General features: G+C 67.3%; 100 protein-coding genes, 5 tRNA genes and 2 pseudogenes (1 of these 107 running past the window's edge). 13 read left to right on the top strand and 94 right to left on the bottom strand.

From position 1 onward, the window contains the following. Positions 1-79 precede the first annotated feature (79 nt). The 19 genes from ACJQWM_RS02050 to ACJQWM_RS02140 all read right to left on the bottom strand — a co-directional run bounded on the left by ACJQWM_RS02050 (position 80) and on the right by ACJQWM_RS02140 (position 20972). The gene (locus tag ACJQWM_RS02050; protein ID WP_332706112.1) at positions 80-1045 is read right to left on the bottom strand and encodes a restriction endonuclease subunit S; all 966 of its coding nucleotides are present in this window, start codon (positions 1043-1045) and stop codon (positions 80-82) included. After that, a complete protein-coding gene (locus tag ACJQWM_RS02055) occupies positions 966-1301 on the bottom strand; it encodes a hypothetical protein (RefSeq protein ID WP_332706115.1) in 336 nt (111 codons plus the stop codon). The genes ACJQWM_RS02050 and ACJQWM_RS02055 overlap by 80 nt, the downstream gene beginning before the upstream one ends. Then, the gene (locus tag ACJQWM_RS02060) at positions 1282-1860 is read right to left on the bottom strand and encodes an RNA polymerase sigma factor (protein ID WP_332706118.1); all 579 of its coding nucleotides are present in this window, start codon (positions 1858-1860) and stop codon (positions 1282-1284) included. Before ACJQWM_RS02060 ends, ACJQWM_RS02055 begins: the two co-directional genes overlap by 20 nt. Then, entirely contained in the window at positions 1853-2224 is a 372-nt protein-coding gene (locus tag ACJQWM_RS02065) for a DUF6249 domain-containing protein (protein ID WP_332706121.1), read from the bottom strand. Before ACJQWM_RS02065 ends, ACJQWM_RS02060 begins: the two co-directional genes overlap by 8 nt. Before the next feature lie 58 nt (positions 2225-2282). After that, positions 2283-3701, bottom strand: a complete 1419-nt coding sequence (locus tag ACJQWM_RS02070; RefSeq protein WP_332706124.1) for a serine hydrolase domain-containing protein — start codon at positions 3699-3701, stop codon at positions 2283-2285. Positions 3702-4469: 768 nt separating this feature from the next. Next, complete coding sequence (locus tag ACJQWM_RS02075) at positions 4470-4994, bottom strand: YybH family protein (RefSeq protein ID WP_411306641.1); 525 nt, start codon at positions 4992-4994, stop codon at positions 4470-4472. A 287-nt stretch (positions 4995-5281) separates the two neighbouring features. After that, the gene (locus ACJQWM_RS02080; RefSeq protein ID WP_332706126.1) at positions 5282-6973 is read right to left on the bottom strand and encodes a serine hydrolase domain-containing protein; all 1692 of its coding nucleotides are present in this window, start codon (positions 6971-6973) and stop codon (positions 5282-5284) included. A 293-nt stretch (positions 6974-7266) separates the two neighbouring features. Beyond that, positions 7267-8121, bottom strand: coding sequence for a LytR/AlgR family response regulator transcription factor (locus tag ACJQWM_RS02085; protein WP_332706129.1), 855 nt, complete (start codon positions 8119-8121; stop codon positions 7267-7269). A 1-nt stretch (position 8122) separates the two neighbouring features. Next, positions 8123-9214 (bottom strand): sensor histidine kinase, encoded by a 1092-nt coding sequence (locus tag ACJQWM_RS02090; RefSeq protein WP_332706132.1) that lies wholly within the window; start codon positions 9212-9214, stop codon positions 8123-8125. Between the two features lie 82 nt (positions 9215-9296). Then, positions 9297-10280, bottom strand: coding sequence for an alpha/beta hydrolase (locus tag ACJQWM_RS02095; RefSeq protein WP_332706135.1), 984 nt, complete (start codon positions 10278-10280; stop codon positions 9297-9299). Between the two features lie 195 nt (positions 10281-10475). Continuing rightward, positions 10476-11852, bottom strand: coding sequence for a S41 family peptidase (locus ACJQWM_RS02100; RefSeq protein WP_332706138.1), 1377 nt, complete (start codon positions 11850-11852; stop codon positions 10476-10478). 58 nt (positions 11853-11910) lie between these two features. After that, positions 11911-13206, bottom strand: a complete 1296-nt coding sequence (locus tag ACJQWM_RS02105; protein WP_332706141.1) for a sensor histidine kinase — start codon at positions 13204-13206, stop codon at positions 11911-11913. Continuing rightward, the gene (locus ACJQWM_RS02110) at positions 13203-13892 is read right to left on the bottom strand and encodes a response regulator transcription factor (RefSeq protein WP_332706144.1); all 690 of its coding nucleotides are present in this window, start codon (positions 13890-13892) and stop codon (positions 13203-13205) included. Before ACJQWM_RS02110 ends, ACJQWM_RS02105 begins: the two co-directional genes overlap by 4 nt. Beyond that, positions 13889-14974 carry a type 1 glutamine amidotransferase domain-containing protein gene (locus ACJQWM_RS02115; protein WP_332706187.1) on the bottom strand — a complete coding sequence of 362 codons (1086 nt, stop codon included), beginning with the start codon at positions 14972-14974 and terminating at the stop codon, positions 13889-13891. The genes ACJQWM_RS02110 and ACJQWM_RS02115 overlap by 4 nt, the downstream gene beginning before the upstream one ends. A gap of 225 nt (positions 14975-15199) precedes the next feature. Next, positions 15200-16531, bottom strand: coding sequence for a M1 family metallopeptidase (locus ACJQWM_RS02120; RefSeq protein ID WP_332706147.1), 1332 nt, complete (start codon positions 16529-16531; stop codon positions 15200-15202). Positions 16532-16557: 26 nt separating this feature from the next. Beyond that, positions 16558-16695 carry a hypothetical protein gene (locus ACJQWM_RS02125; protein ID WP_332706150.1) on the bottom strand — a complete coding sequence of 46 codons (138 nt, stop codon included), beginning with the start codon at positions 16693-16695 and terminating at the stop codon, positions 16558-16560. Beyond that, positions 16692-18935: a TonB-dependent receptor plug domain-containing protein gene (locus tag ACJQWM_RS02130; RefSeq protein ID WP_332706154.1), complete on the bottom strand. Its 2244-nt coding sequence runs from the start codon at positions 18933-18935 to the stop codon at positions 16692-16694. Before ACJQWM_RS02130 ends, ACJQWM_RS02125 begins: the two co-directional genes overlap by 4 nt. 127 nt (positions 18936-19062) lie before the next feature. Beyond that, positions 19063-20598 carry a peptidoglycan DD-metalloendopeptidase family protein gene (locus tag ACJQWM_RS02135; RefSeq protein ID WP_332706157.1) on the bottom strand — a complete coding sequence of 512 codons (1536 nt, stop codon included), beginning with the start codon at positions 20596-20598 and terminating at the stop codon, positions 19063-19065. Then, on the bottom strand, positions 20595-20972 hold the full coding sequence (locus ACJQWM_RS02140) for a BlaI/MecI/CopY family transcriptional regulator (protein ID WP_332706160.1): 378 nt from the start codon (positions 20970-20972) through the stop codon (positions 20595-20597). Before ACJQWM_RS02140 ends, ACJQWM_RS02135 begins: the two co-directional genes overlap by 4 nt. Before the next feature lie 1096 nt (positions 20973-22068). On the opposite strand from ACJQWM_RS02140, the gene arsC reads away from it, so the two are divergent. Further along, positions 22069-22419, top strand: coding sequence for an arsenate reductase (glutaredoxin) (gene arsC, locus ACJQWM_RS02145; protein ID WP_332706163.1), 351 nt, complete (start codon positions 22069-22071; stop codon positions 22417-22419). A gap of 46 nt (positions 22420-22465) precedes the next feature. Here the strand turns inward: arsC and ACJQWM_RS02150 are convergent, their stop codons facing one another. The 25 genes and pseudogenes from ACJQWM_RS02150 to ACJQWM_RS02270 form a co-directional block, all read right to left on the bottom strand. Continuing rightward, positions 22466-24088, bottom strand: coding sequence for an FMN-binding glutamate synthase family protein (locus tag ACJQWM_RS02150; RefSeq protein WP_332706166.1), 1623 nt, complete (start codon positions 24086-24088; stop codon positions 22466-22468). Positions 24089-24225: 137 nt separating this feature from the next. Then, positions 24226-25455: a lytic murein transglycosylase gene (locus tag ACJQWM_RS02155; RefSeq protein WP_332706169.1), complete on the bottom strand. Its 1230-nt coding sequence runs from the start codon at positions 25453-25455 to the stop codon at positions 24226-24228. Positions 25456-25521: 66 nt separating this feature from the next. Beyond that, entirely contained in the window at positions 25522-25827 is a 306-nt protein-coding gene (locus ACJQWM_RS02160; RefSeq protein WP_332706172.1) for a hypothetical protein, read from the bottom strand. 270 nt (positions 25828-26097) lie between these two features. Next, positions 26098-26184: transfer RNA gene (locus ACJQWM_RS02165), tRNA-Leu, on the bottom strand. Between the two features lie 108 nt (positions 26185-26292). Next, positions 26293-26366 (bottom strand) — tRNA-Cys (locus ACJQWM_RS02170). 136 nt (positions 26367-26502) lie between these two features. After that, a tRNA-Gly gene (locus tag ACJQWM_RS02175) sits at positions 26503-26578 on the bottom strand. 36 nt (positions 26579-26614) lie between these two features. Beyond that, entirely contained in the window at positions 26615-27184 is a 570-nt protein-coding gene (gene pgsA / locus ACJQWM_RS02180; protein WP_332706175.1) for a CDP-diacylglycerol--glycerol-3-phosphate 3-phosphatidyltransferase, read from the bottom strand. Positions 27185-27255: 71 nt separating this feature from the next. Continuing rightward, positions 27256-29133 (bottom strand): annotated as a pseudogene (uvrC, locus tag ACJQWM_RS02185) (excinuclease ABC subunit UvrC); the annotation flags it as partial. 316 nt (positions 29134-29449) lie between these two features. Next, entirely contained in the window at positions 29450-29917 is a 468-nt protein-coding gene (locus ACJQWM_RS02190) for a low molecular weight protein-tyrosine-phosphatase (protein WP_332706190.1), read from the bottom strand. A gap of 4 nt (positions 29918-29921) precedes the next feature. After that, positions 29922-30695 carry a 3-deoxy-manno-octulosonate cytidylyltransferase gene (gene kdsB, locus ACJQWM_RS02195; RefSeq protein WP_332706178.1) on the bottom strand — a complete coding sequence of 258 codons (774 nt, stop codon included), beginning with the start codon at positions 30693-30695 and terminating at the stop codon, positions 29922-29924. 167 nt (positions 30696-30862) lie between these two features. Further along, positions 30863-31882, bottom strand: a complete 1020-nt coding sequence (lpxK, locus tag ACJQWM_RS02200; RefSeq protein WP_411306642.1) for a tetraacyldisaccharide 4'-kinase — start codon at positions 31880-31882, stop codon at positions 30863-30865. 13 nt (positions 31883-31895) lie between these two features. Further along, on the bottom strand, positions 31896-33572 hold the full coding sequence (gene msbA, locus ACJQWM_RS02205; RefSeq protein ID WP_411306677.1) for a lipid A export permease/ATP-binding protein MsbA: 1677 nt from the start codon (positions 33570-33572) through the stop codon (positions 31896-31898). 68 nt (positions 33573-33640) lie between these two features. Further along, entirely contained in the window at positions 33641-34090 is a 450-nt protein-coding gene (locus ACJQWM_RS02210; protein WP_332703553.1) for an ExbD/TolR family protein, read from the bottom strand. Positions 34091-34103: 13 nt separating this feature from the next. Then, positions 34104-34757, bottom strand: a complete 654-nt coding sequence (locus ACJQWM_RS02215; RefSeq protein ID WP_332703555.1) for a MotA/TolQ/ExbB proton channel family protein — start codon at positions 34755-34757, stop codon at positions 34104-34106. Next, a pseudogene (locus ACJQWM_RS02220) lies at positions 34651-37174 on the bottom strand (DNA internalization-related competence protein ComEC/Rec2); the annotation flags it as partial. The gene ACJQWM_RS02215 and the pseudogene ACJQWM_RS02220, both read right to left, overlap by 107 nt. A gap of 3 nt (positions 37175-37177) precedes the next feature. Beyond that, positions 37178-37918, bottom strand: coding sequence for a lipoprotein-releasing ABC transporter ATP-binding protein LolD (lolD, locus tag ACJQWM_RS02225; protein WP_332703559.1), 741 nt, complete (start codon positions 37916-37918; stop codon positions 37178-37180). After that, the gene (locus ACJQWM_RS02230) at positions 37911-39155 is read right to left on the bottom strand and encodes a lipoprotein-releasing ABC transporter permease subunit (RefSeq protein WP_332703561.1); all 1245 of its coding nucleotides are present in this window, start codon (positions 39153-39155) and stop codon (positions 37911-37913) included. Before ACJQWM_RS02230 ends, lolD begins: the two co-directional genes overlap by 8 nt. A gap of 24 nt (positions 39156-39179) precedes the next feature. Beyond that, entirely contained in the window at positions 39180-39659 is a 480-nt protein-coding gene (locus ACJQWM_RS02235) for a hypothetical protein (RefSeq protein WP_332703563.1), read from the bottom strand. Further along, the gene (locus ACJQWM_RS02240) at positions 39604-39879 is read right to left on the bottom strand and encodes an FAD assembly factor SdhE (protein WP_332703565.1); all 276 of its coding nucleotides are present in this window, start codon (positions 39877-39879) and stop codon (positions 39604-39606) included. The genes ACJQWM_RS02235 and ACJQWM_RS02240 overlap by 56 nt, the downstream gene beginning before the upstream one ends. After that, a complete protein-coding gene (locus ACJQWM_RS02245) occupies positions 39876-40298 on the bottom strand; it encodes an MAPEG family protein (RefSeq protein WP_332703567.1) in 423 nt (140 codons plus the stop codon). Before ACJQWM_RS02245 ends, ACJQWM_RS02240 begins: the two co-directional genes overlap by 4 nt. A 531-nt stretch (positions 40299-40829) precedes the next feature. After that, positions 40830-41612, bottom strand: coding sequence for a succinate dehydrogenase iron-sulfur subunit (locus ACJQWM_RS02250; RefSeq protein WP_332703569.1), 783 nt, complete (start codon positions 41610-41612; stop codon positions 40830-40832). A gap of 158 nt (positions 41613-41770) precedes the next feature. After that, positions 41771-43579, bottom strand: a complete 1809-nt coding sequence (gene sdhA, locus ACJQWM_RS02255) for a succinate dehydrogenase flavoprotein subunit (RefSeq protein WP_332703571.1) — start codon at positions 43577-43579, stop codon at positions 41771-41773. 32 nt (positions 43580-43611) lie between these two features. Further along, a complete protein-coding gene (gene sdhD, locus ACJQWM_RS02260; RefSeq protein ID WP_332703573.1) occupies positions 43612-44007 on the bottom strand; it encodes a succinate dehydrogenase, hydrophobic membrane anchor protein in 396 nt (131 codons plus the stop codon). Next, complete coding sequence (gene sdhC, locus ACJQWM_RS02265; protein ID WP_332703574.1) at positions 44004-44411, bottom strand: succinate dehydrogenase, cytochrome b556 subunit; 408 nt, start codon at positions 44409-44411, stop codon at positions 44004-44006. The genes sdhD and sdhC overlap by 4 nt, the downstream gene beginning before the upstream one ends. 135 nt (positions 44412-44546) lie before the next feature. Then, positions 44547-44723, bottom strand: coding sequence for a DUF1674 domain-containing protein (locus ACJQWM_RS02270; protein WP_332703576.1), 177 nt, complete (start codon positions 44721-44723; stop codon positions 44547-44549). Between the two features lie 29 nt (positions 44724-44752). Between ACJQWM_RS02270 and ygfZ the strand changes: the two genes are divergently transcribed. Then, a complete protein-coding gene (ygfZ, locus tag ACJQWM_RS02275) occupies positions 44753-45625 on the top strand; it encodes a CAF17-like 4Fe-4S cluster assembly/insertion protein YgfZ (RefSeq protein ID WP_441004835.1) in 873 nt (290 codons plus the stop codon). Between the two features lie 166 nt (positions 45626-45791). Here ygfZ and ACJQWM_RS02280 read toward each other — a convergent pair whose 3' ends face one another. The 4 genes from ACJQWM_RS02280 to ACJQWM_RS02295 form a co-directional block, all read right to left on the bottom strand. After that, positions 45792-48077: a thiamine pyrophosphate-dependent enzyme gene (locus ACJQWM_RS02280; protein WP_332703580.1), complete on the bottom strand. Its 2286-nt coding sequence runs from the start codon at positions 48075-48077 to the stop codon at positions 45792-45794. 105 nt (positions 48078-48182) lie between these two features. Further along, complete coding sequence (locus ACJQWM_RS02285; protein ID WP_332703582.1) at positions 48183-48767, bottom strand: GNAT family N-acetyltransferase; 585 nt, start codon at positions 48765-48767, stop codon at positions 48183-48185. Between the two features lie 273 nt (positions 48768-49040). Further along, positions 49041-50201: an acyl-CoA dehydrogenase family protein gene (locus tag ACJQWM_RS02290; protein WP_332703584.1), complete on the bottom strand. Its 1161-nt coding sequence runs from the start codon at positions 50199-50201 to the stop codon at positions 49041-49043. Positions 50202-50395: 194 nt separating this feature from the next. Continuing rightward, complete coding sequence (locus ACJQWM_RS02295) at positions 50396-52552, bottom strand: TonB-dependent receptor family protein (RefSeq protein WP_332703586.1); 2157 nt, start codon at positions 52550-52552, stop codon at positions 50396-50398. Positions 52553-52766: 214 nt separating this feature from the next. Here ACJQWM_RS02295 and dinB point away from each other — a divergent pair, with 214 nt between their 5' ends. Next, positions 52767-53870, top strand: a complete 1104-nt coding sequence (gene dinB / locus ACJQWM_RS02300; protein ID WP_411306643.1) for a DNA polymerase IV — start codon at positions 52767-52769, stop codon at positions 53868-53870. A gap of 120 nt (positions 53871-53990) precedes the next feature. Here dinB and ACJQWM_RS02305 read toward each other — a convergent pair whose 3' ends face one another. The 31 genes from ACJQWM_RS02305 to ACJQWM_RS02455 all read right to left on the bottom strand — a co-directional run bounded on the left by ACJQWM_RS02305 (position 53991) and on the right by ACJQWM_RS02455 (position 89514). Further along, positions 53991-56345, bottom strand: coding sequence for a Tex family protein (locus tag ACJQWM_RS02305; protein ID WP_332703588.1), 2355 nt, complete (start codon positions 56343-56345; stop codon positions 53991-53993). 209 nt (positions 56346-56554) lie between these two features. Then, a complete protein-coding gene (locus ACJQWM_RS02310; protein WP_332703590.1) occupies positions 56555-57157 on the bottom strand; it encodes a hypothetical protein in 603 nt (200 codons plus the stop codon). A 382-nt stretch (positions 57158-57539) separates the two neighbouring features. Further along, a complete protein-coding gene (pnp, locus tag ACJQWM_RS02315) occupies positions 57540-59648 on the bottom strand; it encodes a polyribonucleotide nucleotidyltransferase (RefSeq protein WP_332703592.1) in 2109 nt (702 codons plus the stop codon). 144 nt (positions 59649-59792) lie between these two features. After that, positions 59793-60053, bottom strand: a complete 261-nt coding sequence (gene rpsO / locus ACJQWM_RS02320; protein ID WP_332703594.1) for a 30S ribosomal protein S15 — start codon at positions 60051-60053, stop codon at positions 59793-59795. Between the two features lie 291 nt (positions 60054-60344). Further along, positions 60345-61298, bottom strand: a complete 954-nt coding sequence (truB, locus tag ACJQWM_RS02325; protein WP_332703596.1) for a tRNA pseudouridine(55) synthase TruB — start codon at positions 61296-61298, stop codon at positions 60345-60347. Between the two features lie 133 nt (positions 61299-61431). Continuing rightward, positions 61432-61797, bottom strand: coding sequence for a 30S ribosome-binding factor RbfA (gene rbfA / locus ACJQWM_RS02330; RefSeq protein ID WP_332703598.1), 366 nt, complete (start codon positions 61795-61797; stop codon positions 61432-61434). A gap of 115 nt (positions 61798-61912) precedes the next feature. Next, positions 61913-64504, bottom strand: a complete 2592-nt coding sequence (gene infB / locus ACJQWM_RS02335) for a translation initiation factor IF-2 (protein ID WP_332703600.1) — start codon at positions 64502-64504, stop codon at positions 61913-61915. Between the two features lie 110 nt (positions 64505-64614). Then, the gene (gene nusA / locus ACJQWM_RS02340; RefSeq protein WP_332703602.1) at positions 64615-66102 is read right to left on the bottom strand and encodes a transcription termination factor NusA; all 1488 of its coding nucleotides are present in this window, start codon (positions 66100-66102) and stop codon (positions 64615-64617) included. Positions 66103-66106: 4 nt separating this feature from the next. Next, positions 66107-66856 carry a ribosome maturation factor RimP gene (gene rimP / locus ACJQWM_RS02345; RefSeq protein WP_332703604.1) on the bottom strand — a complete coding sequence of 250 codons (750 nt, stop codon included), beginning with the start codon at positions 66854-66856 and terminating at the stop codon, positions 66107-66109. Between the two features lie 309 nt (positions 66857-67165). Continuing rightward, positions 67166-67242 (bottom strand) — tRNA-Met (locus tag ACJQWM_RS02350). A 307-nt stretch (positions 67243-67549) separates the two neighbouring features. Then, positions 67550-68992: an NADH-quinone oxidoreductase subunit NuoN gene (nuoN, locus tag ACJQWM_RS02355; protein ID WP_332703606.1), complete on the bottom strand. Its 1443-nt coding sequence runs from the start codon at positions 68990-68992 to the stop codon at positions 67550-67552. Positions 68993-69138: 146 nt separating this feature from the next. Next, positions 69139-70650 carry an NADH-quinone oxidoreductase subunit M gene (locus ACJQWM_RS02360; RefSeq protein WP_332703660.1) on the bottom strand — a complete coding sequence of 504 codons (1512 nt, stop codon included), beginning with the start codon at positions 70648-70650 and terminating at the stop codon, positions 69139-69141. Between the two features lie 46 nt (positions 70651-70696). Next, entirely contained in the window at positions 70697-72808 is a 2112-nt protein-coding gene (nuoL, locus tag ACJQWM_RS02365) for an NADH-quinone oxidoreductase subunit L (RefSeq protein ID WP_332703608.1), read from the bottom strand. Positions 72809-73055: 247 nt separating this feature from the next. Then, positions 73056-73373, bottom strand: coding sequence for an NADH-quinone oxidoreductase subunit NuoK (nuoK, locus tag ACJQWM_RS02370; protein ID WP_332703662.1), 318 nt, complete (start codon positions 73371-73373; stop codon positions 73056-73058). 5 nt (positions 73374-73378) lie between these two features. Further along, positions 73379-74050, bottom strand: coding sequence for an NADH-quinone oxidoreductase subunit J (locus ACJQWM_RS02375; protein WP_332703610.1), 672 nt, complete (start codon positions 74048-74050; stop codon positions 73379-73381). Between the two features lie 9 nt (positions 74051-74059). Next, positions 74060-74563 carry an NADH-quinone oxidoreductase subunit NuoI gene (gene nuoI / locus ACJQWM_RS02380; RefSeq protein ID WP_332703612.1) on the bottom strand — a complete coding sequence of 168 codons (504 nt, stop codon included), beginning with the start codon at positions 74561-74563 and terminating at the stop codon, positions 74060-74062. A 7-nt stretch (positions 74564-74570) separates the two neighbouring features. Next, entirely contained in the window at positions 74571-75620 is a 1050-nt protein-coding gene (gene nuoH / locus ACJQWM_RS02385) for an NADH-quinone oxidoreductase subunit NuoH (RefSeq protein ID WP_332703614.1), read from the bottom strand. 3 nt (positions 75621-75623) lie between these two features. Next, the gene (nuoG, locus tag ACJQWM_RS02390) at positions 75624-77867 is read right to left on the bottom strand and encodes an NADH-quinone oxidoreductase subunit NuoG (RefSeq protein WP_332703616.1); all 2244 of its coding nucleotides are present in this window, start codon (positions 77865-77867) and stop codon (positions 75624-75626) included. Positions 77868-78075: 208 nt separating this feature from the next. Beyond that, complete coding sequence (gene nuoF / locus ACJQWM_RS02395; RefSeq protein WP_332703618.1) at positions 78076-79431, bottom strand: NADH-quinone oxidoreductase subunit NuoF; 1356 nt, start codon at positions 79429-79431, stop codon at positions 78076-78078. A gap of 110 nt (positions 79432-79541) precedes the next feature. Beyond that, positions 79542-80069, bottom strand: coding sequence for an NADH-quinone oxidoreductase subunit NuoE (nuoE, locus tag ACJQWM_RS02400; protein WP_332703620.1), 528 nt, complete (start codon positions 80067-80069; stop codon positions 79542-79544). Between the two features lie 181 nt (positions 80070-80250). Next, positions 80251-81540 (bottom strand): NADH-quinone oxidoreductase subunit D, encoded by a 1290-nt coding sequence (locus ACJQWM_RS02405; protein WP_332703622.1) that lies wholly within the window; start codon positions 81538-81540, stop codon positions 80251-80253. A 58-nt stretch (positions 81541-81598) separates the two neighbouring features. After that, complete coding sequence (locus ACJQWM_RS02410; RefSeq protein WP_332703624.1) at positions 81599-82342, bottom strand: NADH-quinone oxidoreductase subunit C; 744 nt, start codon at positions 82340-82342, stop codon at positions 81599-81601. Beyond that, positions 82339-82914 (bottom strand): NuoB/complex I 20 kDa subunit family protein, encoded by a 576-nt coding sequence (locus ACJQWM_RS02415; protein ID WP_332703626.1) that lies wholly within the window; start codon positions 82912-82914, stop codon positions 82339-82341. The genes ACJQWM_RS02410 and ACJQWM_RS02415 overlap by 4 nt, the downstream gene beginning before the upstream one ends. A 153-nt stretch (positions 82915-83067) precedes the next feature. Continuing rightward, on the bottom strand, positions 83068-83424 hold the full coding sequence (locus tag ACJQWM_RS02420) for an NADH-quinone oxidoreductase subunit A (RefSeq protein WP_332703664.1): 357 nt from the start codon (positions 83422-83424) through the stop codon (positions 83068-83070). A gap of 204 nt (positions 83425-83628) precedes the next feature. Further along, positions 83629-83714, bottom strand: a tRNA-Leu gene (locus ACJQWM_RS02425). Between the two features lie 134 nt (positions 83715-83848). Continuing rightward, positions 83849-84301 carry a preprotein translocase subunit SecG gene (secG, locus tag ACJQWM_RS02430; protein ID WP_332703628.1) on the bottom strand — a complete coding sequence of 151 codons (453 nt, stop codon included), beginning with the start codon at positions 84299-84301 and terminating at the stop codon, positions 83849-83851. 58 nt (positions 84302-84359) lie between these two features. Beyond that, the gene (tpiA, locus tag ACJQWM_RS02435) at positions 84360-85109 is read right to left on the bottom strand and encodes a triose-phosphate isomerase (protein ID WP_332703630.1); all 750 of its coding nucleotides are present in this window, start codon (positions 85107-85109) and stop codon (positions 84360-84362) included. A 58-nt stretch (positions 85110-85167) separates the two neighbouring features. Continuing rightward, positions 85168-85611, bottom strand: coding sequence for a group I truncated hemoglobin (locus ACJQWM_RS02440; RefSeq protein WP_332703632.1), 444 nt, complete (start codon positions 85609-85611; stop codon positions 85168-85170). A 9-nt stretch (positions 85612-85620) separates the two neighbouring features. Further along, positions 85621-86511 (bottom strand): DUF3034 family protein, encoded by an 891-nt coding sequence (locus ACJQWM_RS02445; protein WP_332703634.1) that lies wholly within the window; start codon positions 86509-86511, stop codon positions 85621-85623. Further along, entirely contained in the window at positions 86511-88925 is a 2415-nt protein-coding gene (locus ACJQWM_RS02450) for a bifunctional diguanylate cyclase/phosphodiesterase (protein WP_332703636.1), read from the bottom strand. The genes ACJQWM_RS02445 and ACJQWM_RS02450 overlap by 1 nt, the downstream gene beginning before the upstream one ends. Beyond that, positions 88915-89514 carry a methylamine utilization protein gene (locus ACJQWM_RS02455; protein WP_411306644.1) on the bottom strand — a complete coding sequence of 200 codons (600 nt, stop codon included), beginning with the start codon at positions 89512-89514 and terminating at the stop codon, positions 88915-88917. Before ACJQWM_RS02455 ends, ACJQWM_RS02450 begins: the two co-directional genes overlap by 11 nt. Before the next feature lie 338 nt (positions 89515-89852). On the opposite strand from ACJQWM_RS02455, the gene ACJQWM_RS02460 reads away from it, so the two are divergent. Continuing rightward, a complete protein-coding gene (locus ACJQWM_RS02460; RefSeq protein WP_332703640.1) occupies positions 89853-90413 on the top strand; it encodes a DNA-deoxyinosine glycosylase in 561 nt (186 codons plus the stop codon). A 252-nt stretch (positions 90414-90665) separates the two neighbouring features. Here the strand turns inward: ACJQWM_RS02460 and ACJQWM_RS02465 are convergent, their stop codons facing one another. From ACJQWM_RS02465 to prmB, 11 genes are all read right to left on the bottom strand, one after another. Beyond that, on the bottom strand, positions 90666-91622 hold the full coding sequence (locus ACJQWM_RS02465) for an isopenicillin N synthase family dioxygenase (RefSeq protein ID WP_332703642.1): 957 nt from the start codon (positions 91620-91622) through the stop codon (positions 90666-90668). Between the two features lie 147 nt (positions 91623-91769). Then, complete coding sequence (glmM, locus tag ACJQWM_RS02470) at positions 91770-93131, bottom strand: phosphoglucosamine mutase (RefSeq protein WP_332703644.1); 1362 nt, start codon at positions 93129-93131, stop codon at positions 91770-91772. A gap of 133 nt (positions 93132-93264) precedes the next feature. After that, positions 93265-94170 carry an acetyl-CoA carboxylase, carboxyltransferase subunit beta gene (gene accD / locus ACJQWM_RS02475; RefSeq protein ID WP_332703646.1) on the bottom strand — a complete coding sequence of 302 codons (906 nt, stop codon included), beginning with the start codon at positions 94168-94170 and terminating at the stop codon, positions 93265-93267. Positions 94171-94305: 135 nt separating this feature from the next. Further along, the gene (gene trpA, locus ACJQWM_RS02480; RefSeq protein WP_332703648.1) at positions 94306-95112 is read right to left on the bottom strand and encodes a tryptophan synthase subunit alpha; all 807 of its coding nucleotides are present in this window, start codon (positions 95110-95112) and stop codon (positions 94306-94308) included. Between the two features lie 52 nt (positions 95113-95164). After that, complete coding sequence (gene trpB, locus ACJQWM_RS02485) at positions 95165-96382, bottom strand: tryptophan synthase subunit beta (RefSeq protein ID WP_332703650.1); 1218 nt, start codon at positions 96380-96382, stop codon at positions 95165-95167. A 114-nt stretch (positions 96383-96496) separates the two neighbouring features. Beyond that, positions 96497-97171 carry a phosphoribosylanthranilate isomerase gene (locus ACJQWM_RS02490; protein ID WP_332703652.1) on the bottom strand — a complete coding sequence of 225 codons (675 nt, stop codon included), beginning with the start codon at positions 97169-97171 and terminating at the stop codon, positions 96497-96499. Between the two features lie 10 nt (positions 97172-97181). Next, positions 97182-97991 (bottom strand): tRNA pseudouridine(38-40) synthase TruA, encoded by an 810-nt coding sequence (gene truA, locus ACJQWM_RS02495; protein ID WP_332703654.1) that lies wholly within the window; start codon positions 97989-97991, stop codon positions 97182-97184. A 60-nt stretch (positions 97992-98051) separates the two neighbouring features. Next, complete coding sequence (locus ACJQWM_RS02500; protein ID WP_411306645.1) at positions 98052-99995, bottom strand: type IV pilus assembly protein FimV; 1944 nt, start codon at positions 99993-99995, stop codon at positions 98052-98054. A 226-nt stretch (positions 99996-100221) separates the two neighbouring features. Continuing rightward, on the bottom strand, positions 100222-101238 hold the full coding sequence (locus tag ACJQWM_RS02505) for an aspartate-semialdehyde dehydrogenase (protein WP_332707678.1): 1017 nt from the start codon (positions 101236-101238) through the stop codon (positions 100222-100224). Between the two features lie 159 nt (positions 101239-101397). Continuing rightward, a complete protein-coding gene (gene aroC / locus ACJQWM_RS02510) occupies positions 101398-102498 on the bottom strand; it encodes a chorismate synthase (RefSeq protein WP_332707675.1) in 1101 nt (366 codons plus the stop codon). Between the two features lie 201 nt (positions 102499-102699). Continuing rightward, a complete protein-coding gene (gene prmB / locus ACJQWM_RS02515; protein ID WP_411306646.1) occupies positions 102700-103623 on the bottom strand; it encodes a 50S ribosomal protein L3 N(5)-glutamine methyltransferase in 924 nt (307 codons plus the stop codon). 142 nt (positions 103624-103765) lie between these two features. On the opposite strand from prmB, the gene ACJQWM_RS02520 reads away from it, so the two are divergent. Next, the gene (locus tag ACJQWM_RS02520; RefSeq protein WP_332707669.1) at positions 103766-104413 is read left to right on the top strand and encodes an SCO family protein; all 648 of its coding nucleotides are present in this window, start codon (positions 103766-103768) and stop codon (positions 104411-104413) included. Next, positions 104410-105276 (top strand): archaetidylserine decarboxylase, encoded by an 867-nt coding sequence (gene asd / locus ACJQWM_RS02525; protein ID WP_332707665.1) that lies wholly within the window; start codon positions 104410-104412, stop codon positions 105274-105276. The genes ACJQWM_RS02520 and asd overlap by 4 nt, the downstream gene beginning before the upstream one ends. Before the next feature lie 91 nt (positions 105277-105367). Here the strand turns inward: asd and ACJQWM_RS02530 are convergent, their stop codons facing one another. Further along, positions 105368-106891: a transglycosylase SLT domain-containing protein gene (locus ACJQWM_RS02530; RefSeq protein WP_332707662.1), complete on the bottom strand. Its 1524-nt coding sequence runs from the start codon at positions 106889-106891 to the stop codon at positions 105368-105370. 191 nt (positions 106892-107082) lie between these two features. Here ACJQWM_RS02530 and greB point away from each other — a divergent pair, with 191 nt between their 5' ends. Beyond that, a complete protein-coding gene (greB, locus tag ACJQWM_RS02535; RefSeq protein WP_332707659.1) occupies positions 107083-107592 on the top strand; it encodes a transcription elongation factor GreB in 510 nt (169 codons plus the stop codon). Between the two features lie 135 nt (positions 107593-107727). On the opposite strand, the gene rimO is transcribed toward greB, so the two are convergent. Beyond that, positions 107728-109107: a 30S ribosomal protein S12 methylthiotransferase RimO gene (rimO, locus tag ACJQWM_RS02540; RefSeq protein WP_332707656.1), complete on the bottom strand. Its 1380-nt coding sequence runs from the start codon at positions 109105-109107 to the stop codon at positions 107728-107730. Between the two features lie 297 nt (positions 109108-109404). On the opposite strand from rimO, the gene ACJQWM_RS02545 reads away from it, so the two are divergent. The 5 genes from ACJQWM_RS02545 (at position 109405) to ACJQWM_RS02565 (ending at position 112721) form a co-directional block, all read left to right on the top strand. After that, complete coding sequence (locus ACJQWM_RS02545; RefSeq protein WP_332707653.1) at positions 109405-109830, top strand: HIT domain-containing protein; 426 nt, start codon at positions 109405-109407, stop codon at positions 109828-109830. Beyond that, positions 109827-110552, top strand: a complete 726-nt coding sequence (pxpB, locus tag ACJQWM_RS02550; RefSeq protein WP_332707650.1) for a 5-oxoprolinase subunit PxpB — start codon at positions 109827-109829, stop codon at positions 110550-110552. The genes ACJQWM_RS02545 and pxpB overlap by 4 nt, the downstream gene beginning before the upstream one ends. Then, positions 110549-111514: a 5-oxoprolinase subunit C family protein gene (locus ACJQWM_RS02555; RefSeq protein WP_411306647.1), complete on the top strand. Its 966-nt coding sequence runs from the start codon at positions 110549-110551 to the stop codon at positions 111512-111514. The genes pxpB and ACJQWM_RS02555 overlap by 4 nt, the downstream gene beginning before the upstream one ends. Next, complete coding sequence (locus tag ACJQWM_RS02560) at positions 111511-112305, top strand: 5-oxoprolinase subunit PxpA (RefSeq protein WP_332704815.1); 795 nt, start codon at positions 111511-111513, stop codon at positions 112303-112305. Before ACJQWM_RS02555 ends, ACJQWM_RS02560 begins: the two co-directional genes overlap by 4 nt. Positions 112306-112421: 116 nt before the next feature. Next, the gene (locus tag ACJQWM_RS02565) at positions 112422-112721 is read left to right on the top strand and encodes a hypothetical protein (protein WP_332704817.1); all 300 of its coding nucleotides are present in this window, start codon (positions 112422-112424) and stop codon (positions 112719-112721) included. Positions 112722-112862: 141 nt separating this feature from the next. Here ACJQWM_RS02565 and dcd read toward each other — a convergent pair whose 3' ends face one another. After that, a complete protein-coding gene (dcd, locus tag ACJQWM_RS02570) occupies positions 112863-113438 on the bottom strand; it encodes a dCTP deaminase (protein WP_332704819.1) in 576 nt (191 codons plus the stop codon). A gap of 190 nt (positions 113439-113628) precedes the next feature. After that, positions 113629-114489 (bottom strand): iron-sulfur cluster carrier protein ApbC, encoded by an 861-nt coding sequence (gene apbC / locus ACJQWM_RS02575; protein ID WP_332704821.1) that lies wholly within the window; start codon positions 114487-114489, stop codon positions 113629-113631. Positions 114490-114892: 403 nt separating this feature from the next. Here apbC and ACJQWM_RS02580 point away from each other — a divergent pair, with 403 nt between their 5' ends. Then, on the top strand, positions 114893-115343 hold the 5' end (the start) of the coding sequence (locus ACJQWM_RS02580) for an alpha/beta hydrolase family protein (RefSeq protein ID WP_332704823.1). Its footprint extends 1577 nt past the window's final position; only the first 451 of its 2028 coding nucleotides appear in the window; the start codon lies at positions 114893-114895; the stop codon falls past the right edge of the window.

Consider the following 115343-nt stretch of genomic DNA (forward strand, 5'->3'; position numbering starts at 1 on the left):
TGATTTGTTCTTCGGAAAAGCGCTTCTTCACGTCCAATCTCCTTGTCGTTGGGGATTGGACTCCAGATCGCCGTGCTACTCAAAAGCGGGGGGACGTCGGCGAACACATCAATGATTCACATGCTTCGTCCTTCGCCTCTCGCGAAGTCAGTTTTCCCCGAACGGCCAGATTAAGGATCGCTTGGCGCAGTTGCCTGATGTGCTCATGTCGCACGCTGAGGTGCAACAGATGTCGCAAATGGAAGCGGGCGCTTTTGGCGCGGCGGGTGGTGGGCTCAGTAACATCGCTTTCGCCGGCATCATTGGCAGTGATGCGATGAAGGCTGGACGCCACTAGTCGGTCGCGCTGCTGCTCCCGCGCATTGCGCGCGGCCTGAAGCTGTGAGCAGAGCGCCATCAGCTCCTCCACCTTGGAAACGATGCGGTGTTGTTCGGCAAGTGGCGGAAGCGGTGTCCGTAACCGGAGCAGTTCGTCGAGCTTAATGCCTTTAACGGTCAATCCAGACCCTTCGAGCGCCAGAGTCTTAAAAAACAAATAGATGTAGTCGATCGAGACAAGGCTCGACAGGGACAGAGCTCGAAGGTCTTGGTTGATCGATAAGGTTATTCGATTGATGGACACCTTTCCCAACCCCATCCGTGTCACAACGATGAGCGACCCAGGTTGGATTAAGTTTGAAGAGCTCGAGTCCAGTCCCGCCCGAGAAATACGATCAATTGTGTCGTCGACGTATTTGGATTTTCCTATGTCTTTGACGCTCGCCCACGGAATGTCACCATCCCAATATGACGGTGGCGGCCCCCGTTGCAGCCGAACTGCAGCGAATCGCACGAGTGGCTTAGCGTTCTGGCCCGTGGAACTCGAACGGCCGATTCCGGCCAGGAGCGGACGCTCGATGCTGGTGGTCCATGGCTCCGGCCTACCGCCCGGGCGGCGAAAGGGTGACCCTGTTTTCGTGGTCGCGCTAGCTTTCCTCCAGCGCCCAACCGCAGCTGAGCAACGACAGGCCGAGCAGAAGCACGCAGATTCCGGCAGAGGCGGCACCAAAGCCTCCCGTCAGCCACTCGTGTGCGACCTGCTGTAACAGCGGCGACGGCAGCAGTGTTACCCATGCAAGCAGGCTGCCGGCCAGCGCGGCAGCCGGCAGCAGCCATGGGCGAGGCCGCTGACGTGCGGGAAGGGCGCGGGTTACCTGCGCCGAAAAGCCGTCGTCCGGCACTGCGCCGTTGAAGTTGCGTCGTAGCAGATCGTGGATCCGCTGGTCGGATATTTCGCTCATCTCAGTTGCTCCGTCCTGCATCCGGCGCCCACTCCTGCAGCAGCTGCCGCAGCTTCGCCTTGCCGCGCGCCACATGCGTTTTCACGCTGCCAAGCGGCATGTCCAGCACCACTGCCGTCTCTTCGTGAGTGAGTTCGAGCTGCACACAGTACAGCAGCGCCGTCCGCTGATTGTCCGACAGACAGCACATAGCGGCATCGAAGTCCAACGCCAGGTCGCGGGCGGCGGTGTCGGCGTCGAGCGCCTCAGCCTTGCTGTCCTCCAGTTCCGACTCCTGTTGCGCCCGCCACCCCTTGCTGCGCCAGTATTGCTGGAAGCAGGAGTGGGCGATGCGGTACAGCCACGTGCTGAAACGCGACTGGCCGCGGAACTGCCCCAGCTTGCGCCAGGCCAGAATGAAAGTCTCCTGCGCCAGGTCGTCGGCCAGCGCCGGGTTGTCACCCAGCAAGTGCCGCAGTTGGGCGCGGACCAGCCCCTGGTGCCTGCGCACGAGTAGCCCGAAAACCTGGGCGTCGCCCTCCCGCACTGCCTGTTCGACCAGCTCCAGATCGATGCGCGCCTGCGCATCGCGATCATCCATGCGCGCTTCCGCGCCGGGTCAGATACCAGTTGCCGAGGTACCCCAGACCAAGCGCCACCGGCAGGATACCGAGACCCCACAGCTCGGACAGGCGGCGCCCGACGTGGTAGTCGAGCGGCAGCGCCAACAGCGTGACGCTGAGGCCGATGCCGCCGGCCAGCAGGATCAGGGCGCGGCGGCGATCGCAGTGTTGCGGCGTCGCTTCGCCGGGCAGCGATGCCGGCAGCGCTACGCCCGACTCGGCCAGTTGCAGCAGGAACCGGTAGCGCATTTCGGCGCGGGTGCGGCGGTAGCGCAGCACCAGGGCAATGATCACGACTGGCGGCAGCAGCACCAGCGGTGGAATGATTAGGGCCGGATCCATGTTTGTTGCTCCAGATTGTTTTGGCCGTGTCGATCGGCAGTACCGGTATCGCCACCGCTCACAGTGGCATGCGGTTGCTGAAATATTTTGTCAGGGTTTCCACCGCCGGGGGGTCGACGTTGGCAAGCCCCACCAGCACGTAGCCCAACTCGGGATAGACGCGCAGGCTGGCATTCATGCCCTCGGCACCGCCATCGTGACCGAACCAGCGCAGCGGGCCTTCGCCGCCGATCGTGAAACCAAAACCGTACCAGCCATCGGCGTTCTGGGCCTGGGTCGCCTGCGCCAGGCGCTCGGCCGACAGCAGTCGTCCATCCTGCAGTGCCTGCACGAAGCGCAGCAGATCGCCGCTGGTGGAGTAGCCGCCGCCACCCGCCGTGCCGCGCCACGGCACGCTGTCGCGATTATTCTGCAGACGGCCATCCTTCATCATGTAGCCGACTGCAAGCTGCGCTGGCGCCTGCTGCTCGGGCAGCGCTCCGCTGGCAGTCATGCCGGCCGGCGCGAACACCGCCGCCTGCAGGTGGTCGTAGTAGCTGCGGCCGCTGACCTGCTCGATGATCGCGCCCAGCAGGATGTAGCCATAGTTCGAATAGCGCGTGGCGCTGCCCGGCGTGAACTCCGGTGCGCGCTGCCCGAACAGGTCGAGATAGTCCTGGTGTTCGCGCACCTGCTCGCGTCGGGCGGAATACTCGGGTGTAAAGATATCGCCGGTCCCACCACTGTGTGTCAGCAGGTGGCGAATGGTGACCTGGGTGGCCAGATCGCGATTGGGATAGTCGGGCAGGTAGGTGGCGAGCGCAGCGTCGAGATCGAGTTTGCCGGCATCTACCAGTTGCAGCACCGCCACTGCGGTGAACATCTTGAACATCGAAGCGATGCGGAAGCTCGTTTCGCTGTCATTGGCGCGGCCGGCTTCGTGGTCGGCCAGGCCCCAGCTGCGCTCCAGCAAAGTGTTATTGCCGCGCGCGAACAGCAGGTTCCCGGAAAACTGCTGCCGCTCGGCCATGGCCGCGGCCCGCTCCTGGACCCCGGCCAGCACCGATGCCAGGTCCAGCCGTGCCGGCATGAACTCGGCTGGCACATCGGTCGACGGCTGCATGCGCATGCTGGCGACCTGCTCCGGTGTCGCAGCCTTGACCGTCAGAGTGATCCGGCCAGTGCTGTCCGAATTGCGGGCCCGGATCAGCGCGGTGATCGCGTGCGGTTCGCTGTTCTCGACCTTGAGCACATCGAAGCCGCCCATCTGGCGATGGAATGCGAGCTCGCGTTCGATGTCGAGCCGCGGCTGGTGTCGTGCCCGGTACTGCGCCAACTGCTCCGCCGAGCCGGAGTCCAGGGCCTGCAGTCGCGCCTGCAGCACCTTGCCGGCGGGGGTGTCGGGCAGGTTTTCGGCAGCGGCGGATGTCGCGAAGCTCATCGCTGCTGCCCCGGCGAGGGCGATCAGCCCGCGCCGCATTGCATGGATCGTTGCCATCTCTTGACTCCAGGATTGCGCTGCTGCATTGCAGCGCTTCGGAACATTGGATGCAGCCACCCCGTCGTTTGGATTCATCGAGGCGAAAGATTTTTTCGGTGCACGGTGTGTTCCACGCAACGCAGAGGCCGCAGCCATGGCGCGACCCGTTTCCCCGGATCAGAGTGTGCGGCCGCTTTGGGTCGATAGTGTTGAAAAACTCGCTTGGTCGGATCGACGCTCGAGAATTCGTCGACGAGAGTTCGGTTCTGGTCGTCCAAAGCATCAGATTCCGCTAGAACCGAACCGAATTGGCAACCGCCACGGAAGGTTCGGAGTTTTTCAACGGAATAGACCGGAAGCAGCCACTCGATCAACGACCGCTACCGGCCAGAAGCGGACCCCAGGGATGCCCCAGTAGCACAGCGCGACGGCAGTCTCAGACCGCCGCAACTCTGCGAAAGGTGGTTCATACCAGCGAGCCCCTTGCGATGGCCAGGAGGATTGGTCTCTGGCCTCACGATAGAGCCGAACAAATGTCCGTCCCGGTTCTCCACCCCTCGGGCTTCGAAGGCTTCTGGTGGCCGATCAAGGAGGCGAACACTGGGACAGTTCAGTGCGAGCAGCCCTTCCTGTCCGACCAGAGCGACCTGGCGCAAACATGGCAAGAAGGAGCGCGAAGTGGACGAAACGCATTTGCCGAGATCTCCGTTGTGATGCCTAACGCCTGAGTCAAGCCGAGCCGCGAAGCGGCTTCGGCTTGAACGAGTAAAAAGGAGACTTCCCACTTCAGTGCCCTGCGGATTGAGGTGTGCTTGGTGACGCGGTGTCCGGTGCCGGCCGGGGTTTCGGCGGTCGGTCCAGATTATCCATGTCCGAGAAGATCAGCCAGGGCTGGCCGGGCAAACGATGCAAGGTGAGGGTGAATTTTCCTATGTCGCGCGGTGCGTCGCCGTATCTGTACGCACCGATGATGTATCCAGCTGTATCTCCAGCGGCAAAAGCGAGGGCGCGTAGCCGCAGGGGTCCGCCCGCCTGTCCTTTATAGGCTGTCTCGATCGCTAGACGTCCGCGGACGGGCGTGCGGTTGCTCTGCAGTACAAATCCGTCCGCGGCGAATAGCGAAGCGAGCGCCTTGGCATCATCCGCGCGCCATGCGCGTTCAAAGTCACGCAACACTCGATCTAAGTCAGCTGGTAGCGCAGCATCGGGTAACTCCGTCGGCTTGGCGGCTTCTGGCAGGTTGTGCCCGCGTACTGGTCCCATCACGAAAATGAGGCCAAGAAGGACAACGGCGAGAACAGAACGGCTCATATGTCTGAATTCCATTTTGGCGGCAGTGGGGACTAACGCTTACGCTCGAGTGGAAGGATCGCCAGCATCGGCACATTTCAACCAAGCGACGAAGAGAGTTCGGCTTAAATGAATCGTCAGGCAACAACATCACTTTGTGTGTTGTCATCAGTGCTAACACCTGCGGATGACGGAGACGAACAGAAGAACAACAGTGCAGTCACACCAAAATTACGCATGAAATCTCCATTTCGCCTGATGCTTGAATTGAGCCGCCTCGCGACGAGCGAGCCGGAGAGCTTCCGACGCTATCTCAGGTCGCTGCGCGAGAGAAATTGGACCCAGACCGTGCTTGTCCCGCCCAGGGAGGCCAGGTGACGATCACTCCCGGGTTGGGCACGAAGATCGAAAACGCCGATTGGGAGGACGAGCGCGGCACGGGAAAATCCGCCATCCTGATCGAGCCCGATAATCTTCACTTCTTCCGCGTCCTTCTGCAGAAAGCGGTTGAACCACTCGCCGAATGCATTCTGCATCGAGATAGTGGCGGTGCAGACACCACCTCCGTTGGTGACATTCGCGGTTCCGGACAGCGGCTTCCCGTTGTATTCGCCTCGGTAGGCGACAGACTGAGTTGGGCATCGAACCGTTGCCCCGGGCGCGGAAGGCTTGAACGGTGCCGCGAGCATGATCGCGGTTTGCTCGATGCTGGAGACCCAAAGTGCGTTGGACAGGACGCTGACTGCCATCTGAAGGTCCGGATATATCACCAAGGCGCTGCGCGCGCCGTTGGTGACGCCCGCGTGGTGCGCGGTGCGATGGCCGTCGCCGTCCCGGCCACTGCGCCAGCCAAAGCCAATGGTGCTGCCATCGTCCATTGGCGCGCTGCGGTCGGATAGCGTCGCCGGCGTCAGCATCCACTCGAGCGTCGGCGCCGACACGATTTCGCCCGCCATCACCCGCCCGCCGAAGCGGGCTAGGTCAGCGGCGGTCGCACCAAGACCCGCGCCGCCCCAACTGTAGCTGTAGTCGTGGGGCGCAGCGGCACGAATTGCACCCTCGGCAAATTCGTACGCGATTGAGGCGTTGAGATTCCCGGTGTCCGTTACATCGGCACCAATGCCCAGTCCCGGCACGATCTTCTCCGAAAGGTAGTCGAGGTAGGGGCGTTGGGAAGCCTCCTCGATGACGGCGGTCAGCAGCGTGTATCCCCACGAGGAGTAGCTGTACCGCTCAGATGGGGCGAACAACAAGGTGCGGTCGTCGAAGAGCCCGACCGCTTCGCGAACCGTTGCGAACCGACGCGTGCCACGACCTTCGTCGATCCGCTGGTAGTGCGGGATGCCTGAAGTGTGCGCCGCCAGTTGCGCGGAATTGATGGGAGGCCACCGCCTGGGTAGATATTCAACGATCGAGCCCACGGGTGCCGTCACGTCGAGCGCGCCGTCCTCTCTTAGCTTGGCCGCTGCCGTGGCAGCAAAAAGCTTTGAGACGCTCGCCAAGCGAAAAATTGTGTTGTCATCCACGCGCAACTGCCGTTCGATGTTCCGATACCCGGAACAGCCAGACCAGGTGAGAGCGTCTCCGCGCCACACCGCTGCACCCATCCCCGGAACCCCGTTGGCCTCCACCAGGGCATCCAGGATGCGGCTCGATAGGCGCGAGGCGCGCGCGTCCGCCAAGGTGGCTGGTTGCAGTTCCTGACCTTTGTCGTTGCCGCGCCCGCCCGAGCTCTTGATTTCGCCCGATGCATCTTGCGCGCACGCCGGCAGGCCAAGACCCAGGCAGAAAACCAGCGATCCAACCCGTGCAAGCCGCGAAGTGGACGATGGTGCTGCCCACCTGCTCGTCGAGGTGGAGACGTGGTTGTTCCATCGCTTTCTTGTTTCAGTCAGACGAGCAGAGAGCCCAGAACATGGCAGTCTCGAGTGCACGCTTGGATGACGGGCGTTCGCAACGTGGCAAGCAACCACTGGATCTGGACGACTCATGCTGACCATGCGGGTGCTACTCCTGTCTGGGGAGCACCGACTGTAGCTCCACAGTTTGCGCCGCGATCAGCTGCTGCGGTCGGCCGTGCGTGCGATGCGCCAAAGCGTGGCCCACCACCCGCTTACTGGTGGAAAAGACACTGACGTCCCGACGACCAGAGCTGTCACTCAATTTCAGCGCCAAGTTCGACAAAGGGGCCCGGCGTTCCGGGCCACCGCCCTATCAGCAGATCGCGTAGCTGGTCAGTGCGACTCCGCTCAACCAGGCCCGCGAACACGCCCGCGTAGTTGCACGGGACCGTTCAAGCAGCGCCCGCACTCGCGCCGCACAGACGCGCCAGCAGCTCATCAATGTAGGTCCTGCTTACCCGTAGCGGAGTGCCGTCGTGCAATCGCAGCACCGCGTCGCGATTGGCTAGCGGCTGCAGTTCGGTCACTCTGTCCATACGCACGATCGTGGAGCGGTGAACGCGTACGAAACGGGCGGGGTCCAGCTGCGCAGTCAGGCCGTGCAGCGATTCTCGCAGCAGGTACACGTTTTCGCCTGCGTGTATCGCGGCGTAGTCGCCGTCGGCCTGTATCCACTCCACGTCGTTTACATCGACGAACACCGTACGGCGCCCGACGCGTATCGCGAAGCGGGTCAGCAGCTTCGACGCGGCGGCGCGATCTCGTTCCGCGCCAACGACGTTCTTGAAGGTCGAATCCGCCGGAGGGCCATCAGTGTCTTCGGCGATCCACTGCGCCGCATCCCCGCTGACGGGTGCAGTAGCGCCCTGCTCCCGCTGTCCCCACGCCAGCACCTGGCGCGCCCGATCGAGCGCTTCGATGAAGCGTTCGTCGTCCACCGGCTTGAGCAGGTAGTCCACCGCGTTGAGAGCAAACGCGCGCACCGCAAAGCTGTCATGCGCGGTGAGCAAGATCGCCAGTGGGCGCTTGGATGCTGGCAGCGCTGCCAGCACATCCAGTCCGTTCATACCAGGCATCTGCACGTCAATGAACACCAAGTCCGTCGCTTGTTCAGTCAGCCCAGCCAGTGCAGCGGGACCATCTGCGTACTCGCACGCCACCACCACGTCGTCGGCGAATGCCCCCAGGCGCGCAATTACTCCGGAACGCGCCAGCGGCTCGTCATCGATCACGGCGACGCGGATCATGTCATTTCCTACTGTCGGTGCGCAGCGGAAGATGCAACACCACGCGGTAACAGCCATCGGCCTGCAAGCCTGCATCCATTGTGTGCGCGCCCGGATATAGCTTGACCAGGCGTTCGCCGATGTTGCTCAGACCCACGGCACCGCTGCGTGCCTCGCTGCCACAGGTAACCAAGCATTCACCTTCGTCGCTGGACGGCAAATCATTGCTCACCTCCACCCGCAATTGTCGGTCAACGCCCGTCACCCGAATCGCCAGCTGTCCTGGGCTGCTGCGCAGAGCAATGCCGTGGCGGATCGCATTCTCCACCAAGGGTTGCAACAGCAGGTAAGGCACCCGCACACGCAACAGGTCCGGTCCGATCTGCCACTTCAACTGAAGCCGCTCTCCCAAGCGCGCTTTCTCGATTTCCAGGTACGCCTCGGTCAATGCCAACTCGTCGGCCAGGCTGACCTCGTGCCCGTATGTCCCATCGAGGGTGGCACGCAGGAAGTCGCCGAGCCGCGCGAGCATCTTTTGCGATTCCCGGGTACGGCCTTCGGCCACCAGTGCCGAGATCGCGTTGAGCGTATTGAACAGAAAGTGGGGCTGCAGCTGGTAGCGCAGAGCACGCAATTCGGCATCCCGCCCCAGCGCTTGCGCTTGCAGGTGGCGCGCGTGCTCGTGCTGAAGCTCAACGTAAAAGGCCACCACCGCGTGGATAGCGCAATACGCAATTAGCGTTAGCCATGGACCTTCCATCCCGCGAAGCACCATCGACCAGTCAAAATCGGTCGTCGGCCTCCCACTGGTCGCCACCTGCTGGCCCATGAACATCGCACGCGTAGCCAATGCCATGGCGTAGGTGGCCGCCAACAGTACGAGCGCCATTGCCCAAGGTGCGGTGCTACTTCGCCACAGCCCGCGCTGCAGCGCGGTCAGAGGCACTATCCACAGCACGAACGCCAACAAGTACAGCGCGCGCGAGGCGGTCGCAGCGCCGTAGCCCATGATCGGCAGCGCCATTACCAACAGGCACACGCCTAATGGCAGCCCGGCCAGCAACGGCAGCCAGAACGGCGGTGCCGAGCGCATGCGGGCGTCAATGAAAGCCATGGTCAACTCGCTCCATTAGGAGGAACAGCCCAGTCATGATGCCACTTTCGTTGGCATTTTCACCCCGCTCCGCTCGCGAACTCTAGCCGGTTATATTCGGGTCACGCCCAGGCAAGGCCCAAATCAGGCCGCGACTAATGAGGCTGGGGAACACCTCCAAATGCCCCTCATCCTTGATGACTTCGCTCCCGATGAACAAATTTGAGTACTTGCGTGACTGGAGCCTGCGCTCGAAATACTGCATGTCTCCTACCATGTCGGGGCCGCTGGAATGCCTTTCGCTCGGCCCTATAGTTTCGTACATGCCAATATACATCATGACGTTAGCGTCTAGATTGGTGTGGTTATCGGCATATGTCTCTTCGTGTCTAAGAATTTCGTGCTTATCGAACCAAAGGGACGGGCTGCCCAAGATGTAGCTCTGAAACATTCCCGGCTTAGTTAACAACACATAGCTCCCAAAAAGACTGCCAAGTGAATGTCCAGCAAACACCTTTCGTTCCATGTCAGCACGGTAGTGTCTTGCGATCAGCGGAAAGACTTGGCTCTCTATGTAATCACGGTAAGCAGCGGCTTCACCATACTGCGATGCGCTATATACCTTTGCTCTACGAGCCGGGTCATGCAATGGGTTGGAGGGAGTGTAGTCGCGGCTCCGGCTTTCTTTAGACGTTAGACCCTGCTCCGGCGGAAGGCCGACAAGGATGAAGTCCTCGATATGGCGACCTCTCTGCCCTAGAAGATTTCGTATGCTGCGCACCAGAGGGAAGGAGTAGGCAGCATCTGTGACGAAAACAACCGGATACGTTTCGCTGCTCTCACTGTAGGAAGCTGGTAGGCTGACCCACACTTGATATTGCCTTTCAGTTCCGCTTGCACGCAGTTCATGCACAGCAGTGCCAGCTAACTCAACAGGCGGGAAATTTTGATCCTCGGCTTTTGGTGAGCTGGTCTGTGCAGGGCCGGTAGCGACCGCTGAGGGGACTTCGGCCTTACTAGACTGCTCGCAGGCTGAACAAAACAGCGCCACCAGCAGACCAGCGCCAACTAAATGCAAGTGTTTCATGGGTGCAAGAATCCTCATGTGGGCGCGCTAACACTGAAATTAAGCCGACCCGCAACGTCCGAACCGGGAGTTGCCGTAGGTAAGGTCAATCTGTTGCAGGACGGGGAGCCAGCGCGACACACGCGACCAGCGGTTGTCCATCCATTACAGCCACATTGCGCTCCATGCGACGTTGGATTTCTCAAGCAACCACCCTCACCGCGCCGATAGATACTTCACTGCCGCACCGAGGAAAGGATCGCCATCCCCCACTGCCGGCTTCACTATGAGATCCGGGATGACCGGCGACGTGCCGGACTCTCCGTTGGGGCGCACGAAGATGCGGGCCGGGATGTACGCCATCAGGCCGGTATTGGGCAGGTGAACCTGTTCCATGTTGCCGGTCTGGTTGGCGTGGCCGCCGGTCGGCTGACCGATCACGGTGGCCAGCTGGTGGTCCTGCAGGGTCGTGGCGAACAGGATTCCCGCCGAGTAGGTCATCGCGTCGATCAGCACCACGACCTCGCCGTCGAATCGTTCGGTGGCCCGCGCCGGTTTAATCAGGCCATCGCGTGACAGATCCATCTCGCGCATCTGCCCGACCTTTCCCTTGTATCCGAGTATTCCCCGGTTGGCTTCATTCAGGCGCTCGCGGGCGCGTGAGACTTGGTTTACCGGCCGGTCGATCAGATAACGGATGACCTGCGCGCCCGCGTCGCTCTGGCCGCCGGTATTGCCGCGCACATCCAGCACCAGCCCGGTCGCGCCGCCCTGGCGAAGCGCGCCGAACAAGCTTTCTACTGCTGTGCGGTAGGCGTCCGGATCGTCATCGACATCGAACGTCGGCAGCCGCATCAGGGCGATACCGTCACCGAGATCGCGCAGCGTCGGCCGGTCAGGCATGGCCGCCGCGTCGACTTCGGCCCATTGATCGCCGGCGACGATCTGCAGTTGCCGGAGCACACCGTCCTGCTCGACCTCCAACCGGAAGTCGTCAGTCCAGCCGCGGATGGCGGCGAGCCAGTGCGGAAACAGCGCGGCCAGCATGTGCTGCCGCAGCGCAGCGGTCTCGCCATGCCCATAACGGGACAGGTCCTCCAACAACGCGTCGGTCGTCTCGCCATTAATGCTGCGGATCAGGATGCCTTCCGCCAAACGCTCGGCGCCGTTTTCTCGCTGCCAGTTGCCGGCCACCACCAGTGCGCCATCGTGGCGGATCCGTATGTTGAGCGGAAACCCGCCGCCGCTAGCCAAGGCCTCAAGGGCGAAAGTCGGCATCAGCAACGTGTGCGCGTCTGCGAACGCGGGATTGACCTGGGCCAGCACGCGGAAGGCTTCGGCGCGCGACATCGGGACGTCCAGCGCCTCGCGGGCCTCACCGAATGCGCGGGTCAGTGCGGCATCCGGCACGCGATCGTGGAAGCGCGGATGGCGCTGTGCGACCGCCTGCTCCAGATGGTCGAGGTCCTCGCGCAACTGCTCTGGCGTGTAGCTAGCGGTCGGGTCGTCCGCGGGGGCGGTGCCGTGGCTTGACTGGCAACCACCGGCGGCGGCAGCGAGAAGTACAGCCAGGAAAACGTGAACGAAGCGCATTTCGAATCCTAGGTCATGGCGTCACCTATAGGATCGCGGACGCGTACTCAAGCAGAAATCAAATGCTGCCTTTGCGCGCGTAAGGCTTGTTCGAATCGGCCAAAGTGAGAGTCGCCACCACGTCGCCGCCTTCGGCCACCAGTTCGAACCCGAGATCGAAGCGCTCGCTGAGACGGCGGACGATATCGAGCCCGAACCCGAAGCCGTCCACCGAAGTCGAATGCTGCCCGCTCTGCGGCTCTCCGGGCAGGAAAATGCCGGTCAGGGAATTGACCACGCGCAACGCTCCGGCGTCGGTATCGATGCGCACCCGCCCTGCCGCGGTATGCGCGAATGCGTTGCCCACCAGATTGGCCAAAAGGATACGTGCGACCGTCTCCGGCGTGCGCAGGCATGCGGTCGCCGGAACCTCGACATCCACCTCGACTGGCTTGCCATCCAGGCGCGCAGACTGGTCGATCACCGCCTGCTCGACCAATGGCAACAGCGTGACGCTGTCGAAGCCCATCTCGGATCGGTCCTCGCGCGCCACTGCCAGCAGGGTTGCGACCATCTGCTCCAGCCGCATGGTCGACTCGCAGATCAAGGTGGCGTGCCCACGTGAAGTCGGGCCAAGTTCGGGTTGCCGAGCCAGCTGATCGCCGGCCGAGCGGATCACGGCAAGTGGCGTGCGCAATTCGTGGCTGGCGTCGCGGGTGAAGCGGCGCTCGCGCTCGACATACGCCTGCAAGCGGGTGGACATCGCATCGAGACTGGCGGCGACCACGCCCACCTCATCGTTGCCGGCGACCTGCGACAGGGATGCCGGGATGCGGTCGGGGGAAAACGCGGACACGCTTGCCGCCAGGCGTTCGAGCCTGCGCGCGACCCGCCAGGACACCAGAAAGGCGACCGCTAGCGCGCAGGCCACCAGCAAGCCCGTGGTAACCGCCAGCAACGCCAGCAGCTTGTCGCGCATCGCCGGTACGATCAGGTCGGCGCCGGCGTCGTAGAGCAGCCAGGCGCGCGCGCCGTCCGGCGCGTCCAGTGGTAGCAGATGAAAGTGGCTCTCTAATGGACCAGGAAACTCGACCCTCCGCGGCTCCCTGCGCAGCAGCTCGCGCACGGACGTTGGCAGCGAGGCCTCGCTTTCATGCAGTTGCAGCTTGGGGTCGCGCGAAATCGACCAAGCCCCGGTCCGCGCGCGCTCGGCGGACTGGTAGCCGGCCTCCTCCTGCAACCGGGCGGCCAGGAACGTGTCCTCGACTGCGTAGGTGAAGGCCAAGGTGTAGAGCGAGAACACCGCCGAGGTCGCCAGCACCAGCCCGGACATCGCCAGAAGCAAGCGGTTGCGCAGTCGCGATGGCCGTTTCATGGCGCTTCCTGCAGGCGATAGCCGACGCCATGGATGTTACGCAGCATCGGCGGCACGCCCGGGGGGTCGAGTTCTCGGCGAAGGGTGTACAGGTGGGTTCGCAGCGGATCGGACGGAGGCGCATCGTCGCCCCAGATCCGTTCAACCAGATCCGAGCGGGTCAAGGGCCGAGGGTGTGACTCGGCCAGGACGCGCAGGATATGCAGGGCGGTCGCGCTGAGTTGCAACTTGCGCCCCTCGCGCGATGCAGTGCCGGTGCGGCGATCCAGCAGCAACGAACCAATCCGGAGCAGGTGGGCTTCGCCCGCTTCATGGCGTCGAGACAGCGCCAGGCAGCGCGCCAGCAGTTCGTCGCCGGAGAACGGCTTGACCAAGTAGTCATCGGCGCCCGCCGCGAACCCGGACAGCTTGTCGGCCACTGCGTCGCGCGCGGTCAACATCAGCACCGGGATGTGGCGGTCGGCGCGGGCACGCAGTTGCTGGCAGACCTGCAGGCCATCCAGCCGCGGCAGGCCGATGTCGAGCACCAGCACGTCCGGAGGGCTATCGAGCGCCAGCCGCAATCCCTGCACGCCATCGGCAGCGAAGTCGACCCGGTGCCCCTGACCTTCGAACAGGGTGGCCAGCGACGCCCGCAACGGCGAACTGTCCTCCACCACCAGCACTCGAAGTCCAACCGGGGTCATGGTGAGGCTTGCAACCTGCTCTGGAGTTCGAGGGCCTCTACCATACCGGGCTTCTCGGCGAGAACCGTCGACAGCACGCGCCGCGCCTCAGCGATGCGCCCCAACCGCCGCATGGCTTCGGCGCGGCTCACCGACAGCTCCTCGGCTCCGACATGGGGTGCGGCAAGCTCCATCACGGCCAACGCCGCACGCACCGTCGTCGGCGTCTCGGCCACCTGCAACTGGTAGTGCCCGACGATTGCGATCAACTCGGGATGGAACCGCGCCGTGTTCTCGACCAGCTCGGACGCCACGGCCGGATCGCCTGCCACCGCGCGCTCGGCCAACGCCATGCTGGCCTCATCACGGCGCGGTGTCCGCGCGGCGGGGACGATGTCGAGGGCGCGCAGCACCGCATCGGCGACCAGCCCTGTCGAGTACGGGTTCTGCCCGGTGATCAGGCGGCCATCGACCGCGACGCCCGGCATCATCAGCGGCGACTCGACCCAACGTGCGCCGCGCTCGCGCAACTTTGCCTCGATCCCGAACGGATAGTCTTTGGACCAGCGCTTGCCGAAGAGCGCGTCCTCCTCGGCAGTGAAGCCAGTCACCGCGCGCCCGGCCACCAGGTGACGACCGTCAGCCAGTCGGACATTGGCAAGCGCGGCGCTGCCGTGGCAGATCGCCGCAACCACTGCACCGCGCTGGTAGGACTGCGCAACCAGCCGCGCCAGCTCGGGATTCACCGCCAAGTCGAACATCGCGCCTTTGCCGCCGACGATGTAAACCGCGTCGTACGCACCGGCATCCACTCCTGCCAGCGGCAGGCTGTTTGCGATGCCGGCGATGGCATCGGGATCAGCGAGGAACCGCGCGTTCGCTGGATCATCAGGATTGAACTTGTCGGCCGCAACCGCACCTCCACGCGGGCTGGCAAACGCGGTGCGAACGCCATTGCTCCTGAATAGATCCCACGCCTGCGCCAGCTCGTCCATCTCAAACCCTGGCCGGGTGTCACCCGCGCCCTGCTTTTCGGAACTGATGACGAAGAGAACCGACTTGCTGCCTTCGCGAGGCATGGCCGACACGGGTCTCGCGAACATCACCGACAAGCACAAGAGCACCATGCAAACTATAGTTTTCATCCGGGACCGCACCTGGTTGAATTGGACAGCTCACAGATTGGCGCAGCCGGACTCAAGCTAGACTCAAGGGGTTCCCCGCACCAGTCGCGCAGATCCCCGCGACGCGGGCACTGCAGGCATCACGCCCTTCATCAACCACTTGGCGACGGAGCGACAGGTTGCAGGGTCGGCGTGTACGTGTCGTTAGAGTGGCTTCAACGGACCCGTATCTAGCGGGCCGTCGATCCATCTGGCGAAAAAGTCAGTGAGGTCACGTCCAGCGGTCGCCGTCATTGCAGCCTTAAAGTCGTTGGTGTCGACCGAGCGGCCAGCATTCGCGCGCGTGTACCCGCGGATGCCGCGCCAGAAAGCGTCTTCGCCCATCTCGAGTCGGAGGAGGTGCAGCACGTAGGCGCCCTTCTGGTACACGACCGCACGGTCATCAGCGGACGGATTCGACCAGGCCGAATAGACCAGCGGATGGTCGGTGCCGGCGGCCTTCAGCTTTTCCCAGCGGGCCTTCCACTTCTCCACCTGTTCGACGTATTCCGACGCGCCGTGGCGATGCCCGAGGTACACCGCGGTCATGAACGTTGCGAAACCTTCATTGAGCCAAAAGTGACCCCAGTCCTTGCAGGTGACGGAGACGCCCCACCACTGGTGCGCGATCTCGTGGGCGATGAGCCCCTCGGCGGTTGGGTCGGCCAGTACGGTCTTTCCGTACTGCTCCGACAGCAGCGCCAATCCCGCAGCCTCCTGGCCGATCGTGCGGGTGACGAGCACCTGCGTGTAATCGCCCTCGAATTCGGTGCCGGCGCGATGCTCGAAGAAACGGATCATGTCGCCGGTGTTCGCAAACACCTGCCGGAGCTCGTCAGTGCGCAAGTCGGTGGAGAGGAAGCGCAGGCGCGTTCCCGCGGTCGCATTGCGTGCCTCGGTGTAGCGGCCGGCCGCGAAGCCGTACGTGAAGCTGGGAGCCGGCGTCGTTAGTCGCCAGCGGTGGGCGATGCGCCCATCTCCCGCGGGCTTGCGGCTCGTAGGGCGTCCTGTCGCCGCCACGACTAAGGCGGCAGGCAGCACGAGCTCGAGGTCCAGCGTCGCGCGCTCCGAGGGAGCATCGACGCTGACTAGCCATTGGCTCGCCGAAAAGATCGTGTAGATCTCGTTCCGGTCCGGATGAAACTCCAGGCCGAAACGAGGCGCCCCGTGGTAGCGCACCTGCAGCGTCGATCGACGGGTCAGACGCTCGGGCAAGGCAATCCGGAGCTTCGAGCCTTCGCGCACGAAAGGCACGGGACTGCCCTTCAGTTCGACACTGTCGATCTCCAGTTCGCCCGCGTCGAAGACGGCTTCCTTTGCGTCGCCGGCGAAGGCGATGGACACGACGCCCCGAACCGTGCGGGTGGCCAGATCAGGCTCGACGCGAGCCCGATAGTGCTCCACATCGATCACCGGCTCATCTGCGGTGGCGGCGAACGGCGCGAACCCGGCCGCTATGGCGAGCAGGTACGAGCAGGTGCGCCATCCGCTGCTCATCAAGCCGTGGCCACAGGTCGAAACATTCACGACAGCGCGATGCGTGCTGCAATCGTGGCGAAGCGCAGCATGAATGACGCATCGCTTCTAGGCAGAAGTTCGCCATAAGGTTCGACGCCCGCCTGGCCTCTGCCGCCCAGCACCCGCGCCGATGGACGATTCACAGCTGCATTTCCCACGCCAGTCGGAATCTTGGATGCGACGTCCTGTTGCGTTCCATGGTGAGCCGCCCTTGATCTGTCTGGTACGTGACGATGCTCGCGTCGTCGCGCGATAATGCATCGGCCACGCTGATGCGCAGAGTCGATCGTGGCGAAATCCGTCTGCGCATATACAGATCAAGATCCCGCTGCGGTGACGATCGCCGGACTTCAAAAGCGTTCGCTTGGATGGCGCCGCCGCTGCGGTAGCCGAAGCTACCACCTGCCGACCACGGCCCGCCACCTGTCCAGTCTGCTGCCGCCGTCGCGACCAAGGCAGGCTGGCCCGGAATTCTGTCGTCCGGTCCGGGAACGCCGTCGATCGACGACCAGTGGCGCCCCGCACTGAACCGGAGTTCGAGATCCGGTGCCTCGGGCCACCATCTGCGCAACGGCGATCGCGCTTCGAACTCGACGCCAAGCACTCGCGCGCGCCCGCCGTTGACGGGCGTGCTGACCCAGCGCCCGTGTATCTGCCGTGTTTCGTCCAGGATCAGGTGATCGATGTCCTTGGCGTACATACCGATGCTGACGAGTGCGTTCTTGTCCCAGAACCGTTCATAGGTCAGGTCGAGCCCCAGCGCCAGCTCGGGACGTAATCCGGGATTCCCGCGATGGTCCGGGTTGAGCGGTCGGTTGTTCGTTGAGGTGAAGGGTCGTGCACTCAGCTGGCGTGGGCTTGGGGCGCGGTAGGTGCGCCCAAGGCCGACGCGCAGTCGGTCGTCAGCCGCGCTCGGCGGCTTCCACAGGGACTGCACGATGGGCGAGAAAATGGACCAGGCGGCCTGCGAATGGGCGGTTCCGCTTCCCTCGGCCATGGTGTCGATTCGTTCCCATCGGCCACCCAGGTAGAGCGCCCAGCCGGGCAGCACGCTCCAGTCGTCCTGCACGAAGGCCGCCACCCGTCTGACTCGTGTATCAAACGACAGATCGCTGACGGCGCGCGGCTTGTCCCCAAATGCCGCGAGAGTCTGGGTGCGCTGCTCGTATCGTCGATCGTCGCTTGCCTCCCAGCCCAGCTCGATGGTGTGAGCCCCACGGCGAGGAAACGCATGCTTCCCATTGCTCGCAATGTTGGCGACGCGCAGCCGGGCGTCGGTGACGTCGTCGAGGTTCAGCGCATTCTCCAAGTCAAAGCCTCGCTCGCGGAACCGGAACCGTTCGTGATTTCCACCAACGCTGACCTTGGCAGTCAGTGTTCCAGCGTGTTCGAAGGGCTGCGTCCAAGTAGCGTCCGTCCGCAGCTGGACGACGTCGATGCCGGTGAACTGGCTATATCGCACATGCTCCAGTCCTTCTCCCATCTGCGTATCCCAACGGATGTTGGTGTGCTTGTCGTACGAGCTGGCATCGAAGAACACGTTGAGGGCGGCTGACGCACCGCTGACCAGGGTGCGGTTTACACCCGACGACAACGCGAGATTGTCGCGGTGCCCCTCTACGTGCAGCGCAGTCGAGCGCAGGAGGTTCCTTTCGCCGGCAGGCCCGACCCCGGTTTCGGTGCCGGCTTCCTCTATCAGGAACTCGCGACGGCCCGCCGCAATTGCCAGCCGATGGCCGCCGTATTCAGCGCGCCTGGAGCGCGCCCAGCTGACCGTAGGCTGCCACTGTCCATTGTTTGATCCAAGTCCGAGTGCCAGTTCCTCGGTGTCCGTTCTTGCGGACTTTGCCAGGATGATGTTGATCGTGCCTGCGATCGCCTCGCCCCGCAGATCCGCGGTGGTAGTGCGCAGGATGTCCACACGCTCTACCAGCGTGGGCGACAGAGCGCCGATGTCGAACCCGGCCGGTGCTGGCTGCCCATCAAGCAGGATCTGTGTGTAGCCCCCTCCGAGTCCGCGCAGCGATATCGCCCCGCCACCGCCGGGCGCACCCTCGCTGACGACGACGCCGGGTTGGCGCTTGAGGGCATCGGCCAGGCGGGTATCGCCGAACCGCGTCAACTGGGCACGATCGACCGTGGTACGGGCGGCGGTGTCCTCCTTGCGTGCGTCGTAGCGCTCGCCTGTGACTTTGACCGCGTCGAGGGTGGCGGTATCGTCCTTTGGTTGCTGCGGTGGATCCGTCGGCGCGATTGCAGGACTAGCCGCTGTGGCGTGGCAGAGTGGCGCCACGCTGGTGAAGACCAGGAGCGGCAGCAGGAGCGCTGAAAAGCGACTGCATGTACGGGCACGACTATGTGGCGCGTAGTACTGATCTGGCATGGGAGAGTCCGTCCGGTAAATCCCGCCCGGTGACGGGCAAAAGGAGAGCGTCACGCCGCCGAGGGGGCGCGAACTTTGGTCAATCAATCGGCTTGTGCGGCAGGAATGCCGCGCGCGGTTTACCCGCTCATCGCAACAAAGGTCGCGGATCGACGCGCTGACCGTTGAGCAGCAACTCCATATGCAGGTGCGGCCCGGTCACCTTGCCTGTGGTGCCTACTCGACCAATCCGCTCTCCCGTGGCGACGCGATCGCCCACGGAGACGTCGAATCGCGCGAGATGTGCATACAACGTCTGCCACCCGCCGCCGTGATCGAGTACGACCACCGTGCCGTACTCGGGGGAGTCCTGATACAAAGTGGTCGCCGCCACGACCAGGCCCGCCGCTGGAGCGTGGACTGCGGTCCCCGAGCGTCCACGGAAATCCACTCCGCGGTGTGGCCGGGTGCGGCCGCCAACCTCACCAAAAACACCGGTGATTTCCGGGTCTTCGAGCGGGTAGTGGAACGTTGGCTCGGAAGCAGGCGTTGACGTTAAAGCCACAGTTGCGTGGCTCGGAACAGGGTTACGGCGTCGGTCTGTCGCCAAGCCTGCCAGCGCGGGTCCGGCCTGTTCGATCGTGACTGAGCTACGTCCGGGGGCCGCCACGCCGAACTGGGTTGCCGCGAGTACCGTTCCGGTCATCAGCGCGGTCCCGGCCAGCATGACGCGGACTGCGAAACGCGGAGTGCCTCGCGGATCGCCCTGGAGCATGTGGCGAATGCGGAGCTCATGAATGTCGATCTCCGCCGACGAGAACGCCGCTGAGGCTGCCATTGGTCTTTGGGTGGCCAGACGAAGGGTGCCCACGTACGCTTCCGCGCACGCGCGCCGCGCATGGGGCTCGCCCGCGATCGCCTTCGCGTCGCAGCAGAGCTCTGCAGCCAGCTGCATCCGCTGAGCGATACGTGCAAGGAATGGATTGAACCAGAACACGGTCCGGATAAGTCGAATTGCCGCGGCGAGCTGCGGGTCTCGGGCAGCCAGATGGGCCGCCTCGTGACGTAACACCGTCCGGAGCTGGGCGTCCGACAGGTGGGCTGCGACCGCGGCGGGTATCAGGATCGCCGGCCGCGGCCAGCACACTGCAAACGGACTGACGGGTGCTTCGATTGATCGGGCCGCAATTCCGCGACGTGCAAGCCGGCGAACTTCATGACGGCTCAGCGGCCCGAGCTGCGAGGAATCGAGTGACGAGCTTTCCTGCACGAGCCCGTGTACCGACCACACACCGCTAAGCCATCTGTACGTGCTGAGACCTGCCCCGGACAAATAGGCAAGCAGCAGCGACGACTTCAGTCCCGTATTTGACAACTCAGAAGCAGAGCCTTCTGCAGGCGCATCCACCAGGGCCGTAGACCAAGCGGCGAGATCGCCGACGGCGTCGCCCAATGGCAGGGCCATTGGCAGCGAACCGCTGCCTTCCACCCACAGCCACTGCAACGCCATGGCGATGCACGGCGGGATTACCGCGACGGCCCCTATCGTGATCCAGTAGCTGCGAGAGGCATCCGAGATGCGCAAGAAAGCGTGGACGTGCCGTCCGATCGTCCAGGCAAGGGCTCCGACCAGAAGACACGCAACGATATTTAAGACCCAAGGCCCGAGCGCCGGCAAATTCATGGCTGTTCGTCCGCTTCCGGCGACTGCAATAGCGCTTCAAGCTGCTCGATTTCCCGCTCGCTCAAGAGGCGGCTGTCGGCAAACGCCTGGACAGGCAGCGGACCCTCGATTTCGAGCACGCGCCGGGTAAAGTCCCGGCTCAACTCGGCAATCGTTGCAACTTTCCCCACTTGCGCCCGATAGACGTTCAGTCCGTGGTGTTTGGATTCCCCGACGAGTCCTTTCTCCACCATGCGCTCCAATGTCTTCCGCGTGGACGAATAGGACCAGTCCAATGCACTGGCCACGCCCTCATGCAGTTCGCGGGCACTGCACACCTCGTGCCGCCATAGGCACTTGAGCAACTCCAGCTCAGGGTTAGAGAGTCGAGTCATTTGCTAGCCGGTTTGAACATGTGTCGCAACAGTACGACACATGTCGCATACATGCAACCGGAAACGGTTGCCGGCGCGTAGGGACGTCAATGTCCGCTTTGGGTCGGAAGCTGCCCATCGCCCCAGCCCCCTTCCGCTCAATAGCGGACGATCAGTCTAGCGGGCGTCAGCGCCGCTCAACGCCCGAAACTGCACCGCCGTATCAACCCGCCACGTAAGCTTGAAGTCCCGTCTGGGCTTGAAAGGCTCCTAAGTCACCGCCGAGCAGCGGGTGCGCCGCCATGAGCAACGCGGCCTAACCAAGTTCTTATCTCTCCCAACCGCCATCGCAGCCGACGCACGCCCGGAACGGGTCTCGGCATGCCTGCGACTCGGCGCTGCTGAATCGTGACCGGGGCCAATCCCGTCATAGCAGCTACCTCATGCGGGCCAATCCACACGTGGTCGGGCAACAGTGAGAGGCTCACAAGTAGCTCGTAATCTCGCATCAGGTTCTCCTGGGTGGGAGAGGACACTGCGACAGAGACCTTTGCAGCTGTGGGGAGATTTCGTCAATTCCGTGAATCGACCTCGCAGGGTTCACCAGTCAACACGTCTCCGCAGTCCCTCGCGACCGTCCCGAGAGATTGTCTTACCAGCCCTCGGCAGCTAGCGCTGGCCGTTAGACCTGAGGGGTCCTGGATCTGCCCGAACCGCGTCCGCTGAGGTGTACTTTCATGCAATGATTGGCCAGAACCACTGTGGCGCACGAGAGTTGAAGTGGCGGATTCTTGCCACAAATTTGCCACAATGCGCTTCGCGTTTGAGCTAAGGTGAGCTAAGCTCGGCTAACGCAACATGCTGATTTTCAAGCTCTATTTCGTAACCTTTTGAACAACAACGGCATTGGCACGGGTTCACACGGCAAGGGTCGCAGGTTCGAACCCTGCACCGCCCACCAGGCTGCAAGCGATCAGTGGAACCCGGCTCAGGCCGGGTTTTTTGTAGGAGCGCCCCATGCCCATGGGAGCATGGGCGCGATGGAGTCCGGACAACCGCGCCTGTTTCCGGTGGGCGGTCGCGCCCATGGGGCGCTCCTACAAGTGGAGACGAATCGATGACCTCAACCCGGCTGTACCACAATCCGCGGTGCTCGAAATCGCGTGCCGCGCTGGCGCTGCTGCGCGAGCGCGGGATCGAGCCGGAACTCATTGCCTATCTCGACGCACCGCCGTCGATCGCCGAGCTGCGCGAGCTGGTGGAGCGGCTCCAGCTGCCGGCACGCGCGCTGCTGCGGACCGGCGAGGAGCCCTACGCCACGCTGGGACTGGCCGATGAATCATTGGGCGACGCTGCACTGATCGCCGCGATGCATGCGCATCCACGCCTGATCGAGCGGCCGGTGTTCGTGCACGCCGGCCGTGCGGTGATCGGGCGGCCGCCCGAGCGCGTGCTGGAGCTGCTTTAGCGGCTATTGCGCCCCTGGAAAGCAAGGCCGGGAGAAAGGCCGGCGGCTAGATCACCTTGCTGTCGCGCATCGCCCGCACATTGTCCGGCGGCGCGAACGAGTCGCTGCGCGAGACCGCCCAGAAAGCCTTGAACACCGCGTGCTCGGGCACGTGGCTGAGCAGTTCGCCGGGCTTGAGGAAACGGTACAGCGCGGCCATCGAGCGCACTTCGGTGGGCGACACGCGACGCAGGATGTGCTCAGGCCCGACCTGCCGCGGATGCTCCAGGCCGGCCGCGCACAGCAGGTCGCGCAGCGCGCGCAACGTGTTCTGGTGATAGTTGAAGACGCGGTCCGATTTGTCGACCACGTCCAGTTGCTTCCAGCGCTTGGGGTCCTGCGTGGCCACGCCGGTCGGGCAGTGGTCGGTGTGGCAGGTCTGGGCCTGGATGCAGCCGACCGCGAACATGTAGCCGCGGCCCGAGTTGCACCAGTCCGCCCCCATGGCCATGGTGCGGGCGATGTCGAACGCACTGGTGATGCGGCCGGCGGCGGCCAGGTGCACGCGATCGCGCAGGCCGAGTCCGACCAGCGTGTTGTGCACCAGCATCAGGGCCTCGTGCATCGGCACGCCCACGTGGTCGATGAATTCCGCCGGCGATGCGCCGGTGCCGCCCTCGGCCCCGTCCACCACGATGAAGTCCGGCAACACGCCGGTCTCGTGCATGGCCTTGGCGATGCCGAACCACTCCCACGGATGGCCGATCGCCAGCTTGAAGCCGGTCGGTTTTCCGCCCGAGAGCCGGCGCAGGCGTGCGACGAACTCCAGCAGCCCGCAGGGATTGTTGAACTCGCCGTGTTGCGCCGGTGACACGCACTCCACCCATGGCGGCACGCCGCGCGTCAGCGCGATCTCCGGGGTCACCTTCGGCGCCGGCAACACGCCGCCGTGGCCGGGCTTGGCGCCCTGGGAAAGCTTGATCTCGATCATCTTGACCTGGGGGTCGGTGGCGTTCTCGACGAAACGCTCCTCGCTGAAGCGCCCGTCGTCATCGCGGCAGCCGAAGTAGCCGGAGCCGATTTCCCAGACCAGGTCGCCGCCGTGCTCGCGGTGGTACGGCGAGATCGAACCCTCGCCGGTGTCGTGATAAAAACCGCCGCGCTTCGCGCCCTTGTTCATCGCGCGGAGAGCGTTGGCCGACAGCGAGCCGAAGCTCATCGCCGAGATGTTGAACACGCTGGCCGAGTACGGCTGCGCCTGCTCCTCGCCGACCACGAGGCGGAAATCATGCGGGCCGTGGAGCGCCGGGATCATCGAATGGTTGATCCACTCGTAATCGACGCCGTAGACATCGTGCAGCGTGCCGAACGGACGCGTGTCGATGACCGACTTGGAGCGCTGGTAGACCAGTGCCCGCTGCTGGCGCGAGAACGGCGTCTCGGCGGTGTCGGCCTCGATGAAGTACTGGCGCATCTCCGGGCCGATGGATTCCAGCCCATAGCGGAAATGCGCGAGGATCGGATAGTTGCGTCGCAGCGTGCTGCGCTTCTGCAGCAGGTCGCAGGTACCGACCACCGCCAGCGCGCCGGACAGCACCACCGCCCACCACCACGCCGGATTGAACAGCGCCAGCGTCAGGGCAGCGAGCGTGAGGATCAGGCTCAGGATGTAGACGGTGTATCGCGCCATGCAGGTTCCGGTAAATCCAGCAGCGAATGAGGATACCGGGTCGGCAATTACGATGATGTTGAACCGGTCGGGTGGTCGTAGAGCCGGGCTTGCTCGGTTGCCTTTGTTTTTTCTCCTTCCCCTTGAAGGGGAGGGCCTCAATGAGTCGTGCGGGACTCCACGTGCGCGCCACCAACGTCAGCGCGCAGTTCCTCCAACACCCGCCGCCCGGCCCGGCCATCGGCCGGGGTGATTCCCAGGCGCTGCTTCTCCTGCTCGATCGCCGCGCGCGAAGCCGCACCGATGATGCCGTCGACCTGCCCGATGTCGTGACCGCGGGCTAGCAACATCGCCTGCAGCTCGCGCCGGTCCTGCCGTGACAGCCCCGGATCGGATGTGGGCCATGCGGTGGCGAAACCGCCCTGCCCGCGCAGGCGATCGGACAGGTGCGCGATCGCCAACGCATAGCTCTCCGCGGCGTTGTAGGAATAGATGGCATCGAAGTTCTTGAAGACGAGGAAAGCCGGCCCCTCGCGCCCCGCCGGCAGCAGCAGTGCCGTCGGGGTGGAGGCCGGCAGATCGATCTGGTCGCCATCGATGCGCGTGATCCCGTGCTGTCGCCAGTAGCTCAGCGGCCGTCGGCTGGTGCGCCCCGACACCCGCGTGCCGAGGTCGTCCGGCAACCGCACCTCCAAACCCCAAGGCTCGCCGCTGCGCCAGCCCGAGCGTTCCAGGTAACGGGCAGTGGAGGCCAGCGCGTCGGGGATGCTGCCGACCAGGTCGCGGCGGCCGTCGCCGTCGAAATCCACCGCGATGCGCCGATAGGTCGACGGCATGAACTGGGTGTGCCCGAACGCGCCGGCCCACGAGCCCACCAGCGCGTCCGCGGCGATGTCGCCGGACTGCACGATCCGCAGCGTCTCAATGAGTTCGCCGCGGAAGAACGACTGGCGCCGCCCCATGCAAGACAACGTGGTCAGCGACGTCAACAGTGGCCGCTTGCCGAAGGTGTTGCCGAAGTCGCTCTCCACGCCCCACACCGCGACCACCGTTTCCGGCTCCACCCCGTATTCGGCCTCGACCCGGGCGAGCGTGTCCGCGTGGCGTCGCAGCATGTCGCGGCCGTCGTCGACGCGTTCCTGATCGACCAGGCCGGCGAGGTAGCCCCAGATCGGGGTGGTGAACTCCGGTTGCGCATCGAGCAGTTCCAGCACCGATTCGTCAGGCGTCACCGGGCGGACATGGGTGTCGAAAGTCGCCGCGTCGATGCCTTCCGACAGCGCGTGCGCGCGCAGGCGGTCCAGGCACTGGTCGAACGTGGGTGCCGAGGCCGATGTGTGCGCCGGGGCCGACAACATCAATGCGAGCAGCAGCTTGTTCAAGGTCATCGCAGGCGAATTTCCATTGGGGAGAGAGGTCCAACCCGTTCGCGTGCGCGCTGTCCGTGCCGAAGATCAGATCCGAGGCCCTCTCGGCTCAGGTTCGCGGACGGGGGCCGCGCGATCGCCGCCCTTGGCCGGCACGTCGCGAGCGGCCGCGCCACCGGGACGATCGACGCGGGCCGGCTTGGTCGTGGCGGCCCCTTTCCGCTGCTCGACAGCACTGCCCCGCGATGCCTCCGGATCGGCCGCCGTGACCGTCAGGCCCACCGACATCGTGGCGGAACGTCGCACCTGGCCCGCATGCGCGGACAACGCCAGCGCAGCGAGCAACAGGCCGATCTGACAGGCATAACGATGCAACGCGCTGCGACGGTCCACGACAGTTCCTCCGATCGCGAACGATGGGTCTGCCGAACGAGTTGTTCGGCGACAGCGTTGCGCCATGGCGGTGATGTGGATGTCAATGGAGCGATGCGTCCAGACGAGAACGCACGAGCGGCAGGCAGCGCTTGTCTCCTTCCCCTTCAAGGGGAAGGCCTGGATGGGAATGGGGTTGACTTTGCTGTTGCGCGCCGAGGCGCCAACCCATCCCCACCCAACCCTCCTCTTGAAGTGGAGGGCTTCAAAGCGGGAAGCACGCGGCGACTGTGGTGCCCGGAGCCGGAATCGAACCGGCACGGCCGTGAGGCCGGCAGATTTTAAGTCTGCTGCGTCTACCGATTTCGCCATCCGGGCACTGAAACCGCGCGCGTGCCTAGCTTACGGCACGCGCGACCGGTCCCGGAATGGCCGGGGCGCGGCATGCGCGCACAAAAAAAGCCCCGCCGTAGCGGGGCTTCAAACTGGAGGCCGAGGTCGGAATTGAACCGGCGTACGCGGATTTGCAGTCCGCTGCATAACCACTCTGCCACCCGGCCGGTGACTTGCACGCTCAAGAATACCGCGTGCGACGGATGCACGGAACATCCGTGCTGCACCCAATCGGATGCGACCGCCTGAAAAAAACAAAACCCCGGCGAGCGGGGCTTTGACTGAGAGATCAACCCTCAAAACTGGAGCGGGAAACGAGACTCGAACTCGCGACCCCGACCTTGGCAAGGTCGTGCTCTACCAACTGAGCTATTCCCGCTGAGGAGCCGCCATTTTAGGCATGGAAGCCATTGTGTCAACTCCTATTTCCGTCCTCGCGCAGCGTCGGCCAGGCGGCATGCAGGTAGGCCAGGCCGGACCACAGCGTCAACAGCGCGGCGGCCGCCAGCAGCCACTCGCCGATCACGAAGATCGGCAGTCCGATGAATGGGTCCTGATACAGCAGGAAGATCAGCGCGAGCATCTGCACGATGGTCTTGATCTTGCCGATCGAGGCCACCTTGACCTTGGCGCGCTGGCCCAGCTCGGCCATCCATTCGCGCAGCGCCGACACCGCGATTTCGCGGCCGATGATCACCGCCGCCCACAGGGTCATCCAGATGGTGGGATGCTTCTGCACGATCAGCATCAGCGCGACGGCGACCATCAGCTTGTCGGCGACCGGGTCGAGGAAGGCGCCGAATGCGGAGAACTGGTTCCAGCGCCGCGCAATCCAGCCATCGAGCCAGTCGGTGATCGAGGCGAATGCGAAGATCGACGCGGCCGCGATGTTGGTCCACTTGAACGGCAGAAAAAAGACCAGCACCAGCACCGGGATCAGCACGATCCGCAGCAGGGTCAACATGGTCGGAACCGTCAACTTCATTGCTCGCTCCGCGAATCGCTCTTGGGTGCAGGCGTGGCAGCTGCCGAGGCAGGTCCATCCACGTCGCGTCCTTCCACGGCGCGCCCGACCACTTCCAGTCCGTGCAGGGTCGCATAGATGCGCTCGGCGAGCGCGTCGTTGACGCCATCGACCCGTGCGATCTCCTCGACCCCCGCCCCCTTGAGCCCGCCCAGTCCGCCAAAGTGCCGCAACAGGTTGGAGCGCCGGCGCGGGCCGATGCCGGGGATATCCTCCAGGCGGCTGCTGCTGCGGGTTTTCTGGCGGCGCCCGCGATGGCCGGTGATCGCGAAGCGGTGGGCCTCGTCGCGCACCTGCTGGATCAGCTGCAGCGCCGGCGATTCCGCGCCCGGCCGCACACAGCGGCTTGGCTTTCCATCGACGCCGGGCAGCAGCAGTTCCTCGTCGCCGGGACGCCGGGCGGGCCCCTTGGCGACGCCGACCAACGCCACGTTTTCGATCCCGAGCTCTTCCAGAACGGCACGGGCCTGCGCGACCTGACCGGCGCCGCCGTCGATCAGCAGCACGTCGGGCAGCACGCCCTGCTTGCCACCGGCGCGCTCGTCCACCGCGCGCTTGAACCGGCGCCCGATCGCCTGGTGCATGGCGGCGTAGTCGTCGCCCGGCTCGATCCCGGTGATGTTGTAGCGGCGGTACTGGCCGCGCACCGGGCCTTCGGCGTCGAACACCACGCATGAGGCCACCGTGGCCTCACCCATGGTGTGGCTGATGTCGAAGCACTCGATCCGCGATGGCAGCGCGGCCATGCCGAGCAGCTCGCGCAGCCCGTCTGCACGGGCGTGCTGGGCGGCATGGCTGGTGCGTTCGCTGGCCAGCGCGAGCTCGGCGTTGCGCCGGGCCATTTCGACGTAGCCGGCACGTTCGCTGCGCACGCTGGACCGGATCTGCACACGACGCTCGCCGGCGGCCGACAGCGCATGTTCGATCAGTTCGCGATCGGGGATGTCGCGATCGAGCACGATCTCCTTCGGCGGGAGCTGCTCGCCGTAGTACTGCGAGACAAAGGCCGCCAGCACCTCGGCCGGGTTGTCGCTGCCGTTGGTCCGGGGGAAGAAGGCGCGGGTGCCGAGGTTGCGGCCGTCGCGGAAGGCCAGCAGCAGCACGCAGGCTGCTGCGCCCTGCATCGCCACGGCGAGCACGTCCAGGTCGGCGGCGCGCCCATCGACATACTGCCGCGCCTGCAGGCTGCGGATCGAAGTCAGCAGGTCACGCAGGCGCGCGGCCTCCTCGAAGTCGAGCCGCTCGCTGGCCGCTTCCATGCCGCGGCCGAGCTGGTCGGTGAGCTCATCGCTGCGGCCGTCCAGGAACAGACACGCGCGGCGGACGTTCTCGGCATATTCGCGCGCCGGCACTAGGCCGACGCAGGGCGCAGTGCAGCGCCCGATCTGGTGTTGCAGGCAGGGCCGCGAACGGTTGCGGAACACGCTGTCCTCGCAACTGCGCAGCTTGAACAGCTTGTGCATCAGGTTGAGCGTCTCGCGCACCGCGCCGACGCTGGCGTACGGGCCGAAGTAGCGCCCCGGCGTCGCGCGCGGGCCGCGGTGCATGGCGATGCGCGGCCAAGGCTCGTTGGTCAGCAGCACGTAGGGGTAACTCTTGTCGTCGCGCAGCAGCACGTTGTAGCGCGGCTTCAGCGACTTGATGAGTTCGTTCTCCAGGATCAGCGCCTCGGACTCGGTGCGGGTGACCGTGACCTCCATGCGCGCGACCTGGTTCAGCATCGTGGTGATGCGCGCGGATTTGGGCGTGGCATTGAAGTAGCTGCCGACCCGGTTCTTCAGCGCGCTGGCCTTGCCGACGTAGAGCACGCCGTCATCGCTGCCGATCATGCGGTACACGCCCGGCGCGGTGCTGAGGCCGCGGGCAAACGCCCTGCCGTCGAATACCGGCGGCTTTTTCGCCCCGCTCACCACCCTGCCCCCGATCCCGCTGCCCAGACCGCGACCGGGGCGCAGACAGGGCCGCACGGGCGCTTGCGCCAGAGCGCAACCGGAGCGGAGTACTGGAACGCATCAGGCGTGCGGAACGCGACCATCGACGGCGAAAACATCGGCTCAGGAATGGGGCCGATTATGCGGCAGCGCAAGTGCGGGCGCGCTGTTGCGGGCGTGCTGCTGCGCGCGTGCTGTTGTAGGAGCGGCTTCAGCCGCGATCTGACGCGGGGTGCGTGCGCCGGTTTACCAATCGCGGCTGAAGCCGCTCCTACAAAAAAACCCCGTGCGCAGGTCAGGATTCGCGCTGCAGGCGTGCCACTACGCCGTCGGCGGCGCGCTCGAGCAGCCGCCAGACGTGCTCGAACTGCTCCGGACCGCCGGTGTAGGGGTCCGGGATTTCGCCGCCGCGCTCGACCCCGGCCCATTCCAGCAGCAACGCGGCCTTGTCGCCGGCGCCGGACGGTGCGAGCGCCCGCGCATTGGCCAGATTGCTGCGGTCGGCGCACAGCAGCCAGTCGAAGCGCTCGAAATCGCCGCGCGTCAGCTGACGGCCGCGCAAACCGCTGATGTCGATGCCGTGCCCGGCGGCACTGGCGATCGCCCGCGCATCCGGGCAGCAGTCGACGTGCCAGTCGCCGGTGCCGGCCGAATCCAGCTCGACCCGCCCGGCCAGCGGCGAGTCCTCGATGCGCGCGCGCAGCACGCCCTCGGCCATCGGCGAGCGGCAGATGTTGCCGAGACAGACGACCAGCAGTCGCAGCGGTTCAGCCATGCGCGGCCAGCCGTGCTTCGGCGCGGGCGAGGTCATCGGGCGTATCGACACCCGGCGGGAACGGCTCGGGCGTCATTGCCACGGCAATTCGATGCCCGGCTTCGAGTGCGCGCAATTGCTCCAGCGACTCGACCCGCTCGAGCCGGCCGGCCGGCAGCGATGCGAAATGCTTGAGGAAGCCGGCGCGATAGCCGTAGATGCCGATGTGGCGCAGCCAGTGATCGCCCTCAGGCAGTCTCCCGCGGTCCTGCGCGAACGCGTCGCGCGGCCACGGCAGAGGCGCGCGGCTGAAATACAGCGCATCGCCGTCGGCCGCGACGACCAGCTTCACGGTGTTGGGATCGAACAGCGCTTGCGTGGTCTCGATCGGGGCGGCCAGCGTCGCCATGTCCGCGCCGCTGTCGCGCAGCAGCGCCGCTACCGCATTGATCCCCGCGGCCGGGGCGAAAGGTTCGTCGCCCTGCAGGTTGACCACCAGGGTGTCATCGGCCCAACCCGCGATGGCGGCGCATTCGGCCAACCGGTCGGTGCCCGACAGGTGCCCGGGTGAGGTCATCGCCACGCGCACGCCGGCACCGGACAGGGCCTCGGCGATCCGTTCATCGTCGGCGGCGACCCAGACCTCACGCGCGCCGGCGGCGAGCGCGCGCCGCGCGACATGCAGCACCAGCGGCTCGCCGGCCAGCAGGCGCAGCGGTTTGCCGGGCAGGCGGGAGGCGGCGAAGCGTGCGGGGATGGCGACGATGAAGTCGGGTGGCGGGGTCATGGCGGTGATTCTGGCATGAAGGGCGCGCAGCCGGTCCAGCGGCGGTGTCCAGAATGGAGGGTCGGCTAGAGCCGGGCTTGCGCGGCTTTGTTCTTACTTGAGAGTCTCGTTGTTGCCGTGGGGTGCAGCGGAGCAAGCTCCGCTCTACGGCACTCGGGCCGGCAGCATCAGCGGCGGCCCAGCCGGTCCAGCAGCGATATCCAGAACGCTTCGGGCAATTCGGCGCGTACCGGCACGCTGTAGTGCAGGTCGGTGACGAACTCGCTGCACTTGACCGCGTCCTTCTCGGTCATCAGCACCGGCAGGCGGCTGCCGAACTCGAAGTCCGATGCGCTGTAGCGGTGATGGTCGGAGAAGGCGTGCGGCACCACCGCGATGTCGAGCTTGCGCAACATCGCGAAGAACCGCTCGGGGTCGCCGATACCGGCGACGGCGTGCACCCGGTGGCCGGCGAACGACGCCAGCGCGCGCGGGCGGCCGCCGGCGAGCGGCAGTGCGCGGTCGGCGAGCAGGCGCATCGGCCATTCGCCGAAGCCCGACTCCATCGGGTGCGCGCCGCCGCCGTTGATGACGCGGAAGTCGCAGCGCGTGCCGCGTTCGGGCAGCTCGCGCAAGGGCCCGGCGGGCAGCAGTTGGCCGTTGCCGTAGCGGCGGCGGCCGTCGACCACCTCGATCTCGACATCGCGCGCCAGCCGGTAGTGCTGCAGGCCGTCGTCGCAGATCACCACGTCGCAGCCGGCGCGGGCCAGCTCACGGGCGGCGGCGGCGCGGTCGCGGGCGGCGCGCAGCCGGACCCCGGTGCGGCGCGCGATCAGCACCGGCTCGTCGCCACCGATGGCCGGCGCGGTATCAGCTTCCACCCACACCGCCACGCGCGCATCGTCGCGGCCGTAGCCGCGGCTGGCGACGCCGGGATTCCAGCCTTCGCTGCGCAGGCGCTCGACCAGCGCGATCGTCAGCGGGGTCTTTCCAGCGCCGCCGGCGGTGATGTTGCCGACCACCACCACCGGCACGCCGGGGTGCACGCTGCGCAGCACATGCAGCCGATACAGCCGCCGGCGCAGCGAGGTGATGCCGGCGTACAGCGCCGACAGCAGTCGCGCGTGCAGCGGCACCGGCGCGTCGCCGTACCAGTAGCGCGGCGCCTGCCCGCGCGGGCTCGCCCGCGGCGTCACATGCTGCTTCACCGCGGGTGCTCGTTCATGGCGCCTCGCGGAACTGCATGCGGTGCAGGTGCGCGTACAGCCCGCCCTGCGCCAGCAGCTCGGCGTGGTTGCCGCGCTCGACGATGCGGCCGTCGTCGAGCACCAGCACCTGGTCGGCGTGCTCGATGGTCGACAGCCGGTGCGCGATCACCAGCGTGGTGCGGTCGGGCATCAGCCGCTCCAGCGCGTCCTGCACCAGCCGTTCGGACTCGGTGTCGAGCGCGGCGGTGGCCTCGTCCAGGATCAGGATCGGCGCGTCCTTGAGCATCGCGCGGGCGATAGCCAGGCGCTGGCGCTGCCCACCCGACAGCCGCCCGCCCTTGCTGCCGATGCTGGTGTCCACGCCCTCGGGCAGACGCTCGACGAACTCCATCGCGTTGGCGCCGCGCACCGCGCGATCGAGCCCGTCCGGCGGTGCCTGTTCGAGCTCGCCGTAGGCCACGTTGGCCGCCACAGTGCCATCGAACAGCATCACCTGCTGGCCGACCAGCGCGATCTGCCGGCGCAGGTCGGCCAGGGGATAGTCCTGGATCGGATGGCCGTCGAGCAGGATCGCGCCGGACTCGGCTTCATAGAACCGCGGGATCAGCTTGATCAGGGTCGATTTGCCGCTGCCGGAGCGACCGATGATCGCGGTGACGGTGCCGGGCCTGGCGGTGAAGCTGATGTCGCTCAGCGCGGCGTGGTTCTGATCGGGATAGCGCGCGCCGACATTGCGGAACTCGATCACGCCTTCGGCCCGCGTCAGCGGCCGGGTGCCGGTATCGGCCTCGTCGGCCGCATCGAGCACCGCGAACAGCCGGTCGGCCGAAGCGACGCCTCGCTGCAGCATGCCCTGCACGTTGGTCAGTTGCTTGAGCGCGGGGATGATCGCCATCATCGCCAGCATCAACACCACGAAGCCGCCCGCATCGAGTCGCCCGGCCAGCGCCTCGCGCCCGGCGAAGAACAGCAGGATGGCCAGCCCGATCGAGCCCATCAGCTGCACCAGCGCCGAGGAAATGCTGCGGGTCGCCTCGACCTTCAGGCTCAGCTTGAGGTGGTGGTTGGCCTGGGCGGTGTAGCGGTCCATCTCGGTGGCCTGCGCGCCGTAGATCTTGACCTCCTGCTGGCCCGACAGCGCCTGGTCGGCCGACTGCATCAGCTGCGCCCCACTCTCCTGGATCCTGTGGCTGATCCGGCGGTAGCGGCGGCCGACCTTGTCCATCACCCAGGCCAGCGGCGGCGCCAGCAGCAGGATCGCGATGGTCACCTGCCAGCTGGTCCAGAGCATCACGCCGATGCCGACCAGCACCTGCAGCGCCTGTTGCACCATCACCTTCAGCGCGTCGATGGCGGCCGACGCGACCTGGTCGCTGTCGGAGCCGAGCTTGATCAGCATCGATGGCACAGGCTCGGTGTCGAAACGCAGGCCCGGCAGGCGCAGGTACTTGGCCAGCACCTGCACCCGCAGGTCGCGCGAGATGCCGCGGCCGGACTTGGCCATGTGGATGTCGGCGACGTAGCCGGCGATGCCGCGGATCATGAACAGCCCGACGATCGCCAACGGCAGCAGCAGGCTCAATTCGGAGTCGCGGCTGATGAAGGTCTCGTTGATCACCGGCTCCATGAGCTTGGTGAACGCACCGCCGGCGAGGGCCTCCACCAGCATGCCCACGCCCGCCAGCGCCATCAGGCCGCGGTAGCGCCGGGCGAACCCGAGCAACCGGCGGTAGGTCTGCCACGGCGTGCCGCGATCGGTCACGGCGCGCTGCCGCCGGTCGATACGTCGCGCGCCACGTCCGGCGCGGTCGCGATCATCACGTGCCGGAAGCCGACCTGGCCGAGCGCATCGTAGGCCCTCACCACCGCCTGGTGCGGGGTGCGGGCGTCGGCGCGCAGCAGCACCGGGCGGTCGCGGTCGTTGCCGGCGACCTCGTTCAGGGTGGCCTTGAGCGAATCCAGGTCATCGCGCAGCACCTCGCGATCGCCGACGAAGTAGCGCCCGTCGGCGTTGACCAGCACGCTGAGCGCGCCGCTGCTGTCGCCGGCGGGCTCGCCGGTCGCGCGCGGCAGCTCGAGCCGCAGGACCGAGCGCGAATCGAAGGTGGTGGTGACCACGAAGAAGATGATCAGGATCAGGATCACGTCGATCAACGGGATCAGGTTGATGTCCGGCTCATCGTCGGCGCGGTGGTCGCGGATGCGCATGCTCGCGGCGGCCTCAGTCGAGGTTCGCGGCGGTGGCCGAGCCGGTGCTGGGCACGCGCGCGGCATGGCGCGGCTCCAGCGTGTCGAGCAGCAGCATCGCCTCGTGCTCCATCGCGACGATGTACTCGGCGATCCGGCCGCGGAACCAGCGATGCGCCATCAACGCGGGGATCGCCACGATCATGCCGGTGGCGGTGCACACCAGTGCCTTGCCGATGCCGCCGGCGAGCTGGTTGGCATCGCCCAGGCCCTGGTCGCCGATGGTCAGGAACATCTGGATCATGCCGACCACGGTGCCGAACAGACCCAGCAGCGGGCCGGACGCGGCGATCGTGCCGAGCGAGTTGAGGTAGCGCTCCATGCGGTGCACGAGGTGGCGGCCGACATCCTCGATGCGCTCGCGGACCAGCTCGCGCGGACGATGGCGTACGTCGAGTGCGGCCGCCAGCAGCGAGCCCAGCGGCGAGGTATTGCGCAGCGACTCGATATGCGTCGGATCGAGCCTCCCGCGGCTGGCCCAGGCACGGACCTCCTCGCCCAGTTCGGGCGGCAGCACCGAGCGGCGCCGCAGCGTCCAGGCGCGTTCGAGGATGATCGCCAGGGCGACGATCGTCAGCAGCAACAGCGGGATCATCGGCCAACCGCCGGCCTTGACCAGTTCCAGCACGCGCGAACCTCCGGCTCATGGCCGTTTCGGAGAAGGGAGTCTCACTGGGGCCGATAGGATAGCCCAGTGGCGCCCTGCTCCCAGCGCGCCTGAGCGTCCCATGGCCGCGCGTGTGTTGCGCGTCGCGTTTCGACCTGAACGCCGTTGGCGCGCAGGTCCACGCGTAGCGCCCCGCCGACCGCAGTGTCGTGGACGCTGGCGCCGGCCTGCCGCCAGCGCTCCAGCACCTCGGGCTTGGGATGGCCGAAGCGGTTGCCGTGGCCGGAGGCGACCAGCGCGTGGCGCGCGCCGGTGGCCGCCACGAATGCCGGATCGGACGAACCGGCGCTGCCGTGGTGCGCAACCAGCACCACCTCGGCGCGCAGCGCATCGGGGTCGCGACGCACCAGGTCGCGCTCGATCACCTCGCCGATGTCACCGGTCAGCAGCGCCACGCCATGCGCGGTTTCGATCCGGAGCACGCAACTGGCGTCATTGCGCAGGTATGGAAAGTGCGGCGGCGGGTGCAGGAAGCGGAACTCCACCCCGTCCCAGTTCCAGGCCTCCCCGGCAACGCAGGCCGCCGCCTCGATGCCCGAACCCTCCGGCGCATCCACCGCCGGCACCGGGAAACGCCGGCGGACCGCCTCGAAGCCGCCGGCGTGGTCGTTGTCGGCATGGCTGACCACCGCCCGGTCGAGCCGGCGCACACCGAGCGCATGCAGGGCCGGTATTACCGCGCGCTCGCCGGCATCGAAGCCGTTTCGCACCGCCGGACCCATGTCGTAGAGCAACGTGTGGCCGGCCGTGCGCACCACCACCGACAAACCCTGCCCCACGTCGATCACGGTCAGGTCGGCCGCACCAAAGCGCGGCAGGTCCCGCGCCGGCCACAACAACGGCAACCACAGCAGCAGCGCCAGCGGCCGTCCCGGGAGGCCGCGCGGCAACAGCAACCAGAACGCGCCGATCAGCGCCAGCGGCAACGCGAACCAGCGCGGCTCCGGCAACCACCACACCGCCAGGCCGGTTGCCGCCAGCCATTCGAACAGCGGCCAGCTCAGATCGAAACACCATGCTGCCGCGCCCCACGCCCAAGCACCCCAGCCAGCCTGCAGGCTGTCCAGGGCGGTGCCAATCAGCGACAGCGGCACCACCACCAGGCTCCACCATGGCACCGCCACCAGGTTGGCGAACGGCCCGGCGGTCGACGCCTGGCCGAACAGGATCACTGTCAAGGGCAGCAGGCCCAGGGTGGCGACCCCCTGCGCCGACAGGAAGTCGCGCAGCGGCCGTCGCTGGAAGTCCGGCAGGCACCAGACCAGCCAGGCCACGCCGGCGAAGCTCAGCCAGAAGCCGGCCATCAGCACCGATAGCGGATCGACCAGCAGCACCGCAATCGCGGCCAGCGCCAGCGCATCGGGAATCCGCAGCGGCCGCCGCTGCCAGCGCGTGGCCGCCACCACCGCGATCATCAGCACGGTGCGCACGGTCGGCAACGCGAATCCGGCGATAGCCGAGTAGAGCGCGGCGCCGGCCAGTCCGGCCATTGCCGCGGCAATCGGCCGCGGGCACCAGCGCCCGAGCGCCGGAAACAGCCACCACACCCCGCCCCACGCCAGTGCGGCAAAGCCCGCGACCAGGCCGACGTGGAAACCGGAGATCGCGATCAGGTGGGTCAAGCCGTTGGCGCGCAGTAGCTCCCAGTCTTCGTCGGTGAGCGCACGGGTGTCGCCGAGTGCCAGCGCACGCACGAACCGCGCCGACGGCGAGGCGGTGATCGCCGCGTCGATGCGCCCGGACATCCGCTCGCGCCAGGCATTCAAACCCCGGGCCGGCGCCAGCAGTTGCGCCGTGTCCGGCGCCTTCACGTAGCCGCTGGCGGCCACCCGCCGTGCCAGCGCGTGCCGCTCGCTGTCGAAACCGCCGGGATTGCGCAGCCCACGCGGTGCACTCAGGCGGGCAGTCAAGGACCAACGCTGTCCAGCACGCAGCTCATGGCGTGCGGTGTCCGTTCCGTCCCAACCGTCGTACCACGACAGGCTCAGCGTCCGGCCGCGCAACGCTGCGGGATGCTCGGCAGCGGAAAGCCCGGCCCCGCGATCTACCCGGAACGTGAAACGGGTGCGCCGCAGTTGGTGGTCGGGCAGGTCGACGATGCGCCCACTGATGGTGAAATCGCCCTTCTCGAGCTCGACCGGCAGCTGCAGCGAGAGCGCATGGCCTGCATGCAGCCACGCCAGACCGATTCCCAGCACCAGCGCACCAAACGCGCGCCAGCGGGGCATCCGCCACCAGGCCCACGTCCCCGCGCCGGCGATCAGCGCCGCGATCGGCCACGGCGGCAGCACCGGAAACCAGAGCGCGATGGCCACGCCTGCCAGCAACGACAGGGCGACGCTGATACCGAACGGCGGCGTCCCTGCCGCGTCGCTCATGGCCTACACCTCGTCCGGGGGCAGTTCCCGCAGCTTGCCGCTGTGCAGCTCCAGCACGCGGTCCAGGCGTCGTGCGAGGCGGCGATCGTGGGTCACCAGCACCAGGCTGGTGCCGTGCTCGCGGTTGAGCGCGAGCATCAGCTCGAACACGGTCGCGGCGGTCTTCTCGTCGAGATTGCCGGTGGGCTCGTCGCCGAGCACGCAGGCCGGTTGATTCACCAGCGCACGCGCCACCGCCGCACGCTGACGCTCGCCGCCGGACAACTCGCCGGGCTTGTGCTCCAGGCGATGGCCCAGCCCGACCGATTCGAGCAGCGCCTGTGCCCGGCGCGAGGCATCGGCCACCGACGTGCCGTTCAACAGCACCGGCAGCATCACGTTCTCGAGCGCGGTGAATTCGGGCAGCAGATGGTGGAACTGGTAAACGAAGCCGAGCGCCCGATTGCGCAGCGTGCCGCGGGCGGCATCGGACAATCCGCTCATCTTCTGGCCGCTGACGAAGACCTCGCCGGCGGTAGGCGTGTCGAGCCCGCCGAGCAGATGCAGCAAGGTGCTCTTGCCGGCGCCGGACACGCCGAGGATCGCGACGGTCTCACCCTTGCGCACCGACAACTCGAGCCCGTCGAACACCGGCGTACGCAGCTTGCCCTCGGCATAGACCATGCCGAGGTTTTCGCACTGGATCACGACCTCGGCGTTGGCCGAGTCCCGAGTCCCGAGTCCCGAGTCCCGATGCTTACTCATAACGCAACGCCTCCGCCGGTGCGGTGCGGGCCGCGCGCCACGCCGGGTACAGCGTCGCGAAGAACGCCATGACCAGCGCGACGACCGCGATGGCGACCACGTCGCCGCTACGCAGGTCGGTCGGCAGGCCGGTGATGTAGTACACATCTCTCGGCAGCACCACCACGCCGAACAGCGACTCGATGCCGAGCAAAATGTGCTCCAGGTTCAGTGTCAGCACGATCCCGCCGATCACCCCCAGCAGCGTGCCGAACACGCCGATCAAGGTGCCCTGCACCATGAACACCTGCATCACCGCACGCGGGGTGAGCCCGAGCGTGCGCAGGATGGCGATGTCGGCCTGCTTGTCGGTCACCAGCATCACCTGCGAGCTGACCAGGTTGAAGGCGCCCATCGCGATGATCAGCGACAGCAGGATCGCCATGATCGCCTTCTCGATCTTGAGTGCCTGGAACATGTTGGCGTTCTCGCGGGTCCAGTCGCTGACCTGGTACGGGCCCTCGAGCGCCAGCGCCAGGTCGCGCGCGACCTCCCAGGACAGATCCATGTCGTGCAGCCGCAGGCGCACGCCGGTTACCCCGTCGCCGATCCGCAGCAGGCGCTGCATGTCGCTCATGTTGGCGAACGCGAACCCCTTGTCGAATTCGTTGTAGCCGACCTCGAACATCCCGCTGACGGTGAAGCGCTTGAGTTGCGGCAATGCTCCGATCGGCGAGCCCCGCGTTTCGGCCAGCATCATCACCACGTCGTCGCCGATGCCGACGCCGAGCCACAGCGCCAGTTCCTTGCCGAGCACGATGTTGAAGCTGCCCGGCGTCAGCGAAGCCAGCTCGCCCTGCACCATCTTGTCGGCCAGTACCGACACCCGGGCCTCGTCCTGCGGCACCACGCCGCGCACGAACGCCGGCTGCTGCCGCGCACCTGACAGCAACGCTTCCTTTTCCACGTACGGCGCGGCGCCAGCCACGCGCGGATCGGCCAGTGCCTGCTCGACCGCCTGCGGCCAGTCGGCCAGCGGTTCGCCGTAGGCGCTGACGGTGGCGTGCGCGGCCATCTGCAGCATTCGGTCACGGATCTCGCGCTGGAACCCGCTCATCACCGCCAGCGTGGTGATCAGCGCCGCCACGCCCAGCGCGATGCCGAGGATCGAGGCCAGCGAGATGAAGGAGATGAAACCATTGCGGCGTTTCGCGCGCAGGTAGCGCAGGCCGATGGCGACGGGGATGGGCTTGAACATGCGGGACCGGCCGGAGCGAAGCGGCTATGTTGCCATCGAACCGGGCGGCCGCGAAGGCGGCCGCGCGGGAATTGCCAGTCGGAGTTCACGCCGCTGCGCGGCCGCCAGGGTATCGGGCCACCAGACCAGGCGCTGGCAATGCCCGTCGGCATCGGTCCAACGGGCGAATGCGAGCGGGCCGCGCCAGGCCACCGTGAATTCGGCCACGCCGATATCGTCGATCGTCGTGCGCGCGCCGTCGTCGGCTATCACCAGCTGGCGCACGGGTCTGCGCGCCTCCTGCCATGCCAGCCAGATGCCGTAGCCGAGCGCCGCCGACGCCAGCGGCCACGCGAGCACGGCGGGCAGGTCCGAGTGCGCCAGCGCAATCGCGGCCAGCACGCCGAGCGCGCCCAGCGCGGCGATGAGCAGGCGCGACGGGCGCCATTCCAGCCGGCCAGCGAACGCCTTATTCTCCGGGCGGCAGGTTGCGGATGTACCCGACGAGTTGCGCGAGGTCGGCATCGGACGGAGTCTCGTGGCCCATGAACCAGTACCAGAGCTTATCGTCCTCGGTGTCCAGCAGCCGTAGGAAAACGCCGCGCTCGGCCCCGGGGCTTTGCCGCCAGCGGCGGTCCAGATAGCGGCACAGCAACTGGTCGAGCTCGCGCATGCCGCGCCGGCAGCGCCAGCGCAGCCGACGCAGTTCGGCCTCGTCGGCCTCGCCCTCGCCCGCGTCCGTCATCCCTTCAGCAGGCCCAGCGCCAGGTAGCCCCATAGGATCCACAGCACGAAGCCGCCGAGTGCGTACGACATGAAGCGGTGCATGACCTTGTTGTAGGTGCAGTGGATCGCGCTGTGCAGCACCCGCAGCGCTACGAACAGCCACGCCAGCACCAGCGTGACCTCGGTGGCCAGCTCGGTGATGGCCGCGACCACGAGCGCGAGGTAGAACAGCACCGGCAGCTCGAACAGGTTGCGGAAGTTGTCGGCGGCACGGCTGTCGGTCAGCAGCGCCGTCGATTGGGCGGAACTGGCGACCGCCTGCGGATGGATGCGGTCGCGCTTCATCTGGCCGACGCGGGTGAAATACATCCGCCACCAGACGAAGAAGGTCAGCACCGCCATTGCCAGCGCGGGAAGAAAGATGGCCGTGGGATTCATTCGACGCTCCGGATAGGTGATGTCAGGCGGCTGCTGGCACCGATGGCGTATTGCATCGGCTGCAGCCTACCTGACCCGGCCGCGGTCGCGAAGCGCGCTTCAAGGGCCACACCCCGCAGGGCACGCCAGCGCATTTTGTAGGGGCGCCCCATGGGCGCGATGCACGCGGCCGCGTCACTCCACATCGCGGGCATGGCCCGCTCCTACAAAAACGCGACGCCTTTGTAGGAGCGCCCCATGGGCGCGATCACGCGGTCGCGTCACTCGCATCGCGGGCATGGCCCGCTCCTACAAAATGCGACTCCTTGTAGGAGCGCCCCAGGGGCGCGATGCACGCGGCCACGTCACTCGCATCGCGGGCATGGCCCGCTCCTACAAAATGCGACGCCTTGTAGGAGCGCCCCATGGGCGCGATGCACGCCGCGGTGCCGTCCCGGTTCCGGTCGCGGGCATGACCCGCTCCTACATTGCGCCACCGCGAAAGCGTCTCCGCGGGGCGGAGAGCAATATCCGGTATGACCTATCGGTCGCTTACGCGCGGCGCGCCAGCATCAGCTTCTTGATTTCGCCAATCGCCTGCGCCGGATTCAGGCCCTTCGGGCAGGTGCGGGCGCAGTTCATGATGGTGTGGCAGCGGTAGAGCTTGAACGGATCTTCCAGGTCGTCCAGGCGCGCGCCGGTGTCCTCGTCGCGCGAGTCGACGATCCAGCGGTAGGCCTGCAGCAGCACGGCAGGACCGAGGTAGCGATCGCCGTTCCACCAGTAGCTCGGGCAGCTGGTCGAGCAGCACGCGCACAGGATGCATTCGTACAGGCCGTCGAGTTTCTTGCGGTCCTCAGGCGACTGCAGCCGCTCGCGGTCCGACGGGGTCGGGCTCTGGGTGCGCAGCCACGGCTTGATCGATGCGTACTGCGCGTAGAAATGCGTCATGTCCGGCACCAGGTCCTTGACCACGGCCATGTGCGGCAGCGGGTAGATCGGGACCTCGGCCTTGCCACAGTCCTCAATCGCCTTGGTGCAGGCGAGCATGTTGGTGCCGTCGATGTTCATCGCGCACGAGCCGCAGATGCCTTCGCGGCACGAACGGCGGAACGTCAGCGTCGGATCGATCTCGTTCTTGATCTTGATCAGCGCGTCCAGAACCATCGGGCCGCAGCTCGCCATGTCCACCTCGTAGGTGTCCACGCGCGGGTTCAGGCCGTCATCGGGGTTCCAGCGGTAGATCTTGAAGGTGCGCGGCTGCTCCGCGCCCGGCGCCGGGAAGTGGCGGCCCTTCTGGATCTTCGAGTTTTTCGGGAGAGCGAATTCGGCCATGGTCTTGTAGTTGCCTCAAGAGCGATCTGGTCCGCGAAGGACGCAAAAGTCGCAAAGGTAAAGCGCTAGCTGATCAGAAAATCCGTTGCCTTTTGAACATCTTTTGTCTTGCCTTTCCTGGCGTCTTTCGCGTCCCTTTGCGGGCCAACGCCCTTTCGTCAATAAACCCGCTTCTTCGGCGGGATCACCTCGACGTCGTCGCTGAGGGTGTACATGTGCACCGGGCGGTAGTCGATGCGGGTCGCGCCGCTGTCGTCGACCCAGCACAGCGTGTGCTTGTGCCAATCGGTGTCGTCGCGCTCGGGGAAATCCTCGCGTGCGTGCGCGCCGCGAGACTCGGTGCGGTTTTCCGCCGACACCATGGTCGCGACCGCCTGGCTCAGCAGGTTGGACAGCTCGTAGGTCTCGACCAGGTCGGAGTTCCAGATCAGCGAGCGGTCGGAGACCTTGACGTCGGCGAACGAGGCGTGGACTTCGCGGATCTTGCGCACGCCGTCGGCCAGCGTCTCGCCGGTGCGGAACACCGCCGCGTCGGCCTGCATGGTCCGCTGCATCTTGTCGCGGATGACCGCGGTCGGCGTCGCGCCATTGGCGTTGCGCAGCTTGTCCAGCCGGCTCAGCGCGGCATCGCAGGCGTCGCCGGCGAGCGGGCCGTGCGAGCCGTCCGGCTTGATCGTCTCGGCGCAGCGGTTGGCCACCGCCCGCCCGAACACGACCAGGTCGAGCAGCGAATTGGAGCCCAGGCGGTTGGCCCCATGCACCGATACGCACGCCGCCTCGCCGATCGCGTAGAGGCCGGGGACCACGTGGTCGGGATTGCCGTCGCGCAACTGCACCACTTCGCCGTGGAAGTTGGTCGGAATACCGCCCATGTTGTAGTGCACGGTCGGGATCACCGGGATCGGCTGTTTCTCGACATCGACGTTGGCGAAGATGCGCGCCGACTCGGCGATGCCCGGCAGTTTGTCGTGGATGACCTCGGGGCCGAGGTGGGTCAGGTCGAGCAGGATGTGGTCCTTGTGCTCGCCGACGCCGCGACCTTCGCGGATCTCCATGGTCATCGAGCGCGACACCACGTCGCGCGACGCCAGGTCCTTCGCGCTGGGGGCGTAGCGCTCCATGAAGCGCTCGCCGTCGCTGTTGCGCAGGATGCCGCCTTCGCCGCGCACGCCCTCGGTGATCAGGCAGCCAGCGCCATAGATGCCGGTCGGATGGAACTGCACGAACTCCATGTCCTGCATGCCGAGCCCAGCGCGCAGCGCCATGCCGCCGCCGTCGCCGGTGCTGGTATGGGCCGAGGTCGCGGAGAAGTACGCGCGGCCGTAGCCGCCGGTCGCCAGCACCGTGCCCTGGGCGCGGAACAGGTGCAGCGTGCCCTCGGCCATGTTCAGCGCGAGCACGCCGCGGCACACGCCGTGCGCGTCCATGATCAGATCGAGCGCGAAGTACTCGATGAAGAACTGCGCATCGTGCGCCAGCGACTGCTGGTAAAGCGTATGCAGGATCGCGTGGCCGGTACGGTCGGCGGCGGCGCAGGTGCGCTGCGCCGGCGGGCCTTCGCCGTACTGGGTGGTCATGCCGCCGAACGGGCGCTGGTAGATCTTGCCCTCGGCGGTGCGCGAGAACGGCACGCCCTGGTGCTCCAGCTCGATGATCGCCGGCATCGCCTCCTTGCACATGTACTCGATCGCGTCCTGGTCGCCCAGCCAGTCCGAACCCTTGACGGTGTCGAAGAAGTGGAAGCGCCAGTCGTCCTCGCCCATGTTGCCGAGCGCGGCCGAGATGCCACCTTGTGCGGCGACGGTGTGCGAACGGGTCGGGAACACCTTGGTGATGCAGGCGGTCTTCAGGCCTTTCTGGGCGAGGCCGAAGGTCGCGCGCAGACCGGCGCCACCGGCACCGACCACGACCATGTCGAACTTGTGTTCAGTGATTTTGTAAGCCGTGTTCTTGGAAGCAGCAGGCATGGATCGAATTTCCTTGATGGGCGCCTGACAGGTCAGACGCCGGCCAGCGCGATGCGGACGACCGCAAGCACGCTGGCCAGGGCCGCGAGGATGCAAACGAAGATGACCGCCAGCTGCGAGGTCACCGCGAGCCAGGGCGTGTGGACGTAGTCCTCGATGATCACCTGCATGCCGAGCTGCGCATGCCAGAACGTCGCGACCAGGAACGCCACCAGCAGCACCGCATTGACCGGGTGGGCGACCGTGACGCGCAAGGTCGCGTAGTCGGCGCCGACCATCCATACCACCAGGCCGACGACATAGAGCGACAGGAAGATCAGCGCGATCGCGGTGACGCGCTGGACGATGAAATGATGAGTGCCGCCCTTGGCCGAGCCCAGCCCGCGGGCGTGCTTCAGCGGATGCCGCAACCGGTCGTGGGCGCTCATGCCGCACCTCCCTGCATCATCGCCACCATCCACAACAACGCGGTCAGCACCAGGCTGCCGATGACCGACACCCAGCTGCGCGTCACGAACGACTCGACCCGGTACCCCCAGCCAGCGTCCTGCAACAAGTGGCGGATGCCGTTGAGCAGGTGGTAGGCCAGCGCCCAGCTCCAGCCGAACAGGACCAGGAACCCCAGCGGCGAGCGTGCCGCCCCGGTGAACTGGCCCCATTGCCCCGGACCGGCCGCCAGCGCCAGCAACGCCCAGGCGATCAGCAGGCTGCCCAGGGTGAGGACGACGCCGGTGACCCGGTGCAGGATCGAGGTGACCATCTGGATCTGCCAGCGGTACACCTGCATGTGCGGTGAAAGAGGGCGTTGTACTGGACGTTCGCGGCTGGCCATGGGCGATGGCGGTCTCGGCAGGGCGGCAGGGCCGCGTGGCGGGGGCGCTGTGGAGCGGAGTTGCGGGAAGTCAGGTGGCGAGTTGCGTGTTGCAGTGACGCGCGGGAGCGACGGCGGTGGAGCAGTGCGCGCGCGTCAGAAGTCGATGCAGCGGCCGTTCTTCTCCCAGTCGCCGTAGCGCGTGGGCTCCGGACCCTCGCGACCGCCGAATTCCTGCTCGGACGCCTCATCAATGGGCGGCTCGGGCGCAGGCACCTGCGGCGTCTCGACGACGTTTTCGGGGCGGGGTGAGGGGTCTGGATGGCCTATCATCGCAACATTGAAGCTTAGTCCTCGACCCCATGCATGACAACCCGCAAACGTCTTCCGAGCCGGTTCCGGCAGCGCTTCAACACCGGGTGATCACGATGGTCGGCCGCGATTCGACCGCGTTCGCGCAAGCCCAGTTCATGAACGACGTCGACGCCATCGCGCCCGGGCATTGGCAGTGGAACGGCTGGCTGACGCCGAAAGGCCGCGTGATCGCGCTGTTCGCCCTGCTCAAGCTCGACGCCGAAACGCTGTGGCTGCTGCTGCCGGATGCCGATCCTTCGAACGTAGCCGATGGGCTGCGGCGTTTCGTGTTCCGCAGCAAGGTGGCGATGGCGGTGCGCGATGACCTGCTTGTGACGGGATGCTTCGGGGCCTGCAGCGGCGCGCAGGGAAATGCGTTCGCCATCGACAGCGAAGGCGCACTGGAACTGGACATGGGTGGCGATGGCGGACCGCGCTGCTTGCGGATCGTGACGGATGCTGCCTTCCGCGCCGAAGCCGACGCCGCCGCGCGCTGGGCCGCGTTCGATCTCGAACATGGCCTGCCACGCCTGACCGGCTCGCAAGTCGAGCAGTGGACGCCGCAGCAGCTGACCCTGGACCGGCTGCATGGGTTCAGCGTCAAGAAGGGCTGCTACCCCGGCCAGGAAATCGTCGCGCGCACACATTTTCTCGGCAAGGTGAAGCGCGGGCTGGTGCTGCTCGAAAGCGATGCGCCGCTGAGCGCAGGCGCGGACGTGCACGCCGGCAGCACGGCGATTGGCAAGGTGGTCGCGGTCGCAAGCGATGGCGATCGCCACCTGGGCCTGGCGGTGTTGCCGTTGGAGCGGGACTCGCCGGTCTCCGATGCGGGCGGCGTCCAGGTGCGCGAAGCCTCGATCAAAGATGGCCTGGCGCGCTAGCCGTCCAGCACCGCCCCCGCCCGGCTTTTTGTAGGAGCGGCTCATAGCCGCGACCTGTACATCGCTTCCGGATTCGGCGGTCGCCACCCATGGCGTGCACACAGCGGGACCGGATCTTTTCGCGAACTGATCGAAGAGCTCGCGGCTAAGAGCCGCTCCTACAGGGTCACGTGGTCGCGAGGCGGTCTGCGGCGGCGACGATGTCGTCCTCGCCGGGAATGACCAGGAATGCCGCGCCCGCGAGCGGGGTGTAGGTGTCGACGCCGACCACGCGCTGGAACGGGCGTGCGCCGTAACCACCTTCCGCGATCGCGGTCAGCACGCCCTCGCCGACGCCGGCGCTGCGGCGGCCTTCGTCGACCACGATGATCCGCCTGGCGCTGCGCGCCTGCTCGACGATCCACGAGTCGTTGAGCGGCACCAGCCAGCGCAGGTCGACCACCCGGGCCTTCCAGCCATGGCGGCGCTCGATCTCGCGCACCGCGCGCAGGCTCATCGGCACGCCGTTGCCGTAGGTGAAGACCACCAGGTCGTCGCCGCTGCTGCCGTCATCAGGTAGGTATGCCCTGCCCTCGCCCAGCGGCATCGCGTCGCCGGGTGCGGGGTAGCTGGTCAGCCAGCCGCCGTCGCCGGGCTCGTACAGGTCCTTGGCCATATACAGCGCGATCGGTTCGAGCAGCGCGCAGACGCGGCCGTCGACCTTGGCCAGCGCCGTCAGCGTGCGCAGCATGGTCGCCGCATCGTCGCCGCGCGACGGGCAACCGACCACCAGACCGGGGATGTCGCGCAGTGCGGTGATCGAGTTGTCGTTGTGGAAATGCCCACCGAACCCGCGCTGGTACCCCAGCCCGGCAATACGCACGACCATCGGATTGCGGTACTGGTCGTTGCTGAAGAACTGCAGGCTCGCCGCTTCGCCGCGGATCTGATCGCAGGCGTTGTGGAAATACGCGAGATACTGGATCTCGGGAATCGGCAGCAGCCCGAGGTTGGCGAACCCCTGCGCCATGCCCAGGATCATCGTCTCATCGAGCAGGGTATTGAATACCCGGCGCGGCCCGAATGCCTTCTGCAGGCCCTTGGTGATGGTGTAGACGCCGCCCTTCTGCGCCACGTCCTCGCCGAACAGCATGGTTTCGGGATACTTGGCGAAGGTGTCGTGCAGCGCGTTGTTGATCTGGATTGCCAGATGCCGCGGCGGCTGGTTCTCGGGCAGCCTGGCTTCGCTGCCGAACACCTCGAGCCGGCGGTCGGCGTAGTCGCTGCGCTCGGCTTCCGACTTCACGGCCTGCGGCGTGTACGGCGCCAGCGGCGCGATGACATCGACCAGCTTGTCGAGCTTGGGCCGGCGGTCGGCGTCCTCTGCGGCAATGAAGCAGCGGCTGCGGGTGTCCTCGTACAGCGCCAGCACCTCGTCCTGCGACATCAGCCCCGATTCCAGGGCGATCACCGCCGAGCGCAGCAGCGGGTCGGTCGCCTCGACCGCGCACAACTCCGCGATGGAGCGCCATTCGATCTCGAAGTCGGTGCCGGCGTGCCCCATCAGCCGCGCCGTCCTCAGGTGCAGGAAGGTCGGACGCCGGGTACGGCGGCAATGTTCGACCGCGCGCTGCACGTCGGCGTAGCCGCCGGCCAGGTCGAGCCCGTCGGCGTAGAAGTAATCCAGATTCGGACGCTGCGAGAAGTTCTGCGCGATCCAGCCACTGGGCGTCTTGACCGAGATGCCGATGCCGTTGTCCTCGCATACGAACAACACCGGCGCCGGAAGCTTCTGGTAGGCGGTCCAGGCGGCGGCATTGAACGCGGTCTGCGCGGTGGCGTGGTTGGACGAGGCGTCCCCGAAGGAGCAGATCGCGATGCTGTCGCCGGGGATCGGCAGTGCATGTCCGATGCGCCGGCCCGCCTCGATCGCGATCGCGGTGCCCAGCGCCTTGGGCAGGTGCGAGGCGATCGTCGAAGTCTGCGGCAGCACCCACAAGGGCTTGCTGCCCCACACCTTGTGGCGGCCGCCGGAGATCGGGTCTTCCTTGCTGGCGGCGAACGACAGCGCCGAATCCATGATCGGATCCATGCCCGGCAGCTTGCGGAAGCGCTCGGCCATGAAACCGCCGCTGCGGTAATGCAGGAACGCCGGATCGGTATGCCGGGTGAGTCGCGCGACCATCGCGTTGCCCTCGTGGCCGGAGCTGCCGATGGTGTAGAAGACCTTGTTCTGCACCCGCAGCACGCGCGCCATCAGGTCGAGGTGCCGACTGATCAGCTGCGATTCGAACAGCTCGCGGAAACCCGCCGCATCGAGCGCGCTGCCGTCCAGAATCGCCTCGTCCGGCGCGGGCGCGGCATCCGCGCGGCCACTCCAGCTGCGCACGAACTCGCTGAAGTTGACGTCGCATATCTCGGCGCGGTTCAGGCCTTTCATGCGCGCGGGGATGGGATTGGGGATGGCTGCCATGGCTTGATCAGGTCAAAGACGGTTTGGTCCGCAAAGGACGCGAAAGGCGCAAAAAAGAACAGAAGAAGAAATAAACAAACAGCGAATAAAAAATCAGCATTGCTTTTACTTTGCGGTTTTTGCTTCCTTTGCGGACAACCCGCTTTGCTGTTCGATCCGCCGCGCGCGCCATTGCTCGCGGGTCTGGCCCCAGATCTCGAGGTCGAGCGTGTCGAACGGTGGCGGCACCCGGCCCTGGCGCAGGTAGCGCGAGCCAAGCTTGGCGGCGACGCCCTTGGAGGCGACGTTCTCGGGATCGATGGTGTGGATGACCTCGGTCCAGCCGAGATGGTCGAACGCCCAATCGATCGCCGCCGCGCTGCCCTCGGTGGCGTAGCCCTTGCCGCCCGCGTCGCTGATGATGCTCCAACCGACCTCGGTGCCGGGCCAGCCTTCTGGATACCAGGGACCGAGGCGTCCGATCCAGCGCCCGGAGGATTTCTCGATCACTGAGAACATGGAGAAGCCCTGCAGGCTCCATGAGCCGACCATCGCCGCGAACCCGCGCCAGGTCACCGCACGCGGTTGCGCGCCGCCGATGTAACGGGTGCGCTCGACATCGGCCATGAATTCGGCCCAGGCGTCGAAGTCCTCGCGCTGCGGCGGGCGCAGGATCAGGCGTGGGGTTTCTAAGGTGGGGCCAAGATTCATGGGCGACATTTCGGGTGAGCTCCGGGACAAGCCCCCGCCCCCGCTTGCACGGGAGGTCTGGGGCGAGGGCGAGCGACGGCGTCTTGCGGCGACGCCGTCCGGGGGTGTGGAGTACCTGGGCCCCTCTCCCGCGTGCGGGACAGGGCTGGGGTGAGGGCAAGCGAGACCCGCTTGCGTCGCATGCACCTGTCGCTTGCCCTCATCCGCCCTTCGGGCACCTTCTCCCGCACGTGGGAGAAGGGAGTTTGTGCCTCTTCCAAGGAAGAGGGGCTCTTAAAAGGCATTGATGCCGGTCAGCTCGCGCCCGACCACCAACTGGTGGATCGTCTCGGTGCCCTCGTAGGTGATCACCGATTCCAGGTTCAGCGCATGCCGGATGGCGGCGTGCTCGGTGGTGATGCCGGCGCCGCCGAGCAGGTCGCGGCATTCGCGGGCGATGTCGATCGCCATGCGGCAGTTGTTCCACTTGGCCAGGCTGACCTGGGTCGGGGCCATGTTGCCGGCGTCCTTGAGTCGGCCGAGTTGCACCACCAGCAGCTGCGCCAGGGTGATACGGCGCGCCATCTCGGCCATCTTGATCTGCGCCGACTGGGTCGCCGCGACCGGGCGGTCGAACAGGATCCGCTCCTTGGTATAGTTCAGCGCCTCGTCCAGGCACGCGATGGCCGCGCCGATCGGCCCCCAGGTGATGCCGTAGCGCGCCTGGGTCAGGCAGCCCAGCGGACCCTTCAGTCCTTTCACATTCAACCGGTTGGCCTCGGGCACGCGCACGTTGTCGAAGAACAACGAGCTGGTCACCGACGCGCGCAGGCTCATCTTGTGCTTGATCTCCTGCGCGGCGAATCCGGCCATGCCCTTCTCGACCACGAAGCCCTGGATGCCCTCGTCGGTCTGCGCCCAGACGATCGCGATGTCGGCCAGGTTGCCGTTGGTGATCCACATCTTGGAGCCGTTGATCACCCAGTCGCCGCCGTCCTTCTTCGCCGTGGTCTTCATGTTGGCCGGGTCGGAGCCGCCGTGCGGCTCGGTCAGGCCGAAGCAGCCGATCACCTGGCCGGCGGCCATGCCGGGCAGCCAGCGCTTGCGCTGCTCCTCGCTGCCGTAGGCGTAGATCGGGTACATGCACAAGGACGACTGCACCGACACGAAGCTGCGGATGCCACTGTCGCCGCGCTCGAGCTCCTGGCAGATCAGGCCGTAGCTGACCGCGTTGAGCCCGCCGCCGCCGTACTCCTCCGGCAGCGACGACCCGAGCAGGCCGAGTTCGGCGATCTCGCCGATGAGCTCCTTGGGAAACCGCGCCTCGTCGAATGCATCGCCGATGATCGGCAGCACCCGCTCGTTGGTGAACCTGGCCACGGTGTCCTGTACCGCGCGCTCCTCCTCGCTGAGCAGGGAGCGGATGTCGAACAGGTCGTAGGGATGCAGGGCCATGGGTGCGCTCGGGGGGGGGAAAACGCCATTGTATCGGCGGCCCGGCGGCGGCGGCACCCCGCGGCTGCGGTGAGGACACGCATTGGCGATGCCAGCGTAGGAGCGGCTTCAGCCGCGATCACGAGCTGGCGAAGGCGCTGGTTGATGCGGTCGCGGCTGAAGCCGCTCCTACAGCCTATGTTGCGATTCGCTCATCAGCCTGAGACCCACCCCAGCCCGACGGTAAAACTGCGCCCCGGGCCCGGCTCGAAAAACCGCCCATTGCCATCGTTGACGATCACCGAGCCGATGTAGTCGCGGTCCAGCAGGTTGTCCACGCGCGCGAAGCCATACCACCCGCCTGCGCCGTGCGGCCGCCACTGCGCGCGCAAGGAGAAGCGTGCGTGACCGGGCGCGGCATCGGTGTTGCGGTCATCGGTGGGGATGCGGTCGCTGACGCGGGCCTCCACAGCCGTGCTGAAGCGCTGCGACGGTGTCCGCCACGCCAGCTCGGCATAGCCGTGGGCGCTTGGGATGCCCGGAATGCGATTGCCCGCATCCACCGTCCGCACCTCGGTCTGCCCGCGGGTCACGCGATAGCTGAAGTCCTGCTCGAACCGCGCACGGATGAAGTTCGCCGTCAGCACATACGACCACTGCCGGCCGAAGCGGCCGTCCAGGCCGGCCTCAATGCCGTCGCGCCGGGTACGGCCGGCATTGGCGTAACTCGTGCGCCCGCCGCTGCTCTGCGCCGGCACGATCTCGTCCTCGCCATCGACGCGGTAGGCCGCGATGCTCGCCGTCGCGGTGGCGAAGCGCCAGCGCGCGCCGATCTCGGCGGAGACGAAATGCGCCGGTACCAGGTCGCGATTGAAGCCGCTCTCCCCGTCGGGCCGGTAGGCCGATTCGGTGATCGTCGGCGTCTCGAAGCCGCGCCCTATACTGGCGAAAACTTCACCACTGTCGAAGGCCCGCGCGATGCCGAGCGAGGCGGCGGTCTCGCGATAGTCGGTCTGACCGCTGCCATCGCCGTTGCCCGGCACGATGTAGTGATCGTCGGAGGTAAAGGTCAGCCGCGCATGCCTGACCGCGCCCAGTGCGGTCCATTGCGGCGTAAGGGTCAGATCGCCGATGACGTAGGCCTCGCGGCTGTCCACGCGATTGTCCTCGTTGCGGCGCAGGCGTCCGCGCACGCCCAGCACCGGCTCGTCGGACGCGCTGCCGATAAAATTCTCGTAGCCGGTGCGGGCCTCGTTCAGCCGCGACAGCTCGACCCCCACCGCGACCGCGCCGCGCTCGTCGCGCCAGCGGTGGCCGGCATCGACGCCGCTGGAGCGCCGCATGATGTCGATCACGCCGCCGGCGCTGCTCGCCGGTGCCTGGGCGAACACCGGCACCGACAGGAACTGCATCACGTCGCGGTGGATGCGATGGCCGTTGACCCAGGCCTCGCGTCCGGGTGCGTAGTCGCGTTGCCAACCCAGTCCGAGTTGGTGGTTCTCGATGCGTTTGCGGGTGTCGAACTCCGCTGCGGCCGGATCGGTGCCGTGCGGGTCGCGCTGCCACGCCTCACGAGTCAGTCCGAGCGGGTCCTGAGTATCGGGCTGCGACAGTGCGTTGAGCACCAGCCGCAGGCGCTCGCCCTCGCGCGGCGTCCATTGCGCGACCGCGCTGAACTGCGAGCGCTCCGCGGCGCTGTGCGGCCGGGCGCCGTCGGTCTCAAAGCGGCTGCCGTGCACGCGCCAGCGCAGCCGGTCGTCCGCGTCGCTGCCGTCGATGCGTGCGCCGATGCGGTAGCTGTCATCGCTGCCGAGCCATCCCTCAACCGACTGGCGATCGTCACCATCCAGTTCCGTATACCCGACGATCGCACCGCCGGCCGCGTTGCCGTACTGCAGCGCCAGCGGCCCGCGCAGCACTTCGATGCGGTCGAGCGTATCGAGCGGGAAGCTCCCCGCCTGGCCCTGCCCGTCCGCCGCCGACAAGGGGATGCCATCGACGATCAACCGAATGCCGCGGATGCCGAAGGTCGAGCGCGCGCCGAAGCCGCGGCTCTGGATCTGCAGGTCCTGGGCGTAGTTCTGCCGGTCCAGCACGGTGACACCGGGGACGCGGCCCAGGGTTTCGGCCAGGCTGACCTGACGCTGGCCATCGCGCAGGGTGTCGCCATCGACCACGCTGACCGCGCCGGGAAAGCTCGACAGCGACCGCATGCGGCCAACGACTTCGATGCGGTCGAGCGTGGCGGCGGCGGAGGCGTCGGCTTCCTGAGCGCTCGCCGACGGAAACGAGACCGCGGCGACGATCGCCGCGGCGATTGCGCTTCCTCGTGCCGTGCGACGGATAGGGGGCGAAGGTCTGCTGTGGGTCATTGGGCCATGCGGAAGAGACGGATCGACGAGTTTGCCAAGTGAACGATGATCATGGCGTTGGGTCCGTTGCTGCAAGAGCAAATCCCCCCTGCCCCCCCTTTTCCAAAGGGGGGAACAGCACGGGCAAGACGGCAAAGCTGTGAGGATTTGCTCTGCCAGCCATCCCCCGCAGCCGCCGATGACGCACGCATGCCAAGCTATTGTGTCGCCCATCGTGCCCTCCAACCCCGTGCCGCCACCGCGCAAGATCCTCCACGTCGACATGGACGCGTTCTACGCCTCGGTCGAGCAGCGCGACGACCCCGCGTTGCGTGGACAGCCGGTGGTCGTCGCGTGGCGCGGCGCGCGCTCGGTGGTGTGCGCGGCGAGCTACGAGGCGCGCAAATTCGGGGTGCGTTCGGCGATGCCGGCGGTGCGGGCCGAGCGCTTGTGTCCGCAGGCGGTGTTCGTGCCACCGGATTTCCTGCGCTACAAGGCCGTGTCCAGGCAGGTGCGCGAGATCTTCGCCCGCCATACCGAGCTGATCGAGCCGCTGTCGCTGGACGAGGCCTACCTCGACGTCACCGCCAGCGGGCTGCCGACCGCGACCGAAACCGCCGAGGCGATCCGCGCCGCGATCTTTGAAGAGACCCGGCTGACCGCCTCGGCCGGCGTTGCGCCCAACAAGTTTTTGGCCAAGATCGCCTCGGACTGGCGCAAGCCCGACGGCATCTTCGTGATCCGCCCGCACCAGGTCGCCGCCTTTCTGGAGCCACTGCCGGTCGGCCGCCTGCCGGGCGTCGGCAAGGTCATGGAGGCGAAGCTGGCCGAGCTCGACATCACCCGCGTGGCGGATCTGCGCGCATGCGGGCTGCCGGCTCTGGAGCAGCGCTTCGGCCGCTGGGGCCGCCGCCTGCATGAGCTCTCGCTGGGCATCGACGACTCCCCGGTACGCTCCGAACGCCCGACCCTGCAGATCTCGTCCGAAGACACCTTCGAGCACGACCTGCCGCTGGAGGAGCTGGAGCCGCACATCCGCCGGCTCGCCGAGAAGACCTGGGCCGGTTACATGCTCGAACAAGGCCGGCGCGAACAGGGCCGGATTGCGCGCACGGTGGTGCTCAAGCTCAAGACCGCCGACTTCCGCCTGCTGACCCGCAGCCTCACCCCGGGCACGCCCCCGGCCTCACTGCGGGACCTGGGCGATATCGCCTGCGAATTGCGCACGCGCGTCGAGCTGCCCGCCAGCACCCGCTATCGGCTGGTCGGCGTCGGCCTGGCGGGCTTCATCGACGCCGACCGCCACATCGCCCAAAGCGACCTGTTCCCCACGCCCTGACGCGCTTGGTAGGAGCGACGTGAGTCGCGATCGAATGCCGCGATCGCGGTTCCGAGCCCTGCCTCGGAGGTAGGAGCTCGCGACTCACGTCGCTCCTACGGAACCCAGAACGAGTGGTCATCAGTCCGTACGTTTGGCGCGGGCGAAGGCGTCGGCCAGCGCGTTGTTGGCCGCCGCTGGTGCCTGCGCCCGGTCCGGCGCGGGCGCAACTGCGCGACCGCCGTGCGGCTGCCCGCGAGGCGGGCGCTGTGCGCCCTTCTCCCTGCGCGGCGTGGGCGCCGGCACGCTGTCGTCCAGGCGACGCGTCAACGCGATCCGCTTGCGTGCGATATCGACCTCCAGCACCCGCACCTTGATCACGTCGCCGGCCTTGACCACCTCGCGCGGATCCTTGATGTAGCGATCGGCCAACGCGGAGATGTGGACCAGCCCGTCCTGGTGCACGCCGATGTCTACGAACGCGCCAAATGCGGCGACGTTGCTCACCACGCCCTCCAGGATCATGCCGACCTTCAGGTCCTTGAGCTGCTCGACGCCCTCGGCGAAACGCGCGGCCTTGAACTCGGGGCGCGGGTCGCGGCCGGGTTTCTCCAGTTCCCTGAGGATGTCGCGCACGGTCGGCACGCCGAACCTGTCATCGGTGAACTGCTCCGGCTTGATCCCGCGCAGGAACGACGCATCGCCAATCACCTGCTTCAGCCCGCGGCCGCAGCCATTCACGATGCGCTCGACCAGCGGGTAGGCCTCGGGGTGCACCGATGACGCGTCCAGCGGCTGATCGCCATCGGCAATGCGCAGGAAACCCGCGCACTGCTCGAAGGTCTTCTCGCCCAGGCGCGGCACCTTCAACAGCTCGCGGCGGGAGCGGAAGCCGCCGTTGTGGTCGCGGTACACCACGATGTTCTCCGCCACCGTCGAGGACAGCCCCGACACTCGCGCCAGCAACGCAGCCGAGGCGGTGTTGACGTGCACGCCGACCGCGTTGACACAATCCTCCACGCGCACATCCAGTGCCCGTGCGAGCCGATAACCATCGACATCGTGCTGGTACTGGCCGACGCCGATCGCCTTGGGCTCGATCTTGACCAGCTCGGCCAGCGGGTCCTGCAGCCGCCGCGCGATCGAGACCGCGCCGCGGATGCTGACGTCGAGACCGGGGAATTCCTTCGCGGCCAATTCGGAGGCCGAGTACACCGAGGCGCCGGCCTCGCTGACCACGATCTTCTGCAGCTTGATCTCGGGGCAGAGCTTGATCAGCTCACCGGCCAGCTTGTCGGTCTCGCGCGAGGCGGTGCCGTTGCCGATCGCGACCAGCTCGACCGCATGTGTCGCGCACAGCGCCCGCAGCGTGTGCAGCGATGCGTCCCACTGGTTGCGCGGCTGGTGCGGGTAGATCGTGTCGCTGGCGACCAGCTTGCCGGTGCGATCGACCACCGCGACCTTGACTCCGGTGCGCAGGCCCGGATCGAGCCCCAGCACCGCGCGCGGCCCGGCCGGCGCGGCCAGCAGCAGGTCCTTGAGGTTGTCGCCGAACACCGCGATCGCCTCGGCCTCGGCCTTCTCGCGCGCCTGGCCGAACAGATCGAGCATGAGGTGCAGCTGCAGCTTGGCGCGCCAGGTCATGCGGCACGCACCGAGCAACCATGCATCGGCCGGGCGGCCCTGCGCCTGGATGCCCGCATGGTGCGCGACGCGGCCCTCGGCCAGGGCATGCCCGGCTTCGGCGTCGCTGCCCGGATCGAGGTCCAGGAACAGCACCTCCTCGCGCCGCGCGCGCAACAGCGCCAGCAGACGATGAGAGGGGATCTTCGCCAGCGACTCGGCGTGGTCGAAATAGTCGCGGTATTTGGCGCCCTCGTTCTCCTTGCCCTCGGCCACGCGCGCGCGGATCACCCCGACCTCGTGCAGCCAGTTGCGCAGCTCGCCCACCAGCGCCGCATCCTCGCCCCAGCGCTCCATGAGGATCGCGCGCGCACCATCGAGCGCGGCCTTGGTGTCGGCCACACCCTTGTCGGCATCGAGGAAACCGGCGGCGAAGTCCTCGGGCACCCGCGACGGGTCGGCGAGCAACCCATCGGCCAACGGCTCCAGCCCCGCCTCGCGCGCGATCTGCGCCTTGGTGCGGCGCTTGGGCTTGTACGGCAGGTACAGATCTTCCAGGCGCGCCTTGCTGTCGGCCGCCTCGATCTCGCCACGCAACTGGTCGCTGAGCTTGCCCTGCTCCCCGATGCTCGCCAACACCATCGCCCGCCGATCCTCCAGCTCGCGCAGATAACCCAGCCGCGTCTCGAGATTGCGCAGCTGCGTGTCGTCGAGCCCACCGGTGACCTCTTTTCGATAGCGCGCGATGAACGGCACCGTCGCGCCCTCGTCAAGCAGCCCGATTGCGGCCACGGCTTGCGCCGGCTGGGCGCCGATTTCCCCGGCGATGGCGTGGGCGATCTTGCGGGCGAGCTGGGGAGAGAGTTCAGGCATCGGGTCCGGTCTGCTGAACCGCCTGGCGGCGGGGGAACCGGGATTGTCGCAATGCGCGGCGAACTAGGTAAGCGGTTGACAGATGCGTCGAGTCCGCACCACGCGGCGAATGCCTGCTTGCGCTGCCGCCCTCTCTCCATGGAGAGAGGGGCGTACCCCGGCATGTCGAGGGCATCGCCCACGCGCCTGGAAGGCATTAGTACGGCGGTCTACAACTGCATGCGCACCGCACCGAGGTGGGCGATGACTTCGTCGATCTCGCGCTTCGACTGCTCGTAGTCCGGCTGTGGTTGGGACAGCAGCACCAGCACGGTGGCCGGATGAACGATCAGATCCTTCATGTGATAGCAGACGCCGACGTTGTCGGGCTTCGGCAGCGCGCCGTCATGGTGGTAGTCGCGCTCGATGGTCTCGTGATCGAGATCGCTCCACGTATCGCGGACTGCCAGCGCTGCCTCCAGGTATTCGACGCAGTGCGGGTGGCGGGTGCTGTAGGCGGGTGAGATCTCGCCTGCGAGATCGAGCAGCGCCTCGGTCTGCGCCTGCAGCTGCGAGGTGTCCGCGCGCGAGGCGATGGCCGTCGACAGCTCCCGCGCCTTTTCCGCGTACTCATCCAGTTGTGCAGCTGCAGGGGACGGGGGTGCTGCAGGTTCGCTGGCGGCGGCCGGCACCGGCGCGGCGGGAGCTGCGACGCCCGCCTCTTCGGCCACGGCCGGCGTTGTTGTCGAGCGCGGCGGCTCCGGCGTGCGGCTGTCGCAGGCACCCAGCACCGCTACGCAGGCGGCGGCCAGCAGACCCATCCGATAATTCATGCATTTACTCCGAAGTTGAGATTCGACGTGGATTGTAAATGGGAATCGTTCTCTTTTTAAAGCCGAGCACGACGATTCCGCGTTAGGGGGCGTTAGCCTTTGGTAGAGCCGAGCTTGCTCGGCTGAGACATCGGCGGCGACGGTACCGCAGCGGAGCAAGCTCCGCTCTACGCGCGGCCGTTTTTTTGTAGGAGCGGGCCATGCCCGCGACCGTGGCACGCGTAGTACGGCGATCGCGCCCATGGGGCGCTCCTACACGGGACCAAATAGCTGCGGAGCGGCCGGACAAAGAAAAAGCGGGCCGAAGCCCGCTTGATCTTTGGTTCGCCAGAGCCGACCGGAGTCGGCCTTGGCGAACAACGCCAGGACAACATTGCGCGGCTTATGCGGCCGGGGCGCCCTCGCCTTCCTCGATGGCCTTCATCGACAGGCGGATGCGGCCCTGCTTGTCGACTTCCAGCACCTTGACCTTGACCATGTCGCCTTCCTTGAGCACGTCGCCGACCTTCTCGACGCGGTCGTTGGAGATCTGCGAGACGTGCACCAGGCCGTCCTTGCCCGGGGAAATCGTGACGAACGCGCCGAAGTCCATGATCTTGGCGACCTTGCCCTCGTAGATGCGGCCAGGCTCGACGTCGGAGGTGATCTGCTCGATGCGGTCCTTGGCGGCCTGACCAGCGGCGGCGTTGACCGAGGCGACAGTGATGGTGCCGTCGTCCTGGATGTCGATCTGGGTGCCGGTTTCCTTGGTGATCGCCTGGATCACCGAGCCGCCCTTGCCGATCACTTCGCGGATCTTGTCGGGGTGGATCTTGATGGTGATCAGGCGCGGGGCGAACTCGGACAGCTCGCCGCGCGGGGCGGTCAGGGCGTTGCCCATCTCGCTGAGGATGTGCAGGCGACCCTGCTTGGCCTGGGCCAGCGCGACCTTCATGATCTCCTCGGTGATGCCCTGGATCTTGATGTCCATCTGCAGGGCGGAAATGCCCTCGGCGGTGCCGGCGACCTTGAAGTCCATGTCGCCCAAATGATCCTCGTCACCGAGGATGTCGCTCAGCACGACGAACTCGTCGCCTTCCTTGACCAGGCCCATCGCGATGCCCGCGACCGGCGTCTTGATCGGCACGCCGGCGTCCATCAGCGCCAGCGAGCTGCCGCAGACCGAGGCCATCGAGGACGAACCATTGGATTCGGTGATCTCCGAGACGACGCGGATCGTGTACGGGAACGCTTCCATCGTCGGCATCACCGCCAGCACGCCGCGCTTGGCGAGGCGGCCGTGGCCGATCTCGCGACGCTTCGGGCCCATCATGCGGCCGGCTTCGCCCACCGAGTAGGGGGGAAAGTTGTAGTGGAACAGGAAGTGATCCTTGTACTCGCCGGAGACGGCGTCGATGACCTGGCCGTCGCGCGCGGTGCCGAGGGTGACCGCGACGATCGCCTGGGTCTCGCCGCGGGTGAACAGCGCCGAGCCGTGCACGCGCGGCAGGATGCCGACCTTGGAGGCGATCGGGCGCACGGTGTCGAGCGCGCGGCCGTCGATGCGGATCTTGCTGCTGAGCACGGCGCCACGCATGGTGTCGTACTCCAGCTCGCTGAACTGCTTGGACAGGTCGGAGGCTTTCCACTCGTTGGCTTCGGCCTGCGGCGCCAGTGACGCCAGCACGTCCTTCTTCAACGCCGAGATGGCGTCCTTGCGCTCCAGCTTGTCGCGCACCGCGAAGGCCTGGGTCAGCCGGTCGCCGATGGCGGTCTTGAGCGCGCCAACCATGGTTTGGTCGGCGGCCGGTGCGGACCAGGTCCACTTCGGCTTGCCGGCTTCGGCCACCAGCTCATTGATCGCGTTGATCGCGATCTGCATCTCGCGGTGACCGAACATCACCGCGCCAAGCATCACGTCTTCCGACAGCACATCGGCTTCGGATTCGACCATCAGCACCGCGTCGGCGGTACCGGCGACGACCAGCTCGAGCTGGGAATCCTCCAGCTCGCTCTTGCTCGGGTTCAGCAGGTACTGGCCGTCCTTGTAGCCGACCTTGGCCGCGCCGATCGGGCCGTCGAACGGCGCACCCGACAGCGCCAGCGCGGCGGACGCGCCCAGCAGCGCGGGGATGTCGCCGTCGATCTCGGGGTTCATCGACATCACCGTGGCGATGACCTGGACCTCGTTACGGAAGCCGTCCGGGAACAGCGGGCGGATCGGGCGATCGATCAGGCGCGAGATCAGGGTTTCCTTCTCGGTCTGGCGGCCTTCGCGCTTGAAGAAGCCACCCGGGATGCGGCCGCCGGCGTAGAACTTCTCCTGGTAGTCGACGGTCAGCGGAAAGAAGTCCTGACCCTCGCGCGCGGTGCGGTTGGCAACGGCGCTGACCAGCAGCACGGTGTCCTCGATGCGGACGATGACGGCGCCGCCGGCCTGGCGGGCGATCTCGCCGGTTTCCAGGGTGACCTGGTGCTTGCCGTACTGGAAGCTCTTGGTGATTTTTGCCACGTTAATTTCCTATCGGTTCATTGGCGGTCCGGACACGGCCCTTGCCCCATCCGGTCGGCCGCCGGCTCGCGGCCTTGATTCGGGTTCGATTTTCCGACCCAAAAACGAACCGCGGCGCATCACTGCGCCGCGGTGGGTGTCTCGTTAGCGACGCAGGCCCAGCTTCGCGATCAGGGCCTTGTAGCGTTCGTTGTCCTTGCGCTTCAGGTAATCGAGCAGGCTGCGACGGCGGTTGACCATCATCAACAGTCCGCGACGGCTGTGGTGGTCCTGCTTGTGCTCCTTGAAGTGGCCCTGGAGCATTTCGATGCGGGCGGTGAGCAGGGCGACCTGGACCTCGGGTGAGCCGGTGTCGTTATCGCCGCGCTTGTTGTCTTCAATGACCTTGCTGGTGTCGATGGACATCTTGGTTTTGCCTCTTGATGCGCGACCTGCAGAACGCGTACGGGCCGGTCTTGCCGACACCGCCGCACCGCCTGGTCCGCCGCTTGCTAGAAGGAAGTTGCTGAAGTTGCTGATTACCGGGAAAAGCCCGCGAATTGTAGCCGGCGGCCGGGGGTAGTCACAAGGTGGGCGGGTGCCGGGGTGAAGGTCGCGACGGGACTCGGGGGATGACCGCTCGAGGGGGAATGCTGGCTATCGGGGATCAGGCAGCGTTCCTCGTACGGGTACCCTCCCCAGCGCACGCCCCTGCGTTCAGCCGGGGGTCCGGGTCGCCCAGGTGAACAGGCGCTGCGGGCGCAGCAGCCGGCTGTCGTCGATGCTCGCAAGCCCGAGCACGCGCTCGCTGTGGTCGTACACCGCGACCTGTTCGGCCGAAGCCGTGCCGGCATCGAGCTGCAGGCGCTGGCCCTGCCCCAGCCGCTCGGCCTGGGCCGCATCGACGAGCACCCGCGGAAAGCCCGCCAACCCGGCCTCGATCGGCAGCAGGCAGGCGTCCAGCGCCGCCTCGCCGTGTGCATCCGACAAGGCCCGCAACTGCTCCAGCGTGTACATGCGCGGCTGGGTGAACGGCTCGACCCAGAGCCGTCGCAACACCTCGACGTGCGCGCCACACCCGAGCGCCTCGCCGATGTCGCGGACCAGGCTGCGGACGTAGGTTCCCGAGCCGCATTCGATGCGAAGCCGCAGGCGCGGGCCTTCGCGTCCGAGCAGTTCCAGCGCGTGCACCACGACGTTGCGCTCCGGCGCCTCGATCGTCTCGCCACGCCGCGCCCGGGCATACAGCGGCTCCCCGCCCTGCTTGAGCGCCGAGTAGACCGGTGCACGCTGGACGATATGGCCGCGGAGCGGCGCGAGTGCGGCTTCGAGGGCGGTCGCAAACGCGGCATCGTCCAACGACGGCAGCGTGCGTTGCAGCAGCGGCATCCCGTCGGCGTCGTCGGTGTCGGTGGTGGTGCCGAGCACGGCGGTGGTCTCGTAGGCCTTGCGCGCGCCGAGTAGCAGGCCGGCGATCTTGGTCGCTTCGCCGAAACACAGCGGAAGCAGCCCGGTGGCGAGGGGATCGAGGCTGCCGGTGTGGCCGCCCTTCTCGGCGCGAAACAGGTGCCGCGCCTGCTGCAGCGCCTGGTTGGAGCTCAGGCCGGCCGGCTTGTCGAGCAGCAACAGGCCATGCAATGGCCGGAATTTGGTGCGCGGGTGCTTGGTCATCGCGTGGTGGGCAGCTCGCGATCTGGGTGGCGACGCTCTGGTAGGAGCGGCTTCAGCCGCGATCTGAAACCAGCGCGGGCGTGCGATTCGAGGTCGCGGCTGAAGCCGCTCCTACCGGATCAGGGCAGTGCGATCAGGCCGGCTCGTCATCCGCCGGCGGATTCTCGCGCAGCAGGTTGTCGATGCGTTCGCCGCGGTCGACCGAGTCGTCGTAGTGGAAGTGCAGCTCCGGCACGTGGCGCAGCTTGACCGCGCGTCCGAGGTTGTAGCGCAGCTGCTTGGACAGCTCCTTGAGCGCCTTGACCGCCTCGGCCGAACGCTCGGGCTGCAGCGCGGTCACGAACACCTTGGCATGCGCCATGTCGCGCGTGACCTCGACATCCGACACGCTGACCGACGGCAGGCCGTGCTCGCGTACGGCCTCGTGCACCAGCGTGCCCAGTTCACGGCGGAGCTGGGCGGCGACGCGGTCGGTGCGGTGGAAGGATTTTTGTGTCATGGCGGGTCCTTTGGAGCCGGGACCGGGGACCCGGGACCGGGGACCCGGAAAGTCAAAAGCATTCGGCCTTTGCTCTCCCGGGTCCCCGGTCCCGGGCCCCGGGTCCCGCCAAGCTCTACAGCGTGCGCTGTACTTCGATGCGCTCGAAGCACTCGATCTGGTCGCCCGGCTTGACGTCGTTGTACTGCTTCACGCCGATGCCGCACTCGGTGTTGACGCGCACCTCGTCGACGTTCTCCTTGAAGCGACGCAGCGATTCCAGCTCGCCCTCGAAGATCACCGTGTTGTCGCGCAGCACGCGGATCGGCTTGCTGCGCTTGACCACGCCCTCGACCACCATCGAGCCTGCGACCGCGCCGAACTTGGAGCTGCGGAAGACTTCGCGGACCTCGGCGGTGCCGATGATGTCCTCGCGGATCTCCACGCCCAGGATGCCCGAGGCGACCTGCTTCACCTGGTCGATCACGTCATAGATGATCGAGAAGTAGCGCAGGTCCACGCCGTTGGTCTCGATGAGTTTGCGCGCGGTCGCGTCGGCACGCACGTTGAAGCCGATGATGGTGGCCTTGGAGGTCGAGGCCAGTTGCGCGTCGGACTCGGTGATGCCGCCGACGCCGGATCCGATGACGTTGATGCGGATGGCCTCGGTCGACAGCGCGGTCAGCGCCTCGCGCAATGCCTGCACCGAGCCCTGCACGTCGGCCTTTACGATCAGCGGCAGGCTGAGCTGGCCTTCGCCCTGGCCGAGCTGCGCCATGATGTCTTCCATGCGGTTGCCGCCCTGGGCCAGGCGCGACTCGCGGCGCTTGCCCTCGCGCTGCTGGGCGACATCCTTGGCCAGGCGCTCGTCGTCGACCACGACGAAGTCGTCGCCGGCATCGGGCACGCCCGACAGGCCGAGCACCTGCACCGGGATCGACGGGCCGGCTTCCGGCACCTGCGAGCCGGTCTCGTCGAACAACGCGCGCACGCGGCCGTACTGCACGCCGCAGACCAGGTAGTCGCCCTTCTTCAGCGTGCCCTGCTGGATCAGCACCGTGGCAACCGGGCCGCGGCCCTTGTCGAGCGCGGATTCGATGACCACACCGGCGGCGCGGCCTTCGTGCACCGCCCGCAGTTCGAGATACTCGGCCTGCAGCGAGATCGCGTCGAGCAGCGAATCCACGCCGGCACCGGTTTTGGCCGACAGCTCGACGAACTGGACGTCGCCGCCGAACTCCTCGGCGACCACTTCGTGCGCGAGCAGTTCGTTCTTGACCCGCGTCGGGTCGGCGTCGGCCTTGTCGATCTTGTTGACCGCGATGATCAGCGGGACATTGGCGGCGCGTGCGTGCTGCACCGCCTCGACGGTCTGCGGCATCACGCCGTCGTCGGCCGCGACCACCAGCACCACGATGTCGGTGAGCTTGGCGCCGCGGGCGCGCATCGAGGAGAACGCCGCGTGACCCGGGGTATCCAGGAAGCTGATGACGCCCTTGTCGGTTTCGACGTGATACGCGCCGATGTGCTGGGTGATGCCGCCCGCCTCGCCGGTGGCGACCTTGGTGCGGCGGATGAAGTCGAGCAGCGAGGTCTTGCCGTGGTCGACGTGGCCCATGATCGTGACCACCGGCGGACGCGTGGCCTTGTCGCCCTGTGCATCCTCGACGTGGGCGAGCAGTTCGTTCTCGACGTCGCCGGCATCGGCCCGTACCACGTTGTGGCCGAGCTCCTCGGTCACCAGCGCGGCGGTGTCGTGGTCGATGCTCTGGGTAATGGTCGCCATGACGCCCATCTTGAACAACGCCTTGACCACATCGCCGCCCTTGAGCGCCATCTTCTGGGCCAGGTCGGCCACGGTGATGGTGTCGCCGATCGCGACATCGCGCACGATCGGCGCGGTCGGGCGGGTGAAGCCGGTGCCCGAGCGCGACTGGTCGGCATGGCGACGCGGCTTGGCACGGCCGCGGGCACCGCTGGAGCGGCGCGCGCGGTCGGAGGCGCTCAGGTGCATCTGGCCGGCGAAGCGCTTGGTGCGGTCATCGTCCTCGACGCCGGCGGCCATGACATGCGAGCCACGGGTCTTGTGCCGCGGCGCGCCGCGGTCCTCGGTCCGGGGCGCGGCGGGCGGCTTGGGATGGCCGTGGCCGTGGGTGGCAGCGGCGGCCTTGCGTGCCGGATCGTCCTCACCGGCCAGCGCACTGGCGTCGGCGGCTGCAGCCGCAGCGGCGTCGGCAACCTTGCGGCTCTCGGCCTCCACGGCCTCGCGCTTGACCCGCGCGGCTTCCTCGACCCGCCGTTTGTCGGCGTCGGCCAGGGCCTGCTGCTCGGCCAGGTTGCGCTGCTTGGATTCCTCCAGCTTGCGCAGGATCTCGGCGCGCTCGTCGGTGGGCGCCGCCTGGTTCTCGTCGGAACGGACCAGGGTCACCTTCTTGCGCACGACCACATCGACCGTGGAGCGCGGTGTCTTGCCGCCACCGACGCTGATTTCCTGCTTGCGGCTACGGCTCAGGGTGATCTTCTTCGGCGCATCACCCTCTTCGGCCGGCTTGTCGGCCTTGCCGTGGGTGCGGCGGAGGAAGCCGAGCAGCTTGACCTTCTCGGTGCTGGTGACGACCTGGTCGGGGCCGCTGAACTTCATGCCGGCCTCGGCCAGCTGTTCCAGCAACTTCTCGACCGGCGTGTTCACCAGTTCGGCCAGCTTGCGGATGGTGGTTTGCTGCGACATTCGGTTTCCGTGTCCTGTGGCGTGGGCCGGGGCCCGCGCGTAATGGTGCATTCTAACGGCTGGCGCCCTGAACGGGATTCAAGAGCCGATCTGTCCGGACGTATTTGCCTTTATTCGAACCAGTGCTTGCGCGCTTCCATGATCAGGGCGGCGGCGCGTGCTTCGTCGACGTCGTCCAGATCGACGATCTCGTCGACCGCGAGGTCGGCCAGGTCGTCACGGGTGACCACGCCGCGCGCCGCTAGCGCGTAGGCGGTGGCCTCGTCCATGCCTTCCAGCGACAGCAGGTCCTCGGAGGGCTGGTGCTCGTCGAGCTCCTCCTCGGCCGCCAGCGCCTGGTTGAGCAACGCGTCACGCGCACGTGCGCGCAGCTCCTCGACGATGTCCTCGTCGAAGCCCTCGACCGCGAGCAGCTCGCCGACCGGCACGTAGGCGATTTCCTCGACCGTGCTGAAGCCTTCCGACACCAGGATGTCGGCGATCTCCTCGTCGACTTCGAGCTTGTCGATGAACAGCGCGCGCGCGGTGGCCTGCTCGGCATCCGACTTCTCGGTGACCTGGTCCTGGGTCATCACGTTGAGCTGCCAGCCGGCCAGCCGGCTGGCCAGGCGCACGTTCTGGCCGCCCTTGCCGATCGCCTGCGCGAGGCGGTCCTCGGCGACCGCCAGATCCATCGAATGCTTGTCTTCGTCGACCACGATCGACTGCACCTCGGCCGGTGCCATCGCGTTGATCACGAACTGCGCCGGGTTGTCCGACCACAGCACGATGTCGACCCGCTCGCCGTTGAGCTCGTTGCTCACCGCCTGCACGCGCGAGCCGCGCATGCCGATGCAGGCGCCGATCGGATCGGTGCGGTTGTCGTGGGCGAGCACCGCGATCTTGGCGCGGTCGCCGGGGTCGCGCGCGCATCCCATGATGGAGACCAGGCCCTGGCCGACTTCCGGCACTTCGAGCTTGAACAGCTCCATCATGAATTCCGGCGCGGCGCGGCTGATGAACAGCTGCGGGCCACGCGGCTCGGGACGCACGTCGTAGAGGTAACCGCGGACGCGGTCGCCGGCGCGCAGCACGTCGCGCGGGATGCCCCGGTCCTTGGAGATGATCGCCTCGGCGTTGCCGCCCAGGTCGACGTAGATGTTGCCGCGCTCCACGCGCTTGACGATGCCGGTGACCAGCTCGCCGACCCGGTCCTTCCACTGGTCGATCACCTGGGCGCGCTCGGCCTCGCGCACCCGCTGCACGATGACCTGCTTGGCGGCCTGGGCGGCAATGCGTCCGAAGTCCGGGTTTTCGATCTGTTCCTCGATGAAGTCGCCGACCTCCACGCCCTCGACCTCGTCGATCGCGTCCATCAGGCGCAGCTGGCGGTCGGGCGACTCCATCACCACGTCGTCGGCGACCACCTCCATGCGGCGGAACGTCTCGTAGCTGCCGTCCTTGGGATCGATCGCGACGCGTACCAGCACGTCCTCGTCGTGGTAGCGCTTCTTCGCGGCCGACGCCAGCGCAGCCTCGATCGCATCGAAGATCACCTCGCGCGGGACGCCTTTCTCGTTCGCGACCGCATCGACGACCAGCAACAATTCCTTGCTCATCTCGTTACTCCGCCGGGGTCGGCTTATCGGCCGCCGGCTTGTTGGTGGGGGGCTTTGTGGTTGAAGGCTTCCCGGCTGAATGCCCGGGTTGCTTGTCGCCGGTCCGCTCGGGACGTGCCGGCTTGTCGTTCTTCGGACGCGTCTGGCCAGCCTTGCCAGGCTTGGTCGACGCCAGTCCGAGCGCGGCCCAATCGGGGATCAGCCGCGCCTTGTCGATGTTGTCGGCCTCGGCAACAAACTCGTTGCCGTCGACCAGGAACGTGATCGCGCTGCCTTCGATCCTCGCGATCTTGCCCTGCAGGCGGCGACGGCCATCCTGCGGCAGCTTCAGCGTGACCTTGGCCGACTCGCCCAGAAAACGCTGGAAATGCCCGAGCGTGAACAACGGACGGTCGATGCCCGGCGACGACACCTCCAGCGTGTAGTTGCCGCTGATCGGGTCCTCGACGTCGAGCAGCGCCGACACCTCGCGACTGACTGCCTCGCAGTCCTCGATCGAGACCGAGCGCGGCTCGACGTTGGCGTCGGGCGCGTCGCCCGAGGGCTCGATGTCTGCCTCGGACGCCTCGCCCGAGGGCTTGACGTCAGCGTTGGGCGCCTCGCCCGAGGGCTCGGCGGCGGCGGGTACGTCGATGTACAGCCGCAGCACCGCACCGCCCGGAGACGGCAAGTACTCCGCGCCCAGCAGCTCGACGCCCAGCGACGTCACCGTCGGGGTCAGCAGTTGGGCAATCTCGGTAGCTTTGTCCGTCACTCGCTCGAAACTCCTTGCGGTGGTTGCGGCCCTAAGGTCCTGGTCCTGCCGTAGTTCTGTCGCAATTGCGCCTTGGTCCTGAGCAGCCTCGGAACAGACCCCGACACCCAATACTTGAACCGCCCCCTGCGGAAACGACAAAGGGCCCGATGGGCCCCTTGTCCGGTACTGCTGGATTTCGGCGTGACCGCGCGAGCAGAGCGCGATCACCAAGCCCTGTCTCTGGCGAGACACGCCGGCAAAAAAAGAAAGCCTCGTGAGAGGCTTTCAGCGGTATCGCCGGAAGTGCGCGACGCCTTTGCCGAAGCATGGTAGCGGGGGCAGGATTTGAACCTGCGACCTTCGGGTTATGAGCCCGACGAGCTGCCAGACTGCTCCACCCCGCATCAGGCCGATCATGATAACGGCGGTCTCGGATTCGCGCAAGCCTGAACGCGCTTTTTTTGCATATGACCAGAGCGCCGCACGTCCCCTGAGCTGCGAACCGTAGGAGCAGCTTCAGCCGCGATCTGAAATTGGACGAGCAACCATGCATCCGATCGCGGCTGAAGCCGCTCCTACAAAAGACTCGTAGGGTGGGCACGCGGTCCGCGCCCACCGTTGCGACCACCGGGCGGTGGGCACAAAATCGTGCCCAACCTACGCACTCGCAGGCCGCGCAGCGGCCGACTTACAGCGAGCGCAGCGAGCGACCTACGCGAAGGCGCGCTGGCACCAGGCCATGATCGGGCTCCAGGCAAAGCCCAGCGCCAGCAGCGCGAGCGCATTGACGCCGAAGGTGATGCGCAGCGGGCGATCGGCGCTCGGCGCCGGCACGTCGCCTGCGGGCTCGTCGAAGTACATCGCCTTGATCACGCGCAGGTAGTAGAACGCGCCGATCACGGTGAACACCACGCCGACCACCGCCAGCCACAGCATGCCCCCGTCGAGCGCGGCACGCAGCACCGCCAGCTTCGCCCAGAAGCCCAGGAACGGCGGCACGCCGGCGAGCGAGGCCATGATGCACAGCACCAGCCCGGCCAGCCACGGGCTGCGCGCGTTGAGGCCGTTGAAGTCCTCCACCCGGTCGGCCTCGAAGCCCTTGCGCGAGAACACCACGATCGCGCCGAAGGCCGCGGCGGTGCTCAGTGCGTACGTCAGCGAATAGAACATCGCCGCGGAGAAACCCTGCGCACTGCCCCCGGCCAGCCCCATGAACAGGAAGCCGACATGCGAGATGCTCGAGTACGCCAGCAGGCGCTTGAGGTTGTCCTGCATCAGCGCGCCAAGGTTGCCGATCACCAGCGAGATCACCGCCAGCCCGGCGAGCATCATGCGCCAGTGATCATCCAGCGGACCGGCGGCCGACTCCAGCAGGCGGTAGGCCATGCCGAACGAAGCCAGGCTCGGCGCGGCGGCGATGAAGATGGTGATCGCGGTCGGGGCGCCGTGGTAGACGTCGGGCAGCCACATGTGGAACGGCGCGGCACCAAACTTGAACGCGATGCCCGCGACCATGAACACCACCCCGGTGACCAGCATCGTGGAGGTCGGGCCGGCCTGCGCGGCCGCCGCAATCGTCGCCAGGTCCAGCGACCCGGTCGCACCGTAGACCAGCGACATGCCGTACAGCAGCAACCCCGAGGCGAGCGCGCCGAGCACGAAATACTTGATGCCCGCCTCCGAGGCGATCGGGCTGTCGCGGTCGGTGACCACCAGCGCGTACGAGCACAGCGCCAGCATCTCCAGGCCGACATAGACCATCACCAGCGAGTTGGCCGAGACCAGGAGCATCATGCCGAGCACCGCGAACAGCATCAGGATCGAAACCTCGCCCTTGTACAGGCCGCGCTCGCGCAGGTAAGGCCAGGCGTAAATCATCGATATCGCCGCGACCAGGCCGATGCCGACCTTCAGCACGTCCGCCGCGGTGTCGCGCACGAACATCCCGCCCAGGATCGTGCCCTGCCCGCCGACGCCGCTGGCGATCAGCGCCACCGCGACCAGCAGCAGCGCTACCGACGCCAGGTGCGTGATCACGCGGCGACGCTCATCCAGGAACAGGTCAAGCATCAGCAGCGCAAAAGCGCCGACCACCAGCACCAGCTCGGGCAGCAATGGCATCAGTTCGGCGGCGGAACGTACGGGCATGATCATCTGTGAATCTCTTCGGAGCAGGTCAGTCGCTTGCTGCGCAAGCTGTCAGTCGGCTGCTGCGCAGCCTGTAAAACGGTCAGTCAAAGACGACCGCTGCTTTCTACTCACTTCTCACTTCTCACTTCTCACAGCGCCGAAGGCGCGACCTACAGCTTGGATCCGGCAATCTGCAGCGCCAGGTTGGCAATCGACGGCTCCATCAAGTCGGTCAGTGGCTTGGGCCACAGGCCGATCAGCAGCACGCCGGCGGCGAACACACCCAGCACGAATGTCTCGCGCGCGTTGATGTCCTTGAGCTCGGCGACATGCGCGTTGCCGACTTCGCCCCAGATCACCCGCTTGACCAGCCACAACGTGTAGGCGGCGCCGATGATCAGCGTGGTCGCCGCGGCGAACGCGATCAGCGGGTGCTTCTGGAAGCTCGCCAGGATCACCATGAACTCGCCGACGAAGCCCGAGGTGCCCGGCAGGCCCGCATTGGCCATCGCGAACAGCACGAACAACGCGGCGAACCACGGCATCACGTTGGCGACGCCGCCGTAGTCCTTGATCATGCGCGAGTGCATGCGGTCGTACAGGACGCCGACGCAGGTGAACATCGCCGCGGAAATGAAGCCGTGGCTGATCATCTGCACCATCGCGCCCTGCAGGCCCAGCCGCGCCGCGTCCATCTGGCCGTGGTCGCGCACCAGCCCGAACGCGATGAAGGTGCCCAGGGTGACGAAGCCCATGTGCGCGATCGACGAATACGCGATCAGCTTCTTCATGTCCTCCTGCACCAGCGCGACCAGGCCGACGTAGATCACCGCGATCAGGCTCATCGCGATCACCAGCCACGCCCACTCGTGCCCGGCGTCGGGCACGATCGGCAGGGTGAAGCGCAGGAAGCCGTAGCCGCCGATCTTCAGCATGATCGCCGCCAGCACCACCGAACCCGCGGTCGGTGCCTCGACGTGCGCATCCGGCAACCAGGTGTGCACCGGGAACATCGGCACCTTGACCGCGAACGCGGCCAGGAACGCGAAGAAGATCCAGGTCTGCTCGGTGGCGCTGAGCTGCAACTGGTACAGGTCCGCCAGCTGCCAGCTGCCGCCCTTGAGGTACAGATAGATCAGCCCGAGCAGCATGAACACCGAGCCGAGGAACGTGTACAGGAAGAACTTGACCGATGCATACACGCGCCGTGGGCCACCCCACACGCCGATGATGATGAACATCGGAATCAGCATGGCCTCGAAGAACACGAAGAACAGCATCGCGTCGAGCGCGCTGAACACGCCGATCATCAGCCCTTCGAGGATCAGGAATGCGGCGTAGTACTGGCTGACGCGCCTGTCGATCGAGGTCCAGGCACTGATCAGCACCAGCACCGAGGTCAGCGCGGTCAGCCCGATCAGCGCCACCGAGATACCGTCGGCGCCGAGGCTGTAGCGGATGTCGTAGGCCGGGACCCAGGCGTGGTTCTCGGCGAACTGCATCGCCGCGCTGGCCATGTCGAACCCGGCCAGCAGCGGCACGCACAGCAGCAGCGTCGCCGCGGCGACCAGCGTGGCGAACCAGCGCGCGGCGTTGGCGCGTCCGTTGCCGAACGCGAGGGTGGCGAAGCCGCCGAGGATCGGCAGCCAGATGAGCAGGCTGAGGATCGGCAGGCCAAGCAGGGGGGAAGTGCCGTTCAAGGGCTCGGGAATCACGTCGCGGTCCCTGTCAGTTCAAAGTGCGGATGAGCACGGCCAACAACACGATCAGGCCGAGGATCATCGCGAAGGCGTAGTGGTAGAGGAAGCCGGACTGCACGCGGCGCGTCAAGCGGGCGACGAAGCCGACCACGCCGGCGCTGCCGTTGACCGCGGCGCCGTCGATGACGTGCGTGTCGAACAGGCGCGAGGCCCTGCCGAGCAGTACGCCGCCGCCGGCGAAGCCATCGATCCACAAGTCGTCGAAGCCGTACTTGTTCTCCAGCACGCGCACCGGCCAGGCGAAGGCATGGCGCGCCTTCGCTGCCAGGTGCGGCTTCCACCAGTACATCACCGTGGCCAGCAGGAAACCGCCCAGCGCCAGCCAGAACGTCGGCGCGACGAAGCCGTGCAACGCGAACGCGACCGGGCCGTGCCACAGCTCGTTGGCCAGCGCCAACACCGGGTCGCGCACCGCGGCGACGTCGATGGCGCCCAGGAAGAACGGCAGCTGCTCCACATGGCCGCTCCAGTCGGTGCCAAACAGCATCGGCCCGGCGGTGAAGAAACCGATCAGCACCGACGGGATCGCCAGCAGGATCAGCGGCAGCGTGACTACCCACGGCGACTCTTTGGGCTCGCCGCCATGGTGCGCGTGATCGTCGTGGAGATGGCCATGGCCGTCGTCATGCAATGGCTCGTGATGGGTCTCCTGCCCGTGCTCGCCATGGCGCCCGTGCGCATCGGACGCATGCACATCGCCAAAGCGCGGCTTGCCGTGGAAGGTCATGTACAGCAGCCGGAAGCTGTAGAACGCCGTCACGAAGGCGCCCAGCAGCACCGCCCAGTGCGCGTAGTGCGCGATCCAGCCCCCGCGCTCGGCGGCGATGCCGGCGGCTTCGATGATCGTGTCCTTGGAATAGAACCCACTGAAGAATGGCGTGCCGACCAGCGCCAGCGTGCCGATCAGGCTGGTCCAGTAGGTGACCGGCATGTACTTGCGCAACCCGCCCATCTTGCGCATGTCCTGCTCGTGGTGCATGCCGATGATCACCGAGCCGGCGGCCAGGAACAGCAGCGCCTTGAAGAAGGCGTGGGTCATCAGGTGGAACACCGCGGCCGAGTACGCCGACACGCCCAGTGCGACGGTCATGTAGCCCAGCTGCGACAGCGTCGAATACGCCACCACGCGCTTGATATCGTTCTGCACGATGCCGATCAGGCCGGTGAATAGCGCCGTGGTCGCGCCGATGAACAGCACGAAGTCCAGCGCGGTCTGGCTCAGCTCGAACAGCGGCGACATGCGCGCGACCATAAAGATGCCCGCGGTGACCATCGTCGCGGCATGGATCAGCGCGGAGATCGGGGTCGGGCCTTCCATCGAGTCGGGCAGCCAGACGTGCAGCGGCACCTGCGCCGACTTGCCCATCGCCCCGATGAACAACAGGATGCAGATCACCGTGGCGACCGACCATTCATGCCCGGCCAAAATCGAGACCGTGGCGCCGCCCAGCACATTGGGCGCATTGGCGAACACCACCCCGTAGTCGAGCGAGCCGAACATCAGCAGCACGCCGGCGATGCCGAGCAGGAAGCCGAAATCACCGACGCGGTTGACCAGGAACGCCTTGAGATTGGCGAACACCGCGGTCGGCTTCTTGAACCAGAAGCCGATCAGCAGGTACGACACCAGGCCCACAGCCTCCCAGCCGAAGAACAGCTGCAGGAAGTTGTTGCTCATCACCAGCGTCAGCATGCTGAAGGTGAACAGCGAGATGTAACTGAAGAAGCGCTGGTAGCCGTCGTCCTCGGCCATGTAGCCGATGGTGTAGATGTGCACCAGCAGGGACACGAAGGTGACCACCACCATCATCATCGCGGTCAGCGTGTCGACCATGAAGCCGACGTGTGCCTCGTAGCCGCCGACCTGGAACCAGGTGTAGATGTTCTCGTTGAACGGTGCGGCACCCTGCCCGACCAGTTGCCACAGCACGTAGGCCGACAGCGCGCAGCTCAGCGCCACGCCGGCGATGGTGACGCCATGCGCACCGGCGCGGCCGATCCTGCGGCCGAACAGACCGGCCAGAATTGCGCCGAGCAGCGGCGCGAGCACGATTGCGAGCAGGACGGACTGGGAAATCATGCAAGACCTCTGCGCGGTCGGGATTGCCGGAGGTCGGGACTCGGGACTCGGGACTCGGGACTCGGGAACAGCGAAAAGCTGTCATCCCGAACGTAGTGAGGGATCTGCTTTATGCCGGAGTGACGCGAACAGCAGATCCCTCGCTGCGCTCGGGATGACAGTGCAGTTGCCTTCACCCGAGTCCCGAGTCCCGAGTCCCGAGTCCCGCGCTCCATGCATCGATTGTCGAATCGCGAACCCATTCCGCCTAACCCTTCATCGAATCGATTTCGGCGACATTGATCGTGCGCCGGTTGCGGAACAGCGTGACCAGGATCGCCAGCCCGATGGCGGCCTCGGCCGCGGCCACGGTCAGGATGAAGAACACGAACACCTGTCCGGCCGGATCGCCGAACTGGCGCGAGAACGCGATGAAGTTGATGTTGACCGCCAGCAGCATCAGCTCGAGCGACATCAGCAGGATGATCACGTTGCGGCGGTTGAGAAAGATGCCGGCGACACTGATGCAGAACAGCGCGGCGCCGAGGAAAAGGAAATGGCCGAGGGTCAGGCCGCTTGTGAGCATGTCCATTACTTGCCCTCCCCCCTGTTCGCGTCCGTCGTGCCTGCATCCCTGGGCGTGGCTTCGGCCTGACGTGGCGCCGGCTTGACCGCGTCCATCTGGACCATTCTCAACCGGTCACCGGCGCGCACGCGCGCCTGGTCGCCCGGGTTCTGCCGCTTGGCGCCCTCGCGCCGACGCAGGGTCAGCATCACTGCGGCAATCACCGCCACGGTCAGGATCACCGCGGCGACCTCGAACGGCAGCAGGTAGGTGGTGAACAGCGCGCGCGCGATCCACACCGTGTTGGAGACGTTCTCGAGCTCGGCCGCGTCGGGGCCCAGCGGCACCGACATCTGCGCCTTGACCCCGATCAGCACCAGTATCTCGACCAGCATCACCACCGCGACCAGCAGGCCCAGCGGCAGGTAGCGCACGTAGCCCTCGCGCAACGGCTTGACATCGATGTCGAGCATCATCACCACGAACAGGAACAGCACCATGACCGCGCCGACGTAGACCAGGATCAGCGCGACACCGAGGAACTCGGCACCGGCGATGATCCACACGCAGGCGACCGAGAAGAACGTCAGCACCAGGAACAGCGCCGCGTGCACCGGGTTCTTGACGCTGATCACGCCGACCGCGGCGGCAATGGCCGCAGCGGCGAAGATCAGGAAGGCGATTGTTACGAAATCCATGGCGGGCACTCAGCGGTAGGGCGCGTCGGCGGCGCGGCGCTCGGCCAGCTCGGTCTCGAGCCGGTCGCCGATCGCCAGCAGCTGCGGCTTGGTGACGACGTTCTGTCCGCGCTGGTCGAAGTGGTACTCGTGGATGTGGGTTTCCACGATCGAATCGACCGGGCACGACTCCTCGCAGAAGCCGCAGTAGATGCACTTGAACAGATCGATGTCGTAGCGCGTGGTGCGGCGCGAACCGTCGGCGCGCTTTTCCGAGTCGATGGTGATCGCCAGCGCCGGGCACACCGCTTCGCACAGCTTGCAGGCGATGCAGCGCTCCTCGCCATTGGGATAGCGGCGCAGCGCGTGGATGCCTCGGAAGCGCGGCGACTGCGGCGTCTTCTCCATCGGGTACATCAGCGTGTACTTCGGCTTGAACAGGTACTTGAGCGTGACGCCCAGCCCCTGCAGCAGCTCGATCAGCAACAGGCTCTTGAAATAGGACACCACTTTTGAATTCCGGATGCGCGTCATGTCGTTCTCATTGCCCCGGCAGGAACACGTCGTGGTACGCCATCATTGCCACGATGACGATCCAGGCGATGGCGATCGGTATGAAGACCTTCCAGCCCAGCCGCATGATCTGGTCGTAGCGGTAGCGCGGAAACGAGGCACGGAACCAGATGTAGAAGCTGGCGAAGAAGAACACCTTGATGAACAGCCACCACCAGCCGTCGACCGACAACAGCGGGATGCCGAGGCCCTGGAATGGGCTGAGCCAGCCGCCGACAAAGAAGATCGCGGCGAGGAAACTGATCAGGATCATGTTGGCGTATTCGGCCAAAAAGAACAGCGCGAACGCCGAGCCCGAATACTCGACCATATGGCCGGCCACGATCTCCGACTCACCCTCGACCACGTCGAACGGGGCGCGGTTGGTCTCGGCCACGCCGGAGATGAAATAGATCACGAACAGCGGCAACAGCGGCAGCCAGAACCACTCCAGTGCACCGGCGTTGCCGGACTGCGCCATCACGATCTGGGTCAGGTTGAGACTGCCGGCGGCGACCATCACGCCGACCATCGCAAAGCCCATCGCGATCTCATAGGAGACGACCTGCGCGGCGGCGCGCATCGCACCCAGGAAGGCGTACTTGGAGTTTGACGCCCAGCCGGCCAGGATGATGCCGTACACGCCCAGCGAGGTCATCGCCAGCAGGTACAGCAAGCCCGCATTGGCGTTGGACAGCACCACCTGGTAGTCGAAGGGCACCACCGCCCACGCCGCGAACGCCGGCGCCAGCGCCAGCAGCGGCGCCAGCTTGTACAGGAACGGCTCGGCCTTGGTCGGCTGGATCACTTCCTTGAACAGCAGCTTGAACACGTCGGCGAATGCCTGCAGCACGCCCATGCCGACATACATCGGCCCGCGACGCACGTGCATCCAGCCGATCAGCTTGCGCTCCCAGACCACGTAGAACGCCACGGTGACGATCACCGGCATCGTGATGGCGAGGATCTTCAGCACGATCCAGGCGGCGGCACCGGCATTGCCGAACGAGAGTAGCCAGTCGCGGAACGGATCAAACATCGCTTATGCCCTCCCCGCCTGCACGCGGCCCGCGCCCAGTGGCGCGGTTGCGCCGTGGCCGCTCTCGATCCACACCGTGCCCCGGGCGACCTTGTCACTGACTACGACCGGCAGGGTCGCAGTACCGGCGCCGGTGCCGAACTTGCCGGCCGCACCGTCATCCAGTCCCAGCGCCTGCGCATCGGCCGGGTGGACCACCGCGCGCGGGGCAAGATTGAGCGGATGCGCCTGCAACGCGGGCGCGCGGCGCACCACCGCGTCGCTGCGGTAGATCGCGGTGCTGACCACGACTTCCAGACCGTCTGCGTCCGCGTTGGCCGCAGGACCGGCGACCGGCGTGAACTCGCGCATTTTCAGGCTCGCCTGCAAGCCGGCGAAATCGGTGAACTCGAACCCCGGCGCGGCCAGTTCGCCGCCGAGCGCCCGCAATACGCGCCAGCCGGCGCGGGTTTCCTCGTACAGCTTGCCGGCCGCGACCGCCGACTGCTGGCGCCCGTCCAGGTTGGTCAAGGTGGCGTCGATCTCCGGCAGCAGCCCGATCGGCAGGATCACGTCGGCCACCGCCAGCGTCGAGCGGCACGCGAAGTGGCTGAACGCGACCACCTGCGCGCCATCCAGCGCCTTCAGCGCGGTCGGCGTATCGGCGAAGTCCAGCCCCGGCTCGATGCCGTAAAGGACATAGGCCGAGCGCGCATCGGCAAGCATCGCGCGGGCGTCGCGCGACGCCGGCAGCACGCCGTAGTCGCTCAGCCCGACCGCATTGGCCCCCTGCGGGATACGGCACAGCTTGGCACCGGTGGCGCTCGCGAAACCGGCGGCGGCCTTTCGGACCGCCGCGGCGTGCGCGCCATTCTCGGCCAGCGCACCGACGATCACCACCGCCCGCTCGCCGCCCTGGACAGCCTCGCGCAACGCGGCATCGTCGAGCGCGGCAGCCAGCTGCGACGGCGCCACGATCCGTTTGTCGGCGACATCGAAGGTGCGGTCGAAGTCGACCGGATTGATCACGTGCACTTTGGCGCCCTGCATCCACGCCTTGCGCACGCGCTGGTTGACCAGCGGCAGCTCGTGGCGCAGGTCGGCCCCGACGATGACGACCACGTCGGCACGCTCGATCTCGGCGACCGGCATCGCGAAGACCTCCGCGACCGCGGCGTCGGACAGGTCATGCTGGCTGATGCGGTGATCCAGATTGCCGGTGCCCAGCGCCTCGGCCAGGCGCGCGAGCAATGCACCCTCCTCGTTCGAGGTGGCCGGATGCACCAGCATGCCGAGCTGGTCGGCGCCGTTCTCGCGCAGGATCTGCACGGCCCGGGCCAGCGCCTGGTCCCAACTCGCCTCGCGCCACTCGCCCGCGTCCTTGACCATCGGACGGGTCGCGCGGTCATCGGCATACAGGCCCTGGTGCGAATAGCGGTCGCGGTCCGACAGCCAGCATTCGTTGACCGCGTCGTTGTCGCGCGGGACGCTGCGCAGTACCTCGCCGCGGCGCAGGTGATGGAACAGATTGCTGCCGAGCGCATCGTGGTAGCCCAGCGACTCGCGCGCGATCAGCTCCCACGGGCGCGCCTTGAACTGATACACCTTGTCGGTCAGCGCACCGACCGGGCACACGTCGATCACGTTGCCCGACAACTCGGTGGTGAGCGGTTTCCCGTCGTAGGTGCCGATCTGGAGGTTTTCGCCGCGGTACATGCCACCGAGCTCGTAGGTGCCGGCGATCTCCGCGGTGAAGCGCACGCAGCGCGTGCACTGGATACAGCGGGTCATCTCGGTGGCGACCAGCGGCCCGAGGTCCTCGTCGGGCACCACGCGCTTGCGTTCGGCGAAACGGCTGACCGAGCGGCCATAGCCGAGCGCGAGGTCCTGCAACTCGCACTCGCCGCCCTGGTCGCAGATCGGGCAGTCCAGCGGATGGTTGATCAGCAGGAACTCCATCACATTGCGCTGCGACTTCAAGGCCTTGTCGCTGCGCGTGACGACCTTCATGCCGTCCATCACCGGCGTGGCGCAGGCCGGCGCAGGCTTGCCCATCTTCTCGACCTCGACCAGGCACATGCGGCAATTGGCCGCGATCGACATCTTGTCGTGGTAGCAGAAACGTGGAATCGCGATGCCGGCCTTGTCGGCGGCCTGGATGATCATCGAGCCCTTGGGCGCAGTCAGCGGCACGCCGTCGATCTCGATGGCGACGTGGCCTTCCGGCACTACCGGGGCAGCAGGTGCGTTCACCGCTTCGGTGCTCATGGGCGACACCTCGGGACCCAGGACCCGGGACCCGGGACCCGGGAAAAAGCAAAGGCTGTCAGCGCGAATGGAGTGAGGGATCTGCTGTTCATTTGTGACCGTGAAGCCAAAAGCAGATTCCTCACTGCGTTCGGTATGACAGGGCTATGGGCTTCGGCTTTTCCGGGTCCCAGGTCCCGGGTCCCGGGTCCCGGCCCCATCCACGCGTTCATGCCGCCTCCCGCACGTTGCCGGCGGCCTGGTCATCGACCAGGAAGCGCTTGTGCACGATCGCGTATTCGAACTCGCTCCAATAGTGGCGCAGGAAGCCCTGCACCGGCCACGCGGCGGCTTCGCCGAAGGCGCAGATGGTGTGGCCTTCAATCTGCCCGGCGGAGGCCTTGAGCATGTCCAGGTCGGCAACCGTGGCCTGGCCCTGAACGATGCGGGTCAGCATGCGGTACATCCAGCCGGTGCCCTCGCGGCAGGGGGTGCACTGGCCGCAGCTTTCCTTGAAGTAGAAACGCGCGATGCGCTGGCAGGCGCGCACCATGCAGGTGGCCTCGTCCATGACGATGACCGCACCGGAGCCGAGGCCGGAGCCGGCCTTCTGGATCGAGTCGTAGTCCATCGTCAGCGACATCATGGTCTCGCCCGGCAGCACCGGCATCGAGGAGCCGCCCGGAATCACCGCCTTGAGCTTCGCGCCGTTGCGCATGCCGCCGGCCAATTCCAGCAGATCGGCGAACGGGGTGCCCAGGCGGACTTCGTAGTTGCCGGGCTTGGCAACGTGGCCCGAGACGGAAAACACCTTCGGCCCGCCGTTGTTGGGCTTGCCCAGATTGAGGAACCATTCGGAGCCGTTGCGGATGATCGCCGGCACCGAGGCATAGGTCTCGGTGTTGTTGATCGTGGTCGGCTTGCCAAACAGGCCGAAGTTGGCCGGGAACGGCGGCTTGAAGCGCGGCTGGCCCTTCTTGCCCTCCAGCGATTCCATCAGCGCGGTCTCTTCGCCGCAGATGTAGGCGCCGGCGCCCAGCACGTTGTGCATGTCCACATCGACGCCCGAGTCCAGGATGTTGCTGCCGAGCCAGCCGTGCTGGTGGGCCTCGGCCAGCGCCGCTTCCAGATGCTCGAATGGCTCGTGGTGGAACTCGCCGCGCAGGTAGTTGTAGGCCACGGTGGAGCCGGTCGCATAGCAGGCGATCGCCATGCCCTCGATCACCGCATGCGGGTTGTAGCGCAGGATGTCGCGGTCCTTTGCCGTACCCGGCTCGGACTCGTCGGAGTTGCACAGGATGTACTTCTGGGTGCCCGAGCCCTTCGGCATGAAGCTCCACTTCAGGCCGGTCGGAAAGCCTGCGCCGCCGCGTCCGCGCAGACCGGACTGCTTGACCATCTCGATAACGTCGGCCGGCGGGATCTTCTCGGTCAGTATCCTGCGCCAGGCGCTGTAGCCACCGGTCTTGAGGTAGTTGTCGTAGGACCACGGCATGTCGAAGTGCAGCGTCGTGTAGACGACGCTGTGCTCGGCCGGTGCGGGACCGACGGGGCCGTAACCTTGCGAATAGTCGTGATGCGCCATGTCGTCTCGTCACATGTCCGTAGGAGCGGCTTCAGCCGCGACTGCAGGTTCCGGAAACCGGGCTTCGCGGCTGAAGCGGCTCCTACAAAATCCAGGGGCGCGGAGCCGCCTCACTTCAGGCCGTCCAGCAGCTCGTCGACCTGCGCCGCGTCGAGCTTCTCGTGGTAATGACCGTTGATGACAACCACCGGCGCGCCGCAGCACGCCGCCAGGCACTCTTCCTCGCGCTTGAGGAACACGCGGCCGTCGCTGGTGGACTGGCCGAGCTTGCAACCGAGCTTCGATTCGGCATGCGCGACCAGCTCCTCGGCGCCATTGAGCCAGCAGCTGATGTTGGTGCAGAACGCGACATTGTGCCGCCCGACCTGCTCGGTCTCGAACATCGAGTAGAAGCTGGCCACCTCGTACGCCCACACCGGCGGCAGGCTCAGGTACCTGGCGACCGCGGCGATCAGCTCGTCCGACAGCCAGCCGCCGTTCTGCTCCTGCGCGGCGTGCAGGCCCTGCAGCACGGCCGAGCGCTTGCGGTCCGGCGGGAACTTGGCCACCCAATGATCGATGTGCGCACGGGTCGCGTCGTTCAACGCAACCAGCGGGTCGACATGCTGGCAGGACTCGAAATTTCCGGTTGCTTTCATGCTTGTTCTTCCGGGACCGGGGACCCGGGATCGGGGACCCGGGGGAAATCAAAAGCGGGACTCGCTGCTTTATCGGGGGCCGGGGAGCGGGGACCGGGGACCCGAGAGAAATCAATAGCGGGACGCGCTGCCTTTCCGGGTCCCGGGTCCCGGGTCCCGGGTCCCGCTGCAGTAGACATCCTCATCGGTCGATCTCGCCGAACACGACGTCATAGGTGCCGATCATCGCCACCACGTCGGCCAGCATGTGACCTTTGACGATCTCGTCCATCGAGGACAGATGCGCGAAGCCCGGCGCCCGCAGCTTGCAGCGGAATGGCTTGTTGGCACCGTCGGAGATCAGGTAACAGGCGAATTCGCCCTTGGGCGCTTCGACCGCGGCATAGGTCTCGCCGGCCGGCACGCAGTAGCCCTCGGTGAACAGCTTGAAGTGGTGGATCAGCGCTTCCATGTCGTCCTTCATCTCCTCGCGGGAAGGAGGCGCGACCTTGTAGTTGTCGATCATCACCGGGCCGGGGTTGGCCTTCAGCCACTTCACGCACTGCTGGACGATGCGGTTGGACTCGCGCATCTCGGCCATGCGTACCAGGTAGCGGTCGTAGCAGTCGCCGTTGGTGCCGACCGGAATGTCGAAGTCCACCGCGTCGTAGCGTGCATACGGCTGCTTCTTGCGCAGGTCCCAGGCAATGCCGGAGCCGCGGATCATCGGCCCGGTCATGCCCCAGGCGTAGGCCTGCTCCGGGGTGATCACGCCGACGCCGACGGTGCGCTGCTTCCAGATGCGGTTGTCGGTGAGCAGCGTCTCGTATTCGTCGATACGGCTGGGGAAGTCGTTGCAGAACGCGTCCAGGTAGTCCAGCAGCGAGCCCTCGCGCCACTCGTTGAAACGCTTGAGCGTCGCGCCCTTGCGCCACGGCGACTCGCGGTACTTGATCATCTGCGCGGGCAGATCGCGGTACACGCCGCCGGGGCGGTAATAGGTCGCGTGCATGCGCGCGCCACTGACCGCCTCGTAGCAGTCCATCAACTCCTCGCGCTCGCGGAAGGCGTACAGGAACACCGCCATCGCACCGAGGTCGAGCGCATTGGAGCCGACCCACATCAGGTGGTTCAGGATGCGGGTGATCTCGTCGAACATCGTGCGGATCCATTGCGCCCGCTCCGGCGCCTCGATCCCCATCAGCGTCTCGATCGCACGCACATAGGCATGCTCGTTACACATCATCGAGACGTAGTCCAGACGATCCATGTAGCCGATCGACTGGTTGAACGGCTTGGACTCGCACAATTTTTCGGTGCCACGGTGCAGCAGGCCGATGTGCGGATCGGCGCGATGCACGGTTTCGCCGTCCATTTCCAGGATCAGGCGCAACACGCCGTGCGCGGCCGGATGCTGCGGGCCGAAGTTCAGCGTGTAGTTGCGGATCTCGGCGTTGTTGAGACCGGAGGTGCCGGAGACTTGCGCGCTCATGCGGCACCTCCCGCAAAGGCCGGGACCGGGGACCCGGGACCCGCTCGACGAATCGCCATCACTTCTTCACCTCACGGCGCTGCGCGGATTCGCCCACTGCCGTCTGGTAGCGCGCGTCGTCGCGGATCACCCGCGGCACCAGCACGCGCGGCTCGATCGAGACCGGCTGATAGATCACGCGTTGCTTCTCGGCGTCGTAGCGCACCTCGACGTTGCCGATCAGCGGGAAGTCCTTGCGGAACGGGTGGCCGACGAAGCCATAGTCGGTGAGGATGCGGCGCAGGTCCGGGTGGCCGTCGAAGATGATGCCGAACAGGTCGAACGCCTCGCGCTCGAACCAGTTGGCGCCGGCCCAGATCGAGGTCAGCGAGTCCACCACCGGCAGGTCGTCGTTGTCGGCGAAGGTGCGCAGGCGCAGGCGCTGGTTGTGCTGGTATGACAACAGGTGCGCGACCGCAGCAAAGCGGTGCTCGGGCAGATCCGCCGCGCCGTTGGGCTGTTCGCCCCAGGCGAAGCGGCCGGCGCCCTGCCCTTCGACACCGCGCGAGAAACCCTCCGAGGACACGTCGGTGTCCCACTCGTCGCTGCCGTAGCTCAGGTAGTCCACGCCACTGACATCGACCAGCTGCTCGAAACCGAACTCGTCGCGCAACGCGCGCGCGGCGGCCAGCCAGTCGGCCGGCGACACGTCGAGCGTGACCTCGCCGCGCGGCTCGGCCACTGTGACCAGCGCATCGCCCGACATGCCGGTCGAGAACCGCTCGCGCAGGCGCTCGGCGAAATTGATCACGGCGTCGCTCATCCGCGCATGCCCTGCTTGTTGTCGCCGAAGTTGGTGCCGCGGCGGATTTTCTTCTGCAACTGCAGGATGCCGTAGACCAGCGCTTCAGCGGTCGGCGGGCAGCCCGGCACGTAGATGTCGACCGGCACGATGCGATCGCAGCCGCGGACCACCGCATAGGAGTAGTGGTAGTAGCCGCCGCCGTTGGCGCAGCTGCCCATCGAGATCACCCACTTCGGGTCGGGCATCTGGTCGTAAACCTTGCGCAGCGCCGGCGCCATCTTGTTAACCAGCGTGCCGGCCACGATCATCACGTCGGACTGGCGCGGCGACGGACGGAACACCACGCCGTAGCGGTCCAGGTCCAGGCGCGACGCGCCGGCGTGCATCATCTCGACCGCGCAGCAGGCCAGGCCAAACGTCATCGGCCACATCGACCCGGTGCGCGCCCAGTTCCACAGCGTGTCCAGGTTGGTGGTGACGAAACCCTGCTGCAGCAGCGGGTTGTCGCCTTCCGGGCGCAGGATGTCGTCAAGCCGCCCTTCCGGCAACGGGTTGTGCATCAACCCCGAGATTTTCTCGGTAATACCCATGTCAGGAGTACTCCATCGGAACGGCGCCTCGGCACAGGGATGTGACGACGCGACAAGCGCGCCAGCGGTGGTCGCGGCGAGCGGGCGCGGCTTGGCCGCGTTCGTTCGCGCGCCAGCCGCGGCAGGATGCCCGGTCTGGCGCTACGACACGCCTCACTCCCATTCCAGCGCTCCCTTCTTCCACACGTAGATGAAGCCCAGGAAAAGCATGCTGGCGAAGATGCCCATTTCGACCAGGCCGATGATGCCGAGATCGCGGAACACCGTCGCCCACGGCACGATGAAGATGATTTCCAGATCGAAGATGATGAACTGGATGGCGATCAGGTAGTAGCGCACGTCGAACTGCATGCGCGCGTCCTCGAAGGGCGCAAAGCCGCTCTCGTAGGGCGACAGCTTGGCCGCGGTCGGACGCTTGGGCCCGAGCGTGTGGCCTACCACCAGAAGGGCGACACCAATGGCGCTGGCGACGATCAGGAACAGCAGGGTCGGCAGGTATTCGGCCAGCACGTGTGTTCTCACTGAGAGCGGAAAACGGATAACAGCAAGGGGTCAACGGAAGAAGCCGCCATTGGACGCTTCATTTATCGCCAGCCTGTGCCGTCACCGCTCACTTGGCTGTGAACACGGATGGACGGCAGGCGGATGGAAGGAGCCGCGCGGGCCCTGCTTCTTCCATTTACTGTTCACTGTTTGCCATTCACTGCATTCAATTGGTGCCCAAGGGGGGACTCGAACCCCCACGACCTAAGTCGCTACCACCTCAAGGTAGTGCGTCTACCAAATTCCGCCACCTGGGCAAATCAAAAACCGGTCGTCCGACCGCGGATCCGTGCGCACCCACCGAATCCGTTCCGACCATCGCTGATCGGGGCGCCGGCTGATCCTGCCGGCCGCCTTTCAAACCAAAAACGAGCTGCCGCCTGGCGCGGACTCAGTCGGCCGGCGGGGGCGCATCCTGCGCCGGAGGCGGCTCGACCGGCAATGCCGGCACGGCGCTGTCAGCGGCCGGCGCCTGCGGGACGGAGTCGGCCGGCGCCTGCTGGACCGGCGCGCTCGGCACCGCGGTGCCACCATCCTGCGGCGTGGCGGGCACCACCGGCGCCTGCGACATCACGCCCAGGTCCTGATCGAACTGCTGCGCCCCGCCGCTGGCCAGGTCCGTCGCCCGGTAGGCCATGAACAGGCTGATCGCGAAAAACGTGATGCCCAGCCACTTGGTGGCCTTGGACAGGAAGTTGGATGCGCCGCGCGAGCCGAACACGGTCGCCGAGGCGCCGCCGCCGAAACCCGAGCCCGCCTGCGCACCCGCGCCGCGTTGCATCAGGATCAGCGCGACCATCGAGATCGCGATCAACACGTAGATGACGTTGAGGAACAACAGCATCGGGGAACTCTTTAGCGTTTGGCTTGCGTTTGGACGCCAACCGGAAGCCGGCGGGCCATCAGGGCGCCATCGCGGCTGCGATGGCATTGAAGTCGGCGGCGACCAGCGAAGCCCCACCGACCAGGCCGCCATCGACATCGGGCTGCGAGAACAGCGCCGCGGCGTTGCCGGCCTTCACGCTACCGCCGTAAAGGATCGGCAGCGAGCCAGCGATTCTAGCATCCTGCGCGGCCAGTTCGCTACGGATGAACGCATGCACCGCCTGCGCCTGCTCGGGGCTCGCGGTCTTGCCGGTGCCGATCGCCCATACCGGCTCGTAGGCGAGGATCGCACCGTCGAACGCCGCGGCATCCTGCGCCAGCAGCGGCGCGAGTTGCGACTGCAGGCGGCGCTCGGTCTGGCCATTCTCGCGCTGCTCGAGGGTCTCGCCAATGCACAGGATCGGGGTCAGCCCGGCCTGTTTCGCGGCGAGGAACTTGCGTGCGACCAGTTCGCTGGTTTCGCCGTGGTGCTCGCGGCGCTCGGAATGACCGACCAGCACGTAGCGCGCGCCGACCTCCAGCAGCATCGCGGCGGAGACCTCGCCGGTGTAGGCACCTTGGTCGTTGACGCTGACGTCCTGTGCCCCGAACAGCAGGCCGTGATCGCCGTAGCGCGCGGCCAGCTCGGCCAGATACGGCAGCGGCGGCAGGATGAGCCGCTCCACTCCATGCGGCTGCGCCGCGGCGGCCACCGCGTCGAGCAGCTCGCCCGCGAACGCGCGACTGCCCTGCAGTTTCCAGTTACCCGCGACGATCTTGCGGCGCATGCCCGCTCCTTGTTGAGAGTCGCGAAAGCCTAGCGGCGCCGGCCGGACGCGGCAAGGGTCAGGGCTGCTCGACGATGTCCGCGTGCATCGGTGCCAGCCGCCGCAGCAGGCGGTTCTGCGCGGTCACCGGAATGTCGTTGTTGTCCATCGCCGCGATCAGGTCCTCGACCAGTGCATTAAACGCGGCCTCGTCGATGCCGCGCCCGGCATGCACCGGGCCCATCGGTTCGCCGGTATACACGCACGGACCGCCCGATTCGGCACATATCTGCTCGATGAGCTTTTCACGGAAGCGGACGATGTCGGTGTCGACGAAGTACCGGTTGATGCGATCGTCCTCGACGATCTCCACGAGCAGGTCGTCGACCAGCGCCTCGACCCCGGCCTGCCCCCCCAGGCTGCGGTAGAGGCCGCCATCGCCGGCACCGCCGCTCAGGCTGGCACAGGCGGTCAGCAGCGCGGCAAGCGCGCCGGCGAGAACCGAATGACTGGACGCTCGCATGCGCAAACCTCAGTAGCTCATCTGCAGCGACAGATAGGGGCCGCGCTGCCGGTCCAGCGTCGCCACCGACCCCAGGTCGGCCCAGGCCGCGACCACTGCGATGCGTTTGTTCGGGAACCACGCCGCGAACACGTCGCGCCAGTCGTCCTCGCGGGCGAAGCCCAGGTTGTCGGGCTTCTGCCGGTATTCGATCCCGAGCGCCCAATGCGGGTCCGGCATCACCGCCGCCGAGCCTTCCCAGACCAGCGAGCGGCCGCCGCGAAGATCGCCGCCGAACCCCAGCAATCCGGCCTGGTTGGCGCTGGTGGAACGCAGGGTCGCGTTCAGCAGCAGGTTGTAGCCGGCCGCGCCGCCGAGGAACAGCTTGCTGGCGGCGATGTAGATGTCGGTGCCACGGTCCTCGCGCGCGCCGACCGCACGCGGCACGTTGAAATCGCGATGGCGCTTGTGCTGCACGCCCAGCGACACCTGCGGCATCGCGCCGTAGACCAGGTCACCGGCCAGGCGCAGCTTGGCCCCGATCACGTCCTGCCGGAAGTGGTCCACCGGCAGCGCCAGTTGCCGCTGCAACGTGCCCAGGCCGATGCGCTGGCGGGCGAGCGACAGCTCCAGTCGGTTGCCGAAGCCGTAGGCCGCGCCCACGCTGTCGAGTGAGTAGTCGCCGGTGTCCAGGTGGGTACGGAACGCGGTGCCGCCGTGCTGCTCGCGGGTGCCGTAGCCGGCGATCACCGCCCACGGCACGATGCCGCCGCCCGCGGCCCCTTCGGCCTGGGTCGCACCGCCGGTGGCGAGCAGTCGGCCATCGCCGGCGAGGGCGGGCAGTGCCGCCAACGTGGCCAGGCACAGCGCCCAGACCGCGAGACAGCAGCGCCGGCAGGCCAGACTGCCCCGCCTGCGCATCAAGCCGTCACCGCGGCAGTCTCGGCATAGCGCTCACACCAGTCGATGAAGCCGGGCGCGCACAGCGGCGCGGTGAACAGGAAGCCCTGCGCCATGTCGCAGCCGTAGCGCTGCAGCAACGCCAGACTGCCCGCCGTCTCGACCCCTTCGGCGATCACCCGCAGCCCCATGTTGTGGCCGATCTCGATTGCCGAGCGCACGATCACCGCGCCGTCGCTGCCCTCGGTCAACCCGGTGACGAAGCTCTTGTCTATCTTGATTTCGTCCACCGGCAGGCGCCGCAGCTGCGCCAGCGAGGAGTGGCCGGTCCCGAAATCGTCGATCGACAGGCGCACGCCATGCTCGCGCAGCCGCTGCAGGACCTTAATGGCGGCATTGATATCGCGCATCAACGTGCTTTCGGTGATCTCGATGATCAGCTTGCCCGGCGCCACCCCATGCAGTGCCAGCATGCCAAGCACGACCTCCGGGAATCCGCTGTCGAGCAGGTCGATCGAGGAGATGTTGACCGCCAGCGCGATGTCCATGCCCTGGTCCAGCCACAGCCTTTGCTGCTGCAGGCTGCGGTCCAGGACGAACCGGGTGAGTTCGTGGATCAGGCCGGTGCGCTCGGCCAGCGGTACGAACTCGTCCGGCCGGACCCAGCCGAAATGCGGGTGCGCCCAGCGGATCAGCGCCTCGGCATGGGCCACCCGTCCACTGGCCAGCTCGATCTTGGGCTGGAACACCATGCTCAACTCGCCCCGGCTGAAGGCCAGGCGCAGGTCGGCGACCAAAGTCAGTTGCCGCAGATGCACCTCGTCGTGGCCGGACTGGTACAGCACGACGCCGGCATGCACGTCCTTGGCCTCGTACATCGCGATGTCGGCGCGGCGCAGCAGCATATCCGGGGTGTCGCCGTGTTCGGGGTACATCGACACCCCGACGCTGACATCCAGGCTGACCTGGGTACCGCTCAGCCGCAGCGGCGCGCGCAGGGTCTCGACCAGGGCGCGCGCGCGTTCGAGCGCGAACCCGGTATCGACATCCTCCAGCACCACCATGAACTCGTCGCCACCGAGCCGCGCGAGCAGGTCATCGCCACGCAGGGCGCCGCGCAGCAGGCCCGCCACCACCACCAGCACCTCGTCGCCGCAGTCATGGCCGAGGGTGTCGTTGATCTGCCTGAAGCGGTCCAGGTCGAGCATGATCACGGCACATGAGGTCGCCGCGCATGACGTGTCCAAGGCCCTGCCGCGTGCGCGTTCGATCAGCGCCTGCATCTCGACCAGGGCCTGGCCGCGGTTGGGCAGATTGGTCAGGCCGTCGTGCCGGGCCTGGTGCAGGATGTGTTGCTCGCGCTCGGCGATGCCTGCCTGCATACGGTTGAACGCAACCGCCAGTTCACCCAGCTCGTCGCGCCCAAGCGCCGGCAACGGCTGGTGGTAGTCGCCCGTTTCGATGCGGCGGGCGGCCTGTGCCAGTTGCGCCACCGGGCGGCTGACGCCCCGTCCGATCAGCGTGGCGACGATCAGCGCCAGCAGCGCCGCGGCGGCGGACAGCCCGATGATCTGGCGCTCGAGCCGGCGGAACGGCGCCACCACTTCGTCGCGGGCCGCCAGCAACAACACCCGGACCGCACCGCTGTCGCCGTGGGCAATCGTCGGCAGCAGTGCGAATCCCGCCCCGTCGAGGTCGAGCCTGGTCTTGCCGCTGCGCCTGCCGCCGGCTGCGTCGCGCAACGGCGCCGCTTGCGCGAGCGCGATCCGCGCAGCGCGCGGCAAGCTGCTCGCATCGATCGCATGTGCGGCGTTCCCGCCGTCGCGCACCAGCGCCAGGTGCAGGCCTGCCAGACCCAGGAACTCGATGGCGAAGGCATCATCGAGTTCGCGCCCCATCGCGACCCAGCCGACACGCGTCGGTGCATTGATCGGCACCATCGCCATCAGGTAAAGGCGCTCCTGGAGCACCACCACACCGGCGGCACTGCCGGCCCGCTCGGCACGCGCATGAAGCGGCGACAACGCGCTGGACTGGCCGGCGCGCGATCCGACCAGGTCGCTCGCCAGCACGTCCCCGGCCGGATCCAGCAGCAGCCCCAGCGAGGCACCGATCCTCTGGCCGTGGTTGGCCAACGCCGATACCACCGTGGCCTCGTCGCCGGTCGCGACCGCCGCCCTGAAGCCGAAATCATCGGCCAGCACCGCCACCGAGTCGCTCAATTGGTCGCGGCGGGTGGTGTAGTAGCTTTCCCAGACGCGCTCGCCGACCGCCAGGTCGTGGTCGAGGCGGGCACCGACCGCGCGGTCCACCGCCAGGTTGACCACCACCAGGGTGGCCGCCAGCGTCGCCAGCAGGGCGAGCGCCAGCAGCGCCAGCACCTTGGCCTGAAATCCGAACAGCCGGCTTCGCGCGGCTGTGCCCTCAGCGCTCACGTTTCAGGCTCCGCAGCTTGTCCTGCAGCGCACGCAGGCGCGGATCGACCGGCTCGCGCGTGGGGGCGACCGTCGGCACGAGTGACAGGCTGATGTTTTCGCTGCCGCCAGCGTCCGTGATCGACACCGGCCTGCGCATCGGCGGTGCACCCGGGGCCAGGTGCGGATGCCAGACCTGCAGCGAATACTCGCCCGGCGGCGCCTGCAGTCGCACGGTGCCCGAAGCATCGGTGATGGCCGAATACGGAGTGTCGAGCACCACGATGTAGCCGAGCATCCAGTCGTGGATATTGCAGCCCAGCGTCACCACGCCGGGAGACTCGAAGTGCACCGGATCGCTCGGCTCGCCGCTGTACAGCGGCAACTCGAAGCGCTTGGCCGGCGAGAACGAATAGACGTGGTGATGGATGCCGTCGCTGTTGGGGAACATCACCGGGCTGCCGGTCTGCACGGTCATCAAGCGGGGCACGAATTCGCTGCCGCGCTGGTCCATCTGCGCGGCCCGCGGTTGCAGCGCGGCCCGCGCACCGGCCGAGTGGAGGCTGACCACGGCTTCGGCCACGCCGCCCCGGCCATCGTCGACATGCACGTCAAGAGAGGACGCGAAAACGCTGCCGCATCCGAGCGTCACGGCCAGGACTGCGCCAATGACAGCGGCCCCGACGAGGCCTGCGCCCAGGCTTGAACGCCTTCGGTGATGCGACGACACCGTATCTGCTGAGGCCTGGCTGTTCGACATCGTGATCCCCTTTCGGCGCGGGCAGCCCCTGCACGCCCGGCCTTCCGCTAGCATGCCTGCAACCGCGGGCCTGCGGCTAGTGACGCCGGCCGCACCATGGCGGCTGCAAACCCGTGCCGACACGGACTGAATACGGCCCCGCAAGGCCATTCGGATGCGGGGGCGCCCCCTTGAGGCTCACCGACCCCATGCCACGACCCGACCGGATCCAGCCCAACAGGACAGCGATGCCGGCACTGCAGGGCTTCGCGCCGGTCGCCCGGCCCGATGCGCGGGTCCTGATCCTCGGCAGCATGCCCGGTGCCGCCTCGCTGCAGGCCCACCGCTACTACGCGCACCCGCAGAACCGGTTCTGGCCGATCATGGGCGAACTGGTCGGCGCCGGACCCGCCCTGCCCTACGAGCAACGTTGCCGGCAGCTCAGCGCCGCCGGCGTCGCGGTGTGGGATGTGCTGGCGCGCTGCGAGCGCGAAGGCAGCCTCGATTCGGCGATCCGCGACGACACCGCGCAGGCCAACGACTTCCGCACGTTCTTCGCCCGACACCCGGCGATCGGCACGGTGCTGTTCAACGGCGCCAAGGCCGAAAGCAGCTTCCGCCGCCTGGTGCTGCCGCAATTGCAGATGCTGCCGCTGCGCTACCTGCGGCTGCCGTCGACCAGCCCGGCCAATGCCTCGCAGCGCCAGGGCGACAAGCTCGCGGCGTGGCGCGAAGGGCTGGGTGCAGCCGGGATAGCTGTATGCGAATGACCACGGCGCATTCCTGCTCCCGTAGGAGTGGCTTCAGCCGCGAACAGGTGATGGTCTGAATACTTTTTGACGCGGATCAGAGCTAAAAAGAGCGGATAAAGACATAAGAGCTTCTGTGCATAAAGGCGCCCTTTGCATCGATCCGCATTTTTTTGCTTTGATCCGTGTCGAATGCTCTTGCCGCAATCAAGAGCTCGCCGCTGATGCCGCTCCTACGAACGCACGAAAGGCAGCCGCCGCCGGAGGCGGCGCCTACGCCAGCTTGATCTCACGCAGGCGCTCGTCCAGGTAGGCCTGCGCGGTGATCGGCTCCGGATAGCGGCTGGGGTTGTCCGGCGTGACCGTCGAGGGCAGCACGTCGATCAGGAAGTCGGGGTTGGGGTGCAGGAAGAACGGGGTCGAATACCGCGGCTGGCGGGCGCGCTCGCCGGGCGGGTTGACCACGCGATGGGTGGTCGATGGATAGACGTGGTTGGTCAGGCGCTGCAGCATGTCGCCGATGTTGACCACGATGGTGTCGGCCTGCGCGGTGAACGGCACCCAGTCGCCCTTGCGCGACCTGACCTCCAGGCCCTCGGCGCTGGCGCCGACCAGCAGGGTGATCAGGTTGATGTCCTCGTGGGCGCCGGCGCGCTCGTTGGGGATGCTGTCGCTGGTAATCGGCGGATAATGGATCGGCCGCAGGATCGAGTTGCCCGAGTCGGTCTTGTCAGCGAAGTAGTCCTCCGCCAGGCCGATATGTAGCGCCAGCGCGCTGAGCACGCGGGAGCCGAGCGCATCGAGCGCCTGGTACAGCCCGTAGGCCTGTTCACGAAAGTCGGGCACCTCGGTCGGCCACAGGTTCGGCGGCATCACGTCGGCGTACCTGGAGTCGCGCGGGATCTCGCGGCCGACATGCCAGAACTCCTTGAGGTCGAAATGCTGCGCGCCCTTGGCGGTCTCCACGCCGAACGGGGTGTAGCCGCGCGCACCGCCGCCGCCGGGCACGTGGTACTGACGTTTGACCTCGTCGGGCAACGCGAAGAACCGGGCGAACACCTCGTAGGACGCGGCGATCTGCGCGGATGCGATGCCGTGGCCGCGGATGCCGGCAAAGCCCCATTCGCGATAGGCCTGACCGAGTTCCGCGACGAAGGCCGCGCGGTCGGAGGGGCTGGCCGGATCGATCAGGCGGCGGATGTCGAGGGTGGGAATCGGGCTGGAGGGCATGGTGGGCTCGGGGTTGGTCAGCGAAGTTTGCTCCTCCGCCGCACACATTGGGTAGAGCGGAGCTTGCTCCGCTGCGATGTGCCGCGCCAGCTCGGCAGGTCCAACTTGCACCGAATGTTGCGCAGCCGAGCAAGCTCGGCTTTACGGCTACTGCGCTGCCACGCGCACGGCGCCGGCGAGCTGCGCCAGGATCGACTGCATCAGGTCGGCCTCGTCGGCTTCCACGGTGACGCGCACCACCGGCTCGGTGCCCGACGGGCGCAGGAAGGCGCGGCCGCGCCCCTGCACCGCCATCTGCGCATCGGCCAGCGCGGCCTGCACCGCCGGCGCCTCCACCGGCCTGGCGCCGCCCGCCGCGTAGCGCACGTTGACCGTCTGCTGCGGGACCTTGCTCAAGCCGGCCAGCGCGTCGTGCAGGCTGATGCGCCGGCGATGCAGCACTTCCAGCACCTGCAGTGCGCTGACGATGCCGTCGCCGGTGCTGGCGCGGTCCAAACACAGCAGGTGGCCTGAGGTCTCACCGCCGAGCACCGCCTGGTTGGCGATCAGCTGCTGGTGCACGTAACGGTCGCCGACCTTGGCGCGGATGAAGCCGATACCGCGCTCGCCGAACGCGCGTTCCAGTCCGAAGTTGGTCATCTGGGTGCCGACCACCGGGCCGCGCAGTCGTCCGCTTTGCTGCCAGTCGGTGGCCAGCACGTACAGCAGGTCGTCGCCGTCGCGGACCACGCCGTCGGCATCGACGAACAGCACCCGGTCGCCGTCGCCGTCGAAGGCGATGCCGAGGTCGGCGCCGGTCGCGCGCACATGCGCGGCAACGGCTTCCGGGTGGGTCGAGCCGACCCCATCGTTAATGTTGACGCCATTGGGATCGACGCCGATCGCATCGACGCGGGCGCCAAGTTCACGCAGCACCAGCGGTCCGAGCTCGTAGGTCGCCCCGTTGGCGCAGTCCATGGCGATGCGCATGCCGCCCAGGTCGAAGCCCCGCGAAACCGAGCCCTTGCATGCCTCGATATAGCGGCCCAGCGCATCGCGGGTGCGCACCGCCTTGCCCAGTTCCTCGGAGGACACGGTGCGGAACGGCTGGTCCAGCGCAGCCTCGATCGCCAGCTCGGTGGCGTCATCGAGCTTCTCGCCCTCGGCCGAAAAGAACTTGATGCCGTTGTCGTGGTGCGGATTGTGCGAGGCCGAAATGACGATGCCGCCGTCGGCCCGCATCGAGTGCGTCAGGTGCGCGACGGCCGGGGTCGGCATCGGCCCCATCAGCTGCACGTCGACGCCTGCCGCGACCAGCCCGGCCTCGAGCGCGGCCTCGAACATGTAGTTCGAGATGCGCGTGTCCTTGCCGATGATCACCACCGGCTTGCGCCAGTCACGCCGGCCATCAAAGGAGGCCTTCAGCGCGAACCCGTAGGCATTGCCCAGGCGCAGCACGAAATCGGCCGAGATCGCGCCTTCGCCTACCCGGCCGCGAATGCCGTCGGTACCGAAATGTTTGCGACTCATGCGGTGTTCCTCGGGACCGGGGACAGGGGACAGGGGACCCGGCAAAAGGCAACTTCGCAGTGTCTGGCAACCCTTGCAGATCGGCGGGATCTGCCGGGTCCCGGGTCCCAGGTCCCGGGTCCCGGCACCAAGGTCATCCCACCACCTCCGCCTCGTCGATCGGCTGGGGTTGTTTCATCATCAACGCGAGCAGGTGCGCGAGGCGGTCGCGCATCTCGCGGCGGTCGCAGATCTGGTCGATCGCGCCGTGCTCGACCAGGAACTCGCTGCGCTGGAATCCCTCCGGCAAGGTCTCGCGCACGGTCTGCTCGATCACGCGCGGGCCGGCAAAACCGATCAGGGCTTCCGGCTCGGCCAGGTTGATGTCGCCGAGCATCGCCAGCGAGGCTGAGACGCCGCCGGTGGTCGGGTGGGTCATCACCGAGATGTACGGCAGGCCGGCCGCGCGCAGGCGCCCGAGCGCGGCGGAGGTCTTGGCCATCTGCATCAGCGAGAACAGGCTTTCCTGCATGCGCGCGCCGCCGGTGGCGGAGAAGCACACCAGCGGGCAGCCGGTCTCCAGCGCGGTCTCGGCGGCGCGGGCGAAGCGCTCGCCGACCACCGAGCCCATCGAGCCGCCCATGTAGGCAAAGTCGAACGAGCAGGCGACCAGCGGCCGTGACTTCATGGTGCCGCGCATCGCGATCAGTGCGTCGCGCTCACCGGTGGACTTCTGCGCGGCTTTGATCCGGTCGACGTACTTCTTCTGGTCCCTGAACTTGAGCACGTCGGTGGGGCCAAGCTCGGCAGCGATTTCACTGGTGCTGCCGGCGTCGAACAGCGCCTTCAGGCGCGCCCGGGCGCGGATCGGCATGTGGAAGCTGCACTTGGGGCAGACCTCCAGGTTTTCCTCCAGCTCCGGCCGGTACAGCACGGCGCCACAGCGGTCGCACTTCTCCCACAGCCCTTCGGGCACGCTGCGGCGCTTGCTGGGTGCGCCGTTGTCGGTGCGGATGCCGGTGCGGATGCCGGACGGCATGAGTTTCTTGAGCCAGGACATGCGTTCGGTGTTTCCCGGTAGGGGGGGGTTTCAACCCGCCTTGAGCATTCGGATGGCGGGTTGCGACTCGCCTTGAGCCTTCGAACGGCGGGTTAATACCCGCCCTGCGACCCTGCAGTTTAGCGCAGCGGCCGCTCAGTCCGCCGCGTCCAGCGCAGCGCGCAAGGGAGCGAGGAAACCGGTCGCGCGGTTGGCGGCGGTTTCGGCATCGGTAGCGCCCTCCAGCGCCGCCACCAGCGCACTGCCGACCACCACCCCGTCGGCCTCGCGCGCCATGGCCGCGGCGCTGGCGGCGTCGCGGATACCGAAGCCCGCCACCACCGGCACCGGGCTGCGCGCCCTGATCGCGTGCAGGCGGTCACTGGCGGCGCCGGTGTCGAGCCGGTCGGCGCCGGTGACGCCGGCAAAGCTGACGTAGTAGAGGTAGCCGGAGGCCTGCGCGCAGAGCTGACCGATGCGCTGATCCGAGGTGGTCGGCGCGGCGAGCAGGATCAGGGCGAGGCCGTGCGGGGTGAACGCGGTGCGGAACTCGGCCGCCTCCTCCGGCGGCAGGTCGACCAGCAGCACCCCGTCGACACCGGCCGCGACCGCCTCGGCGGCGAAGCGCTCAGCGCCGCGGATCTCGACCGGATTGAGATAGCCCATCAGCACCACCGGCGTATCGGCATCGTTCTCGCGGAACCGGCGCACGCAGCCGAACACGTAATCCAGCCCTGCCCCGCGCGACAAGGCGCGCTCGGAACTGCGCTGGATCGTGGGGCCGTCGGCCATCGGGTCGGAGAACGGCACGCCCAGCTCGATCACGTCGGCCCCGGCCTCGGCCAGTGCGTGCATCACCGGCACGGTCGCCTCCAGCGAGGGGTCGCCTGCGGTGAAGAACGGCACCAGCGCCTTGCGGGCGCGGGTTTTGAGTTGGGCGAAACGGGTGTCGATGCGGTTCATGCGATAGAAATGGCCGATGGCGGATTTTCTCCCTCCCCCTGAAGGGAGAGAGTCAGAGCGACAGCCCCTCGCGGGCGGCAATCGTATGCACGTCCTTGTCGCCGCGCCCCGAGAGGTTGCACAGCACGATCGCGTCCTTGGGCAACTCACGTGCGAGCTTGATGGCCTGTGCGATCGCGTGGCTGGACTCGAGCGCGGCGAGGATGCCCTCGGCGCGCGCGAGCTGGTGGAACGCCGCTAGCGCTTCGTCGTCGCTCACCCCGACGTATTCGGCGCGGCCGGCGTCCTTGAGGAATGCGTGTTCCGGGCCGACGCCGGGGTAGTCCAGTCCGGCGGAGACCGAATGGGTCTGGATGATCTGGCCGTCGTCGTCGCACAGCACGTACGTGCGGTTGCCGTGCAGCACGCCCGGCCGGCCGGCCGCGAGCGATGCGGCGTGGCGGCCGCTGGAGAGGCCCTCGCCGGCCGCTTCGGCGCCGACGATGCGTACCTGGCGGTCGTTGAGGAACGCGTGGAACATGCCGATCGCGTTGCTGCCGCCGCCGACGCAGGCGGTGATGGCGTCGGGCAGGCGGCCGTACTCGGCCAGCATCTGTTCGCGAGACTCGCGCCCGACCACGGCATTGAAGTCGCGCACCATGCGCGGATACGGGTCCGGTCCGGCGACGGTGCCAATGATGTAGAACGTGTCGGCCACGTTGGTGACCCAGTCGCGCATCGCCTCGTTGAGCGCGTCCTTCAGCGTGGCCGAACCGCTGGTCACCGGCACCACCCTGGCGCCAAGCAGGTTCATCCGGTAGACGTTGATCTTCTGCCGCTCGATGTCGGTCGCGCCCATGTAGACCACGCACTCCAGGCCGAGCCGCGCGGCCACCGTCGCCGAGGCCACGCCGTGCTGGCCGGCGCCGGTCTCAGCGATGATCCGGGTCTTGCCCATGCGCGAGGCCAGCAGGGCCTGGCCGATGGTGTTGTTGATCTTGTGCGCGCCGGTGTGGTTGAGGTCCTCGCGCTTGAGCAGGATGCGCGCGCCGCCGGTCTCCACGCTCAGGCGCTCGGCGAAGTAGATCGGGCTGGGCCGGCCGACGTAGTGCGCCAGATCGCGCTCGTAGGCCTGGATAAAGGCCGGATCGACGCGCGCGGTGTCATAGGCCGCGGCCAGCTCCTGCAGCGGGCCGATCAGGGTCTCTGCGACGAAGCGGCCGCCGAAGCGGCCGAAGTGGCCGGAGGCATCTGGGTAGGCGTGAAAATCGATGGGGGATTGGGCGGACATCGGTACACGTATTCATGGAGGGAGCCCGGCCTGTGGGCCAGTGCTCCAGTTTAGGGGCAAAGCTGCCTGCCGCCTCGGACGCGGCGGCCACTCCAGCAACTCAGTCCAGCACGGTCAATCCGGAACGTGGCAGTCGGCGCGCCGCACCTGTTCGACGAAGCGACGCATCTTGTCGCCGTCCTTCAGGCCCGGCGCGCTCTCGATGCCGCTGGACACGTCCACCCCCCACGGCAGCGTGCCGAGGATCGCCTCGAACACGTTTTCCGGTGACAGTCCGCCGGCCAGCACGTAAGGCTTCTGCACGCCCGCCGGAATCCGCGACCAGTCGAACGCCTTGCCGCTGCCGCCCGGCTCGCCCTGCGCGTGGCTGTCAAACAGGAAGCCGCCGGCCCCGGGATAGCGCGCCTGCAGGCTTGCCGGATGCTGCTGGGCGAAGTCGGTCGCGCCCTCGCGCGTCCGCATCGGAATGGCTTTCATGTAGGGCACCCCGAAGCCGCGGCAGAAGGCGTCGTCCTCGCTGCCGTGGAACTGCAGCAGGCTCGGCCGCACCTGGCGCACGACCTCGCGCACCTCCTCGGCCGGGTTGTCCATGAACAACGCGACCGCGTCCACCAGCGGCGCCAGCGCCTGGCGCATCGCGCGGGCTTCCTCGGCCGCGATCCGGCGCGGGCTTTTCTCCGCGAACACGAAGCCGATTGCGTCCGCGCCCAGCTCGCAGGCCAGGCGCACGTCGCCCGGCCGGGTGAAGCCGCAGAACTTGATGCGGGTACGGAAAAGAATCCGGTTCATCGGCAGTGGCTCACAGGGTCACCTCGGCGGGCAGTCGCCACTGCGCAGGATAACGCGGCCCGACGAACACCAGGCCTGCGGAGGGCGCGGTCGGCCCGGCCAGCGAGCGGTCGCGGCCGGCCAGCAACTGGCCGATCCACGCATCGGGCCGCTCTCCGCACCCCACCAGCAGCAGGCTTCCGACAATATTGCGGACCATGTGATGGAGGAATGCATTGGCCTGCACGTCGATCTCGACCACTTCGTCGTCGCGGGTGACTCTGATGTGTTGCAGGTCACGACTCGCATGCGGGGCCTGGCAGTGCACGGTCCGGAACGCGGAGAAGTCGTGCGTGCCCACCAGCGCCTGGGCCGCCCGGTGCATCGCCGGGGCATCCAGCGGCCGGCGCTCCCAGCTCAGGTACTGCCGATGCAGGGCCGGCCGGACCATGCGGTTGAGGATCCGGTAGCGGTAGCGCCGGGCGCGCGCCGAGAAGCGCGCATGGAAATCCTCAGCCACCGGCACGCACCAGCGCACGCAGACCGACGGCGGCAGCCGCGAGGTGGTACCGAGCACCCAGCCGCGTGGGTCGCGTGCGGCCGGGCCGTCGAAATGCACGACCTGGCCGGAGGCGTGCACGCCGGCATCGGTGCGCCCGGCGCAGACCACCGCGGTCGGAGCACCGGCGACGAAGGACAGCGCTTCTTCGAGCGCCGCCTGGACCGTGGGCTCGCGACGCACGATCCGGCCGGGGTCCGCAGGCTCCCCGGATGGGTCCGGATCCAGCTTGTTCAGCCGTTGCCAGCCGCAGAACCCGCCGCCGTCGTACTCGATCGCCATGGCATAGCGCTGCCTCGCGGGCGCCGCCGCGGCCGCGGGATCGTCCGGCTCCGCCACGACTCAGTCGATCTCGCGCAGCATCCGCGCGGCGTGCTGGCGGGCCCCGCGATCGCCGTCGGCGGCGATTTCATCGAGCAACTGGCGTGCGCTGTCGCGATCGCCGATGTCGAGGTAGGCGCGCGCCAGTTCAAGCCGCTCCTGGGCGGCCGGCGTCGGTTCTGGCGTGGCCTGCTCGAATTCTGCCTGTTCGAGTCCTGCCTGCTCGAATTCTGCCTGCTCGGGCGCGGACGAGTCTGGGGAAGCTTGCCGGGCATCGGCCTGCGCACTCGCGGGGGCGGCCGCAGCCTCATCGGCTGGCGGCCTCGGCGCGGTGTCGAGCAGGTCGCCCGGATGCCAGGTTGGCGAGGTGTCATGCCCGTCGCCTGCGGCATCGGCTTGCTCGATGGGCGCCTCGGGCACGACCTGATCCGCGCGATCCACGGTCTCGTGCTCCGGCGTCGCCGCCAGCGAGCGCGACGGGAACGCGTCGGCCAGCGAAGAACCTCCCGCGGCCGCGACCGGCGCGCGGAAAACCGGCTTCGGAGCGCGCGTGCGGCGGCTCCACAGCCAGCCACCCAGCACCGCCAGCAACAGGCCGAAGCCGCCGACCAGCCACGGCAGCAGCGCCGGCGCCGGCGCGGCTTCACCGGCAGCGGTGGTCTCGCCGGCCTGCGCCAGGCGCTGTTGCGCTGCCGCCAGCTCGCTGTCCTTCATCGACAGCAGCTGCTGTTGTTGCTGCTGCAACTGTTCCAGGTCCTCGATGCGGCTGCGCATTTCGGCCAGTTCGGCCTCCCGGGCGGCTAGGGTTTCCCGGGTCTGTTGCATCTCTTGTCGCAGCATGTCGCCCTCGCCGCCGGCGCTGATGCCGGACTGTGACCCCGCCTCGGTCGCCGTGCTGGCGCCAGGCGGGACGATTTCAAGCCGTGCATCCGCGGAAACGGACCCAGCCGCGCCGGCCGTGGCCGCGGTGGAGTCCGCGGCGGGCTGCGTGGTCGCGGTCTCGCCCGCGGTGGCCGGCTGCGGCACCGGTCGGGTCGCCTCGCGCCATTGCTGGACGTGGCTGCGCACCAGCGCCAGCGCTTCGGTGGCATCGATGTCGCCGACGTCGGCGGTCGCGGGAATGCGCAACACCGCGCCGGCTTTGAGCAGGTTGATGTTGCCGTCGATGAACGCCCGTGGATTGCTCCGCAGCAACGCGATCATCGCCTGGTCGAGGCTGTAGCCGCCGCGGTCGAGCTGTCCGGCGATGCCCGACAGAGTGTCGCCGCGCTGGACCGCGTATACACCGGACAGCCCGCTCGCACCATCTACCGCGGGCGGGGCCGGCGCGACCGGCGCAGGCGCGGCTGCAGGTGCAGGTGCAGGGACCGACGCGATGGCGTCATCGCTGGCGGCCGCCGGTTCCGGCGCGGCCGCGGCGGGCGCCGGTACTGGCGCCAGCTGTGGCGACGGCTCCGCAGCGGTCGCTGCCTCGGCTGGCCGCGGCCGCACGATCGTATTCGGGGGCGCCACCGTGGGTGCCTGGATCGGCGGTTGCACCGGCGCGGAGACGGTGCGCGGCGCATCCAGCAGCGCCGAATACTCGCGCACCAGCCGCCCCTGACCCCAGTCGACCTCGATCAGGAATGTCAGCAGCGGCTGCTCGACCGGCTGGGCCGTGGTGACCCGGACCACCGGATTGCCGGCGTTGTCGAGCGCGACCCGGAACTGCAGGTTCGACACCAGTCCCCTTGGCGGCTCCAGCCCGATCCGCGCGAAGGTCTCCGGCGACGCCAGGCGCGCCTGCAAGCGCTGCAGCTCGGCCGGGTCGCTTGAGATGATCGGGATTTCGGCCAGCAGCGGCTGGTCCAGCCGCGATTTGACCTGGATCTGGCCCAGCCCCAGGGCGGCCGCCGTACTGCTGGCCAAGGCCAGCGCCGCGGCCAGCGTGAGCTTGACCGATGGATGTCGTGCAAGTGGCTTCACGGTCGATCCCATCCCAATCCCCAGCGGCGACTCTAGCCGGCGCCGCCTGCAATGCGCAATGCGCGCGGCCGGGTGATAGGTGACGCCGAGCGCCGCTGCCCGCTCCACCGGCGCAAGCCGTCGCACCACGGCTTCACCCGGCCGTGTAGGAGCGGCTTCAGCCGCGAACCGGAGTCGGGTACCCGCGCGGTACTCCGATCGCGGCTAAAGCCTCCGACAACAGTGGTCAACCCTCGGCGATCACCAGCTCGGCCAATTGCACCGCGTTGAGCGCCGCGCCCTTGCGGATGTTGTCCGACACCACCCACAGCGACAGACCGCGCGGGTGCGAGATGTCCTCGCGGATGCGGCCGACATAGACCGGATCGCGCCCGGAGGCGTGCGTGACCGGCGTCGGGTAGCCGCCATCGGCGTGCTCGTCGACCACCTCCACCCCCGGCGCCTGCTCCAGCAGCGCACGCGCCTGCGCCGCGCCGATCTTCTCGCGGGTCTCCAGGTGCACCGCCTCGGAGTGGCCGTAGAACACCGGCACCCGCACCACGGTCGCGTTCACCCCGATGGCGTCGTCGCCAAGGATCTTGCGCGTCTCCCAGACCAGCTTCATCTCCTCGCTGGTGTAGCCGTTGTCGGTGAACTCGCCGCCGTGCGGGATCACGTTGAACGCGATCTGCACCGGATAGACCTCGGGTTTGGCTTCCTGGAAGCTCAGCATGCCGGCGGTCTGGCGGCCCAGTTCCTCCAGCGCGCGGCGGCCGGTGCCGGAGACCGACTGGTAGGTCGCGACGTTGATGCGCTCGATGCCGGCCTGGCGGTGGATCGGCGCCAGCGCGACCAGCATCTGCATGGTCGAACAGTTGGGATTGGCGATGATCCCGCGCGGGCGGTTGCGCAGGGCCTCGGGGTTCACTTCCGCCACCACCAGCGGGACGTCGTCGTCGTAGCGGAAGGCAGAGGAGTTGTCGATCACCACCGCGCCAGCGGCGGCGAACTTCGGGGCGTACTGCTTCGACACCGAGCCGCCAGCCGAGAACAGCGCAATGTCGATGCCGGCCGGGTCGAACGTGGCGAGGTCCTGCACCACCAGTTGCCGCGCGCCGAAATCGACCTTGCCACCGGCCGAGCGCTCGCTCGCCAGCACGTGCAACCGGCCGATCGGGAACTGCCGCTCGGCGAGGATCTTCAGCAGGGCCTCGCCGACCGCGCCGGTGGCGCCGACGATGGCTACGTTTACGGTCTCGCTCATGGGTTGGATTGTCCCGGTTTGGCTGTACAAAAGCTTTTGACGCGGATCACGCGGATGAACACGGATAAATAAAGAACTATTCCGGTTTGTAGGAGCGGCTTCAGCTGCGATCGAATGCATGGCCGATCGTCCGGTTGCCGATCGCGGCTGAAGCCGCTCCTACGGTTTGTGTGAGGGCACGCGCGGCGTGATGTGGCCGACGTCGCCGCACTGGGCGCGGTGGCGCAGGGCCTGGTCGATCAGCACCAGCGCGACCATAGCCTCGCAGATGGGGGTCGCGCGGATGCCGACGCAGGGATCGTGGCGGCCGGTGGTGACCAGTTCGACGGTGTTGCCGTGGATGTCCAGACTCGCGACCGGCAGGCGCAGGCTCGAGGTCGGTTTGAATGCGACCGAGCAGCGCAGCGGCTGACCGCTGCTGATCCCGCCGAGCACGCCGCCGGCGTGGTTGGATGCGAAGCCGTCGTGGCTCATGTGGTCGCGATGCTCGCTGCCCCTCGAAGCGACCGAGGCGAAGCCATCGCCGATCTCCACTCCCTTGACCGCATTGATGCTCATCAGCGCGCCGGCGAGCTCGCCATCGAGCTTGCCGTAGACCGGTTCGCCCCAGCCCGGCGGCAGCCCGTCGGCGACCACGTCGATGCGCGCGCCGACCGAATCGCCGGACTTGCGCAGCGCGTCCATGTAGTGCTCCAGCGCGGGCACCTGCGCGGCGTGCGGCCAGAAGAACGGATTGCCCTCGACCACGTCCAGGTCGATGCCCTCCGGAGTGATCTCGCCCAGTTGCGACAGGAAACCGCGCACCCGCACGCCGTGGTGGTCGGCCAGCCACTTCTTCGCGATTGCCCCGGCGGCAACGCGCATCGTGGTCTCACGCGCGGACGAGCGTCCGCCGCCACGCGGGTCGCGGATGCCGTACTTGTGCCAGTAGGTGTAGTCGGCGTGGCCGGGGCGGAACTGCTCGGAAATCGCGCCGTAGTCCTTGCTGCGCGCATCGACGTTGCGGATCAGCAGCGCGATCGGGGTGCCGGTGGTGCGGCCCTGGTATACGCCCGAGAGGATCTCCACCTCGTCGGTCTCGTGGCGCGCCGAGGTGTGGCGGGTCTTGCCGGTGGCGCGGCGCTCGAGGTCGTGGCGGAAGTCCTCCGGCGCGAGCGCCAGGCCCGGCGGGCAGCCGTCGATCACGCAGCCGATCGCCGGCCCGTGGCTTTCGCCGAAGGTGGTGACCGCGAAACTCTTGCCGAAGGTGTTGCTCGCCACGATGACTCCCGTAGAGCTTTGGACGCGGATTGACGCGGATGGACGCGGATAGAGCATCAAGCTCGATGGGCCCACCGTCGCCGCCATAGATCCCGGCGACGCTGTCGATCCGCTGTCTCGCGACGCCTTTTTTTATCTGCCTACTTGTCTTTTTCGCCTATCCGCTGTTTTTCGCTCTGATCCGCGTCAAAAGCCATTGCTTCAACGCGCGTCGGCCAGCGCCCCGATTCGTGCCCGATGCTCGACCAGGTCGGCACGCTCTGCCACGAATATCCCCATCTGCCCGACCTTGAACTCGACCCAGGCCAGCGGCAGCTCCGGCAGCAGTTCGACCAGCGCGCGCTCGGCCTCGCCGACCTCGCAGATCAGCATGCCGTGCTCGCTCAGGTGATCGGGCGCGTCGCGCAGGATCTTCAGCGCCAGGTCGAGCCCGTCGTCCCCGGCGCGCAGGCCCAGCTCCGGCTCGTGCGCGTACTCGGGCGGCAGCGCATCGGTCTCGGCGTGGGTGACATACGGCGGGTTGGTCACGATCAGGTCGAACACCTCGCCCTGCAGGTCCTTGAAAAGATCGGACTTGCACAGTTCGACATTGTCGGCGTGCAGGCGCGCCCGGTTCTCGCGGGCCAGTGCCAGCGCGTCGTCGTTGATATCGGCGCCGAGCACCTGCCAATCCGGGTGGTAGTGCGCCGTAGCGATCGCGATGCAGCCCGAGCCGGTGCACAGGTCGAGCACCCGATGGACCTCGCGGCCGCCGAGCCACGGCTCGAACCCCGACTCGATCAGCTCCGCGATCGGCGAGCGCGGCACCAGCGCGCGCGGGTCGCTCTTGAAGCTCAGTCCGGCGAACCAGGCCTCACCGGCCAGGTACGCGGCCGGCACGCGTTCGTTGATGCGGCGCTCGAACAGGGACAGCACCCCTGCCTTCTCGTCCGCGGTGACGCGGGCGGCGCCATACACCGGGCTGAGGTCGTGCGGCATGTGCAGCGCGTGCAGCACCAGTTGGGTGGCTTCGTCGAGCGCGTTGTCGTAACTATGGCCGAAGCTCAGTCCGGCCTCGCCGAAACGGCTGGCGCCGAAACGGATCAGGTCGATGACCGAGACCTGTTCGAATGACACCTGCTCCAACGAGACCTGCCCGGAAGCAATCGAGGCGGAGCGAGCGGCAGGCGGGGCCGAGCCAACAGTCATGGCAGCGCGTTCACGGGAGGGCCGGCGATTATAGCGGTCACCCCGCTATCATGCCGGGTCTCGCTTATTCGGATCGCTCATGTTCAACCGCACCACCGTCATTATCCTGGTCGCCGCGTTGGCGGCCGCGCTCGGGCTGGTCGCCGCGCAGCAGGTGTTCACTCCATCGCCCGCCCCGGCCCCGCCGGACACCCAGGCGGTCCGCATGTTCGAGCCGCCACGCGAGCTGCCGCCGTTCGAACTGCGCCAGTCCGACGGCACGCCCCTGTTGCCCGACGAACTGGAGGGCCACTGGACGCTGGTGTTCCTGGGCTTCACCCATTGCCCCGACATCTGCCCGATGACGCTGGCCGAGCTGGCCAAGGCGCAACGGCAGTGGGAATCGATTCCGGAAGCGCGCCGCCCGCGCGTGCTGTTCATCTCGGTCGACCCCGAACGCGACTCGCCCGCCCGCATCGGCCAGTACGCGCACGCATTCCACCGCGACACCCTGGCCGCGACCGCCGACATCCCGGTACTGCAGGACTTCGCCCGCTCCATCAGCATGGTGTTCGCCAAGGTGCCACCGGCCGAAGGCGCGCCGGCCGATCAGTACTCGGTCGACCACAGCGCGTCGATCGCGTTGCTGGACCCCCGCGGCCGCATGTCGGGCGTGATCCAGGCGCCGTTCGAGCCGCTGGCGATCGCCGCCGACATGGCGTCGCTGACCGAGGCCGCCGCGCCGTGAATCTGGTGACGCGCCTGACCTATGTCCTGCCGCACCGGCTGCTGTCGGGGATGGCGCGTGCGCTGGCGTATTCGGACCGCCCGCGCCTGAAGCAATGGCTGATCGATACCGTCGCGCGACGGTTCGGGGTCGATCTGAGCGAAGCGGCGCAGCCGGATGCGCGCGCCTATCCGACCTTCAATGCGTTCTTCACCCGGGCCCTGCGCCCGGGCGCGCGCATGGTCGATGCCGACCCGCGTGCGTTGCTGATGCCGGCCGACGGGCGCATCAGCCAGTGCGGCCCGATCACGCCGGACGAAGACGGCGCGGGCCGCATCTTCCAGGCCAAGGGGCAGTCGTTCACCGCGGCCGAGCTGCTGGCCGACGCGGACGCGGCCCGGCCGTTCCTGGGCGGGCTGTTCGCCACCGTCTACCTGTCGCCGAAGGACTACCACCGAGTGCACATGCCGTGGACCGGCAGGCTGCGCCAGACCGTGCACGTGCCGGGGCGCTTGTTCAGCGTCGGGCCGGACGCGGTACGTACGGTGCCGCGGCTGTTCGCCCGCAACGAGCGCCTGGTCTGCCACTTCGATACCGATTTCGGTCCGATGGTGGTGGTCATGGTCGGCGCGTTGCTGGTGTCGGGCGTGGAGACGGTCTGGAGCGGCGAGGAGATCCCGGCGTATGGCCGGACGATCACGACCAAGGACTACCGCAGTGAGGACATCAGCCTGGAGCGCTTCGAGGAGATGGCGCGGTTCAACTACGGCTCCACCGTGGTGGTGCTGCTGCCGCCCGGCGTGGCCGAGCTGGTGACCGGCCTGGGTGCCGAGTCGCCGGTCAAGTTGGGCCAGCGCCTGGCGACGCGGCGCGAGGGCTCCTAGTCAACGCAGATGGGGCTGGCTCCGTAGGCTGGGCTGACAGTCGCCCGTCGAGGCTTCAGTGCGCCAACCGCGTTGGGCTTGGCCGCCCATCCTACGGCGTGGCTTGGTTTTCGCAGCCCTTGAGGCTCAACACCTGCCCCTGCCGGATCGGGTAGCGCGGCGGCTTGATGGCGTTGTTTTCCGCCAGGTCACCGGCACTGCACTGGAACCTGCGCGCGATCGAGCTCAGCGTTTCGCCGCGGCGCACCCGGTGTTGGCGCGGCGCGGCGGCAGCAGTGGCAGTCGCCTTGGCGGCGTTCGCCGGCGCTGTCGATCCGGCCCGCACGACCGCCGCGCCGGGATCGCTGTTCACCAGCGTGCGGGCCAGTTCCGCGCGCGGCCCGCGGGTGCACCAGCGATCGTAGAGGCCGGCGATCCTGCGGGTGGCATCGAGCGGGGTTCCCGCCGCGATCACGTCATCGGCGTCGTAGCGCGGGTTGAGGTTGCGCAACACGCGCATGAAGCCGTCGCGGGTGCCGCCGTTGCCGAGGCAGATCGTCAACTGGTAGATCGAACTGGGCTGCTCGAGCGTGATCGAGGCCGGCCTGGGATCGACCTGGGGAAACTCCAGGCCGTACTGCTTGGGGTGCAGGTACAACCAGGCCGCGGCGATCACCATCGGTACGTAATCGCGGGTTTCCGGCGGAAACTGGCGATACACCGATTCGTCCCAGAAATCCTTGCCGCCGCTGGCGCGATGGATGCGACGCGCACGGCCCTCGCCGCCGTTGTAGGCGGCCAGCGACATCTCGATGCTGCCGTCGAGTTCGCGCAGGCGCTCGTTGAGGTAGGCCACGCTCGCCTCGGCCGCGGCGAATGCGTCATAGCGGGTGTCGAAGCCGGTGCCGTCCTCGCCCAGGCCGAAGCGTTTGCCGGTGGCGTACATGAACTGCATCGGCCCGGCCGCGCCGGCGCGCGAGGTCGAGTGCACCCGTCCATTGGACTCCTTGGCCATGATCCCGAACAGCAGCGCCTCGGGCAGCTCGGCGCGCTGGTAGTGCGGCCACATCAGGTGGCGCATGTGCTGGTAGTTCTCGTGGCTGGTCATCAGCGCGCTGCGCATGTCGGTCAGCCAGCGGCGGATCGCTTCCTGCACCGCCGGGTTGTACTGGACCATCCGGTCGAAGTCGTGGCCCTCGTCGGCCAGCAGTGCAGCGGCGCGCGCGGCCTCGGGCACATCGGCGGCCGCGCCCTGCGCGATGACGCTGTGGTCGGGCTCCGCCGCCATCGGGTCGGCCGGCACCGGATCGGCCAACTCGGTGCCGTCCACCGGGCCCTCGGCATCGGCCTGGGCCTTGAGCAACCGCTTGTAGCTGGTCAGCATCGTCGCCAGCGAGCAACCGCGCTGGCGGGCGCAGGCGGTGATGACGTCCTCCATGTCCTCCAGCGCGGCATCACTTTGCGCCTGTCCCTCCGGGTCGGCATTGCCGATCCTGACCACCGCCTCGCGATAGCGGGTCTCGGCGGCCTGCATCCGCTCGACCAGTGCCTCGGCCGCCGCCCGGTCGCGGCGCGTTTGCGCGGCGGCATCGGGCGGCGCGAGCAGCCCGACGAGCGCGATCAGCGGGACCAACATGCGGGAACAACGATCGGCTGCGGGCATGACGAGGCACGTGGGATGGAGCAGGCAGGTTAGCCGCGCGCAGAGAACGGCCGCAAGCGCGACACCGTCACATATCGGCACATACGCGGTGGGATCGAGGTGCCGATTACACTGCGCCATTCCGGCCCCTCCCAATGCGCCGGGCATCCGGAGCCGTCCGATCCATGAGCCGCTGGCGTCCGCCCGTCGCAGCCTCCACCGCGGTCATCACCCGCCCCGGGTTCGAGCGCCTGCGGGCGGAGCTCAACGAGCTCTGGACACAGCGCCGGCCGGAAGTGGTGAGAGCCCTTGCCGCCGCCGCGGCCGAGGGCGACCGCTCGGAGAATGCCGAATACATCTATCGCAAGAAACAGCTCGGCGAAATCGACCGCCGCGTGCGCTATCTCAGCAAGCGGCTGCCCGCGTTGCGAGTGGTCGACACCACCCCGACCGACCCCACGGCGGTGTTCTTTGGCGCCTGGGTGGAACTGGAGGACATCAGCAGCGGCGAATGCCGGCGCCACCGCATCGTCGGGCCCGACGAAACCGACGCACGGCGCGGCTTCATCAGCATCGACTCGCCGCTGGCGCGCGCGCTGCTGAAGAAGCGGGTGGACGACGAGTTCGAGGTTGCGCTGCCGCTCGGGCCGGCGCGATTCTGCGTGCTGGCGGTCGACTATCCGCCGCCGGACTAGGCGGGAGTGCGGCCACTGGTGCGGCGAAGTCGTCGCTCTCTCCGCGCCACTGGAGCGAAGGCAACAGCAAATCCTCCCCAGCCCTCCTTTTCCAAAGGAGGGAGCCGAGTGCATGCGATCAGCGACCTTCCGGGATTACTCCCAGACCACCTCGCCGTAAAGGTCATGTTCGTCGCTGCCGAGGATCTCGACGTCGGCAAACTCGCCGGGCTTCAGGCCCGCGTCGAACCCGTTCTGGATCTGCACCAGGCCGTCGATCTCCGGCGCGTCGGCCATCGACCGCGCAATCGCCAGCTCGCCGTCGATCGCATCGACCAGGCAGCGCTGCACGCTGCCGACCTTGGCCTCGAGCTTGGCGGTGGAAATATCCGCCTGGCGCTGCATAAAGCGCGCGAGGCGCTCCTGTTTGACCTCCTCGGTCACCGGGTCGGGCAGGTCGTTGGCGCGGGCGCCCTCGACCGGCGAATAGGCGAACGCACCGACGCGGTCGAGCTGGGCTTCGTCGAGGAAATCCAGCAGTTCCTCGAACTCGGCCTCGGTCTCGCCCGGGAAGCCGACGATGAAGGTGCTGCGGATCGTGATGTCCGGACAGATCCCGCGCCAGCGCTGGATACGCTCAAGCGTCTTGTCGACCGCACCGGGTCGCTTCATCAGCTTGAGCACGCGCGGACTGGCGTGCTGGAACGGGATGTCCAGGTACGGCAGCAGCTTGCGCATGCCATTGGCACCCGTTTCCGCCATCAGCGGGATGATGTCGTCGACGTGCGGGTACGGATAGACGTAATGCAGCCGCGTCCACAGGCCGAGTTCGGCCAGCCCTTCGCACAGCGCCTTCATGCGCGTCTGGTAGGCCCTGCCGCGCCACTCGCGCTCGGCGTATTTGACGTCCACGCCATAGGCCGAGGTGTCCTGGGAGATCACCAGCAGTTCCTTGACCCCGCCCATCGCGAGTTTTTCCGCCTCGCGCAGGACCTCGTCGACCGGCCGCGAGACCAGGTTGCCGCGCATCGAGGGGATGATGCAGAAGCTGCAGCGGTGGTTGCACCCCTCGGAAATCTTGAGGTAGGCGTAGTGCTTCGGGGTGAGCTTGATGCCGATGTCATCGTCGGCCGCGCGACGCGGGACCAGGTCGAGAAACGGGTCGTGCGTCGGCGGCAGGGCCGCGTGCACCGCATCCATCACGCTGCGGTAGTCCTGCGGGCCGCTGATCGACAGCACGCCGGGGTGGGCGCTGCGGATCACGTCCTCGCGTTTGCCCAGGCAGCCGGTCACGATGACCTTGCCGTTCTCGGCGATGGCCTCGCCGATGGCATCCAGCGACTCGGTCACCGCCGAATCGATGAAGCCGCAGGTGTTGACCACCACCACGTCGGCCGCGTCATAGCTGGGCACGAGGTCGTAGCCCTCGACCTTGAGCTGGGTGAGGATGCGCTCGGAATCTACCAGCGCCTTGGGGCAACCCAGGCTGACGAAACCGACTTTGCCGCGGGTGGGCGGAGCGTTGAGCAGGGACATTGATACGACCGGAAGATTGGCTGGACGGCGCCGACGGACTTTGTGGGCGCGGAGAAGGCCCGGACACGGCGCGGGCGCAGGACGCGGGTGCTAAGCGCGGGTGCTTGAACGCGGTATTCCGGCCCGGACGAACGGGCGCGAATTATAAGCGTCGGCGCTAGAATCGTCTGGAGCTGCGCCTCCAGGCGGTTCAGGAACGGAGCACGCGATGCATCACCGAATCGATCCCGACGCCCCGCACGGCCGCATGCACGGCAGGCAAGCCGGGCCCGGCGGCTGGTCGGCGGCCCTCCTGCGATGAGTGCTGCCGGCCACGACCCATGGCAGTTGCATGCGCAGCTGGCCGGGGACACCCGCCCGGTCGCGCAGTTCGCCCTCAGCGAGCTGCGGCTGATGGACGATGCCAACCACCCGTGGCTGATCCTGGTGCCACGGGTCCGGGACGCGGTCGAACTGCTAGACCTGGACGACGCGCAACAGACCACGCTGATGCGCGAGATCGCACTCGCCAGCCGTGCCTTGCAGACGTTGTTCAAGCCGCACAAGCTCAATGTCGCCGCGCTGGGCAATGTCGTGGCACAGCTGCACGTGCATGTGATCGCGCGATTCCAGACCGACATCGCCTGGCCCCGGCCAGTCTGGGGCGTTGCGGCCGCCCGGCCCTACCCGCCCGAACAGCTGGTGCAGTTGGTCGAGCGCCTGCGTGGCGCGCTGCAGTTGTGAATACACCCACGCCAGATTGCGCAGCGCCCGCGGTCGAGGCGCTTGCCGATGACGCCTGGCTGCTGACGTTCGGCGCCGCCATCGACCCGGCAGTCAACGCTCGCGTCCATGCGCTCGCCGCGCGGCTGCGCGAAGCGCCGGCGCCCTGGCTGCTCGACCTGGTGCCTGCCTACGCGAGTCTCGGGGTGTTTTTCGATCCCCGCCGGGTGGCCGCCGACCAGGCGCTCGACTGCCTGTTGCGCGAGGCCGCGGCGACCGAGGCGCCGGGCAGTAGCGGACCCGCCCGCACCGTCGAGGTCCCGGTCGCCTACGGCGGCGAACTGGGCCCCGACCTGGATCGCGCCGCGGGCGAGCTCGGGCTGACTCCGGCGGCGCTGGTCCAGCGCCACGTCGCCGGGCGCTATCGCGTCGCCATGATCGGCTTCTCACCCGGGTTCCCCTACTTGTCCGGGCTCGACCCGGCGCTCGCACTGCCGCGGCTGGCGACCCCGCGCACACGGGTGCCGGCGGGCAGCGTCGCCATTGGCGGCGCGCAGACCGGCATCTATCCGCGCGAGGGCCCCGGCGGCTGGCGCCTGCTCGGGCGCACCCCGCTGCAACTGTTCGACCCGCAGCGTGAACCACCCGCGGTGCTCGCACCCGGCGACCAGGTGCGGTTGCGCGCGATCGATCCCGACGAATTCGCCCGTCTGGCCGAAACCCCGTGGAACACGGGTCAATGAGCCTGCACGTGCTTTCGCCCGGCCCGCTGACCACGGTCCAGGACCTGGGCCGTACCGGCTGGCGCCATCTCGGCGTCGCCCGTGCCGGCGCGCTGGATCCGGGCGCGGCGATGCTGGCCAACCGGCTGGTCGGCAATCGCATCGATGCCGCGGTGCTGGAATTGACTCTGTCCGGCCCTACCCTGCGCCTTGAGCGGCCGGTGCGGGTCGCGTTGCACGGCGCCCCGGTCGATGCCCGCTTCGAACCCATCGACGGCCCGCGATGCGCGGTGCCTGGCGGTCGGCCGCTGACCCTGCCCGCGGGCGTGCTGCAACTGAAGGCGTTGCGCGATGGCGCGCGCGCGTGGCTCGCGGTCGCCGGCGGCCTCGACGTGCCGCGGGTGCTGGGCAGCCGCAGCACCGACCTGCGCGGCGGCTTCGGCGGCCTGGACGGACGGGCGCTGCGGCAGGGCGACACGCTGGCGTTGCTGGCGGCGCCGAGTCTCGACGTGGCCCGGCCGGAGATCGCCCGCTGGTGGGTCGACCCGCCCACCCGCCGCGCCGGCAGTCCGATCATCCGCTACGTGCCCTCGTCGCATCCGTGCGCGCCGGTGCTGGCGCGCACGCTGTGGCAGGCCAGTCCAGACAGCAATCGGCAGGGCTTGCGGCTGGACGGCGCCTGCGTGCCGGGCGCGGCCCCCGACGCGAACGCCGGCGAGCAGGTATCGGCCGCGGTCGCCCCGGGCACCATCCAGCTGCCCCCCGACGGGCAACCGATCGTGCTGCTGGCGGATGCCCAGACGGTGGGCGGCTACCCGCGCCTGGGCCATGTGATTGCCGTCGACCTGCCGGTGTTGGCGCAGATACGCCCCGGCGAAGCGCTGCGGTTCGCGCCCTGCGATCCCACGACCGCCGGGCAGCTGGCTTGCGAGAGCCGGGCGCGCGCGGCCAGGCTCGAGCTGATGCTCGCGAGCCGGGCATGAACGCGCCGGACCCGCGCGTCCCGCGCATCGACTTCAACTGCGACCTGGGCGAAGGCTGCGGCACCGATGGCGCGATCGTGCCGCTGATCAGCTCAGCCAGCGTCGCCTGCGGCGGCCACGCCGGCGACGAGGCGACGATGCGCGCGACGCTGCGCCTGTGCCGCGAACATGGCGTGGCGGTCGGTGCGCATCCCGGTTATGTCGACCGTGAACATTTCGGGCGTCGCGAACTGGCACTGCCGGCGCAGGCGGTGAGCGACCTGGTCATCGGGCAACTCGGACGCCTGCAGGCGATCGCGCGCGATGAAGGCGTGCGGCTCTCCCACGTCAAACCCCACGGCGCGCTGTACAACCTGGGCGCCCGCGACCGGCCCACGGCCGAGGCAATCGCCGCTGCAGTGGCCGCGTTCGACCGATCGCTGGTGCTGTTCGGGCTATCGGGCTCGCAGCTCACTGCCGCCGGTGAGGCCGCCGGACTGCGTGTCGCACACGAAGTGTTCGCCGAACGCGGCTACGCCGCCGACGGCCGGCTGCTGCCTCGCGCCGCGCCGGGGGCAGTGCTGGCCACGGTGGACGCCGCGATCGCGCAGGCCCGCGCTCTGACCAACTGCGGCGAAGTGCGCACCGGCGACGGTACCTTGCTGAAGCTGCGCGCCGACACCCTATGCCTGCACGGTGACCGCCCCGACGCCGCCGCGTTCGCCCTGGCCGTGCGCCGCGCACTCGAAGCCGACGGCGTCACCATCGGCGCCTTGACCGATGCCAGCCCGGAGCCACCGCAACAAACGTAGGCTGGGCTGACAAGCCCAGCTTCTCCGGCCCCCTGCGCCAGCACGTTCAGTCCGGCGCCAGCCATCGCGCCGGAGAATCACCCGCCCCCCCTCGTCCGCCCCACCTGGAGAGATACATGCGCCCATTGCTGTTTGCCGCGTTGCTCGCGGCTGTGACCTGCACCGCCGTGCCCGCGCACGCCGGACTGTTCGATCGCAACCCCGAGAAGCTCGCCGAAGAGGCACAAAGTGCGGGTCTCGGCGCAGTCAGCATCTGGATCGACGTGAGCTGGGGCTTCCGCACCCAGGGCGCGGCCAATCACCTCAACAAGGCGCACCAGGCGTTCGCCGACCGCGGCTACAAGGTGCTTAGCGTCGAGCCGTATATCGAGAACGGCGACCTCGAGGGCTTCTTCGTGACCTATCAGAAGCCATAGCGCGGGAATGGGGAACAGGGAACAGGGAACAGGGAACAGGGAACAGGGAATGGCAGGGCGCGAAGGGCCGGGCTTTGCACAGGTTTCAGGAAGTGATGCCGGGCTTGGCTGGATTTTTCAGCAGGAGCACCGCCATTCTCATCAAGTCCTTGGCAACGTCACCCCGCGCTGCCCCTGGTACTTGCCGCCGCGGTCCTTGTAGGAGGTTTCGCAGACATCGTCTGCAGCAGCCTGGAAGAACAGCATCTGCGCGACGCCTTCATTGGCGTAGATGCGTGCCGGCAGCGGGGTGGTGTTGCTGAACTCCAGGGTGACGTGGCCTTCCCACTCCGGCTCCAGCGGAGTCACGTTGACGATGATCCCGCAGCGGGCATAGGTGCTCTTGCCCAGGCACACCACCAGGGTGTCGCGCGGAATCCGGAAACACTCGACCGTGCGCGCCAGCGCGAACGAGTTCGGCGGAATGATGCAGACGTCGGCGTCGACATCGACAAAGCTGCCCGGATCGAAATGCTTGGGGTCGACGATGGTCGAATTGATGTTGGTGAAGATCTTGAACTCGCGCGAGCAACGCACGTCGTAGCCGTAGCTCGAGGTGCCGTAGCTGACGATGCGCTCACCGTCGGCACCCAGCTTGACCTGGCCTGGCTCGAACGGCTCGATCATGCCGTGCTGCTCGGCCATGCGACGGATCCAGCGGTCGGACTTGATGCTCATTCGGTAGTTCCGGGCGGCGACGGGGCGCATTGTAAGGCAGAGCGCGGGCTCCGCGAAGGACGCAAAGTAGCTGGGCTGATAAGCCCGGCACCCACGTCCGACACCAAGCTCGTAGTGCCGAGCTTGCTCGGCAACGCAACCATCATGGAGCCGGCTGCCGGCGGCAGAGCGCAGCCGAGCAAGCTCGGCTCTACAAGAGCGACGCCGAAATCGACGGCTTCACCCGCGGCCGCTGCGCAAGCACGCTCGCCAGCGCCCGCGCCGTGCGGCGATAAGCCTGGGCCGCGGCCGAATCGGGGGCGGCGACCACCACCGGCACGCCGGCATCGCCCTGCTCCCGGATCGCCAGTTCCAGCGGCAGGCTGCCGAGCAGAGGCACGCCGTACTGCGCCGCCATCCGCGTGCCGCCGCCCTCGCCAAAGACGTGCTCGGCATGGCCGCAGTTCGAGCACACGTGCACCGCCATGTTCTCGACCAGACCCAGCACCGGCACCTGGACCTTCTCGAACATCTTCAGCGCCTTCTTGGCATCCAGCGTGGCGACGTCCTGCGGCGTGGTCACGATCACCGCCCCCGCCACCGGGATCTTCTGCGCCAGGGTCAGCTGGATGTCGCCGGTGCCGGGCGGCAGGTCGACGATCAGGTAATCGAGTCCTTCCCCGTCCGACCCGCCCCAACGGGTCTCGTTGAGCAACTGGGTGAGCGCGGAGGTCGCCATCGGACCGCGCCAGATCATCGGCGTGTCCTGCTCGACCAGCAGCCCGATCGACATCGCCTCGATCCCATGCGCGCGCATCGGTTCGATCGTCTTGCCGTCGGGACTGTCGGGCCGGCCGGTCAGGCCGAGCATCATCGGCACACTGGGCCCGTAGACATCGGCATCGAGCACGCCTACGCGGGCGCCGTCGGCGGACAGCGCCAGCGCCAGATTGACCGCCGTGGTCGACTTGCCCACCCCGCCCTTGCCGGACCCGATCGCGATGATGTTGCGCACGTTCGGCAAAGGAGACAGGTGCGGCTGCACCGCGTGCGCTGCGATACGGGTTTGCATCAGTGTCCTTCCAACTTCGGGGTGGCAGACGGCCAGTCGCAATTGTACCGGCCAGTCGTACCCTCAAGGCGGCCCTGTAGGAGCGCCCCATGGGCGCGATCGCCCTACTACGTGGCTCAGGCGCGGGCGTGGCCCGCTCCTACAGCCGCGCCCAGGCGAATGACGTCCGGCCCATGGGCGCGATCGCCTTACTACGTGTGGCTCGGTCGCGGCATGGCCCGCTCCTACAAACGGCGCCCGAGAGAATGACGCCCACACATCCGCTTAGGTACATGACCGCGGTCGTTTTAAATCGCGCACGCCGTCGGCCATACTCCGTCACGGGGAAATGCTTCCTGAATGGCAAACCGCACGGGCCTTGCGTCCGCCCTCGACTACTGTCCAGCAAAAAAGGATTTTCGATATGTCCCGACGCTTCGCCCGGCTCCAGTTGCTTCCGCTTGCCCTGTCGCTGCTCGCAGGCCACGCCGCGGCCCGGCAACCGATTCCGATCGACTCCTTCGCACGCGTGCCGGAAATCCAGTCCGTGTCCATGAGCGCGGACGGACGCAACCTGGTTGCGATCGTTGCCGCCCCCGGCTCGGACCACCGGGAAACCGCATTGGCGACCTGGAACCTCGACGACCCGAAGGCCGGCGCAACGATCACCCCGTCCGGCGACCGCATGAAATTCATCGGCGCGAGCGCGATGAAGGCCGATCGCGTGCTGGTGCTCGGCAGGCAGGAGTGGACCGGGCGCCTCGCCGGGTGCGGCGAGGGCAAGACCTCCGGCGCGACCAGGACGTTCGTGTCGAAGGTCTATCTCACCGACACCTCGCACGATGGCTTCGACGAGGCGTTCGCCGACAAGACGC

Source organism: Novilysobacter longmucuonensis, assembly GCF_046600735.1.
Lineage (GTDB): Bacteria > Pseudomonadota > Gammaproteobacteria > Xanthomonadales > Xanthomonadaceae > Novilysobacter_A > Novilysobacter_A longmucuonensis.

Excerpts from the sequence above, each read along its gene's own strand:
- ACJQWM_RS02055 (WP_332706115.1), bottom strand. The coding sequence starts at position 1,301 with ATGCAGGACGGAGCAACTGAGATGAGCGAAATATCCGACCAGCGGATC.
- ACJQWM_RS02060 (WP_332706118.1), bottom strand. The coding sequence starts at position 1,860 with ATGGATGATCGCGATGCGCAGGCGCGCATCGATCTGGAGCTGGTCGAA.
- ACJQWM_RS02065 (WP_332706121.1), bottom strand. The coding sequence starts at position 2,224 with ATGGATCCGGCCCTAATCATTCCACCGCTGGTGCTGCTGCCGCCAGTC.
- ACJQWM_RS02070 (WP_332706124.1), bottom strand. The coding sequence starts at position 3,701 with ATGGCAACGATCCATGCAATGCGGCGCGGGCTGATCGCCCTCGCCGGG.
- ACJQWM_RS02075 (WP_411306641.1), bottom strand. The coding sequence starts at position 4,994 with ATGAGCCGTTCTGTTCTCGCCGTTGTCCTTCTTGGCCTCATTTTCGTG.
- ACJQWM_RS02080 (WP_332706126.1), bottom strand. The coding sequence starts at position 6,973 with ATGGTCAGCATGAGTCGTCCAGATCCAGTGGTTGCTTGCCACGTTGCG.
- ACJQWM_RS02085 (WP_332706129.1), bottom strand. The coding sequence starts at position 8,121 with ATGATCCGCGTCGCCGTGATCGATGACGAGCCGCTGGCGCGTTCCGGA.
- ACJQWM_RS02090 (WP_332706132.1), bottom strand. The coding sequence starts at position 9,214 with ATGGCTTTCATTGACGCCCGCATGCGCTCGGCACCGCCGTTCTGGCTG.
- ACJQWM_RS02095 (WP_332706135.1), bottom strand. The coding sequence starts at position 10,280 with ATGAAACACTTGCATTTAGTTGGCGCTGGTCTGCTGGTGGCGCTGTTT.
- ACJQWM_RS02100 (WP_332706138.1), bottom strand. The coding sequence starts at position 11,852 with ATGCGCTTCGTTCACGTTTTCCTGGCTGTACTTCTCGCTGCCGCCGCC.
- ACJQWM_RS02105 (WP_332706141.1), bottom strand. The coding sequence starts at position 13,206 with ATGAAACGGCCATCGCGACTGCGCAACCGCTTGCTTCTGGCGATGTCC.
- ACJQWM_RS02110 (WP_332706144.1), bottom strand. The coding sequence starts at position 13,892 with ATGACCCCGGTTGGACTTCGAGTGCTGGTGGTGGAGGACAGTTCGCCG.
- ACJQWM_RS02115 (WP_332706187.1), bottom strand. The coding sequence starts at position 14,974 with ATGTTCGCGAGACCCGTGTCGGCCATGCCTCGCGAAGGCAGCAAGTCG.
- ACJQWM_RS02120 (WP_332706147.1), bottom strand. The coding sequence starts at position 16,531 with ATGAGCAGCGGATGGCGCACCTGCTCGTACCTGCTCGCCATAGCGGCC.
- ACJQWM_RS02130 (WP_332706154.1), bottom strand. The coding sequence starts at position 18,935 with ATGCCAGATCAGTACTACGCGCCACATAGTCGTGCCCGTACATGCAGT.
- ACJQWM_RS02135 (WP_332706157.1), bottom strand. The coding sequence starts at position 20,598 with ATGAATTTGCCGGCGCTCGGGCCTTGGGTCTTAAATATCGTTGCGTGT.
- ACJQWM_RS02140 (WP_332706160.1), bottom strand. The coding sequence starts at position 20,972 with ATGACTCGACTCTCTAACCCTGAGCTGGAGTTGCTCAAGTGCCTATGG.
- arsC (WP_332706163.1), top strand. The coding sequence starts at position 22,069 with ATGACCTCAACCCGGCTGTACCACAATCCGCGGTGCTCGAAATCGCGT.
- ACJQWM_RS02150 (WP_332706166.1), bottom strand. The coding sequence starts at position 24,088 with ATGGCGCGATACACCGTCTACATCCTGAGCCTGATCCTCACGCTCGCT.
- ACJQWM_RS02155 (WP_332706169.1), bottom strand. The coding sequence starts at position 25,455 with ATGACCTTGAACAAGCTGCTGCTCGCATTGATGTTGTCGGCCCCGGCG.
- pgsA (WP_332706175.1), bottom strand. The coding sequence starts at position 27,184 with ATGAAGTTGACGGTTCCGACCATGTTGACCCTGCTGCGGATCGTGCTG.
- kdsB (WP_332706178.1), bottom strand. The coding sequence starts at position 30,695 with ATGACCCCGCCACCCGACTTCATCGTCGCCATCCCCGCACGCTTCGCC.
- msbA (WP_411306677.1), bottom strand. The coding sequence starts at position 33,572 with ATGGCGCTGGCGGGCGTGGGCATGCTGGTGGAGGCCCTCGCCGGCGGT.
- ACJQWM_RS02210 (WP_332703553.1), bottom strand. The coding sequence starts at position 34,090 with ATGCGCATCCGCGACCACCGCGCCGACGATGAGCCGGACATCAACCTG.
- lolD (WP_332703559.1), bottom strand. The coding sequence starts at position 37,918 with ATGAGTAAGCATCGGGACTCGGGACTCGGGACTCGGGACTCGGCCAAC.
- ACJQWM_RS02230 (WP_332703561.1), bottom strand. The coding sequence starts at position 39,155 with ATGTTCAAGCCCATCCCCGTCGCCATCGGCCTGCGCTACCTGCGCGCG.
- ACJQWM_RS02235 (WP_332703563.1), bottom strand. The coding sequence starts at position 39,659 with ATGCCGACCTCGCGCAACTCGTCGGGTACATCCGCAACCTGCCGCCCG.
- ACJQWM_RS02240 (WP_332703565.1), bottom strand. The coding sequence starts at position 39,879 with ATGACGGACGCGGGCGAGGGCGAGGCCGACGAGGCCGAACTGCGTCGG.
- ACJQWM_RS02245 (WP_332703567.1), bottom strand. The coding sequence starts at position 40,298 with ATGAATCCCACGGCCATCTTTCTTCCCGCGCTGGCAATGGCGGTGCTG.
- ACJQWM_RS02250 (WP_332703569.1), bottom strand. The coding sequence starts at position 41,612 with ATGGCCGAATTCGCTCTCCCGAAAAACTCGAAGATCCAGAAGGGCCGC.
- sdhA (WP_332703571.1), bottom strand. The coding sequence starts at position 43,579 with ATGCCTGCTGCTTCCAAGAACACGGCTTACAAAATCACTGAACACAAG.
- sdhD (WP_332703573.1), bottom strand. The coding sequence starts at position 44,007 with ATGAGCGCCCACGACCGGTTGCGGCATCCGCTGAAGCACGCCCGCGGG.
- sdhC (WP_332703574.1), bottom strand. The coding sequence starts at position 44,411 with ATGGCCAGCCGCGAACGTCCAGTACAACGCCCTCTTTCACCGCACATG.
- ACJQWM_RS02270 (WP_332703576.1), bottom strand. The coding sequence starts at position 44,723 with ATGATAGGCCATCCAGACCCCTCACCCCGCCCCGAAAACGTCGTCGAG.
- ygfZ (WP_441004835.1), top strand. The coding sequence starts at position 44,753 with ATGCATGACAACCCGCAAACGTCTTCCGAGCCGGTTCCGGCAGCGCTT.
- ACJQWM_RS02280 (WP_332703580.1), bottom strand. The coding sequence starts at position 48,077 with ATGGCAGCCATCCCCAATCCCATCCCCGCGCGCATGAAAGGCCTGAAC.
- ACJQWM_RS02285 (WP_332703582.1), bottom strand. The coding sequence starts at position 48,767 with ATGAATCTTGGCCCCACCTTAGAAACCCCACGCCTGATCCTGCGCCCG.
- ACJQWM_RS02290 (WP_332703584.1), bottom strand. The coding sequence starts at position 50,201 with ATGGCCCTGCATCCCTACGACCTGTTCGACATCCGCTCCCTGCTCAGC.
- ACJQWM_RS02295 (WP_332703586.1), bottom strand. The coding sequence starts at position 52,552 with ATGACCCACAGCAGACCTTCGCCCCCTATCCGTCGCACGGCACGAGGA.
- ACJQWM_RS02305 (WP_332703588.1), bottom strand. The coding sequence starts at position 56,345 with ATGCCTGAACTCTCTCCCCAGCTCGCCCGCAAGATCGCCCACGCCATC.
- ACJQWM_RS02310 (WP_332703590.1), bottom strand. The coding sequence starts at position 57,157 with ATGAATTATCGGATGGGTCTGCTGGCCGCCGCCTGCGTAGCGGTGCTG.
- rpsO (WP_332703594.1), bottom strand. The coding sequence starts at position 60,053 with ATGTCCATCGACACCAGCAAGGTCATTGAAGACAACAAGCGCGGCGAT.
- truB (WP_332703596.1), bottom strand. The coding sequence starts at position 61,298 with ATGACCAAGCACCCGCGCACCAAATTCCGGCCATTGCATGGCCTGTTG.
- rbfA (WP_332703598.1), bottom strand. The coding sequence starts at position 61,797 with ATGACACAAAAATCCTTCCACCGCACCGACCGCGTCGCCGCCCAGCTC.
- infB (WP_332703600.1), bottom strand. The coding sequence starts at position 64,504 with ATGTCGCAGCAAACCACCATCCGCAAGCTGGCCGAACTGGTGAACACG.
- nusA (WP_332703602.1), bottom strand. The coding sequence starts at position 66,102 with ATGAGCAAGGAATTGTTGCTGGTCGTCGATGCGGTCGCGAACGAGAAA.
- nuoN (WP_332703606.1), bottom strand. The coding sequence starts at position 68,992 with ATGATCATGCCCGTACGTTCCGCCGCCGAACTGATGCCATTGCTGCCC.
- nuoL (WP_332703608.1), bottom strand. The coding sequence starts at position 72,808 with ATGATTTCCCAGTCCGTCCTGCTCGCAATCGTGCTCGCGCCGCTGCTC.
- nuoK (WP_332703662.1), bottom strand. The coding sequence starts at position 73,373 with ATGCTCACAAGCGGCCTGACCCTCGGCCATTTCCTTTTCCTCGGCGCC.
- ACJQWM_RS02375 (WP_332703610.1), bottom strand. The coding sequence starts at position 74,050 with ATGGATTTCGTAACAATCGCCTTCCTGATCTTCGCCGCTGCGGCCATT.
- nuoI (WP_332703612.1), bottom strand. The coding sequence starts at position 74,563 with ATGACGCGCATCCGGAATTCAAAAGTGGTGTCCTATTTCAAGAGCCTG.
- nuoH (WP_332703614.1), bottom strand. The coding sequence starts at position 75,620 with ATGTTTGATCCGTTCCGCGACTGGCTACTCTCGTTCGGCAATGCCGGT.
- nuoG (WP_332703616.1), bottom strand. The coding sequence starts at position 77,867 with ATGAGCACCGAAGCGGTGAACGCACCTGCTGCCCCGGTAGTGCCGGAA.
- nuoF (WP_332703618.1), bottom strand. The coding sequence starts at position 79,431 with ATGGCGCATCACGACTATTCGCAAGGTTACGGCCCCGTCGGTCCCGCA.
- nuoE (WP_332703620.1), bottom strand. The coding sequence starts at position 80,069 with ATGAAAGCAACCGGAAATTTCGAGTCCTGCCAGCATGTCGACCCGCTG.
- ACJQWM_RS02405 (WP_332703622.1), bottom strand. The coding sequence starts at position 81,540 with ATGAGCGCGCAAGTCTCCGGCACCTCCGGTCTCAACAACGCCGAGATC.
- ACJQWM_RS02410 (WP_332703624.1), bottom strand. The coding sequence starts at position 82,342 with ATGAGCGACGCCGTGATCAATTTCGCCGAGCGCCTGCGCGAGCGGTTC.
- ACJQWM_RS02415 (WP_332703626.1), bottom strand. The coding sequence starts at position 82,914 with ATGGGTATTACCGAGAAAATCTCGGGGTTGATGCACAACCCGTTGCCG.
- secG (WP_332703628.1), bottom strand. The coding sequence starts at position 84,301 with ATGCTGTTGTTCCTCAACGTCATCTACGTGTTGATCGCGATCTCGATG.
- tpiA (WP_332703630.1), bottom strand. The coding sequence starts at position 85,109 with ATGCGCCGCAAGATCGTCGCGGGTAACTGGAAACTGCAGGGCAGTCGC.
- ACJQWM_RS02440 (WP_332703632.1), bottom strand. The coding sequence starts at position 85,611 with ATGCGAGCGTCCAGTCATTCGGTTCTCGCCGGCGCGCTTGCCGCGCTG.
- ACJQWM_RS02445 (WP_332703634.1), bottom strand. The coding sequence starts at position 86,511 with ATGCGCAGGCGGGGCAGTCTGGCCTGCCGGCGCTGCTGTCTCGCGGTC.
- ACJQWM_RS02460 (WP_332703640.1), top strand. The coding sequence starts at position 89,853 with ATGCCACGACCCGACCGGATCCAGCCCAACAGGACAGCGATGCCGGCA.
- ACJQWM_RS02465 (WP_332703642.1), bottom strand. The coding sequence starts at position 91,622 with ATGCCCTCCAGCCCGATTCCCACCCTCGACATCCGCCGCCTGATCGAT.
- glmM (WP_332703644.1), bottom strand. The coding sequence starts at position 93,131 with ATGAGTCGCAAACATTTCGGTACCGACGGCATTCGCGGCCGGGTAGGC.
- accD (WP_332703646.1), bottom strand. The coding sequence starts at position 94,170 with ATGTCCTGGCTCAAGAAACTCATGCCGTCCGGCATCCGCACCGGCATC.
- trpA (WP_332703648.1), bottom strand. The coding sequence starts at position 95,112 with ATGAACCGCATCGACACCCGTTTCGCCCAACTCAAAACCCGCGCCCGC.
- trpB (WP_332703650.1), bottom strand. The coding sequence starts at position 96,382 with ATGTCCGCCCAATCCCCCATCGATTTTCACGCCTACCCAGATGCCTCC.
- ACJQWM_RS02490 (WP_332703652.1), bottom strand. The coding sequence starts at position 97,171 with ATGAACCGGATTCTTTTCCGTACCCGCATCAAGTTCTGCGGCTTCACC.
- truA (WP_332703654.1), bottom strand. The coding sequence starts at position 97,991 with ATGGCGATCGAGTACGACGGCGGCGGGTTCTGCGGCTGGCAACGGCTG.
- ACJQWM_RS02505 (WP_332707678.1), bottom strand. The coding sequence starts at position 101,238 with ATGAGCGAGACCGTAAACGTAGCCATCGTCGGCGCCACCGGCGCGGTC.
- ACJQWM_RS02520 (WP_332707669.1), top strand. The coding sequence starts at position 103,766 with ATGTTCAACCGCACCACCGTCATTATCCTGGTCGCCGCGTTGGCGGCC.
- ACJQWM_RS02530 (WP_332707662.1), bottom strand. The coding sequence starts at position 106,891 with ATGTTGGTCCCGCTGATCGCGCTCGTCGGGCTGCTCGCGCCGCCCGAT.
- greB (WP_332707659.1), top strand. The coding sequence starts at position 107,083 with ATGAGCCGCTGGCGTCCGCCCGTCGCAGCCTCCACCGCGGTCATCACC.
- rimO (WP_332707656.1), bottom strand. The coding sequence starts at position 109,107 with ATGTCCCTGCTCAACGCTCCGCCCACCCGCGGCAAAGTCGGTTTCGTC.
- ACJQWM_RS02545 (WP_332707653.1), top strand. The coding sequence starts at position 109,405 with ATGAGTGCTGCCGGCCACGACCCATGGCAGTTGCATGCGCAGCTGGCC.
- ACJQWM_RS02555 (WP_411306647.1), top strand. The coding sequence starts at position 110,549 with ATGAGCCTGCACGTGCTTTCGCCCGGCCCGCTGACCACGGTCCAGGAC.
- ACJQWM_RS02560 (WP_332704815.1), top strand. The coding sequence starts at position 111,511 with ATGAACGCGCCGGACCCGCGCGTCCCGCGCATCGACTTCAACTGCGAC.
- ACJQWM_RS02565 (WP_332704817.1), top strand. The coding sequence starts at position 112,422 with ATGCGCCCATTGCTGTTTGCCGCGTTGCTCGCGGCTGTGACCTGCACC.
- dcd (WP_332704819.1), bottom strand. The coding sequence starts at position 113,438 with ATGAGCATCAAGTCCGACCGCTGGATCCGTCGCATGGCCGAGCAGCAC.
- apbC (WP_332704821.1), bottom strand. The coding sequence starts at position 114,489 with ATGCAAACCCGTATCGCAGCGCACGCGGTGCAGCCGCACCTGTCTCCT.